Here is a 113,667-nt window from a genome sequence, read left to right as displayed (position 1 = left end):
TTCCAAGCCCCCCCTGATCGGCTGGGTGATCCGCGCCTTCACCGAACTGGGCGGCAGCGACAGCGCCTTCTGGATCCGCCTGCCCGGGCCGTTGCTGCATTGCGCGACCGGTCTTCTGCTGTGGCGCGCGGCGCGCGAGATCGTGTCGCCCGGCGTGGCGGGCCTGGTCGGGCTGGCCTATGTCACGATGCCGATCATCGCCATCGGCACGCTGCTGATGTCGACCGACACGGTGCTGCTGCCATTCCTGGCCGCGGCGCTCTGGTGCTGGCTGCGGCTGGTGCGGGCCCCGTCGCTTGGCGTCGCGGCCCTGATGGGGTTGTGCCTGGGCCTGGGCATGATGGGCAAGTACGCGGCGATGTATTTCTGGATCTGCGCCGCCATCGGCGTGGTCCTGATCCCGGGCGCCCGGATCCGCTGGCAGGATGCCGCGCTGGCCTTTACCGTCTACCTGCTGGTCTTCGCACCCAACGTGCTGTGGAACCTGCAGAACGGCATGACCACGGTCAGCCATACCGGCGACAATATCGGCTGGATCAAGGAAAAGAGCGGGATCACCCTGCATTTCGACGAACTGGGCGATTTCATCGGTGCGCAGTTCCTGTCGATGGGGCCGGTGCTGTTCGGCGCCTGGATCTGGGCGCTGTTCCGCAAGGACAAGGGCTGGAGCGGATGGTGGATGGTGGCCCTGTCGCTGCCGATCTTCCTGCTGGTGTCCACGCAGGCGATCCTGTCCAAGGCCTATGGCAACTGGGCGCTGGCGGCCTATCCGGCGGCGCTGATGCTGGCGGTGCCGGCGCTCCGGGCCGCGGCGCCGCGGCTTCTGTGGATCGGGCTTGCGATCAACGCGGCGCTGGTGGTGGCCCTGCCGGTGGTCGCGACCCAGGCCACGACCTGGCACATGGGCGACAATCCGCAACCGGTGCTGCGCCGCTTCACGGGGCGCGCGAACCTGTCGATGCAGATCCTGGACCGAGCGAAGGCGGCCGGGGTTGGCGCCGTCATGGTCAACGAACGCGACCTGCTGGCCGATCTTTTCCACACCGGCCGCGATGCGGGGATCGAGATCTATGCTGTCCCCCCCAATGGCCATGCGCCGCACTACTATGCGCAGCATTATCCCTATCCGAAGGACCGCGCGGGGCCGTTCCTATATGTCACGATGAGCGGCGGAAACCCGTGCACAGGGGCGCTGCCGGAACCGGCGGCCGAATGGTCTTCGGGGCCCGGGGCCTATCGCAGTGCAACCGTCACCGCCTACCGGCTGGACGAAAGGTGTTGGCGACCCTAGCGCTGCGCGGGGACCACGTACCCTGCCCGGCCTTGGGGTGGCGATTGGCGGTGCCGGAACGTTGGCGGTGCGGCGGTGCGGTCAGGAAATGACGGGCGTCCGGGAACGGTTCGACCCCGCCCGGGGGCTCTGCCCCCGTCCGCCCTTTGGGCGGACTCCCCCGAGGGTATTTGAAGACCGAAGAAGTGAGGGGCCGAAACCCCGGGTTCCCGTGACCGCGTCCAATACCTTGACGCCTGGCAGGGTGCGTGGTGTCCGCGCACCGTTTCGCCACAGGTTCCCGGGACGGTGATCAACGTATCGTGCCGGTCGGTATGGTGCGTGGCGGCGCCACTCAGCTTCGCCATCGCTTCCCATGACGGCGATCGACGCATTGCCGCCAGGCACGGTGCATGGTGCCGACCCGCGACTGCGTCACAGGGTCCCGTGACGGAGATCGGTGCGCCTGCAGTCGGCAGGGTGCGTGGTTTCCACGCACCATCAACGCGCAGGGAGCCGAACCCACCATCGGGTCAGAGCACCGCCGGCAGGGCCTTGTAGCCGCGGAAGCGCATCCGACCGCCCTGCTGACGGCCTTCGGCGATGCGGTACCCGGGGAAGCGGTTCAGGAAGCGCGAGACGGCGATCCGGCCTTCCAGCCGCGCCAGCGTCAGGCCTACGCAGACATGGGGGCCGCCGGCAAAGGCCAGGTGCCGGTTGGGAACGCGGGCGATGTCGAATTTCTGTGGCTCGTCGAAGACGGCCGGATCCCGGTTGGCGGCGCCGATGATCAGGTGGAGGTTCGTGCCTTTCGGGATCGTGCGGCCGGCGATCCCGACCTCGGCCGTCGTCTCACGGTTGCCCAGCTGATTGGGAGAGCGGAAGCGGAGGACCTCTTCGATGGCGGGCTTGATCAGGTCGGGGGCCTCCATCAGGCGTGCCTTCTGGCCCGGGTAGTCGTTCAGGAGCGCGAGCGCATTGCCGATCAGGTTGGTGGTCGTCTCGTGGCCCGCGTTCAGAATGAAGATGCAGTTCTGAATCAGCTCGATCTCCGACAGTTGCGCGTCGGCCCCTTCGCCGCGGATCAGGCGGGTCAGGACATCGGTTTCCGGGTCGCCCGGTTTCGCCTTCCGCCGGGAGATCAGGTCCCGAAGGTAGGCGCGGAAGTCTTCGACCGCGGCGTGGCCAAGAGCCAGCTGGTCCGGCGTCAGCGAGGGTTCCAGCGCCCCCAGGATGGCCAGCGACCAGTCGCGCAAGGGACCGCGTTCGGCCACTGGCACGTCCAGCAGGTTGCCGATGATCTGGATCGGGATGGAGGAGGCGAAGTCCTCGATCAGGTCGACCCGGCCCTTTTGGGCCATGGTGTCCAGCAGGTGGTCCACCGTCTCGATCAGCCCGGGTTCCATCTTCTGGATCGCACGGGGGGTCAGAGCCGAGGTCATGATCCTGCGGACCCGGGTATGGAGCGGCGGATCGGAGAAGACGAGCGAGGTGGTGTGATGTTCGTAAAGCGGCGTGCCTGTCCCGAACTTGGGCACGAAGGCCACCTTCTTGTCGGAGGAATAGAGCGTCGTGTCACGGTAGATCCGGTCCAGATCGGCATGGCGGCTGATCAGGATCGACCCGTCAGGCTGGTCCAGCACCGGGGCCACGGCAAGAAGGCGGTCGTAGAAGGGGAACGGATCCTCGACGAAACCCGGCGGCGGGGCGGCCAGGTCGAAGGCCCGGATCGTATCTGTTTCGGTGGTCATCAGCCGCCCTCCGCCCCGCGTCCTGCGCGAAGGGTGATCATTCGGGCGGGGGAAGTCAATTCCGCGGCGCTTTCCCGGTGACAGGGCCCGGGCGCGGACCTAATCTGGGGCCATGTCGCAGCCTGTCTCCTCCATAAAGAACCTGGGTCCCGCCTTCGAGAAGGCCTGCGGGCGCGCGGGCATCCATTCCGCCGAGGAGCTGCATGCGCTGGGGCCGGACGAGGCCTATCGGAAATTGCTGGCCTCGGGCTACAAGCCCAATTTCGTATGGTATTTCGTGCTGGTGATGGCGCTGGCGGGTCGCCCCTGGAACGATGCCAAGGGGGCCGAGAAGGAGGCCCTGCGCGCGCGGTTCGACGCACTGAAGGCCGAACGCCACGATCCGGCGCATTCGGCTTTCGAGGCGATGCTGGACACGATCGGTGTGATCGAGAAGCGGCGGGCGTAGGGAAAGCGGTTTCGTTTGCGGCCGGGTGCGTCGCGGTGCGTCGGGACCACGCACCCTACCCCGCGTCAAGGCGTTGATCCGCGTCTGCGGAACCTTGGTGTGGCAGGGTATGTCCGGGGGATGTTCGGGCGTTTCGAGACCATTCTGGATGTGTTGGGGGCTCTGCCCCCGCCCGCCCGTTGGGCGGACTCCCCCGAGGATATTTTGAGATCGAAGAAGCGGGGACCGATGTCCAAGGTTCCCGGGACGGTGATCGGGGCGCATGCCGTTGGTAGGGTGCGTGGTTCCCCACGCAGCGTTTCGCCCAATGCCCCGGCGACGGTCACACTTGCCTGTCGAGTGCCTGTCGAGCGGCATGTCGCGTGGCTTCCACGCACCATGGGCCGCCGTCGTCGCGATGCCCGTCCCCAAACGCAAAACGCCCGGGCACCGGGGCCCGGGCGTTTGCCGACGGCTCCGAATTGGATCAGCCGACGATTTCCATGCCAGCGAAGAAATACGCGATTTCTTCCGCCGCGGTTTCCGGCGCGTCCGAGCCGTGGACCGAATTTTCACCGACGCTTTCCGCGAATTCGGCGCGGATGGTGCCGGGGGCTGCATCGGCCGGGTTGGTCGCGCCCATGATCTCGCGGTTCTTGGCAATGGCGTTTTCGCCTTCCAGGACCTGCACGACGACCGGTTCCGAGCACATGAACTCGCACAGTTCGCCGTAGAACGGGCGGTCCTTGTGGACGGCGTAGAAGTGGCCGGCCTGTTCCATGGTCATCCGGATCCGCTTTTGCGCGACGATGCGCAGGCCGGCTTCCTCGAACTTGGCATTGATCTTGCCGGTCAGGTTGCGACGGGTGGCATCGGGCTTGATGATCGAAAAGGTCCGCTCGAGGGCCATGGGGGTGCTCCTTCAAAAATGGCGGCCCGCGGCGCCCCTTGCGCCCGGACCGGAAACATGGCGCGCCCGTAGCACGCGCCCCGGCTTTTGAAAACCCTTGCCGCGCGCGTCCGGACGCGCCTGTCCCGGCAGGTCGGAGGACGCGACGGTGGCCGGGCCGGAACCCGGCCCCGCGCTTCGGATCAGGACCGCGCCGGCCTCTTCCGTCCGAACATCCGTTTCAGCCGGCGAACCCCCAGCGCCAGGCCCGTATAGACCAGGACCAGCGCCGCCAGCGAGGTCAGGCCCGCCACCGTCTGGCCCAAGATACCGTAAACCTGGCCCGTATGGACGAAGCGGAACCAGCGCCGGAGCGTCATCCCACGCGAGGTGGCCGAGCCCGATGCCTCGGCCGCGATCCCGCCTGTCGCGCGGTCCATGATCAGCTTGTGCTGAAGCCCCGCCTGCACGCCATTGCCGCTGTCCATGACCAGCGAAACATAGCGGTCGCCGTCCGCGGGCAGCACCAGAGCGGCCCGGCGCCAGTCCGGGGCCCCTGCCGCTCCTGCCGCCAGAAGCGCGGACCAGTCGACGGCGGCACCGTCCAGCGTCGCACCGGCCAGACCTTTCGGCAGCCCGCCGTCCGACGACGGGCGCGGCCGGCCGACGGGCGCCTGCTCGCCCACCAGTGCAAAGCTGAGCGCACTGGCCCAGGGGTAGGATATGACCACGCCCGACAGGACGATGAGGAAGAGCGGGACCAGCGCCCAGATGCCGAACACATGGTGCCAGTTGTAGTCCCGTGCCTGCGCCGAGGGCAGGCCGCGGCGGAAGAACAGCTGCATCCTGATCCGGGTCCAGCGAAAGACCGGCGGCAACCACAGGTAGAGACCCGACAGCACGATGAAGAGGAAAATCAGGTTCGACGCGTCGACCAGCGCGCTGCCGATTTTGGTCGAGCCGGTCGTCGACAGGTAGCGGTGCAGATGTTCGACCCCGACGAAGAAGGCGCGTGCCGCTGCCCCGGCTTCGGGCGCCAGAGCGCCGGTCGCCGGATCGACGGCCGTGCTGCCGCGCCCGGCGGACAGATAGGCCGGATCGCCCGGATCCCGCGGCAGGGTCAGGGTCTGGCCCGGCGCGGCCCCGCCGTCTATGACGGCCGCCACCAGCGCATCCGTCGTCAAGGGCCGGTCCGACGCCAGCGCACGCGTCACGACGCCGTCCACGATCTGCGATTCATAGGTCAGCAGGACCCCGGTCGCCGACAGGATCAGGATGAAGATCCCCGCGGTGAACCCTGCCACGAGGTGGGACCAGAAGAGAAGTTTTCGAAACATTTGGCCGATCTCCGTGCGCCGCGATCCTCCCTCGCTCGTCTGGTACGTGACAGATCGGGTGTTCCGTCGCAATCGGACGCGCTCTGATTGCGGCGCGCAGCTTTGCCGCACGTATCGCTGGTGCGCGACGGCCGTTGCCGCGGCCATTCCGCCGGGGTCGCGAATGGGTGATGCGCGGTGCTCTCGTTCCTCTGGTCCCTGTCCGCGGCCTCTGCTAGGGCGATCTTATCATGCTCAGGATCCAGGATATCTCCTTCGCCATCGCCGGCCGGCCGCTGCTGGAAGCTGCGTCCGCCACGATTCCCACCGGCCACAAGGTCGGTCTTGTCGGCCGGAACGGCACCGGCAAGACGACACTGTTCCATCTGATCCGGGGCGATCTGCCCTTGGACGGGGGCTCCATCTCGCTGCCGTCCAGGGCCCGGATCGGCGGTGTCGCTCAGGAGGTGCCGTCGTCGGACGTGTCGCTTCTGGACACGGTCCTGGCCGCCGATACCGAACGCGCAAGCCTGATGGCCGAGGCGGAGACGGCAACGGACGCCCATCGCATCGCCGAGATCCAGACGCGGCTGGCGGATATCGACGCCTGGTCGGCCGAGGCACGCGCGGCCACGATCCTGCGCGGCCTGGGTTTCGACGAAGTGGCACAGGCGCAGCCCTGTTCGGCCTTTTCCGGCGGCTGGCGGATGCGGGTGGCGCTGGCGGCGGTGCTGTTTTCGGCCCCCGACCTGCTACTTCTGGACGAACCGACCAACTATCTCGACCTCGAAGGCGCGCTGTGGCTGGAAAGCTATCTGGCGAAATATCCGCACACGGTGCTGGTGATCAGCCACGACCGCGGCCTGCTGAACCGGGCTGTGGGCGCGATCCTGCATCTGGAAGACCGCAAGCTGACGCTCTATCAGGGGCCCTATGACCAGTTCGCGCGACAAAGGGCGGAAAACCTGGCGCAGGCCGCGGCCATGGCCAAGAAGCAGGAGGCGCGGCGCGCCCACCTGCAGTCTTATGTCGACCGCTTCCGCTACAAGGCCGACAAGGCTCGGCAGGCGCAGTCGCGCCTGAAGGCGCTGGCCCGGATGCAACCGATTTCCTCGCCGCAGGAGGCGGCGCTTCGCGCGTTCTCGTTCCCGGAACCCGAGGAACTGTCGCCCCCGATCCTGCGCCTGGACGGTGCGGCGACGGGCTATGGCGACCGGACGGTGCTGAAGCGGCTGGACCTCAGGATCGACCAGGACGACCGGATTGCGCTTCTGGGGCGGAACGGCCAGGGCAAGTCGACCCTGTCGAAGCTTCTGTCGGACCGGCTGGCGCTGATGGACGGCAAGATGGTCAAGTCGCCCAAGCTCAGGATCGGCTATTTCGCCCAGCACCAGGTGGACGAGCTGGACGTCGACGAAACCCCGCTGGAGCACCTGCGGCGGCTGCGCCCGGACGAGGCGCCGGCCAAGCTGCGCGCGCGGCTGGGCGGTTTCGGGCTGATGGCGGCGCAGGCGGATACCAAGGTCAGCGACCTGTCGGGCGGCCAGAAGGCGCGGCTGTCGCTTCTGCTGGCGACGATCGACGCGCCGCACATGCTGATCCTGGACGAACCGACCAACCACCTCGACATCGAAAGCCGCGAGGCGCTGGTCGAGGCGCTGACCGACTATACCGGTGCCGTGATCCTGGTCAGCCACGACATGCACCTCCTGACGCTGGTGGCCGACCGGCTGTGGCTGGTTGCGGACGGCACGGTCAAACCGTGGGACGGCGACCTTGAATCCTATCGCGACACGCTGCTGTCCGGGTCCGGGTCGGGTTCTGGCTCGAAACCGGCCAATGGCGCCAAGGGAGCAACCCCGGCGCCGCAGCGCCGCCCCACCCGCGACATGATCCTGGCGTTGCGGTCGGAAGTCCGGAAAAGCGAATCCCGGCTGGAAAAGCTGACCGAGATGCACAAGAAGGTCTCGGAAAAGCTGGCCGACCCGGATCTCTATGACCACGACCGGGCGGGCGAACGCGAGCTTTGGCAGCGCAAGTTCGCCGAGGTCGAGGACGGGATGATCCGGGCCGAGGAACTCTGGCTCGACGCGCAGGAAAAGCTCGACGCGGCCGAGGCGGCGCAGAACGCATGAGCGGCGACGACTATGCAAGGCTGGCCTGGGCCGCCCTTCTGGGGGCGGTCCTGGTCGGCTGGCTGGTCACACAAAGCCGCGGGTCGCGGGGCAAGCTGGCCCAGATGGCCGTGGGCTGGGTCCTGATCTTCGCCGGCGTCATCGCTGTCTATGCGCTGTGGGACGACATCGGCAACGAGCTGTTCCTGAAGCAGGACGCGATATCGGCCCCCCAGCGGATCGAAATCCCCCGCAGCCGCGACGGCCACTATTATGTCACCGCCATGGTGAACGGCGCGCCCGTCGATTTCGTCGTCGACACCGGCGCGACACAGGTGGTGCTGACCGACGACGATGCCCGCCGCGCGGGCATCGACCCGGACCAGCTGGTCTATTCCGGCTGGGCCACTACCGCCAACGGCCGCGTGCGCACGGCGCCGATCCAGCTGGATCAGGTCACGATCGGCCCCAACATCGACCGCCGCGTGCCGGCGGTGATCAACGATGGCGACCTGGCGGGCTCCCTCCTCGGCATGTCCTACCTGGACCGCTGGTCGAAGATCGAGATCGCGGACGGCGCCATGGTGCTGTCCCGCTGACATCCCGTCCCGGGCCGGCGCACGTCGTCAGATCCACCAGTCAAAGCGCCCTGCCCGGCCGACCTGGCAGCGTCAGTTGTGCTTCGGGCGCGCCGTGGAGCGTCGGGGCGCCGTGCCGGTCCGGCGTTCCGGCGCGCCTGTTCCTGACCATCGCAGGACGCTCTTCAGCGTTCGGCTTTCTTTTCCCAGCGGCCCGATTCCTCGGACCAGTACTGGGCGCTGCATCCGGCCCCTGTAAGGACCTTCCACTGGCCGCGGGCCTGGATCAGTGCCATCTCGTCATTGCCGTCGAACAGGATGCAGACCCGGTCCAGCGCCGCAACCTCTTCCGGGTCTACCTCGGCGCCGTCGATACTCATGACGCAGGCCGCGCCATTGGGCGCGGTCTCCTCGGTCGTCAGCAGGATCGGCTGGTCGGCGTCATGGTCCCCGCCGGCCAGACCATGGGCCGGGAACCCTTCCTCGGGCCCCAGCCACAGCTTTTCATCCAGCCATTCCAGCCGCTTGCGATCCCGTCCGCGGACCGCAACGCGCCAGCCCGCCCCCCGCGCGCGTTCCAGAAGCTGCGGCAGCGCCGCCTCCAGCGGCCGATGCGTCAGGTGATAGAAGTAGACAGCCCCCATCGGCGGCGCCCCCTTGCCTGCCTTACTCGGCCTCGAACTTCTCGGCCACCAGGCGGTTCAGCGCCATGACACCCCAGCCCGTCGCACCCTTGGGCGCAAACGCGGTTTCCGACGTGACGGATGCCACACCGGCGATGTCCAGGTGAATCCAGGGCGTGTCGTCCTTGACGAAACGCTGCAGGAACTCGGCCGCAGTGATCGACCCGGCGGCGCGTGGGCCGGTGTTCTTGACGTCCGCGATCCGCGATTTCAGACCGTCGCGATAGGCCTCGGCCAAAGGCAGGCGCCAGGCGCCCTCGCCTTCCTTCTCGGCCGCCTTCAGGAAGGCATTGCACAGCGGATCGTCGTTGGAAAAGGCGCCCGCATTTTCATGCCCCAGGGCCACGATCATCGCGCCGGTCAGGGTCGCCAGATCGACCATGCCACAGGGATTGAACCGGTCCTGCGCGTACCAGAGCACGTCGCCCAGAACCAGGCGACCTTCGGCGTCGGTATTCACGATCTCGACCGTGTCGCCCTTCATCGAGGTGACGACATCGCCCGGCCGCGTGGCATTGCCGGACGGCATGTTTTCCACCAGCCCCACCAGACCCACGACATTGGCCTTGGCCTTGCGCAGCGCCAGCGTGCGCATGGTGCCGGCAACGACGCCCGCGCCGCCCATATCCATGGTCATGTCTTCCATGCCCGCGGCCGGCTTCAGCGAGATGCCGCCCGTGTCGAAGACGACGCCCTTGCCGATCAGCGCAAAGGGCGCGGCACCGGCTTCGCCCCCGTTCCATTCCATCACCACGACCTTGGACGGGCTGACGGACCCCTGCCCGACCGACAGCAGCATCTTCATGCCCAGTTCGGCCAGCCTGTCCTCGTCCAGCACCTCGACCTTCAGGCCGATGCTCTCCATCTCCACCAGGCGGTCGGCGAATTCGGTGGTGGTCAGCACGTTGGCCGGTTCGTTCACAAGGTCGCGGGTCATGTGCACGCCCGAGGCCAGCGCCAGGGCGGCAGCCGCCAGACCGTCTGCCTCTTCCGGGACCTTGTGTGCGATCTCGACCGCGCCGCCAGCGGCCGGGGCATCGCCGCTCTTGTGCGCGGTGAAGTCATAGTCGCGGAGCGCAATCCCCAAGGCCAGTTCGCCCGGGTGCTTGGCCGATCCCGCCATCACCGTCAGCGCGGCCTTGCCCTTCAGCGCCGCCAGCTTCGACCCGGCCTTGCGGGTGTCGAGCGCCGAGGCATTGCGCGGCAGGATCACGACATCGACTGCTTCGACCTCCATCCCGGAGGGCCAGGCCAGGGTGAAGACCTGGCCGACCTTGGCCGAGGTGAAGCGTTCGCTTTCCACCAGGCGCTGCACCGCGCCGCGGGTCAGCCGGTTCACGCGGCGGCCGGCCTGGTCCATCCGGCCTTCGGGCGTCACCAGGATCGCCAGACGGCCTACCGCCGTCGCCAGGGCCGGCAGGTCAACGGGGATGAAACGGATCGGGGACGGTTCGGTCATGTCAGTCTCCTGTCAGGCGCGGCACAGGGTCCCTGCGTCGCAAGTCTTGGTGCCGGTCTTGGCATCGTCTTTGCATCGTCTTGGCATCGGACCGCGGCCGGCAGGCCCCGGGCCGAATGCCGTCCAACGGTATCTCGACGCGGACAATTGCCCAGTCGCGCGCCGAATTGAACCGCTTTCGCAGCGGAACACCGCAAAAAAGAGAATCCCGCCCCCCTCGATGGGCGCCCGGGCGCCACAGAATGCAGCCGTTGGACGCACGCCCCTTCCGGCCGCGCGAGACCAAGGCTATAGCTGCGGCCGGGGCTTGACCACATGGCCGTTTTCCTTGGCTGCCACGTCGGTTATGCTAACTCGCTCAACCACGCTCGTTCCGGGGGGATCGCAGTGCATCGATACGACAGATATGTCCTGTCGCAATATCTGCTGTTCTTCGGATTCTTTGCGCTGATCCTGGTGACAGTGTTCTGGATCAATCGGGCCGTCGGCCTGTTCGACCAGCTGATCGGCGATGGCCAGTCGGCGATGGTTTTCCTTGAATTCACGGCGCTCATCCTGCCCACGCTGATCCGCACGGTCATGCCGATTTCCGTCTTTGGCGCCGTGGCCTATGTCACCAACCGCCTGTCGCGGGAAAGCGAGATGACGGTGATGCAGGCCGTGGGCTCCAGTTCCTGGCGACTGGCGCGGCCGGCCTTCGCGCTGGGACTGGTGGCGGCGCTGATGATGGCGATTCTGACCAATGTGCTGCGCCCCGCGTCGCTGGCGCAGCTCGACCTGCGCGAGGCGGAGGTGGCACAGAACGTCACCGCCCGGCTGCTGAAGGAAGGCAGCTTCATGCACCCGGACGAAAACGTGACCTTCTACATCCGCCAGATCGACCCCGACGGCACGCTGCGCGACCTTTACCTGTCCGACCGCCGCGACCCCGCCCGCGAAGTGATCTATAATTCGGCCGAGGCCTATCTGGTGCGCAGCGGCGATCGGGCCAGTCTGGTCATGGTCGATGGCATCGCCCAGCAACTGAACCGCAACACGCGGACGATGTCGGTCACGCAGTTCGCCGATTTCTCCTATGATATCAGTTCGATGATGTCCGGCTCGGACGGTAGCGGGACCAACCTGCGCGCCCTGCCCACGCTGGACCTGATCTTCCGCGCCGACGATTACATCGGAACGGACGGCATCACCGAAGGCCGCCTGGTCGAGGAACTGCACCAGCGCTTCGCCTGGGCCACGATCTGCCTGGCGGTGGCGATGGTCGCCTATTCGACGCTGACACTGGGCAGCTATTCGCGTTTCGGCCTTTGGCCGCAAGCGCTTGGCGGCTTCGTCTTCCTGATCATGCTGGAGGTACTGCGCGGCGCCGTCTCGTCGCCCGTGCTGAAGAACGCGGACCTCTGGCCTCTGCTCTACGTGCCGACGCTGATCGGACTGGCCCTGTCGGGGGTCTTCATGACCCTGGCCGGGCGGCCGGTGCGGATCCTGCTGGCCGGCATCGGACTGGCCCGCCTGCCCGAGGAAGCAGCGGACGCGGGGGCGACATGACGCTGGATTTCTATTTCGCACGCCGCTTCGTGCAAAGCTTCCTGATGGTCGGCGTGATCTTCCTTGTGCTGATCGTGCTGGTGGAACTGTTCGAACAGATCCGCAAGTTCCAGGACGCAGATCTGGGCATCGTCCGCTTGCTAAGCCTGTCGCTGCTGAACGCCCCCCAGTCGATGAGCGACGTCCTGCCTCTGCTGGTCATCCTGTCGGCGATCCTTCTGTTCGTGGGCCTGGCCCGGACCAGCGAACTGGTGGTCACCCGGGCCATCGGCAGGTCGGGCCTGCGCGCGCTGCTGGCACCCGTTTCGGTGACCGCGGTGATCGGCCTGCTGGCGGTGACGACGCTGAACCCGATCACCGCGGCGACCAGCGAACGCTACGACGAACTGGTGGCCCGCTGGCGGAACGACGAATCCGCCGCGCTGTCGCTGTCCAGCGAGGGCCTTTGGCTGCGGCAAAGCGGGCCCGACACCCAGTCCGTCGTCCATGCGCTGAAGATCGACCAGGACGCAGATACGCTGAGCCAGATCAGCATCCTGACCTACCAGCGCGGCGGCGGCCCGATCCGCCGGATCGAGGCCGACACGGCCGAGCTTGAAGACGGCAAGTGGATCCTGCAGAACGGCAAGGTCTGGCCTCTGGGCCCCGGCACCAGCCCCGAACACCAGAGCGAGACCTTCGCCGAAATGACGATTCCCACATCGCTGACCCCGGACCAGATCCTGGACAGCGTCGGCCGGACGGACGGCACATCGATCTACAAGATGCCTGCCAAGATCCGGCAGATGAAGGCCGCAGGCTTTTCCACCACGAGATTCGAGATCTGGTATCAGTCGGAACTGGCCCGGCCCCTGTTCCTGGTGGCCATGGTGCTGGTGGGCGCCGCCTTCACCATGCGCCATGTCCGTTTCGGCGGGACCGGCGTGGCGGTGCTGGCCTCGGTCCTTTTGGGCTTTACGCTCTACTTCATCCGCAACTTCGCCGAGGTTCTTGGCGAAAACGGCCAGCTGCCCGTGGCGCTGGCCGCCTGGGCGCCGCCGGTGGCCGCCGTCATGCTGACGGCGGGCCTGCTTCTTTACGCCGAAGACGGATGACGACCGGACGCCTCCTTTCCGGCGGCCTTTCGCGGCTGCGCGCGGTCCTGGCGGTGCTGGGCTGGCTGGTGGTGCTGATGCTTCTGCCGGACGGCCCTGCCCGTGCGCAGACGGCCCTGGACACGGGCGGGCCGGCGCCGGCAATCCTTGTGGCCGACCGCATCTATGTCGCCAATTCCGACACGCTGGTCGCCGAAGGCAATGTCGAAGCCTTCCAGGGCGATGTCCGACTGCGGGCGCGCAAGGTCACCTATGACCGGACAACCGGCAAGCTGTCGATCGACGGGCCGATCCGCATCGACCGGGGATCCGGCACGCTGGTTCTGGCAGACATGGCAGAGCTGGACAGCGACCTGCAGACCGGCCTTCTGACCGGCGCGCGGCTGGTGCTGGATCAGCAGCTCCAGCTCGCCGCCGTGCAGATGAACCGCGTCGGCGGGCGCTATACCCAGCTTTACAAGACCGCCGTCACCTCGTGCCGGGTATGCGAGGAAGGCCGCGCGCCGCTGTGGCAGATCCGCGCCCGCAAGGTGATCCACGACCAGGTCGAACGGCAGCTCTATTTCGAAAACGCGACCTTCCGCGTGCTGAACGTGCCGGTGTTCTACCTGCCGCGGATGCGCCTGCCCGATCCCACGGTCGAACGCGCCCGCGGCTTCCTGATCCCCGGTGTCGTGAATTCCACCGACCTGGGCTTCGGCATCAAGCTGCCCTATTTCATCCCGCTGGGGCCGTCCGCCGACATTACGCTGACCCCCTTCCTGTCGACCCGGACCCGGACGCTGAACTTCCGTTATCGCCAGGCGCTGCGGCGGGGGGACCTGTTCTTCGAAGGGGCCCTGTCCAGCGACGATCTGATCCCGGGCAAGCTGCGCGGCTACCTGTTCGGCAACGGCATCTTCTACCTCGACCGTGACTGGTCGGTGGATTTCGACCTCCAGACCGTCACCGACGACAGTTATCTGGTGAATTACAACCTGCCGAACCTGGACCGGCTGCGCAGCGAGGTCGGCCTGCAGCGGATCCTGGACACCAGCATGTTCCGGACTGAGGTCAACTATTTCAAGTCGCTGCGCGACGACGACACGGAATCGACGCAGCCCACCGTCATCACAGACGCGCTGTATTCGCACCGCTTCTATCCGGGCGGGCCGCTGGGCGGGCAGTTCCGCTTCGGCGTGGACCTGCACAGCCATTCGCGGTCCTCGGACCTGGACGTGCTGGGCCGCGACATCGCCCGGTCGACGGTGGATGTGGCCTGGCTGAAGGACTGGATCCTGAAGGGCGGCGTCCGCAGCGAGGTGCGGGTGGGCTTTGCCGCCGACAATTTCGGCATCAAGGACGATCCCAACTATCCCCAGCACGTGAACCACACGACGCCCCGCGCCGCGGTCAGCTTTACCCGGCCGATGACGAAGACGACCCGGAACGGCACCATCCACTTTCTGGAACCGGTGCTGCAACTGGGCTGGGCCGACATGTCCGGCAGCCCCGTCCCGAACGAAGAAAGCCGTTTCGTCGAATTCGACCGCGGCGACCTGCTGTCGCTCAGCCGATTCCCGGCCCCAGACGTGCGCGAAAGCGCGCCGACCGTCGTCTACGGCGGGACCTGGGCGCGCTATGCCCGGTCCGGCTGGGAAAGCTGGGCCGCCTTCGGCCAGGTCCTGCGACAGCCGGCGGATCCGAATTTCTCGCCCTCGTCTGGGCTGGCCGGCACCGTGTCGGACCTGCTTCTGGCGGGCGAGATATCGCTGACCGACAAGCTGTGGCTCAACGGGCGCACGCTTCTGAACTCGGACTTCTCGGTTTCCAAGGCGGAAATGCGCGGCCGCTGGACCGGCGGGCGTTTCGATCTGGTGGGAACCTACCTGTGGCTGGACACCGATCCGGTCGAGGACCGGACCGATCCCCTGTCCGAGATCTGGTTCGATACGCGCTACGACCTGGTGCCGGGCTGGACCGCCAGCGCGAACTTGCGCTATGACGTGACCGAGGATGATCCCACGATCGTAGGCGTGGGCCTTCTCTACAGAAACGAATGCGTGGAGATCGATCTCTCGCTCAGCCGGCGCAACACGTCCACCGCGAATGTCGATCCGTCGACGACCTTCGGGATAAATGTCCGGCTAGGCGGCTTCGCGGTCCAGAACAGCAGCAACTACAGGCGCACATGTACAAGTTCCTGACCTTCTCCCGCTTCCGTCGCGGACCCCTGCGCGCCCTTGCTACGGCGCTTGGCCTGGCTCTTGCCGGGCCCCTGGCCGCCAACGGACTGTTTTCGCCCGCCGTGATCGTGAACGATGACGTCATCACGAATTACGAGGTGCAGCAGCGCGCCCGGCTGATGCAGGTCATGAACGCCCCCGGCAGCACGGAAAGTAGCGCCCGCGACGCCCTGATCGACGACCGCCTGCGGATGCAGGCGATGAAGCAGGCCGGGGTCGTGGTCCCCGACAGCGATGTCGACGATGCCATCCAGACGCTGGCCGAACGCAACAATATCGACCGCGAACAGTTCCTGAACGTGCTGTCCGAATCCGGCGTGGCGCCGGAAACGATGCGCGACTTCATGCGCGTGACGGTCGGCTGGCGCGAACTGGCCCGCGGCATGTTCCTGCAGCAATCCCGCCCGACGGACGCGGAAATCGACCGCGCCTTGGGCCTGGCCGGCACCACCGGCGGTGTGCGCGTCCTGCTGTCGGAAATCATCATCCCGATCACCCCCCAGACCGCCGACGAAGTCAGCCAGCTGGTCGAAGAACTCTCTGCCATCGACTCGGTCCCCGCCTTCGCGGCCGCGGCGCGGCAGTATTCGGCGGCCCAGACCGCGGCCGACGGCGGCGCGATGCCCTGGCTGGACCTGAACCGGCTGCCGCCGGCCCTGGGCCCGGTGATCCTGGGCCTTTCGCCCGGTCAGGTGACCCAGCCCATCGGGCTGGAAGGCGCCGTGGCCCTGTTCCAGATGCGAGACATCGCGGAAATCGCAGGTGGCACACCGCAATACGCGGCCATCGAATACGCCACCTACGCGATCCCCGGCGGCCGCACGCCCGATGCGTTGGCGCGCGCCAAGGCGATCCAGGACCGCGTGGTCGAATGCAACGATCTTTACGGCGTGGCCCTGGGCCAGCCCGAAAGCGTGCTGCAGCGCGAAACGCTGCCTCCGTCGCAGATCCCGCAGGACATTGCACTGGAACTGTCCAAGCTGGACGATGGCGAAAGCTCTTACCAGCTGACGCGCAACAACGGGCAGGTGCTGCTCTTCCTTATGCTCTGCGGCCGGACCGCCAAGGCCAACGAAGGCGCCACCCGTGACCAGGTCGCCCAGGCTCTGGCCGGCCAGCGGGTCGAGGCGGCGGCAAACGGCCTTCTGGATCAGCTGAAGGCCGACGCCATCATCGTCGAGAAATGACCGCCCCTGCCATGGCACCGATTGCGCTGACCTGCGGCGAACCCGCGGGCATCGGCCCGGAAGTCGCGGTCGCCGCCTGGCGGGCGCTGGGGGCCGACTGTCCCTTCGTCTGGATCGGTGATCCCCGGCATCTGCCGACCGGAACTCCGGTCGCCGAGATCGCCCGTCCCGACGAGCTGACCGCCCTGCCGGCCGACCGCTTCCCGGTGCTCCGCCACGACTTCGCGGGACAGGCCACGCCCGGCCAGCCCGACCCTGCCAATGCCGCTGGCGTGATCCAGGCCATCGAACGGGCCGTGGCGCTGACACGGTCCGGCGCGGCATCCGCGGTCTGCACTGCGCCGATCCACAAGAAGGCGCTGATCGACGGGGCGAACTTTGCCTATCCAGGTCATACCGAATTCCTGGCGGCGCTGGGGAACGCCCCCCGCGCGGTGATGATGCTGGCCAGCGACCAGCTGCGCGTGGTGCCCGCCACGATCCACATCGCCCTTCAGGACGTGCCCGGCGCGCTGACGCCCGCCCTGCTGCGCGAAACCATCGAGATCACAGCCGACGGCCTGACCCGCCAGTTCGGTATCGCGCGGCCCCGGATCGCCGTGGCGGGTCTGAACCCCCATGCCGGCGAAGGCGGCGCCATGGGCCGGCAGGAACTGGACTGGATCAACGATCTGGTCGCCACGATGCGCTCCGAAGGCCACGACCTGCTGGGCCCGCTGCCCGCCGACACGATGTTCCACGCCGCGGCCCGCGCAAGGTACGATGCGGCGGTGGCGATGTATCACGACCAAGCGCTGATCCCGATCAAGACGCTGGATTTCGACCGCGGCGTAAACGTGACGCTGGGCCTGCCCTTCATCCGCACCTCGCCCGACCACGGCACCGCCTTCGACATCGCAGGACAAGGCATCGCCAACCCGTCCAGCCTGATCGAGGCGCTGAAGCTGGCGCAATCCATGGCACGGAGTACGGCCGCATGACCGCCATCGACGGCCTGCCCCCCCTGCGCGCGGTGATCGCCGCCCACGGCCTGTCGGCGCGCAAGTCGCTGGGTCAGAACTTCCTTCTGGACCTGAACCTGACCGCCAAGATCGCGCGGCAGGCGGGCGACCTGACGGGCTGCGACGTGCTGGAAATCGGCCCGGGCCCCGGCGGGCTGACCCGCGGGCTCTTGTCCGAAGGCGCGCGGCGCGTAGTGGCGGTGGAAAAGGACAGCCGCTGCATTCCCGCCCTGCAGGAGATCGCCGCAGCCTATCCCGACCGGCTGGAGATCGTCGAAGGCGATGCGCTGGCGGTCGACACGGCCGCGCTGCTGACGCAGCCGGTGCGAATCGCGGCGAACCTGCCCTACAACGTCGGCACCGAACTTCTGGTGCGCTGGCTGACGCCGCCGGAATGGCCGCCCTTCTGGCAAAGCCTGACGCTGATGTTCCAGCGCGAGGTGGCCGAACGCATCGTGGCGCAGCCCGGGTCCAAGGCCTATGGCCGGCTGGCGGTGCTGTCGCAATGGCGCACCACAGCGCGGATCGCCATGGCCCTTCCGGCCGAGGCCTTCACGCCCCCGCCCAAGGTCACCAGCGCCGTCGTCCACCTGGAGGCGCTGCCCGAACCCCGATACCCGGCCGATCCTGCGACCCTGTCGCGCGTCGTGGCCGCCGCCTTCAACCAGCGGCGCAAGATGCTGCGCGCCGCGCTGAAGGGTCTGGCCCCGGATATCGAGGATCACCTGAACGCCGCCGGTATCAAGCCGACGGAACGGGCCGAACAGGTCTCGCTGGAGGCGTTCTGCGCGCTGGCCCGGACCTTCACGGACTGACCGTCCGGGGCCCAGCCTGACACGATCATAATGACCCGGCCCTGTCCGTGCGCATCAGCGCTGCGGGCGGTCGTCATGCACGACAAATCCCCGGACCAAAGGTCCCGGCACGGTCATTCCACGGGCATTCATGTCTGAAGGGGATGGGCCGACTTCCGGCCCGATGCGCTTCACCTCGGTCTGAATGCCACGTGAAGCGCCGGATGCCGGGCCCTGGGGCCCGGACCGACTGCATGTCCGGAGAAAAGGATTACTCGGCCGCGTCGGGCGACGAGTTGCTGTCCACGTCGGCGGCAGGTTTCCGGGGCGCGCGCGTGCGGGCCGGCTTTTCCTTGGCCGGCATCGGAACCACGTCGGCCGAGGCTTCGGCGCCTTCGGCCTTCGGCTTCGGCGCGGGCTTCTTGCGCGGCTTCCGGGCCGGTTTCGGCGCGGTTTCCGGGGTCTCGACCAGGTTGCTGTCGCTGTCGGAGGCATCACCGGCATCCACCACGTCCAGCGCAAAGGATCCCTGCTGCACCGGGTCTTCGCGGACGGGTGCGGGTGCTGCGTCGGTCACGGCATCGGCTTCCGGTGCAGGTTGCTCCTGCGGGCCGGATTGCGGCTGCTGTCCGCCTTGCGGCTGGTGCTGCTGCGGCTGGTTCTGTTGCGACGGGTCGCGGTCCTGCCGGTTGTTGTTGGAACGGTCGCGATCACGATCGCGGTCGCGTTCGGCCTGGCGGTCGCGGTTCTGCCGCTCCTGCTCTTCCCGGCGCTGGTCCTGCTCGCGCTGGGCCTCGCTCAGCATGCGCAGGTAATGTTCGGCGTGCTGCTGGAAGTTTTCCGTGGCAACCCGGTCATTGGCCAGCTGGGCGTCACGGGCCAGCTGGTTGTACTTGTCTATGATCTGCTGCGGCGTGCCGCGCACCTTGCCTTCCGGACCCGAGCTGTCGAAAACGCGGTTAACGACGTTGCCGCCGGAGGGACGGTTGCGGTTCGACTTCGACCGCGTACGTGATTTGGACGATCTCATATCGCTAAAGAGAGCCTTGTCTTCGCTGCCGTTCGGACCGGATGCGCCTCATCCGTGCGATTCTGTCGGTCCGTCGACTTTTTCTGGCTTGGCGTCGCCCGGTGCGCAGGATGGTCGTCGACCGTTCCCCGGCATCCAGTTGCTGGCGACACCAATGGAATAAACACGACTTGCGCCCCCATACAAGGGGCAGATTGGGCCGCTATTGCGTTTTTTCGCTCTAATTGAGGTGATCACGCCGAGTTTATGCAGGGTTGTGCCGTCCGAGCACCACCCGGTCGCGGCCGTCCAGATCGGCGATCACCTGTATCCCCGTCAGCCCCGCCGCCTCCATCAGCGCGGACACCGCCGCCCCTTGCGTCGGCCCGATCTCGACGATCAGCCGCCCGCCGGGTTCCAGGTGCGCGGATGCCCCGGCCGCGATGGCGCGATACGCCCCCAGCCCGTCGCCGAAATCGGTCAGGGCCATGGCCGGCTCGAACAGGCGCACCTCGGGGTCCAGCCCCGCCATCTCGTTCTCGGCGATATAGGGCGGGTTCGACACGATCAGGTCATAGGTCTGGCCTTGGCCGCCGTACCAGTCCATTTGCCGGATCTGCGCGCGCCATGTCAGTTCGTGCCGGACGACATTGGCCGAGGCCTGGAAACACGCGGCTTCCGACAGATCGACGCCCAGGCCCACCGCGTCGGGCCTTTCGGCCAGAAGCGTCACAAGGATGCAGCCCGACCCCGTGCCCAAATCCAGCACCCGGGCAAAGGGTTCTGCCAGGGCGCATTCGATCAGGGTCTCCGTTTCCGGCCTTGGATCCAGCACGTCGCCGCTGATGGCGAAGGTGCGGCCATAGAACTGGCGTTCGCCCACGATCTGCGACACCGGCACGCGGGTTTCGCGCAAGCCGACCAGATGGCCGAACCGTTCGGCGATGGCGGGGTCCAGCGGATCCGGGGCGATCAGGGTGATCCGCGCCGCGTCGATCCGGGCGGCATGGGCCAGAAGCCTGCGCGCATCGCGGACCGGATCGGGCACGCCCGCCGCGCGCAGCCTTGCGGCGGCCGCGGCCAGCGCTTCTGCCGCGGTCACGCGCCCTGCCCCATCTCCGCCAGCATGCGCGACTGGTCGTCGGCGGTCAGCGCGTCGATCACCTCGTCCAGGTCGCCCTGCATCACCTGGTCCAGCTTGTAGAGCGTCAGGTTGATCCGGTGATCGGTCATCCGGCCCTGGGGGAAGTTGTAGGTCCGGATGCGTTCCGAGCGGTCGCCCGAACCGACCTGCGAAGCGCGGTCGGCAGATCGCGCGCTGTCGACCTTCTGGCGTTCCATGTCGTAAAGTCGGGTCCGCAGGACCTGCATCGCGATCTCGCGGTTGCGGTGCTGGGACTTTTCCGAACTGGTCACGACGATGCCCGACGGAATGTGCGTTATACGCACAGCGGAGTCGGTCGTGTTCACGTGCTGCCCGCCGGCACCAGACGAACGCATCGTGTCGATCCGGATGTCGTTCGCATTGATCTGGATGTCGACCTCCTGCGCCTCCGGCAGGACCGCCACGGTGGCGGCCGAGGTATGGATCCGCCCGCCGCTTTCGGTGGCCGGCACCCGCTGGACGCGATGGACACCGCTTTCGTATTTCAGCCGGGCAAAGACGTTTTCGCCGGTCACGTGAACCACGACATCCTTGATGCCGCCCAGTTCGGTCGCCTGTTCCTCGATCACTTCGAACCGCCAGCCGTGGTCTTCGGCATAGCGCTGGTACATGCGCAGAAGGTCGGACGCGAAAAGCGCCGCCTCCTCGCCCCCGGTGCCGGGCCGGATCTCCAGCATGGCGGGGCGTGCATCGGCCTCGTCCTTGGGCAGAAGCGCCAGTTGCAGGGCGTGTTCCGCCTCGGGCAGGCGGGCGCGCAACTGGGGCAGTTCTTCCTCGGCCAGTTCCTTCATGTCGGGATCGGCCAGCATCGCCTGCGCTTCGGCCAGGTCGGATTGCAGACGGCGCCACAGCGCGATCTGTTCGACCACGGGCTTCAGGTCGGAATATTCGCGCGCCAGGGCCGCGATTTCGCTGCCGCTGGCCGCAGCCATCGCCGCTTCGAGATATTCGAAGCGCTGGGTGATCTGATCGAGTCGGTCCGTAGGGATCATTGGCGGTGCTTCCCCCATCAAAACGCTTTGGTCAAGCGCCCGACCGTGCTAACCTGCAATCATGAGGATAACAGCCCTGCCCCTTCTTCTTGTTCTGGCAACGCCCGCCCTGTCCGACGTGGTCGGCCCCGGGGGCAAGGTTCAGGACTGCTATTGCACCGACCGTCAGGGCGCGCGGGTCGAACTGGGCGAATATTCCTGCCTGCGGGTCGACGGGCGCGCCTTCATCGCACAGTGCCAGATGTCGCTGAACGTCCCGATGTGGCGCGAGATCCAGGATGGCTGTGTCTCGTCAGAACTCGATCCGGTCGATCCACCCGTCGACGCGGGCGCGGTTCACGCCAAGGTCTGACTTGCCGAAACGCAGCCGGCCGTAGATCATCAGCTTGTCCCCGTCCTGCTGGGCCGTGGTGTAATCGGGAAAACCAATCACTTTCGTGCGGGTGATCCAGGTGATCCGCCCCGCCGCCACCGATCCGGCCAGCCGCGTCGTGCGCGCCGTGGCCATCGCGACGGCATCCAGCTTCGCCAGTCCGTCCGGCCCGGTTTCGACCACACGCTTCACCCCGCCCGGCAGATCCTCGTCCTGCGAGATATCCAGCGGTTCGTCCCAAAGCGACACGTCACTGGGCGCCAGGCGGATATAGCCCAACGCCACGACAACCAGCACAATCACTACGAACAGGATCATCAAGACCGTTCTCATCCCACGCGTTTCCCCTGCGGCCCTGTACAGACCGTCCTTCCCCGACACGACATGCGCCAGGGTCAGCATGCCCCGGGAGGGCCGTGGAAACCGCTGCGTCCGGTCGTCGCTGCGCCTATTTGGTTTCGCCCTTGGGCGCGGCAGGGAAGTGGTGGATTTCCACGTGCTGCAGGATGCACAGCATTTCGAACAGCAGGTTCGCCCCGGTCAGCGCCGTCGTGCCCATGGAATCGTAGGGCGGCGACACCTCGACCAGATCGCAGCCTTTCACGTAAATGCCGCGCAGCGCCTGTATCAGCGACAGCGCCTGCCCCGTGGTCAGCCCGCCGATTTCCGGCGTGCCGGTGCCGGGCGCATAGGCCGGGTCCAGACTGTCGATGTCATAGCTGATATAGACCGGCCGGCGGCCGATATCGCGCCGGATTTCGGACCCCAGCGGCCCAAGGTCGCGATTCCACAGCGCATTGGCCTGGAACTGCTGGAACCCCCAGGACCGTGCTTCGGCAAAGTCTTCGGGGCCGTAACCCGAGCCGCGGATCCCGATCTGGTAGACCTTGTCGGGGATCAGCAACCCTTCCTCGTACGCGCGTCGGAAGACGGTGCCGTGGGTCTCGCGCTCGCCGAACATCTCGTCGTTGACGTCGGCATGGGCGTCGATGTGGATCACTGCCATGGGCCCGTGCTTTTTCGCCATCGCCCGCAGGATCGGCAGGGTGATCGAATGATCGCCCCCCATCGCCATCGGGATCACATCATGGGCCAGGATCGCATCATAGCTTTCTTCGATGATCTGCAGCGTCTGCGGCAGGGAAAACGTGTTGATCGCCAGATCGCCGATATCGGCGATGTTCAGGCTGTCGAAGGGCGCGGCGCCGGTGAACATGTTGTAGGGCCGGATCATCGCGCTTTCGGCGCGGATCTGCTTGGGCCCGAAGCGCGTGCCCGACCGCCACGAGGTCCCGATATCCGACGGGATCCCAAGGAACGCCACGTCCAGCCCGTCGAGCGTGTTGGCCTGCGGCAGCCGCATGAAGGTGTTGGGCCCGGAAAACCTGGCCAGGTCGTTGCCGCTGATCGGCTGGTTTCTTGCCGTCATCCGCGCATCCTCGCCCCGATCAGCTGGACGAGTTCCGTGGCGACATGGGCACCGGCAATGGCGGTGGCGCCGGTCGTGTCGAAGGGGGGCGAGACCTCGACGATATCGCCGCCGCGGATGTTGATGCCCGCCAGGCCCCGCAGCATCGCCGCCGCCTGCCAGGATGTCAGGCCGCCCCAGACCGGCGTGCCGGTGCCGGGCGCGAAGGCCGGGTCCAGCGCATCGATGTCGAAGGTGACATAGACGGGATGATCGCCGACGATCTCCTTTGCCTTGGCCACGACGGCCGCCGGCCCCATCTCGTGCACGGACCGCGCGTCGATGGTATGAACGCCCAAGGGATCCGGATTGTGCGTGCGGATCCCGATCTGGATCGACTTCGCCGGGTCCACGATGCCAGTCTTCACCGCCTTGTAGAACATGGTGCCGTGGTCGATCCGGGTCATGTCGTCATCGGCCCAGGTGTCGGAATGGGCGTCGAAATGGATCAGCGCCATCGGCCCGAACCTTTCGGCATAGGCCTTAAGGATCGGGAAGCTGATGTAATGATCGCCCCCCAGCACCACGCTGGCCGCGCCGGCGCTCAGGATCCCGCCGATATGGGACGTCAGCGTATCCGGAAAGGCCGGGACATTGGCATAGTCGAAGGCCAGGTCGCCGTAATCGACGACCGTGAATTCCTCCAGCGCGTCGAAATCCCAGCCATAGGGCTGGTCGGGCGATTGCAGGGCCGATGCCTCGCGGATCGCGCGCGGGCCCAGCCGCGTGCCGGGCCGGTTCGTCACCGCCTGGTCGAAAGGCACGCCCGTGACGGCGATGTCGACCCCGGTCAGATCCTTCGTGTAGCGGCAACGCAGGAACGACGTGGCGCCCCCGAAGGTGTTTTCGAAACTGCGGCCCTTGGGGTCGCGGCGCATGAAGGCCTGATCGACCTGGTTCTTAGCATCTTCCAGTCCCATCCGGGCAGACGTCCTTTCGAGCGTCGGGGCGGGCGGGTGGGAGACGGTCGAAAGGACGTCTGCCCAGCCCCCGCGGCTTTGCACAACGACGGGCCACCTGCCCCCGCAGGACGACCCTTCCCCTCTCGGCCGGTGCCGTCCTGGCCGGGCTGGACTCTGCCTGCCGGTTGCGGTCAGGTCGGCACCGTTCGCCCCCCACTCTGACACCGACCGAGAGGCCGCCGCAATGCCTGATCGCGACCCGATCCACGATATGGAGGACGGAATCGACCGCCTTCTGGAAATCATGCGCAGGTTGCGCGACCCGCAGACCGGTTGCCCCTGGGACATCGAACAGACCTACGCCACCATCGCCCCCTACACGATCGAGGAAGCCTATGAAGTGGCCGACGCGATCGAACGGCAGGACTGGGCCGACCTGGAGGGCGAGCTGGGCGATCTGCTGCTGCAGACAGTCTATTTCACCCAGATGGGAACCGAAGACGGCCGCTTTACCTTCAATTCGGTTGTCAAGGCCGTGTCCGACAAGATGGTCGCGCGCCATCCCCATATCTTCGGCGACGAATCGCGGGACAAGTCGGCCGACCAGCAGACGGCCGACTGGGAACAGATCAAGGCTGCCGAACGCGCCGGCAAGGCGCAGCAGGGCGCGCTGGACGGCGTGGCCGGCAACCTTCCCGCGCTCCTGCGCGCCTACAAGCTGCAACGCCGCGCCGCGCGGGTGGGCTTCGACTGGCCGTCGGCCGGCAATGTGCTGGCCAAGGTCGCCGAGGAAGCGCAGGAACTGGTCGAGGCCCGTGACACCCTGGGCCCGGACGAGATCGAGGAGGAATTCGGAGACCTCCTCTTCGTCATGGTGAACCTGGGCCGTCACCTGGGGGTGGAACCCGAACAGGCGCTGCGCCGCACCAATGCCAAGTTCACCCGCCGCTTCGCCGGGGTCGAGGCGCGCCTGGCCGCCGAGGGTCGTACTCCGGACGAGAGTACGCTGGAGGAGATGGACGCGCTCTGGGATGCCGTGAAGGCCCAGGAGAAGGCGGCGAAAGGCTAGGCAGGTGCGGACGGGTTACGGTGCGTGCAGAGCACGCACCCTACGCGTTGGTTCAGGCGGTCGGTCCGATCTGTTGCACCTGATCGCGTCCGGGCGGGCTCGACGGGAAGACGATACGTGCCAGGCACGCACCCGACGGGCTGGTCCATCTGGCCGGCCCCTTGACCCGTTTCCCCCGCGCCGGCAAAGCCACCCGCAGGGTGCGTGCCTGGCACGCACCGTCTCCGGCCCCCGTCCAGTCCCCGCCCGACCGCCACATCCGCAACCGCGACCTGCCACCTCTGGACAGCCCCCGGTCGCCGATCCACTCTGCCGCCAAAATCACGGAGTCCCCATGTCCCCCCAGAAGATCATCATCGACACCGATCCCGGCCAGGACGACGCCGTGGCCATCCTGCTGGCCCTGGCGAGCCCCGAGGAGCTGGAGGTGCTGGCCATCACCACGGTCGCGGGCAACGTGCCGCTGGATCTGACGTCCAAGAACGCGCGCATCATCTGCGAACTGGCGGGCCGGACCGACATTCCCGTCCACGCCGGCTGTGACGCCCCCATCGCACGCAAGCTGATCACCGCGGAACATGTCCACGGCAAGACCGGACTGGACGGGCCCACCCTGCCCGACCCGGTCATGCCGCTGTCGGACGGACATTCGGTCGACGTCCTGATCGACACGCTGCGCGCCCACGATGCGGGCACCGTCACGCTCTGCACCCTTGGCCCCCTGACCAATGTCGCCGTGGCGCTGGACCGCGCGCCCGACATCGCCGGCCGGATCAAGCAGATCGTCATGATGGGCGGCGCCTATTTCGAGGTCGGAAACATCACCCCAACGGCCGAGTTCAACATCTATGTGGATCCCGAGGCCGCGAAGATCGTCTTCGCGTCCGGCGTGCCCATCGTGGTCCTGCCGCTGGACGTGACCCACAAGGCGCTGGTCACCGCCGAACGGAACGATGCCTTCCGCGCACTGGGCACCCCCGCCGGCATCGCCGTGGCCGAGATGACCGATTTCTTCGAACGTTTCGACAAGGAGAAATACGGATCGAACGGCGCGCCCCTGCACGACCCCTGCGTCATCGCCTGGCTTCTGGAGCCCGACCTTTTCTCGGGGCGCGAAATCAATGTCGAGATCGAGACCGGGTCCGAACTGACGCTGGGCATGACGGTCGCGGACTGGTGGCGCGTGACCGACCGCAAGGCCAATGCGCTTTTCATCAAGGACGTGGATGCCGACGGGTTCTTCACGCTTCTGACCGAACGCCTGTCGCGGTACTGACCGGCGCTGCGGTGCGTGCGTCCAAAGCGCAAAGCAAGGGGATCATCCGCGGCCGTCGCGGGTGACCGGCGCCTTGCCGGATCCATCCGTTCGCGGCGCAGATACAGTCGGGCACCGGAGCCAATGCTTGTCGTGACACGAAACGTGCGGTGGCCCCGGCGCAAACAAAGCGCAACGGATACGGGTGACCCGCGGCACAGGCGGGTTTCTTGCCCTGCGCCATCGCTTTCGAACACAGCCTGTGATAGATCTATGGAATGATGACAAAGCCTCTGATTGCCGGCGCCTTCGCACTTTTTGCCACCGTCGCCCTGGCCGATGACGGGGCGGACATCGCGTCCCACAAGGACAGCGTCGCCGCGGCCCTGTCGGATCTCGGCGTCGGCCGACTGGTCGCGATGGAGTGCATGGGCGACATGCCCGACCACGTGTGGCTTGGCACCAAGCTGACCAAGGCCCAGGGCGATGCCGACAGCGCCGCGATGTACGCCTGTCTTCGCAAGCACAATCCCGACCTGACCGAGGCGCAGTTCGAACAGGCCGTCAACGTCTTCCGCTGAACGGGTTGGTACTGGCCTGGCGGCTCCCAACAATCCTGCTGCGACACACGGAATTCGCGCTAAAGTGGCGTCAATTTTCGTCAGATCATTGGACACCACCGACATGACCATACTCGCCTTCATTCCCGTCATTCTTTACCTGCTGGCCATCGTGCTGGGCCTGCTGGGCGTGCCCATGCCCCTTGCCGCCGACACCCTGTCGCCCCTGACCGCATGGATGCTGGCCGTATCGCTGGGGCTCAGCAGCCTCTGGTCCGCCTTCGGCCATCTGACCGCGTCCGAGATGGTGGCGAAATCCATCGGCTGGGCCACCAGCCCCTTCCAGCTGGAAATCGGCTGGGCGAACCTTGGCATCGGCCTGGGCGCCATTGCCGCCGCCGTCCTGGGCCGCGATGCCGCCATCGCCATCACGATCATGGCCTGCTGCTTCCTGTGGGGCGCCGCCAAGGTCCACACTGACGAGATGATCCGCGAGAAGAATTTCTCGATCAACAATGCCGGGCCGATCTATTTCTGGGACATCCTGACCCCGCTGACCCTGATCGTGTCGCTGCTTTTGGGGTGAACCACCCAAAGGAAATCATATATTTTACAAATACTTGAAAGACGCCCCCGCGACTTTCCCCAGCGCCGCGGCGCAGAATGTAAAAAACTTTCACATCAACCCTTGCAACAGCCCCGGACGATACCGATCTCATGTGATGTGAAAGGCATTTACATACCCAGACAGGGAGGCCGATCACACCCGAGCCACCCGTTCCGGAGATCACAGTCAATGACCACGACGACAACCGATGTCACAAACCAGGCCTATGGCTGGCTCAGCCGGTCCGAAGCCTGGCTCGACAGCAAGGGCAAGGGCGCATGGATCGCGCTCATGGTCCTGGGCTTCATCTTCTTCTGGCCCGCGGGCCTCGCCCTTCTCGCCTACATGATCTGGAGCAAGCGCATGTTCAGCAGCCACAAGCACCACCGCAACCATGGCGCCGCCTGGGGCGGCTGCGGCCGCGGCCAGGGGCGTCACTTCCGCTCCAGCGGGAACACCGCCTTCGACAGCTACAAGGAAGAAACGCTGCGCCGCCTGGAACAGGAACAGCAGGACTTCGAATCCTTCCTGGGCCGCCTGCGCGACGCCAAGGACAAGGCGGAGTTCGACCAGTTCATGGACGAACGGTCCCGCGAAGCCCGCGCCCCCAAGGCCGAACAGGGCAACCCCGAAGACGGCAGCAGCCCCTTCGCCTGACCGGGCCGTACGGCGCCGAACGGCCCCCACACGACCCCGAAGGGCGCGCCTTGCGCCCGACGGCCCCTGCCCCGGCATCCCACGGCGGCAGGGGTTTTTCGTTCCCGAAAGGGAACAGATCTTCATCTTTCCCTCCGATCCCCTATCTTTGTGCCTTCGCGCTGCGATGCATGGCACCCGGCCGCCCGACGCGGCGCAACCGACAGGACCGTACGATGACCCATCTTCCCGACCCCGACTTCTCGCCCGAGTTCTACCAGGGCACCACGTCCAAGCGCTTTCTGGCCTGGATCATCGACGTCGTGCTGATCTTCCTGGTCAGCGGTATCCTGGTCGTGTTCACAGCCTTCCTGGGCGCCCTGGTCTGGCCGATCCTGTACCTGACCGTGTCCTTCTTTTACCGCACGCTGACGCTGGCCTCGGGTTCGGCCACGTGGGGCATGCAGTTCGCGGGGGTGGAACTGCGTGACCGCTTCGGCCATCGCTTCGATTTCGGCACCGCGATCCTGCACACGCTGGGCTATCTGGTCAGCGTCTCGTTCCCGATCCTTCAGGTGGTCTCGGTCGTCGTCATGCTGACCTCCAGCCGCGGCCAGGGCCTGACCGACATGATCCTTGGCACCGCCGCGGTGAACCGCCGGATGGCCTGAAATTGCCCCTGCAGGCGGCCTTTTCGCCGCTTGCAGATCCCTACTTGGCAGCCGCAGGGACCAGCGCTAGCATCGGTCCAGCTTTTTACGGATCGCCCATGCGCCATACCTTGCCCATCGCGCCGCAGTTTTATGTCACGGCCCCGCAGCCCTGCCCCTATATCGAGGGCCGGATGGAACGAAAGCTGTTTACCGCGCTACAGGGCGAAAACGCCGACCGTCTGAACAACGCCCTGTCCCAGCAGGGCTTTCGCCGGTCGCAGAACGTGCTTTACCGTCCGTCCTGCGCCGAATGCTCGGCTTGCCTGTCGGCCCGCATAGACGTGTCCCGGTTCAAGCCGTCCAAAAGCCAGAAGCGCGCGATCCGGCGCAATGGCCATCTTGGCCGCCGGGCGACCTCGCCCTGGGCCACGGATGCACAATACCAGCTGTTCCGCCGCTACCTGGACGAACGCCACGCCGATGGCGGCATGGCCGACATGGACGTCTACGAATTCGCCGCGATGATCGAGGAGACCCCGATCCGCAGCCGCGTGGTGGAATATGCCGAGGACGGCGAACTGGTCGGCGTCAGCCTGACCGACGTGCTGGAGGACGGGGTCAGCATGGTCTACTCGTTCTACGAACCAGACCTGCAGCCCCGCAGCCTGGGCACCTACATGATCCTGGACCACGTCCAGATCGCCCGGGAAAGCGGCCTGCCATACGTCTACCTGGGCTACTGGGTGCCGGGCAGCCAGAAGATGGGCTACAAGTCCAATTTTTCGGCCCTGGAGGTCTATTCCGGCGGCCGCTGGCAGCCGGTCGAACGGCCCGAGGAATACAAGGCCGAACTGCATCCGCTGTCGACCGATCCGATCGCCGAGCAGGTGGCCAATATCCACCTTCCGGATCGCCGCCCCACCCGGCGCTGAACCGCAACCCGGCACCGCCTGACGGGTTTTTTCCGGCGATTTTCGTAAATTTCGATGAAGATGTCCGGGCCGGCACCGGGCCTTTTGCCGTGCTGCGCCGGGGGCAGCGGCCCCCTAGTATGCCGTCTCGCCGGATCAACGCCAGGGGGATTTCGGTCGAATTAGCATCCTGGAAAGGTATCTGTGGCATTCCGGGGCCGAAGCAGGCATCTGCCCCTGCCTCCCAGCACCAAGCGGCGGAAAAGACGAGGCCCCGAACCGATGCCATCACTGACCATTTCCCGCAAACTTCTTCTGCTGAACCTGCTCGCCGGGCTCTTCATGATCGCCGTGGTCGCGCTCGAGACCTTGGAAATCCGCAACACCATTTCCGAGAACCGCGAAGATCTTGTCCGTTCGCAGACGGAAAGCGCCATCTCCATCGCGCTCGGCTTTGCCGCGCGTGCCGAAGCCGGTGAAATGACGCTGGCAGAGGCGCAGGAACGGGCGATCCACGCCATCGGGGCCATCCGGTACAACAGCAACGATTACATCTTTCTCTACACGCTGGACGGAACCGCCCTGGCGCACCCCAATCCCGACATGGTCGGTGCATCCCTGTGGGAACTGGAGGACCCGAACGGCAAGATGGTCATTCAGGAACTGATCGCCGCGGGCCAGGCCGGCGGCGGCTTCGTCGACTATATGTGGCCGCGCGCAGGTGAAGACGTGCCGATGGCCAAGGTCAGCTATTCCTCGATCGTTCCGGGCTGGAACTGGATGGTCGGCACCGGGGTCTATGTCGACGACCTGAACGCCCTTATCCGGAAAGAGGTGATCAAGTCCGTGATCCTGCTGGTCGTTGTCCTGCTGCTGCTGGTCGGGGCCGGCCACCTGATCGCGCGCACCATCACCGTGCCGCTGAACGCGCTTGCCGCCTCGATCAAGCGGATCCGCGAGGGCGCGGTCGACGAGGACATATCGACCCTGGGCCGCAGGGACGAGATCGGAACTATTGCCGAGCAGACGGACGCGCTGCGCCTGGGCCTGATGGAAAAGCGGGCGCTGGAAGCCCAGAACGCCGCGCGCGAAACAGAACAGGCCAATGTCGTGGCCCGTCTGGCCAGCGGCCTGAAAAGCCTGGCCGCCGGAGACCTGGATTCGGAAATCCGGGAAAGCTTCTCTGGCGGCTATGACCAGTTGCGCCAGGACTTCAACGAAACCGTGGGCATCCTGGCGACCCTGATCCGCGCGATCAGCCTGTCGGCCAAGGATATCCGCACCGCCGTGGGCGAAATCGCCAGCGCGTCAAACGACCTGTCGCGCCGGACGGAAAACGCCGCCGCCACGCTGGAGGAAACCGCCGCCGCACTCAGCGAGCTGACGCAGTCGGTCGCGGTCTCGGCGCAGGGCGCCTCGCAAGCCAACACGCTGGCCAAGACCGCAAGGGAAAAGGCGGAACGAACGGAGACCATTGTCGAGGAAACCGTCGAAGCCATGGGCCAGATCGAACAATCGTCGCTGGAAATCGCCCGCATCATCGACGAGATCGAGGACATCGCCTTCCAGACCAACCTGCTGGCCCTGAATGCCGGGGTCGAAGCCGCCCGCGCGGGCGAGGCCGGGTCCGGTTTCGCAGTCGTGGCCTCGGAGGTGCGGGCCCTGGCACAGCGGGCCTCCGGTTCGGCGCGAGAGATCAACAAGCTGATCTCGGCCTCGGGCCAGCACGTCAACCGCGGCGCAGATCTCGTCCGGACGGCCGGCGACGCGCTTCACGAAATCGTCCAGGCCGTGGCCAACATGACCGACCACGTCGACGGCATCGCCCGATCCGCAGAAGAACAGTCCATTGGCCTGCGAGAGATCGACACATCGATTTCCCAGCTGGACCAGGCGACGCAGGAAAACGCCGCCATGTTCGAGGAAACCAGCGCCGCCAACTCTGCCCTCGACGCCGAAGCCGGACGCCTGGTCCAACAGGTCGCGCGCTTCACCGTCGCCGACGATCCGGACGGTGTGGAAACCCGCTCTGCCGCCTGACGGTTCCGGTCCGGGGCCGAAATCGGACCCGGGCCAATGATCGGCAGGTCCGTCCGGCATTCCGGGCCGGGACCAGCGGGCTGTGGACACTGCGCCGCAGCGGCCCGCCCCCGTACCGGCCGACACATGCCAAAGGTCGGTATCCGGGTGCAGGGCAAAGCCGTTCGAAAGGTCTTCCCCCTGTTCCCGGGCGCGGGCCGGATTGCCGGCCCGCCCGTCGGGTCAGTGCGGGATCAGGTCCGGCACGATGGTCACGATCCCCGGGAACAGCCACAGGATCGACAGCCCGATGACCTGGATCAGAACGAAGGGGATGATCCCGCGGTAGATATGGCTGGTCGTGACTTCCTTTGGCGCCACGCCTCGCAGGTAGAACAGCGCGAAACCGAAGGGCGGTGTCAGGAACGAGGTCTGCAGGTTCACCGCCACCATGATCGTCACCCATTTCGGGTCGAAGCTGCCACCATAGATCACCGGCCCCACGATCGGGATCACGATGTAGATGATCTCGAGGAAGTCAAGAACGAAGCCCAGCACGAAGAGCACAAGCATCACGATCAGGAAGACCGTGAATTCGTTGTCATAGCTCTTCAGGAAGTCCTGGATGTAATCTTCACCGCCGAAGGAGATGACCACCAGGTTCAGAAGCTGCGAGCCGATCAGGATCGTGAAGACCATCGACGTGACCTTCGCCGTCTCGCGCACCACCGGGCCCAGCACATGGGACCGCAGCAGCGTCCAGAGCGCGAAGAGTAGGCCGAAAAAGGCGTACATGTAGGCCGCGATCCCGACCAGATAGGCCACCCAGGTCTCGAACGTGACGACCTCCTGCGTGATCCGCAGGTCGAAATTCGCGCCCAGCAGGACCATCACACCGATCGCGAAGGTCGAGTTGATGATGATCTTGCCCGACTTGTCCTCGTCCTTCAGCTTGCGATAGGCCGCCAGCATCACGGCGCCCGCCGCCCCCAGCGCCGCCGCCGGCGTCGGGTTGGTGATGCCGCCCAGGATCGACCCCAGAACGGCCACGATCAGCACGAGCGGCGGAAAGACCACGCGCAGAAGATCGTTTTGCGCCATGCGCTTGCCGGCTTCGATCAGGCCCACCAGCGCGATGGCCACGGGGATCGCCATGATCAGCACCGTCGCCCCGGCCGAGGTCGTGGGCGCGATGAACAGGATGTCGACCGCCAGAAGCAGCACCAGCCCCACGGCCCCGACCAGCAGCGGACGCGGATCGGCCAGCGCCATCACGCCCCGCGCCGTGGTCAGGACCAGCGCCCCGATCAGGAACAGAAGCGCAATGCCCGACCCGATCACGGGCGCCGAAACAACGGCCGCCTGCGTCGCGGTCTGGTCACCCGAGGCCGCCGCCGCAGACGCGGCACTGTCGGACGACGTGATCGCGGCCTGTTCGGCCACGGCATTGTCCCACGCCTTCTGGCCGTGAAGCTCGATCATCGCGGCCTTGCATTCCGGCCCGACATTGGTGCGCAGGCTTGCCATGCGTACCGTCTGGCTCTGGGAATCCGTCACGATCGTCTGGCTGCCGACCATTCCGAACTGCCCCGCGATCACCAGCGCCCCGATCAGCAGAATCGGCGCCCCCACGAACCAGGCCAGCGCGTCCGACCGCACGATCACCGGGCCGGAGCCCGGCTCGACCGCGACGGGCGGGGCTTTGGACGGGTTCAGGAAGGCAAAACCCAGGGCATAAAGCGCATAGAGCATCGCCAGCAGGATCCCCGGCAGCATCGCCGCCTGGAAGAGCGTGCCGACCGACACCACCGCGGGCTTGCCCAGATAGGTCAGCGCATCGGAACAGCCCGCCGCCGTTGCCCGCGCCTCTTGCGCGGTCGCATAAAGGTCACCGGCCAGCGTGCCCAGAAGGACGATCACGATGGACGGTGGAATGATCTGGCCCAATGTGCCGGAGGCCGCGATGACCCCCGTCGCCAGTTCGGGCGAGTAATTGTTGCGCAACATCGTGGGCAGCGACAAGAGGCCCATGGTCACCACGGTAGCGCCTACGATCCCGGTCGAGGCCGCCAGAAACGCGCCCACCACGACCACCGAAACGGCCAGACCGCCCGGCATGGGCCCGAAGACGCGGGCCATGGTGGTCAAGAGATCCTCGGCGATCTTGGACCGTTCCAGCGTGATGCCCATCATCACGAACATCAGCACCGCCAGCAGCGTCTCGATCGACTGGCCGGCCAGCACGCGTTCGTTCATCCGGTTCACGATGAAGGACACGTTGCGGTCCAGCGCCGTTTCCCACCCCTGCGGGAAGACGGCATGCGCCACCCTTGGCAGGTCTGGGTTTCGGAATATCGATATCGTCTCGGCATTCACGCCCGAGGCGACGAGGTCGCGATAGGCCTGCGACGAGGTGTCGATGGCCTGGTGCACCAGCAAACCCGAGGCATCGAGCCCCGCGATGATGGCGAAGGAGATGACACCGGCGCCGCCGATGGCGAAGGCCACCGGAAAGCCCGACAGGATCCCACCGAAGAGGCAGAGAAAGACGATGATCAGGCCGATCTCGATGCCGTCCAAACCGAATATCATGTGCCCGTCCCCTTAGAATTCGGCGTGGTCGAAGGCTTCCTCGCCGGGTTCCACAATGTCCCGGTCGAGGTAGCGGCCTTCGCTTTCAGGGCCTTCCTTCCACTCCATGTACGAGCGGTAGAAGAAGGCGATCCCGTGCAGGAAAATCATCGCGGCGAAGATCAGAAGCAGGATCTTGAACAGGAAGTACCCGTTGAAGCCATTGGGCGAGAACGCGATCGTCTCGACGTTCCAGCGCAGCGCGCGGGACTTCATCAAAAGCCGGTCCAGCGCGTCCGAGGCCGACGGCTTCGGCACCACAAGGTGACGCCACAGGAAGTACCAGCCGTACATCCAGATCACGACGGCCAGCGGCATCATGAACAGCAGCGAGCCCAACATGTCGATCACGCGCTTGGTGTGATAGCTGACGCCGGCATAGACCAGGTCGACCCGGACATGTCCGCCCTGCACGAAGGTGTAGGAGGCACACATCGCCACGACCATGGCGTTGTAAAGTTTCAGTTCTTCGGAAAACCAGCCCACCGATTGGGTGAAGCCCACACCGAAGGGCGCGATGGTGATGTCGCCCATGCGGAAGATCGACTGCAGGAAGACCACCATCACCTGCTGCAGCACCATCAGAAGGCCAGCCCAGGCGGCGATCCGCCCGACCGTGTTGGCAAAGCCTTCCAGGCCGCGCACGCATCCCCACATGAAGGCGGGGAAGATGAAGCCGGCAATCGTCACCACAAGGAAGATGTCGAAGACGACAAAGAAGAACTCTGTCGACCCGCCATAGTAGATGAAGCGCATGATCGCTTCTTTGTTGGCCCAGTCCAGCCACAGTCCGGGATGGGAGATCGCCTGGAACAGGTTGACGAAGCCCATGCCCAACTGGGTGAAGAACCAGAGAATTGCGGTTGCCATGCGCCCCGTCCCCGATAAGCGAAGGCGCCGTGCGCGATGATACGCGCACGGCCTCCTTCTTTTATTGATAGAATCTTAGTTGACGCCCAGCACCCGGTTGCGCTCGGACGTGTAGGCGCTTTCCGCCCGCGACAGCCAGCCCGAGGATTCACGCATCGACTTCTGGGCCGAGTCGTGGATCTTCTTGAAGATGTCGTCGTTGGTATAGCCTTCCAGCACCTCGATCGACGCGGCGCCGAAGGCGTCCCAGATGTCGGGCGTGAACTGTTCGACCTTGGTGCCGCCCGCGACCAGACGCTGCAGCGCCGGGCCGTTGTTGGCGGTGAACTGGGCATAGTTGGCCTGGTGCGCATCGCCTGCCGCGATCTCGACCGCCTTCTGCTGCGACGGGGTCAGGCTTTCAAAGACTTCGAGGTTGGTTGCGATGGACAGCGCCGCGCCGGGCTCGTGGAAACCGGCCGGATAGTAGTAGGGGCAGACTTCCTGCAGGCCCAGCTTTTCATCAGACCACGGGCCGATCCATTCGGTCGCGTCCAGCGCGCCGGTGGACAGCGCCTGATAGATTTCGCCGCCCGGAACGTTCTGCACCGATGCGCCCAGTTTCGACAGCGCCTGGCCGCCCAGGCCCGGCATGCGGAACTTCAGGCCCTTGAAATCGTCGGCCGACATCACCGGCTTGCGGAACCAGCCGCCGCCCTGTGCACCGGTCTGGCCGGCCAGGTACGACTTCAGGCCGAAGATTTCGCCCAGTTCGTGGTGCAGCGCCATGCCGTCCTGGCCATAGTACCAGGTCATCATCTCGGGCGCGGTCATGCCGAAGGGAACGGCGGTGAAATAGGCGAAGGCCGGGTTCTGGCCAACGAAATAGTAGTCGGCGCCGTGGTACATGTCGGCCTGACCGGCGGTCACGGCGTCAAAGACTTCGAACGCGCCGACCAGTTCGCCTGCCGCCTTCGGCACCACGGTGATCTGGCCATCGGTGGCGGCGCTGATGTTGTTCGCGACGCGTTCGACCGAATCCCACACGCCCGCCAGCCCGCGGGGCCAGGTGGTGACCATGGTCAGGGTCCGTTTGCCTTGCGCATAGGCCGGGGCCGCCAGAGCGGTGGCCGCAGCAGCCGATCCACCCATGGCAGACGTCTTCAGAAAGGAACGACGGTCCATACTTCTCTCCTCCGCATGTTGCACATCTTGATTGGGGTCCGCGATTTGAGCGACCCGTGTGCGAGTGACGCGGAGACTACCGGGTGAGATATCCGGTTGAACACCCCAGAACGCGCAGGCCGGCGGCTTTCAAGGCGGGCAAACGTTAATTTGAAGGAACTGACAAATGGCAGGTAGTAATTCTACGTATGCGGGCCACCAATTTCTAACCGTTTTGCAGCAGCTTGGCTGCTACCCGGGCACGCTGCGGCGCAGCAAATCCGCCGTTCGATTCGAACTGTTTCAAGAATCTAACAAGGTTATTGCAACGTAAGTTGCAGGGGTCGGCCATTAAAGAACAACAGTAAACTTGGTATGTACAGGCTTAAAGAAATTGGAAAACGATACGGGCTTTCCAATAGCAGAAGTCTTTGATCCCGACGTCGATTTCGAAATCAAAGTCATGCTTTTGGCAGCCACCCTTCCCGTCCCCGCACATCCGTAAATCGATGCGGCAGTAACACCACCCGGCGTGTTGGCGTATCGGGTTCGCTCATGGCGCCGGTTCCCATCTGACGGAACCGTCCTGGCAAACGGAACAGTCCTGGCAAAAGGTCATTCCCGGCATGTCGCCTGACAGGTCCGTTCGCGCCCGGTGATCCTGCCGACGTCGATCCCCATCGCCTTCCCGCCGTGGCAGAACGCCCTTCCGTCCTAGTGAACAAGGACGCCATCGGCGCCGCCCCGATAGCTGCGCCCGGGCCGATACCGTCGTCGCGCGATCCACCGCGACTGCGGTCCCTGGACCCGTTCATGCGATCGACGCGGGTGTCTTCGCCCCGCCAAAGATCGGGTCAGCGCGACCGGTTCCGCGCGCCTTTCCCCTATTCGGCGCCCCGTGGCCCGACCCAAAAAGTCATCAATGCTGTCCTTGTTACCCTCGCGGCCCCAGGCAGCGACAAAAAGTTGCCGGAACACGCCGTTTGACGCAATGCATGTGCCCTGACGCACTTTTTCCGTGTTGACGCCATCGGCCGAGACTCATAACGTCCGCGCCACGCACGAAGGAGCTGGCAGTGTCCGCACTAGTAATTATCGTAGGACGAACGCGCATGGGCCGGTAACGGTTAACCATAATCGAACCCATGCGCCCCCGACACTCTCGGGGGTTTTTTTGTGCCTAAAACAGATGTGTCGCAGATGGAGTAACGCCGATGACACGTGAGATGACCGGAGCGAGAATGGTGATCCAGGCCCTGAAGGACCAGGGCGTAGACACCGTATTCGGCTATCCCGGCGGCGCGGTGCTACCGATTTACGACGAGCTGTTCCAGCAGAACGAGATCCGGCACATCCTGGTCCGCCATGAACAGGGCGCGGTTCACGCCGCCGAAGGCTATGCAAGGTCCACCGGCAAGCCCGGCGTCGTCATCGTGACGTCCGGCCCGGGCGCCACCAATGCGGTCACCGGCCTGACGGACGCACTGCTCGACTCGATCCCGATCGTCGTCTTCACGGGCCAGGTGCCCACCTTCCTGATCGGGTCGGACGCCTTCCAGGAGGCCGACACGGTCGGCATCACCCGCCCCTGCACCAAGCACAACTGGCTGGTGAAGGATCCCGACCGGCTGTCCGGCACGATCCACGAGGCATTCCACGTCGCCACCACCGGCCGTCCCGGCCCGGTGCTGGTCGACATCCCGAAGGACGTCCAGTTCGCATCGGGCGCCTATCAGAAGCCGGCGCCGGAGAAGTCCTATTACAAGCCGCAGGTCAAGGGCGACCGCGAGGCGATCACCGAACTGGTCGCGGCAATGGAAACCGCCAAGAAGCCCGTCTTCTATACCGGCGGTGGCGTGATCAACTCCGGCCCTGCCGCGTCGATGCTGCTGCGCGAGCTGGTCGATGCGACCGGCTTCCCGATCACATCGACGCTGATGGGCCTCGGCGCCTATCCGGCGTCGGGCAAGAACTGGCTGGGAATGCTTGGGATGCACGGTCTCTACGAGGCCAACATGGCGATGCATGACTGCGACCTGATGATCAATATCGGCGCCCGTTTCGACGACCGGATCACCGGCCGCGTCGATGCGTTCTCGCCCCGGTCGCTGAAGGCCCATATCGACATCGACCCGTCGTCCATCAACAAGGTCATCCATGTCGACATCCCGATCGTCGGCGACGTGGCCCATGTGCTGGAAGATATCCTGACGATCTGGAAAAGCCGCGGCCGCAAGACCAATGCCGAAGGCGTCGCCCGCTGGCAGGCCAAGATCGCGGAATGGCGCAAGGTCGACTGCCTGCGCTACAAGCCGTCGACCGGCACGATCAAGCCGCAATACGCACTGGAACGGCTGGAGGCCCTGACCCGGGACCGTGATCGTTACATCACGACCGAGGTCGGCCAGCACCAGATGTGGGCCGCGCAGTTCCTGAACTTCGAGGATCCGAACCGCTGGATGACCTCCGGCGGACTTGGCACCATGGGCTATGGCTTCCCCGCCTCCATCGGCGTCCAGATCGCCCACCCCGAGGCGCTGGTCATCAACGTCGCGGGCGAGGCGTCGTGGCTGATGAACATGCAGGAGCTGGGAACGGCGGCGCAGTTCCGCCTGCCGGTGAAGCAGTTCATCCTGAACAACGAACGGCTGGGCATGGTCCGCCAGTGGCAGGAGCTGCTGCATGGCGAGCGCTATTCCCATTCCTGGTCGGAAAGCCTGCCCGACTTCGTGAAACTGGCCGATGCCTTCGGGGCCAAGGGCATCCTGTGCTCGGACCCCAAGGATCTCGACGACGCGATCATGGAAATGCTGAACCACGACGGTCCGGTGGTCTTCGACTGCCTGGTCGAGAAGCATGAAAACTGCTTCCCGATGATCCCGTCGGGCAAGGCCCATAACGAAATGCTGCTGGGCGAAGCCGACACCCAGGGCGTGATCGACAGCACGGGCGCGGCGCTGGTCTGACGACCGGCCGCTTCCCCCTTCAGGACCAGAGGTACCGCCCCATGTCCCCGCTACACATCAAGAAAGGCGCGACCAGCCACAGCGCCTACAACCTACGCTCCACCTTCTCCGACGTGGAAGAGCGTCATACGCTGGCCGTGCTGGTGGAAAACGAACCCGGCGTTCTGGCTCGCGTGATCGGCCTGTTCTCGGGCCGCGGCTACAACATCGAAAGCCTGACGGTGGCCGAGGTGGACCATACCGGCCACCGCAGCCGCATCACCATCGTCACCACGGGCACGCCCCAGGTGATCGAACAGATCAAGGCGCAGCTGGGCCGCATCGTGACGGTGCACGAGGTCCACGACCTGACGGTCGAAGGCCGCACCGTCGAACGCGAACTGGCGATGATGAAGGTCAACGGCCAGGGCGACAAGCGGGTCGAGGCGCTGCGCATCGCGGAAATCTTCCGCGCCAACGTGGTCGACAGCACGCTGTCCAGCTTCGTGTTCGAAATCACCGGCGCGCCCGACAAGATCGACGCTTTCGCCGACCTGATGCGCCCGCTGGGCCTGGCCGAAATGGCCCGCACCGGCGTCGCTGCCCTTCTGCGCGGCGACTGACGCCATAAACGAAAAGCCGGGCCCACAGCGTCCCGGCTTCCATGACCTGCGATCCACCCGGTCGCTTGGCGCCGTGCGAAAACCAGCCGCGCCCGCCGTCTTCGGCTGACCTCGTGCGCCGCGCCCGCCGCGTCCGTGGCCGCGCGAAGGGAAATCCGAAGGCCCCGCATCCGGATACTTGTACGGAAGCCTTCGACGTCCCCGGTCTTCAGATGTTATCGGGGTGTGTCTATCCTGGAGTGATAGGCGGGGACTGTGCCCCCAGCGCGCCCAGCCGCGCAGACCGTGTTCAGCCAGGTCATCCACCGTTTTCCCGACGACGACCTGCCAAAAATCTACAAAGCCCGGCCATCGCGCTTCGGGCGTCCGTGGGCCTCGGATATCCTTGGGGCCGTCTTGCCCGTGCAAAGGGCGGCAGCGCCCCGGTTGCGCCGATCAGTTGCGTCAGGCCATCTGCCAGACAGATTCCTGCTGCGTCTTCTGTGCCCGGGCCGCCGCGAACGAGATCACGTTGCCCTTGCGCGCCTTCGGTGCCGCCGGTGCATCGCCCCGCGCCATCGCTTTCAGACGGTCCGCAATGTCCGGGTACATCTGCGGCTGGACAACCCTGGGGTTCTGCGCGAGCCGCACATTGCAATCAAGCGCGAGATCGAACTGGACACAATCTCCCACGTGAAGAGAAAGCTCCGTGGCCTCGCCCTTGCGGGAACAGACGGCCAGATCGCCGTGATCCTCGCACCAGATCAGGGCCTTCTCGTCGGATGTGTCACGCCACAGTACAACGCCAAGCATCGCAAAGCCTTCCCTCTAAATCCCGTAAATTATGGGATAAATCGGATCGCTCAGACGAGTGGTTTATTCGCGTCGGCCACTTGCAATTTGTGTCAGCGCCTGTAGGTTCCGAAGCCAAGTAGCGTCAGATGTGACGTGAACCCGCGTCACCCACCCCTCTCTCACCCCTGGTCCTGGACGGTCCTGATCGGATGAGAGACAACTTTTCTACTGCGAGGGGCGTATTTTCGCTTACATCAACCATGGCGGGAACTAAAAATCAAGTCCGCTCTCCGCAAGAGCTTCGCAGCATGCTGGGCGACAACCTGCGCCTGCTGACCCGGTCGCGCGGATCGGTGTCACAACTTTCGCGCGAACTTGGCATCAACCGGACGCAGTTCAACCGGTATCTGTCCGGGGAAAGCTTCCCCCGTCCGGACGTGCTGCAGCGGATCTGCAGCTATTTCGATGTCGACGCCCGCGTCATCCTGGAACCGGTGGACGGTCTGGCCGCCCGCGACGACCTGCTGGGCGGTCCCTTCCTGGGCGACTATGTCGGTGCCGGCGTGGCGAACGTGCCCGAAACGCTGTTTCCCAGCGGCTTCTACCGCTTCACCCGACGCAGCTTTGCCAACCAGTCGCTGTTCCTGGTGGGACTGCTGCACGTCACCCGCAACGGCGGTTATACCTTCGTGCGCGGCTATGAATCGCGCGATGCGATGCGGCGTCAGAACCTGCCGACCGACCCGCCGACGCGGGAATATCGCGGCTATGCCTCGCGGCACGAGGACGGGATCGTGCTGATCACCTCGCGCAAGAACGCGATGACCAGCTCGTTCAACTACCTGTCCCGGGCCGCGTCGTTCAACAACAACTTCTGGGTCGGCTACACCACCCGGACTGTGCCGGAAACGGCGGATTCCCCGCGCGCGACGCGGCTGGTCTACGAACTTCTCGACAAGAGCTGGCCGAAAATCATGGAGGCCGGCCGCTTGATGGGCTTCGTGACCGAGGACTATCTGGCCGAACACATGCCGCTGCACCGCCGCCACCTGCAGCCCAACACGCCGTTCTGGTAGGGGTCGCGGCACGCGGGCGCGACCGGCTGGTGCATTGACGCGGCCACGAAGCTGGTGGACTAGTCCATCTTGACTCTTTTGGATTGAAACGGGATCGGGGACACAGAATGGCAGTCAATGACTGGATGCGGTCCCGGGGCCATTCAGAGCAGCATCCCTCTGCCGCCGAACAATTGCTGGGTCACATCCAGGTCGACAGCTGGCTGTCCAAGGAACGGGCCCAGTTCGACCTGCTGGCGCGCCTGACCGAAAACCGCCCCGCGCGGTCGCTGGCCCCCTATTTCGCGCAGGTCTACAGCCAGAACGGCGAGGACGGCCACATCGCCGAGATCTTCGACCGGATCGGCGCAGGCCAGCGCACCTTCCTGGAAATCGGGATCGAGGACGGCACGCAGAACACCAGCCGCTTTCTTCTGGAACAGGGCTGGCACGGCACATGGGTCGAAGGCAGCCCCGAAATGGCCGACCGCGCGGCCGAGATCTTTGCCGACCATGTCCGCAGCGGCGCCCTGACCGTGGTCCAGGGCTTCGTCACGGCCGAGAACGTCAACGACCTATTGGACGCGAACGGGGTTCCTGCCACGCTCGATTACCTGTCGCTGGATGTCGACCAGAACACCAGCCATGTCTGGCGGACGCTGAACCGCCGCGCCCGGGCGATGTGCATCGAATACAATGCCAATATTCCGCCGTCCCTGGCGCTGGAGGTGCCCTATGACCCGAATGCGGCCTGGGACGGATCCAGCAATTATGGCGCCAGCCTGAAGACGCTGGAACTGATCGGCCGGCAGAAGGGCGCGCAGCTTGTCGGTTGCGACCTGTCGGGGGTGAACGCCTTCTTCGTCGATGCGGCCGAGACCGCCGACCGGTTCCTGGAGCCCTTCGACGCGCGCACCCATTACGAACCGCCCCGCTATGCCCTGATGGACCAACTGGGCCATCCGCCAAGCCCCACGGCCCGCACCTGGGTCACCCCGCCCGAAGGCGACAGCTGATCAGACCGGGGCCGCCGCGCTGGCGGGACGGCCGATGGTGGCTTTCGCGTGTCCGGCCAGGATCGCGTAAAGCCACCAGCTGGCATGGGCCCAAAGCGGCAGCACGATGAAGAGGCCCAGGAAACCCGGCAGCATCGCGACAAAGGTGGTGACGGCGATCAGCCCGGCCCAGACCAGCATCGGCACCGGGTGGTCGCGGACATAGGCGAAGCTGGTGATCATCGCGGTGACGAAGTCGACCTCGCGGTCCAATAGGATCGGGATCGCCAGGACCGAGATCATGTAGAGCACCAGCGCGAAGCCCGCCCCCACCAGCGTACCGAAGCCCAGCATCTTCATGCCGTTGAAGGTCAGGAAGACCTCGGCCGAGCTGGAAATGTTGGTCATCGTCGACAGCCCCAGGAACAGGGCAAAGATCATGTGGCCCAGGAAGAACCAGAACAGGAATACCACGACGATCACGGCGCACAGCGACGGCAGCTGCCGCGCACCCTGACGGACGACGACGCCCATGATCGCGGCGGGCTTCAGCTTCAGCCCCATCTCGCGCCGGCGCGAGACCTCGTAAAGTCCCACGGCCGCGAAAGGGCCGATCAGCGGAAAGCCGATGGCGGCCAGGATCATCCAGAACGAGGTGCCGGTGGCCAGCGTGACCCAGGTCATCGCCCAGCCGGCCAGCACATAGACCGCGGCAAAGGCCAGGCCGAATCCGGGTGCGGCGCGAAAGTCGCGCCAGCCCAGGCGGATCGCCCGCCTCAGATCGTCCGCCGTGACGGCGCGCAACTCTGGCGCGCCGAAGGCCGGTTCCGGCAGGGTCGCGTCCTGCATCTTGTCTTTCTCCTCCCTTCGGTTCCTTGGTCCCTTGGCCCCGTGTCCAGGCGTGTCCGGCGCTCCCCTCCGGACGACGCCCCGGAGGCGTTCTCAGATCGCGGGCGGGCGCATCTGCGGCCATTCAGTCGCTTCGTGATAGGCCTGGCCCACGGACAGGATACGGCCATCGTTTCCGTGTCGTCCGATCAGCTGCATGCCCATCGGCAGACCCTCCGGTCCGAAGCCCGCAGGCACCGACAGGGCCGGCAGGCCGATCAGGCTGGCCGGGATCGTGACCTGCATCCAGCGGTGATAGGTGTCCATCTTGCGGCCGGCGATTTCCGTGGGCCACGGCAGGTCGATGTCGAAGGGCCAGGCCTGCGCCGTGGGCAGGACCAGAACGTCATAGGTATCGAAAAGCCTTGCCGCGCATTCGAACCAGGCCGAGCGCGTGACGCTGGCGGCATAGACCTGTTCCGCGGTCATCGATTGATAGCGCCCGATTTCCCACATGGCGCTGTCCTTCATCTCTATCCCCCGCTCCAGCAGCGGGGCAAGGCCGCCCCCTGTCAGGAAGGACCTGAGCGTGATCCAGCTGTCCCACATCGCATCGGCCGAAAACGGCGGCGCCACCGGTTCCACCGTGGCGCCGTTTTCCGCAAGGACCCCCAGCGCGTTCTGGCACAGCTCCAGGATCCCGGGCTCGCACGGGAAGGCACCGCCCCAGTCGCCCAGCCAGCCAACACGCAGCCCGTCCAGCGCCGCGGCCTTGACGGGATGGGCCGGCTCGAACGGCATGCCATGGGGCTGACGCGGATCGGGGCCGGAAATGACGTCCAGCAACAGGCCGATATCGGCGGGGCTGCGCCCCATCGGGCCCAAAGTCGACATCATCTTAAGGAAGGTATCGCCCAGGGGTTCGCTGGGCACCTTCCCGAAGGACGGACGGAAGCCGTAGACATTGTTCCATGCGGCCGGGTTCCGCAGGGACCCCATCATGTCCGACCCATCCGCCAGCGCCAGCATGCCGGTGGCCAGGGCCACCGCCGCCCCGCCCGACGATCCGCCACAGGTGCGCGACAGATCGTACGGATTCCGCGTGGCGCCGTAGACCGGGTTGAAAGTGTGCGACCCAAGGCCGAATTCCGGCACGTTGGTCTTGCCGATCAGGATGGCCCCGGCAGCCCGCAGTCGCGCGGCCAGGATATCGTCCTTTGCCGGCACATGATTGGCAAAGATGGGCGACCCGTTCGTCGACAGGATCCCCGCCACCTGAACCAGATCCTTGACCGCGATTGGAAGGCCGTGAAGAGGCCCGCGATCCTCGACCGACACGGTGTCGGCTTCCGAGGCTTCGGCCAGCAGCGCGTCGCGATCCCTGAGACCCACGATCGCATTGGTGGCCGGATTGACGGCATCGATCCGGGCCAGCGTGGCACGCATCAACTCGACTGCGGAAAGCGAGCCGGAATGGAGCGAGCCAAGAAGATCTGCCGCCGAAGAACTGGTGAGGGACATGGAAGAGCCTTTCGAATTCCGTCACATGTGAAGCCGCGTGCAGCCTAGCCGAACCGGCGGGCGGCGCCAGCACGGAATGCAGTGACCCGGCGGACGACGACGCGTTCCGGTGCGGCGCCGGGCTCCGGCGCACGACGAAGAGGCACGCCGTCCTCTTCTCGCACCCGCCATCGCTTCTGCTGCCTGAGCCGTCCCACCTGCCGCATCAAGGGCAAGCCGCGCGGGGCTGCGCCCCCTTGACACGTCAGCAGCGACGGTCCTTTTCGGCAGCGCGACGGCGGCTCCGCGAAGAGGACTTCGGGGACCCGGTCGGTGGGACGGCTAAACGGTTCGGGAGGACGAGATGAACGGCAGGCGCAGGGAAGACTATACGGCCGCCAATCGCGAGGCATGGGACGCATCGGCGCCGCTTCACGGCCAGGGGGCCGCGTGGGAGGCGCTTCTGGCGGCCGCGGCGCAGCCGGGGTTTTCGGTGCTGGACGAGCATCTGACAGGGATCGTCGGCGGGTTGGGCCTGGACGGCGGCAGTGCCGTTCAGATCTGCTGCAACAACGCGCGGGAGCTTCTTTCGCTGGCATCGCTGGGGTTGCGCCCGGCGCTTGGCATCGACATCTCGGCCGGTTTCCTGGACCAGGGCCGGAAGCTGGCCGAAGCTGCGGGGCTTTCGCCGCGTCTGGTCGCCTCGGATGTCTACTCCCTGCCGCAGGACCTGGGCCGGCACGACCTGGCCCTGATCACCATCGGGGCGCTGGGATGGATGCCGGAGCTTGCGGCCTTCTTCCGGGTCGTGGCCGGGCTGATCGCGCCCGGCGGCGCACTGGTCGTCTACGAGACCCATCCGGTTCTTGAGATGTTCGATCCCGCAGGCGTCGATCCCCACGCGCCGGCGACCAGCTATTTCGAACGTCGTCCCTTCGAGGTGCCGGAGCTGATCACCTATGACGGCACGGATCACGGGCCGGGAAAGACCGGGTACTGGTTCGTTCACACACTGGGCGACGTGGTCACAGCATGCGCCGCGACCGGTCTGCGGGTGGAACGGCTGACCGAATATCCGCACACGATCCGCGAGCCGGAATACGACATCTATGCAGGACGCGAGGCCCAGGTGCCGATGAGCTTCAGCCTTGTAGCGAGGATGCCCGAAGGGGTGGATTGAAAGGCGCCGCGCCTGGCCCTTGCGGGCCGGGCATGCGGCGGCGCGGAACAGGCGCGGCCAGCGCCCTTGCCCACCTGGCCTGTGCGTTTGATCCCATTCATCCAGCACCCTGGGTTTGAAAGATCTCCCCTCTGGACACGAACAAGTGCCCAGGAATAGCTGCGCCATTTCAAGATCTTGCGATGCCCCCAGAGGGGCGGCCCGTCACACCCCCTTCATGTCGGGGGCTCGGGCCGCCTGGAAACAGAACCACTATTCCCGGCGCGCCCGACCCCCTGATCTTTCGCGGATTTGGCACCGACAGCCCAGGATGAATGGGGCCTGACCCTAGTCGCCCGCGCGGGCATCGGCGCGGCTTTTGCCCGCGACGTCCATGGCCAGCGTCGCCGCCATGAAGGCATCCAGGTCCCCGTCCAGAACGCCCTTGGTGTCGGAGGTTTCGTGCTCGGTCCGCAGATCCTTCACCATCTGATAGGGCTGCAGGACGTAAGAACGGATCTGGTTGCCCCAGCCGGCCGACCCCTTGCTTTCATGCGCTTCGTTGATGGCAGCGTTCCGCTTGTCCAGTTCCAGCTGGTACAGGCGCGATTTCAGGGCCTTCATGGCGATATCGCGGTTCTGGTGCTGCGACTTCTCGGAACTGGTCACAACGATGCCGGTCGGATGGTGCGTAATACGCACAGCCGAGTCGGTCGTGTTCACGTGCTGCCCGCCCGCACCCGACGACCGGAACGTGTCGATGCGGATGTCGGCCGGGTTCACCTCGATCTCGATATTGTCGTCGACCACCGGATAGACCCAGACCGACGCGAACGAGGTCTCGCGCGTGCCCTTGCCGAAGGGCGAAATCCGGACCAGCCGGTGCACGCCCGATTCCGACTTCAGCCAGCCATAGGCGTTGTGGCCGGAAATCTTGTAGGCGCAGGACTTGATCCCGGCTTCGGCGCCCGCTTCTTCCGATTGCAGTTCCACCTTGTAGCCGCGCTTTTCCGCCCAGCGCACATACATCCGCTGCAGCATCGCGGCCCAGTCGCAGGCTTCGGTCCCGCCGGCGCCGGCATTGATTTCCAGGAAAGTGTCGTTTGCATCGGCCTCGCCGTCCAGAAGCGCCTCAAGCTCCTTCTGGGCCGCGGTTTCGGCCAGCGCCTTCAGCGCGGCTTCGGCATCGGCCACGACCTCGGCGTCGTCTTCCATCTCGCCCAGTTCGATCAGCTCGACATTGTCGGTCAGGTCCTGCTTCAGCGAGGTATAGGTGCCCATGGCATCGACCAGCATCTGGCGTTCGCGCATCAGCTTCTGCGCGCCTTCGGGGTCGTTCCACAGGTCCGGATCCTCGACCCGCGCGTTGAACTCCTCCAGGCGGTGCGGCGCGGTCTCGTAATCCATCCGCTGTGCCAGCAGAGCCAGGCTCTTCTCGATTTCGGCCACCGTGTTCTGGATTTCGGCGCGCATGGGTCCTGCCTTTCGGGTCCTAGTTCAGGTGGGCTGAATACAAGGGAACCCCGCCAGCGGCAAGCGGAGCGACGGCCTGAACGCGGGACGCCCCCGAGCCGGCGCGAAGCGGGGCGCTGCCCCCGCCCGCCCCTCCGGGACGGACTCCCCCGAGGTATTTGTGGATCGAAGAAGATGAAGGACCCTCCCCGGCTTCTTCGGTCCTGAAATACCTCCGCCGGAGGCACCCGCCGTCCCCGGCGCCAGCCCGGCCCGGTTCCCGGGCGCATGTGCCGGGCATCCGTAGGGTGCGTGGTTCCCACGCACCGCTCCTTCACCCAGCCTTGGCCGCCTTCTCCTTTGCCACGACCTTTTCAGCCAGGTCCTTGGCAATGGCAAAGGCGCCCTTGATCTTGTCGGAATCCCTCGACCAGTCCCGCCGGACGATGATCTTGTTGTCCTTGACCTTCGCCAGCCCGCGCTGGTCCTGGATGAAGGACACCAGCCCCTCGGGCGAGGCGAATTTGTCGTTGTGGAACTGGATCGTCGCCCCCTTGGGTCCACCGTCCAGTTTCGCGATCCCCGCCCGCTTGCACATCGCCTTGATCCTCACGATCAGCATCAGCGAGTTCACTTCCTTGGGCAGCTTCCCGAACCGGTCGATCAGTTCCGCGGCAAAGCCTTCCAGCTCTACCTTCGTCGTCAGTTCCGACAGACGCCGGTAGAGCCCCAGCCGCACGTCCAGATCCGGTACGTAGTCCTCGGGGATGAGGACCGGAACGCCCAGATTGATCTGCGGCGCCCACTGGCCATCGTCGTCGGCCAACCCCTCCATCTCGCCCGACCGGATCTTGGCAATCGCGTCCTCCAGCATCTGCTGATAAAGCTCGTAGCCCACATCGCGCATCTGACCCGACTGTTCCTCGCCCAGAAGGTTGCCGGCGCCCCGGATGTCCAGGTCCTGACTGGCCAGCGTGAACCCCGCCCCCAGCGTGTCGAGCGAGCCCAGAACCCGCAGGCGCTTTTCCGCGGCCGCCGTCAGCTTGGCCCGGGGCTTCGTCGTCAGGTAGGCATAGGCCCGGGTCTTCGACCGCCCGACGCGTCCGCGGATCTGGTAAAGCTGTGCCAGACCGAACATGTCGGCCCGGTGCACGATCATCGTGTTGGCCGTGGGAATATCCAGCCCCGATTCAACGATGGTCGTGGCCAGAAGCACGTCGTACTTGCCGTCGTAGAAGGCGTTCATCTTGTCGTCCAGCTCGCCTGCCGCCATCTGGCCGTGGGCAACGACATAGCTGCATTCGGGGACCTGTTCCTTCAGGAAGCTCTCGATCTCCGGCAGGTCGGTGATCCGCGGCACGACATAGAAGCTTTGCCCGCCGCGATAGCGTTCGCGCAACAGCGCCTCGCGCACCGTCACCGCGTCGAATTCGCTGACATAGGTCCGGATCGCCAGGCGGTCGACCGGGGGCGTGCCGATAATCGACAGGTCCCGCACGCCCGACAGCGACAGTTGCAGCGTCCGCGGGATCGGCGTGGCGGTCAGTGTCAGGACGTGGATGTCCGTCCGCATCTGCTTCAGCCGTTCCTTGTGCGCCACGCCGAAATGCTGTTCCTCGTCGATGATCAGAAGGCCCAGATTGTTGAACCGCACCCCCTTGGCCAGTACCGCATGGGTGCCGACGACGATATCCACGGTCCCCCGGCTCATCCCGTCGCGGGTCGCTTGCGCGTCCTTTGCCGACACGAACCGCGACAGCTGCCGTACCTCGACCGGGAAGCCGCGGAACCGCTCGCTGAAACTGGCCGCGTGCTGGCGCGCCAGCAGCGTCGTCGGTGCCACCACGGCCACCTGCACACCCGACATGGCGGCGACAAAGGCCGCGCGCATCGCGACCTCGGTCTTGCCGAAGCCCACATCGCCGCAGATCAGCCGGTCCATCGGGTGGCCCGATGTCATGTCGGCCACCACGTCCTCGATGGCGCGCAGCTGGTCGTCGGTCTCCTGATAGGGGAACCGGGCGGAAAAGGCGTCCCAACTGCCCATCGGCGGATCCAGCACCGGTGCGCGGCGCAGGGCGCGTTCGGCGGCCACGCGGATCAGCCGGTCCGCCATCTCGCGGATGCGTTCCTTCAGACGCGCCTTCTTGGCCTGCCAGGCGCCGCCGCCCAGCTTGTCCAGCAGCCCTTCGTCATGGCCGTACTTGGACAGAAGTTCGATATTCTCGACCGGCAGGTAGAGCCGCGCGCCTTCGGCATATTCCAGCAACAGGCATTCATGCGCGGCACCCGCGGCGGTGATCACCTCCAACCCCTGGTAGCGGCCGATGCCGTGGTCGACATGGACCACCAGATCCCCGGGCGACAGCGACTGGGTCTCGGTCAGGAAATTCTCGGCCTTCCTGCGCTTCTTGGGCGACCGGATCAGTCGGTCGCCCAGCACGTCCTGTTCCGATACCACCGTCATCGTCGGCGTTTCGAACCCGTGTTCCAGCGCCCAGACGGCAAGGTACAATCCACGCTTGCCGATGCGGCTGGCATCCGGGATCAGGATCGTCTCGGCCAAGCCCTCGTCCTCGATCAGGCCGGCCAGACGTTCCCGCGCGCCTTCGGAATAGGACGCGATGACCACCGGCCCCTTGTCCATCCGTGCCTTGACGTGATCGGCCAGCGCACCGAAGAGCGACAGGTTCTCCTGCTGGCGTTCGGGGGCGAAGTTCCGCCCGATCCGCCCGCCCGCGTCGATGACCCCGGGACCGGACGCACGCTGCAGGGGCGTGAAGGCCATCACCCTACGCGCGCCCACCGCCGCTTCCCACGCCGCGTCGTCCAAGTAGAGAAGCCCGGGCGGACAGGGCTTGTAGACCGTGTCGATGCGCGACTTCTGCTCCATCGCATGGCGGCGGGTTTCGTACTGGTCGGCAATCGTGTCCCAGCGTGCCACCCGCATCGCGTCGGACTGGTCGTCCTGCGTGATCGTGGCGTCCGGCAGGTAGTCGAACAGCGTTTCCAGCTTCTCGTGGAAGAAGGGCAGCCAGTGTTCGATCCCCTGGTGCTTGCGCCCGGCGCTGACGGCCTCGTACAGCGGATCGTCGGTCCGCGCGGCGCCGAATTCCAGGCGATAGTTCTGGCGGAAGCGCATGATTGCGGCTTCGTCCAGGATCACCTCGGACACCGGCGCCAGTTCCACGCGCTCCAGCTTCTCGGTCGTGCGTTGCGTCACCGGATCGAAGCCGCGCGCGCCGTCCAGCACATCGCCGAAGAAATCGAGCCGGACCGGACCGCCGTCTCCCGGCGGGAAGATGTCGATGATCCCGCCACGGATGGCATAGTCGCCCGGTTCCATCACCGTGGGGCTTTGGGAAAAGCCCATGCGCACCAGAAACTGGCGCAGGGCTTCCTCGTCCACGCGCTGGCCGACCCGGGCCACGAAGGCCGCATCGCGCAGCAGGTCGCGGGCCGGCACCCGCTGGGTGGCCGCGTTCAGCGTGGTCAGAAGAACGAACTTTTCCGGCAGCCGGTGGACCAGAGCGGCCAGCGTCGCCATCCGCGCGGCCGAGATATCGGCATTGGGCGACACCCGGTCGTAAGGCAGGCAGTCCCAGCCCGGGAAGACCAGCACCGGCATGTCGGGCGCCAGGAAGGACAGGCCGGCCTGCATCGCCGCCAGCCGCTTGTCGTCGCGCGCGATATGCAGGACGGGACCGCCGGATTTTGCGATCTCGTTCAGGATCAGCTGCGCGTCGAAACCTTCGGGCGCGCCGCCCACCGTGATGTGCCGGGGTGCTTTCATCGTGTCGGATCCTGTCAGTCGTCGAATCGCCGGACGCGGCACGCCCTGTTCGGGGCGTTCCGGTCCGTTCCGCGTTCTAGTGGCCCAGGACCCCGATGGAAAGGTTCTGATACATGCCCCAGACCGCCGTCACGACGATTGCGACCAGCCCGATGCCCTGGATTTCCATCCTCAGCCAGGCCAGTTGCCGGCACAGATCCAGGCCCGACAGGCCCAGATTTTCGATCTTGCGCGCGGTGCGAAGCGTCAGCAGACCCACGATGGACAGGGGCAAGGCCAGCAGGGCCACCGCCTGTGCCAGTTCCACGCCATAGAAGAAGCCCAACGTCACCAGCCCGGACATGACGAAGCACCAGAGCGCCAGAAGCCACGGGGCCGAGGTGAAGGACACCGCCTGAACCCGCGCCGCGTTGATCCGTGCCAGATGATGCAGGTCGTCCATCGCCTGTGTGTCGCCCATCCGGGCGCGGACCAGCATGTCATAGGGGATGCCCATCACCCAGTGGCTGGCCAGCGCCCAGGTGACGGCCAGCGCGATCCAGAACCATAGGTTGGAAAACGACCGCAGGTCGATCAGTTCGTTCAGCGACATGTACACATCCGGTCGCCCTGCCTCTGCCTCTGGTTCACGGCCTGCCTGCCGGGGCGCGGTTCGGCCGCCCTACGCAAGCTTCGCCCCGTTGGATCTTGTGGGTTGACGCAATCCATGCCACCCAGTCCCGCGATGCGCAAGGCAGGCCGCACCCGATGCCCCTTGCGCCCGCCGGGCCCCACATGCCCGGCCCGGCCAGAGGAGATGACCCATGGACCCGCGTCTTGCCCCCTTCCCCGCGTCCCGCCCCCGCCGCCTGCGTCAGTCGCCCGCGATCCGCGCGCTGGTCCAGGAAAACACGCTGAGCGTCGACGACCTGATCTGGCCCGTCTTCGTCCGCGATGGCGTGAACGAGGAGGAGGCGGTCGTCTCCATGCCCGGCGTCACGCGCAAGAGCGTCGACCTGATCGTCAAGGCCGCCAAGGAAGCGTGGAGCCTGGGCATCCCCGCGATCTGTCTCTTTCCCTACATCGACCCGGCCCTGAAGACCGAGGACTGCGCCGGCGCATGGGATCCCGACAACCTGTCGAACACCGCCATCCGGGCGATCAAGGACGCGGTGCCCGACATGGCGGTGATGACCGACGTCGCGCTGGATCCCTACAACATCAACGGCCATGACGGGTACGTGGTCGATGGCGAGATCGTGAACGACCGGACAGTCGAGGCGCTGGTGAAGATGACCCTGGCCCAGGCCGATGCTGGCGCCGACATCATCGGGCCGTCCGACATGATGGATGGCCGCATCGGCGCCATGAGGAAGGCGCTGGAAGATGCCGGCCACAGCCGCGTCACGATCATGAGCTATGCGGCGAAATATGCCTCGGCCTTCTATGGGCCGTTCCGGGATGCGGTGGGCGCGTCCGGCGCGCTGAAGGGCGACAAGAAGACCTATCAGATGAACCCCGGCAATTCGGACGAGGCGCTGCGCCTGGTGGCGCGCGACCTGGAGGAAGGCGCCGACATGGTGATGATCAAGCCGGGGATGCCCTATCTGGACATCATCCGGCGGGTAAAGGACAGCTTCGGCGCGCCGACCTTCGCCTATCAGGTGTCGGGCGAATACGCGATGATCCGGGCGGCCGCCCTGAACGGCTGGGTCGATGGCGAGAAGATCATGATGGAAAGCCTGCTGGGTTTCAAACGCGCGGGCTGTGACGGGGTTCTGACCTATTTCGCGCCCGAGGCCGCGAAGATCCTGAACGGCTGATGCCCCGCCGCGCCGACATCCTCGCGCATTTAAGACCATCTTAAACAAGAAACGGCATCACCCCGTCGTCGCCGGTTGCAACCGGCGGCCTCGGGCACGGGGTCCTGCAGTCCGCTGACCAGACTGATGCGACCGGCGGACGGGGGTGCCCGGCGCCGAAGCAGGATCTGTCGCGTCCCGCAATACTCCCTGGCCCGGGCAACCGCCCCGCAACGGTCGGAGGGATGCCATGTCGGGCCTGGGTCATCTGACACGCTGGATCGGTGCATCGGGCGACAGCCGGATCGACGGTATCCTGGGCGAAGACGGTTGGGACACGGACCTGATCCTTTACGCCACGCCCGAGGCCGCACTGATGGAGGACCTGTGCGGCTATGGCAGTCGCGAAAACCTGAAGGCGATAACCGCCAGCGCCGATCTGCGTGCGGCGGCGCACGCCGTCCTGGACCGGGACGACGGCAACGCTGCCAATGACGGCTTCTCGGTCGAGGGCGTGACCGCCGCCGCGGTTGAACAGGCTGGCGCACCGATCGCACATCTGCGGGTCTTCCAGACCCGCGACCATGGTGACAGCGGCACCGCCTGGGCCTATCTGCCCGCCCCCGTGACCGAAGGCGGCGACATCTGGTTCAGCACTGCGCGCTTCGACTATGGCGAACCCCGGCCTGGCAATTATGCCTGGCTGACCTTGCTGCACGAAACCGGCCACGCGCTGGGGCTGGAACACGGACATGCCGACACCGACTATGGCAAGCTGCCCAAGGCGACGGATTTCATGGAATATTCCGTGATGACCTACCGGTCCTTCGTCGATGCCGACACGGGAAGCCTGAAGAACGGCGATTGGAGCTTTGCGCAAAGCTTCATGATGTACGACATCGCCGCGCTTCAATACGTCTACGGCGCCGACTTTGCGACCAATGCCGGGCGCACCGTCTATCGCTGGGAACCGGATCGCGGGCACACGCTGGTCGATGGCGCCACCGCCATCGATCCGGGCGTCAATCGGATCTTCGCCACGATCTGGGATGGCGGCGGACGCGACCGCTATGACCTGTCGGCCTATGATACCGACCTCTCGATCGATCTCAGGCCGGGCGGGCATTCGGTCTTTTCCGACCGGCATCTGGCCGACCTGGGACACAACACCGACGCATCGGGCAGTATCTAAAACACGCTGCTTTACCGGGGCGATCCCCGCTCGCTGATCGAGGAGGCGATGGGCGGCCGCGGCGATGACACGATCCGCGGCACCGCCGCCGACAACCTGCTGGTCGGCGGCCGCGGCGACGACAGGCTGCTGGGCGGCCCGGGCGACGATATTCTGGTCGGCGGGCCGGGCCGCGATGTGCTGGCCGGCGGCAAAGGGCGCGACCTATTCGTCTTTGCCACGCCCCGCGACAGTGCCGTCGCCACCGGAACCGACAGCATCCGGGACTTCACCCCGGGCATCGACCTGCTGGACCTGACGGCCCTGACCGGCGGCACCGCACATTTTCTGGGCAGCGCCGCCTACACCGGCGCGGAGCGGGAGCTGCGGATCGCCACAACCGAGGATCGGACGCAGATCTTCTATGACGCCGACAGCGACCGGCTGACCGATTTCCGGCTGGAGCTTTCGGGCACACCGCAGATCGACCCGGACGACATCCTGGTCTGACTGGCTGGTCTGAACGCGGGCCCCGGCGCTGCGGGCCGGAACGGGATCGGGGCGCGCGTCCGGGCCGGCCCCCCGGGTTGAGCGCGGCCCCGCCACTGCCACACTCCGGATCTGACCAGCCACGAACCCGCCGGATTGCCTGCGCGTTCCCGCCTTCCGCCTCGGGCGAAAACCGGGCGATGCGTTTATGGCCTGTGCCCGGCCCATCGTCACCGGGCGTTAAAAAAATGGAAATTCAATTTATATCAGCGTATTACAGGCAGAATCTCAGGCACTTAGGCCCGGGCCTTCGAACGTCACAGCGGCCGGGCCACCGTTCCGGGCGCCCGGCCGCGATTTTACCTGCGGCAGGTATTGATCCCCAGGATCGCATAGGGCGGGCAATAGCCCAGGGCCGAGGTGCCAAGCAGCACCAGTCCGACCACAAGGGCGACCCAATGAAGCCAGCCGGTGGCGGTGAAGAACACGACCAGCAGTGCGGCCCCAAGGATCGCCCGGATGATGCGGTCGACGTTTCCAAGGTTCTTTCTGAACACGAGAGGATCTCCTGAAGATTGATCTGCGGATCACCTTCAGGACACTTCTTGATTCGTGAATATGATCTGGATCATGTTCTGCACCCTGGACACGTCTTCGTGCATCAGTTCAGAAGCGTAGACAGCGCGCCGATCACCGCCAGGATCTGGTTGGTCTGGTTGTCGACCCGGTAGACCGTGCCGTTCTGGGTGTAATAGACATAGCCCGGGTCCAGACCATAGCGGTCGGGATTGTAGAGACGCTCGTACCGGCTGTCGATGTGCCCGCGATCGTATGTCCGGTCGTCATAGCGCGGGTGGGACTTCTTGGCGTGGCCGGGGGGCGTGCAGGAAGCGCTTTTCTTTGCGAGCCCCGGGGGGCATCCCTGCGGTCCGGCCACGGCGGACAGCGGCATGGCGATGGTGGCAAGGCCAAGGGCAGCGGCGCCGAGAATGCGGAACATGGGTCTTCTCCTGTTATTCGCGTTATCCCGAATATAACGCGGCAGGCCGGACTTCCGTTCCCACACCGATGCGTGCAGGCGGTTCCTTGCGACCGCGGCGGCCGGGATCGGCGGGTTCCCGCGGGGCGCCGGCCCCACGGGTTGGGAGTGCCACGCCGGGCCGGTGATTTTGGGATCAGGGAAGCCGGGCGCGCGCCTTCGCGCAGGACCCTTCTATTCTTTCCAGATACACCCGAGGCCCCCGGCAGTGCGGCATCAGGACCCGCCGCGACGCCGCTTCATTCCTCGGGCTTCAGCACCGTGATGCCGACGGCACCGGCGCGGGCCAGGTCCTCGTCCAGGGACATCGGGATGTATTCTCCCCGACGCCACAACTGGCCCAGGTCGTCATAATGTCGCGACAGGAAATGGCCGGACTGGCCGGTAGCGGTGATGAAGACGGAACTGTCGGGATCGGCGAAGTCGTAGACGCCCCTGTATCCCGCGCCATGCACGTTCAGGAACGGGTTCCGGCCTTCGCCCGAGGTGCGGCCCCGCATCAGCGTGTTGTCCCCGCCCGAGGTCGACTGGCGAATGTTCACGAAGTTGCGCAGGATCGGGACATTGCCCAGCACCTCGTGGTCGTGCGTGGCCTGGTGGGCATCGCCCCAGCGCAGGGATTCCAGCGCCGTGCCGTAGTTCTCGCCGATCCACAGCAGCGCGTCGTCCAGCGCCATGCGGGCCATGTCTGCACAGGTCTCCTCGATCGTCGACTGGCGCACGTCGCACCAGGCCGATGCGCCGTCGATATCGCGAAAGACGCGTTCGATGAAGATCGGGTCCAGGTGCTTGAACTCGTCTGCCAGGGGCCCGAGGTCGTCGCGGATCAGGCGTTCCTGCAGGGCGCGCATCCAGGCGGCATAAATCAGCGGTTCCGGCAGGTGTTCGTTCATCTCGCCGTTCCAGTTGGCCAGAAGTTCCAGCGCGATCTGCCGCTGGCGTTCCGGCGTGCCCGGGGGCGCGGCCTCCTGCGTGTACCACAGGTCGCTGCCCACCAGTCGCAACAGCGACCGGGCCGTAAAACTGACCGTGTCCAGCTGCGCCTCGATGAAGCTTTCGCGGGTATGGACCTCGCGCGCCTGCATCAGGCGGCGCCAGCGGTTGATCCGCTGCGTGTCGCCATAGACGAAGGAGATGTGGTTGGGGAACGGTCGTTCGACCATCTTGTTGTTGGTATGGCCCAGGATACCGCCCACCGGATCGACGAATTCCGGGTTGGACGCATAGGGCATTGTTCCCTGCCAGCGGTTTTCCATGCGCCAGCCGGGTGTGGGCAAGCGGCCCTCGCTCTGGTGGCGGGGATCGCGGCGGGGTACGGCACCGATCAGCTTCATCGCGTTGTGGTCATGATCGACCAGCGACAGGACCTGGGACGGCGCGACAAAGCGGTCGGCCTCTTCCAATGCCTGGGACACGTTCTGTGACGTCATGATGCCGATGGCTGCCGACATCGTCGTGTCATCGGGGCTAAGCGCGGTCCACGCGACCGAGGCGACGTGGCCGGGCGGCGTGATGGTGCCCAGATTGTAATGTGTGCCAGGCAGGACGGGGCCGTTTTCGGTCCAGCGCAGGGTCAGGGTGATCGGGGCCTCGCCCTTGATCTCGACGATCGACGGGCGCGTTTCGAACGGCTTGTAGCCGTCGGGCGTCAGGTATTCGTCCCGATTGTCGGGATTCAGCTTCTCGATATAGACGTCCTGGTCGTCGAGATAGGAGGACGTGATCGCCCAGCCCAGCCGCGAGGAGCGTCCAACCATCACCGTGGGTACGCCCGGGATCGTGCCGCCAATGACGCCGCCGGTCCTCAGTTCCAGACGTGCCAGATACCAGATCGTGGGGGCAGAAAAGCCCAGATGCGGGTCGTTGGCCAGAAGCGTGGACCCCGTGGCCGACCGCGAGGGGCCGGCGGACCAGGCATTGGACGCCCCCGCCAGCCCGCGGCGCGGAAAGGGAGAAAGCATGCCCTTGGACAGGTCGGTGCCTTCGGCATAGCGGGGAAGACCGGGGAAGTTCTGCCGGAACAGTTCGGTATATTCGGGAAGGGCCGCGATCCCTGCCCCTGGCGCGTCGGGCAGGATGTCCATCAGCCGGGCCGGGTCTTCGAGCATCAGGGCGGTGCGGGCGCGCAGCACCTCGTCCTCTAGGTGGCTCGACAATTGCAGGGCCATGACCTTGATGATGGCCAGCGAATCCGCCGGGCGCCAGGGGGCGACGGGGGTGTTGAACAGGAACATTTCCGGCGCCCCGCGGCCCAGGGCGCGGTCGTTGATTTCCTTCAGGCGGGCATTCACCCCCGCGGAATAGGCGGTCAGCGCAGCTTTGGTGTAATCGTCCTGCGCCGCAACGGACTCTTGCGCCAGGCGATAAAGATCCAGCCGGCGCAGCAGCTTGTCCAGATCGACCGTGGCGGTGCCGAAGACCTCGGACATGCGGCCCTGGGCCACCCGACGCAGGGTCGTCATCTGCCACAGCCGGTCCTGCGCATGGGCATAGCCCAGGCCGAAGAACACGTCCGGATCGTCCTGGCCGAAGATATGCGGCACGTCGGCATTGTCGCGCACGATCTCGACCGGGGCGGTCAGGCCCGCGACCTCCAGCGTCTTGTCGTAATCCGGCAGGGACCGGGATGCGAAATAGTAGACCAGAAAGACAGACAACAGCGCCAGCACGATCAGCCCCGTGGCGATGCGAAGCAGCCATCTGAAGATCACGGGCATGAAAGTCCCCCTGTCGTCCATACGCCCGGTCCGGCCGTGTCGGACATGGACGGCCCGCACTTGGAGAGGACCGGTCCGTGGGCTAGAAGTGGCGGTACTGATAAACCGGATCCTGGAGAATGACGATGGCGAAACTGGCGTTTCTGGGCCTTGGCGTGATGGGCTTCCCGATGTCCGGCCATCTGGCGAAGGCCGGACACGAGGTCACGGTCTACAACCGAACCACGGCAAAGGCGGAAGCCTGGGCGGCCGAGCATGGCGGCGCCTGGGCCGCGACCCCGGCCGAAGCCGCGAAGGGGGCCGAATTCGTGATGGCCTGCGTCGGCAACGACGACGACCTGCGGGACGTCTGCACCGGCGGCGGCGGTGCCTTTTCCGGGATGGACAAGGGCAGCGTCTTCGTCGACCACACCACCGTATCGGCCAAGGTCACGCGCGAGCTGCACGAAGTGGCGGCGGCAGCCGGCATCGGCTTCGTCGACGCCCCGATCTCTGGCGGGCAGGCCGGGGCCGAGAACGGCGTCCTGTCGATCATGTGCGGCGGCGAGGAAGCACAGTACGACCGGGCCGAACCGGTGATGGCCGCCTATGCCCGGATCTGCCGCCGGATCGGTGGCCCGGGCGCCGGCCAGATGACCAAGATGTGCAACCAGATCGCGATCGCGGGCCTGGTCCAGGGCCTGTCCGAAGCGCTGCATTTCGCCGAGAAGGCGGGCCTGGACGGTCGCGCGGTGGTCGAGGTGATCAGCCAGGGTGCCGCAGGCAGCTGGCAGATGGCGAACCGCTATGAAACGATGCTGGATGACCATTTCGACCATGGCTTCGCCGTCGACTGGATGCGCAAGGACCTGGGGATCTGCCTGGCCACGGGGAACGAGACGGGCGCCAGCCTGCCGGTGACGGCGCTGGTCGACCAGTTCTACAAGGATGTCCAGAACATGGGCGGAGGGCGCTGGGACACGTCCAGCCTGATCAAGCGGCTCCGCGCCCTGGGCTGACCTGACCGTCTTGGCGGGGCCGGACAGGCCCCGCCGGATGCGGGTCAGGGAATGATCCGTGTGTACTTGGTGCCTTCCAGCGTCGCGCCGACCAGCAGGCCCGCGCGGCCGAAGATCGCCACCAGCACCGGTGTGTTCAGCGTGGCGGAATCCGCCTTCACGCCATCGCCCTTGTCGGCCAGGACGTATTCAGCGTCGGCGCCCACGGTCCAGCCGGAGGAGCGGCGGAAGTTGGACAGAGCGGCCGGGGTCATGAAGAACAGCACGTGGGCATATTGCTGGGCGCCGATCTGGAAGCCGGCGCTGCCCTTGATGGCCGAGTAGTAGTCGACCGTCACGCCGTCGACCCGCAGTACGCCGCGGCCATAGCCGCCACCCAGGCCGAACCCGGCCTCGGTCACCAGCGGCATGACCAGCATGCCGGACGACTTCTGGGCCAGGATCCTGGTATTGGGGTACTTGCTGTACATCTCCGCCAGCGTCGCGTCGGCGCGGGCGTCGATGGTGGCGGCAGCAGAGTTGCCGACGCCGTTCCCGCAGGCCGAAACCAGGGACAGTCCCGCCAGCGCGGCGGGTGCAAAAAGGGCAAAGCGGCGCGACATCTGCGCGCGAGACGGGGGGGCGGCCGCGGGCCGGGAAAGGTCGGTCATGGGATCAGCCTGTATTACCTGATGTGATCTACTGCTCTGGCCGTTTTCGGCCTTGGCGCAGACCATACAGGCAGAGGTGGACCAAGTCACGCCCGACAGTGCACGAAACGCGAACAACGGCCCGGATGGCAGGTCGCCGGCCGGGACCGGGCGGCGTGATCCCCCGCTGAGGTGGCGGTGCGTGCAGAGCACGCACCCTACGGACCCCGCCGCCACTCGGGCTTGGGGTCCGTCCTCTGCGCGCAGCGATACCGGCCTATTCGGCCGCCACGCGCTTTTTCTTGGGGTCCAGCAACGGCCCAAGATAGTGCCCGGTGTGGGACGCTGTCACCTTGGCCACCTCCTCCGGCGTGCCGGTCGCCACGACGGTCCCGCCGCCATCGCCGCCTTCGGGGCCGATGTCGATCAGGTGGTCGGCGGTCTTGATAACATCCAGATTGTGCTCGATCACCACGACCGTATTCCCCTGCTCCACCAGTTCGTGCAGCACCTCCAGAAGCTTGCGCACATCCTCGAAATGCAGACCCGTCGTCGGTTCGTCGAGGATATAGAGCGTCTTGCCCGTCGACCGCCGCGCCAGTTCCTTGGACAGCTTCACGCGCTGCGCCTCGCCGCCCGACAGGGTCGTCGCCTGCTGGCCCACCTTGATATAGCCAAGGCCAACCTGCATCAGCGCGTCCATCTTTTCCCGGATGGACGGCACGGCGGCAAAGAAGCCTTGTGCATCCTCGACCGTCATGTCGAGGACGTCGGCAATCGACTTGCCCTTGAACTTGATCTCCAGGGTCTCGCGGTTATAGCGCGCGCCCTTGCAGGTCTCGCACGTGACGTAGACGTCGGGCAGGAAGTGCATCTCGATCTTGATGACGCCATCGCCCTGACAGGCCTCGCAGCGGCCGCCCTTGACGTTGAAGCTGAAGCGCCCGGGCTTGTAGCCGCGCGCCTTGGCCTCGGGCAGGCCCGCGAACCAGTCGCGGATCGGCGTGAAGGCGCCGGTATAGGTGGCAGGGTTGCTGCGCGGCGTCCGCCCGATGGGGCGCTGGTCGATGTCGATCACCTTGTCGAGGTGCTGCAGGCCCTTGATCGTCTCGCAGGGCGCCGGCGTCTGCCGTGCCCCGTTCAGCCGCATGGAGGCCGTCTTGAACAGCGTCTCGATCGTCAGGGTCGACTTGCCGCCGCCCGACACGCCGGTCACGCAGACGAACTTGCCCAGCGGGAAATCGACCGTCACGTCCTTCAGGTTGTTCCCCGTGGCCTTCACCACGGTGATGGCCTTGCCGTTCCCCGGCCGCCGTTCCGCGGGCACCGCAATCTCGCGCGCGCCCGACAGGTACTGCCCGGTCATCGAGGCAGGGTCGGCCGCGATTTCCTGCGGGGTGCCCTGGCTGACAATCTGGCCGCCATGGACCCCGGCACCGGGGCCGATATCCAGCACGTAATCGGCCTCGCGGATCGCTTCCTCGTCATGTTCGACGACAATCACCGTATTGCCCTGGTCACGTAGCGATTTCAGCGTGCCCAGCAGGCGGTCGTTGTCGCGCTGGTGCAGGCCGATGGAGGGTTCGTCCAGCACGTACAGGACGCCGGTCAGCCCCGACCCGATCTGGCTGGCCAGCCGGATCCGCTGGCTTTCGCCCCCAGACAGCGTGCCCGACGACCGCGACATGGTCAGGTAATCCAGACCCACATTGTTCAGAAAGCCCAGACGCTCGCGGATTTCCTTCAGGATGGCGCGAGCGATCTCGTTCTTCTGGGCGGACAGGTGTTGCGGCGCCTCCTCGACCCAGGCCAGCGCTTCCTTGATCGACAGCTGGACCACCTGGCCCACATGCAGGCCGCCGATCTTCACAGCCAGCGCCTCGGGCTTCAGACGGTATCCGTTGCAGGCGCCGCAGGGACGGTTGTTCTGGTAGCGTTCGAATTCCTCGCGCACCCAGTTCGAATCCGTCTCGCGATAGCGGCGTTCCATGTTCGGGATCACGCCTTCGAAGACGCGCGTCACTTCGTAGACCCGGCCGCCGTCGTCGTACCGGAACTTGATCTCTTCCTCGCCCGATCCGTACAGGAACATGTCCTGCACCTTCTTAGGCAGGTCCTTCCACTTGGTCTGCTTGTCGAAATCGAAATGCTTGGCCAGCGAATCGATGGTCTGCAGGAAATAGGGCGATTTGCCCTTGCGCCAGGGCGCCAGCGCGCCGTCGGCAACCTTCAGCGCCGCATCCGGCACCACCAGCCGTTCGTCGAAGAACAGCTCCACCCCCAGACCGTCGCAGACCGGGCAGGCCCCGAAGGGCGCGTTGAAGCTGAAGAGCCGCGGTTCGATTTCCGGAATCGTGAAGCCGGACACCGGGCAGGCGAATTTTTCGCTGAAGGTGATCCGTTCCGGGTCCCCTTCCGACGGCGCGGTTTCCAGCACGGCGATGCCGTCGGCCAGGTCCAGCGCGGTGCGCAGGCTGTCCGCCAGCCGTGTTTCCATGCCCTCGCGCACGACGATCCGGTCGACGACCACGTCGATGTCGTGGCGGAACTTCTTGTCCAGCGTCGGCGGCGTGTCGAGCTCGTGGAACTCGCCGTTCACCTTCACGCGCTGGAAGCCCTGCTTGCGCAGTTCCAGGAACTCCTTGCGGTACTCGCCCTTCCGGTCCCGGACGATGGGGGCCAGAAGATAGGCGCGCGTCCCCTCTTCCATGCCCATGATCCGATCGACCATGTCCTGGACCTGCTGCGCCTCGATCGGCAGGCCCGTGGCGGGGCTGAAGGGCGTGCCGGCGCGGGCGAACAACAGGCGCATGTAGTCGTAGATCTCGGTCACCGTGCCGACGGTGGACCGCGGGTTCTTCGACGTCGTCTTCTGTTCGATGGAAATCGCCGGCGACAGGCCGCTGATATGGTCAACGTCGGGCTTTTCCATCATGTCGAGGAACTGCCGCGCATAGGCCGACAGGCTTTCGACGTAACGACGCTGCCCTTCGGCATAGATCGTGTCGAAGGCCAGGCTGGACTTGCCAGACCCGGACAGGCCCGTGATCACCACCAGCTGATCGCGGGGGATGTCGACGTCGACGCCTTTCAGGTTGTGTTCCCGCGCGCCGCGGACCGAGATGTGCTTCTGTTCGCTCATGAGACCCTCGTCGAATGGTTCAGACATAGGTCAGCGCCGGTGAGTCTCCAACCGAAAAGTGCGAACATATCATGAACGGCGCGGCGACTCGGGGGATGCGCATAGGAAAGGCGAGCCGCAGGCGAAAGGCGCACGAAAAGCGTGCATCGCCTGCGGTCACGGCCGCCCCCATCGGCAGAAGCCCGCAAACCGGGCCGCGATCACGCGTCCATGATGTGACCGTGTGCGTTGTCTTTGCGATGCTCGACAGCGGAATCGGAAAAGGAGATCGACATGCAACTCAGCAGACGTGGCCTCCTCGCCCTGCTGCCTGCCTTGACCGGCGCACCGGCCTTTGCCCATCACGGATGGCGCTGGACGGACGAGAACGAATTCGAACTGATCGGGGTGATCACGAAGGCGGAACAGGGCGCGCTGACGCTCGACGCCGACGGCCAAAGCTGGCGGGCCGGGATTGGGCGGGCCGGGATCGGGCGGGACTGGCCCGAGGGCCTGACGGCCGAGATGCTGGAGCCCGGAACCGAGGTGACGCTGATCGGCCGCCGGGACGTGGACCAGAAGGCGCTGCGGATGACCGCGGACCGGATGGTGCTGGACGGCACCGTCCACGACCTGGACGCGCGAACGGTGACCGCCTGATCCGCCCGGGTCAGGCCAGCGCCTGACGCGCGCGCCGGCGCGCCATCGCGGCGTGGACGGCAGCGCCCCCGGCAAAAAGCGTGACGGCAAAGGCCAGGAACCCCATAAGACCCGCACCGGCCACCAGCGCGGCCAGGATCGGTGTGCCGAAGGTGGTGCCGATGTTGCCCATCTGCGCCAGCGCGCCATTGGCCTGTGCCTGCCCGCGTGCATCCGGATTGATCTGCGGGATCGCGGTGAAGGACCCGCCCTGCACAAGCCCCAGCGCTGCCGACAGCAACAGGTAGGCCCAGCCCTGCCCCGGCAGCGCGGCGATCAGGCCCGCGGCGCAAAGACTGGCCAGGAAGCCAGCCTGCACCACCCGAACGGCCGGGAACCGGCGCAGCAGGAAGACTCCCAGCGTCATCGAACTGGTGATGCCGACCAGTGGCAGGGCCGCGAAGGTGGCGGCGCGGATCTCTTCCGGGACGAAGGGGGGCATGATGGTCATGATCGCCAGGTACGACCCGGCATAGAACACCCATCCCAGTGCCGCGGCATTCCGGAAGGGCGAACGATAGATCTCCACATGTTCGGCCAGGATCCGGCGGATCGACAGCGGCTCGGCCCCCGGTCCGATGATGTCCTTGGGCAGAAGGATGAAGATCAGGACCGCCATCGCCGCCATGTAGATGGCGTGGGCGGCATAGAGTGCCGCGACCCCACCCACGGCGACCAGCGGCAGGCCCAGCCAGACCAGCAACGCAAAAGCCACGCCGAAGAAGGTGGACCAGAGCGACAGGGTCAGGCCGCGGTGCCGCGGGGCGGAAAGCTGCGCGATCAGCGTCGGCGCGGCCACGACGATGGCCAGATGCGAGGCCCCTTCCACCGCACGCGAAACCAGGAACAGCCACAGAGGCGGCAGCAGGGACTGGAACGCCGAAAGCAGTGCGCCCAGCAGCAGGGCCCACAGAAGCGCCCGCCGCGAGCCCGTGCGCGCGACAACCAGCCCCGCGACCACGCCCAGCACGATCCCCGCGGATCCCACCAGCGAAACGGCGAAACTCAGCGCCGCGCCGGTGCCGCCATAGATCACTGCAAGATCGGGATAGGTGACGGACACCTTGCCGAATTGCGCAGCCGCCCCCAGCCCCGCGGCCCATAGGCCGATCACCGTGCCGAAGGCTGTGCCTGTCCTGTCCATGCGGCCCGTCCTGCCCTTCGAAACCCGGCTCTACGTCCGGGACCGGTGCCAAGCCGGTTACGAACCGGCTTGAAAGCGCATTTCAATGCGCTTCCCAAGGCCCTTGCAAGGGCCCCAGGCTTGGCGTCAGAGCCGGGCCAGAAGTTCCGTCTTCTTCGCCGTGAATTCCTCGTCCGTCAGGATGCCCCGTTCCCGCAGACTGCCCAGACGCTCGATCTTTTCCAGAATGTCGTCCTCGGACTGCACCGCCGGGGCGGCTGGGGTGGCCGGGGCCGGCGCGGGCTCTGGCTGATACGAAGGCTGAGGCGCGGATTCTGCAGGCTGCACGGGCTCCGGCTGCTGCACGGGGTCCGGCTGCTGATAGGTCGGCTGCGGCGCATGGGGCTGCGGGGCGGCCTGCGGGGCCGGCGCCACGCCATCGACAGAGATCACCGGCAGGTCCGACGGCCGGTATGTCCCGAACTGGCTGGAAAAGGTCAGCCCGTCCGTCGCCAGCCCGCTTTGCTGCTGGCCGAAGCCGCCGATCTGGTGATCGCCCGCGTCATAGACGGTGGTCCGACCGCCGATGGACACTGCCAGCCGGCGGGTCGACGGAAAGAACGCATAACGCATGTCGTTCTGCGCGCCCTGGCTGGAAGGCTGGCCCAGATCCGCCGGCCAGCTTTGCTTCGGATCCTGCACGAAGAAACTTGAATTGCCATAGGCCTGGTTCTGGAACCCGCCCTGGTTCTGGCTTTGAAAGCTGCCGACCGGCTGGAAGACGCTGTCGCTCCGCAGCGCGTTCGACAGGTCGTTGCACAGCGCGTCGACCCGGCCCTTCAGGAAGTTGTTGAACATGTCGCCAATCATGATCATCCCGCCCATGGACCATTGCCCCATGCCGCCGAATTCCCAGTGATCGAACTGTGCCTGCGTGCCGCCGCCATTGTTCACGGCAATCAGCATGTGCGTCACAGCATCTTCGCTGAACCCGTGCCGCGCCGCCAGATCGCGAACGATCGCCTGACCTGCATTACTCAACTGTGCCATGTCGTTCCCCCGGTACGGGACCCGTTCCCCGAGTCCCCCAATCGATTCGCCGGGGACCTAACATGGATGGCCCTGCGGCAACACCGGCAGGGCCCGACCGGTCACGGAACTGAAATGTAGACACCCCCCTCCCGGGCCGTCAGCCCCATTCTCCCTTGGCCCACAGGACGGCATCGTCCAGCCGGTCGTCGCCCCAGAACAGCTCTTCGCCGAAGGCGAAGGTCGGCGCGCCGAAGACACCCAGCGCCATCGCCTCTTCGGTCTGGTCCCGAAGGGCCTTCTCGAACCGTGCCGACTGCGCCTTCTGCAGCACCGCCTCGGGATCTTTACCGATTTCCTCCAGGCTGTCGGACAGGTTCGGCTCTTCCCCGGCCGCCTGCCCCTCGTCGAACCAGCGGCGGAATGTAACGCGCGTATACTCCTCGACCCAACCTTCCTCGACCCCGACCATCGCCACCTGATTGGCCAGGACCAGCCCCCCCAGCGGATAGGGTGCCGGCAGCACGGGAGTCAGCCCGTAACGCTGCGACCGCCGCTCGATATCCCGCCACATGTAGCTGGTCTTCTCGGGTGAACGCTGCGCCACCCCCGCGGCGAGTACGACATGGCGCACGTTGAACGGCCGCCAGGTGAACGACACACCAGAGGCATCGGCGACATCCGCCAGCCGCATCACGCTGAGATAGCTGTAGGGACTGCCGATGGAGTACCAGAAGTCGAGATTGGGCATGGGGTCATCCGCGCAACAGGGTCAGTTGTCGCCGACGTTAACGACCCGCCCCGCCGCGGGCCAGCCGTCAGGCAACCGTTTAACCCGACGGCGTCACCGCCTTGCGCATGGTGATCGAGGTCGGCCGGTCATAGCCTTCATGCGCCGTCTCGCCGACCTTGACGAAACCCATCTTGCCGAAGGCCGCGTGGTTTTCGATCAGTTCCACCCGGACCTGCAGCTCCACCTCCGGCAGGCCAAGATCCCGCGCGCGCTCCTCTGCCAGATCGACCAGCACCCGCGCCAGCCCCTGCCCCCGCGCCGAGGCATCCACCGCCAGCTTGCCCAGATAAAGGCAATCCGGCTTCAGGGTCAGGAAGACGCAGGCCACGGGCGGTGTGCCCATGATCCAGACCTCGCCGGTTTCGCATTGCCGGGCCACATCGGCGGCCGTCAGACGCACCATCGAGGACGGCGGATTGATGCGGGCATCCATGAAGGCGAAGGAGCGTTGGATCAGGGACAGGACGTCGGGAACACGGGGGTCGTCGGGCAGACAGCGTTCTGGGCAGAGGTCAGACATGGAGGCACCGGTTTGAAGTGACGGCTTTCCTTGCCACGGCGGGACGGCGGCGGACAAGAGATGCTGTCGTTCGAAACGCTGCCGCAACGAAAGGTGCGCGGGGACCACGGACCCGACCGACAACCATGACCGAGGAGGCCGTAGGGTGCATGCTCTGCACGCACCATCCCGGCGTCATCAAAAGGTGCGCGGGGCCACGCAACCTACCGGCAACCACCACCGCAGGGACCGTAGGGTGCGTGCTCTGCACGCACCATCCAGACGTCATCAAAGGGTGCGTGGGGGCCACGCAACCTGCGCATGGGTCAGAAGTGGATCGCCCTTCCATAGGCGTCCAGAACGCTTTCGTGCATCATCTCCGACAGCGTCGGATGCGGGAAGACGGTGGCCATCAGGTCCTCTTCCGTCGTTTCCAGTTGCCGGCCGACGACATAGCCCTGGATCAGCTCTGTCACTTCGGCGCCGACCATGTGCGCACCCAAAAGCTCGCCCGTCTTGGCGTCGAAGACGGTCTTGATCATGCCCTCGGGCTCGCCCAGGGCGATGGCCTTGCCGTTGCCGATATAGGGGAAACGGCCGACCTTGATGTCATAGCCCGCTTCCTTTGCCCTGGCCTCGGTCATCCCGACCGAGGCGACCTGCGGATGGCAATAGGTGCAGCCCGCGATGCTGCCCGGCTTGATCGGATGGGCATGCTGGCCCGCGATCAGTTCGGCCACCATCACGCCCTCGTGGCTGGCCTTGTGCGCCAGCCACGGCGCGCCGGCGATATCGCCGATGGCATAAAGGCCGTCGACACCCGTCCGGCAGTATTCGTCGACCACGACATGGGTCCGGTCGACCTTCACGCCCGCCTCTTCCAGGCCCAGGTCCTCGACATTGCCGACGATGCCCACGGCGCTGATCACGGTGTCGAACTCGTGCTTCTCGACCTTTCCCCCGGTCTCGATATGGGCGACCACCTTGTCGGCCCCGCGGTCCAGCTTCTTGACGCCGGATTTCTCCAAGATCGTCATACCCTGCTTCTGGAACTGCTTCTTGGCAAAGGCCGAAATCTCGGCGTCTTCCACCGGCAGGATGCGGTCCATGACCTCGACCACCGTCGTCTCGGCCCCCAGCGTGTGATAGAAGCTGGCAAATTCGATACCGATGGCGCCGGACCCGATGACCAGCAGTTTCTTGGGCATATGCGGCGGTTGCAGCGCGTGCTTGTACATCCAGACCCGCTTGCCGTCCGCCTCAAGCCCCGGCAGATCGCGGGCACGGGCACCGGTGGCCAGGATGATGTTCTTGGCGGTCAGCTCTTCGGTCCCCTTGTCGGTCGCGACCGAAACCTTGCCCTTCCCGGCCAGTTTCGCCGTCCCCATGATCGTGGTGACCTTGTTCTTCTTCAGAAGGTGGCTGACGCCGCCCGACAGTTGCTTGGCCACCCCGCGCGAACGCTTGATGACCGCGCCTATGTCATAGCCGATCTTTTCCGCCGACAGCCCGAATTCCTTGGCCCGCTCCATCAGGTGGAACACTTCGGCCGAACGCAGCAGTGCCTTCGTCGGAATGCAGCCCCAGTTCAGGCAGATGCCACCGACATGTTCCCGCTCGATAACGGCGGTCGACAGGCCCAGCTGCGCGGCACGAATGGCGGCGACATAGCCACCCGGGCCGGCACCGATCACGATCACGTCGAAGGATTTCCCGGCCATTGCGCCCTCACTTCCGATCTGGGGTCAAAAAGTGGTTTAATGGTAAACTATCTGGGCGCGCAGGACAATGGAGCAATGACGCCGACAACGCGACATATCGCTCGGGCCCGGGCCGGGCGGCGATCCGGCGTCGCGCGCAACCTCGCCGAAGGCCCGCCCGCCGGGGGCCGGGCCCTGACCGCCACGATGCCTGCGGCCCCGTCGGGGATCCGCACGGGCCAGGATCAGGCGGCGGACTGCAGCGCCCGGACGGTGGCGCCATAGCCGCCGTCGGCCACATAGGCCAGTTCCTGCGGGGTCGACGGCCGACGCAGCGCGGCATTGCGATGGGGGAAGCGGCCGAACTGGCGGATCACCTGCCGGTGCGCCTTGGCGTGCAGCAGGTTGTCCGCGCCGGTCTCGGGCATGCGTTCCTTCATCATCCGGATGCACCTCTCCTGGTCGGTCAGGCATTCAGCATGCATCAATGGCAGGTAGAAGAACTGGCGTTCCGGCTCCGGCACCGTCAGGTCCCAGTCGTGGTCGATCGCCCACTTGGCGTATTTCCGCGCCAGCCCATCGGTGGCGAAGGACCGCCCGTCGCCACGGAACATGTTCCGCGGGAACTGGTCCGTCAGCACGATCAGGGCCAGCATGTCACGCGGGGTCTGTTTCCAGGCGCACAGCGCCTCGCGGCCTGCAGCCTCCCACGTTTCCTGGAACCGTTCGCGGATCGTCGCGTCCAGCGTCTCGTCCGCCTTGTACCAGCCCTCTCGCCCGACTTCGTCCAGCCAGAATTCCAGCACCTCTTGAGGGCCCACCATGGTTCACTCTCCTCGCTTCACGGACCCTCGATATTGTTCACAAATCGCCCGTTGAACAGGCACTTGTGATCAAAAATTGCGACAGGCCGTCACATATCACGAAGAGCCGGCCGCCGACTGTTCCTCCTGCGCGGCCTCTTCGGCGGCTTCCAGCTCGGCCTCGATCACCACTTCCTGCGCGACCTCGACCGCGATGGGCGAGGTGATGGCCGTCACCGCCATCATCGCGCCGGTCTCCTCGACCGGGACAGCGGCGCGCTGCGTCGCGCGATAGGCGGCATAGACCGCCAGTGCCACCATCAGCACGGCCATGTAGACGAAATAGCCCGCAGGCCCCAGCACGGCGGGCCCCATCAGCCAGCCGACCAGCAGCGGACCGACACTGGCCCCCAGCCCGTTCAGGAACAGCAAGCCGCCCGAGGCCGCGGCCATATCCTCGTGCCCCAGATAGTCGTTGGTATAGGCAATCAGCAGCGAATAGAGCGGGTTGGCCGTGCCACCCGACAGGAAGGCCACAACCAGCAGCACGGCAAAGCTGTCGCCCAGGGCGTAGCCCGCAATGGCCGCACCGCCGCCCAGAAGCGACAGCGCCAGGATCAGCATCCGCCGGTCGACCCGGTCCGACATCCAGCCCAGCGGGAACTGCATCAGCAACGCGCCGACATAGAACATGGCGATGAAGATCGAAATTTCGGCCACCGTCAGCTGTGCCACCGCCCCGAAGACCGCCGCCATGCCGTACTGGGCCGAGATCACGCCGCCGACCATGAAGGTTCCGACACAGCCCAGGGGCGACACCTTGAAGAGCGTCTTCAGGGGCATCGGTTTCGTGGTGTCGAAGGGCGGTGTCGGGCTGATCGACAAGAGGATCGGCGTGAACGAGATCGAGACGAGCACCGAGGCGATCACGAAACCGACATAACCGCCCGGATCCGAAACCAGCACCAGCCCCTGACTGGAGATCATGCCGATCATCATGACCGCCATGTAAAGCGACAGCGCCTTGCCCCGGTTCGCGTTGTCGGCAGCATTGTTCAGCCAGCTTTCGGCCACGACATACACGCCGCTGAAACAGAAGCCGACCAGCGCCCGGCCTAGGATCCAGACGACGGGCTCCGGCAGCACCGGATAGACGATCATCACGGCCGAAATGCCCGAGGCGAGCGCCGCGAACACCCGCACATGACCCACGCGGCGGATCAGCTCGGGCGCGGCCCGCGACCCGCCCAGGAAGCCCGCGTAATAGGCCAGGATGATGAACGACATGTCGAGGGTCGAAAATCCCTCCATCTCGCCCCTCAGACCCAGCACCGTGGTCTGCAGGCCATTGCCCACGGTCAGAAGCCCAAGACCCAGCAGCAGGGCCCATGCGCTCGACAAAACCTGTATCATTCGCGCCTCCGGTCGTGCCCCACGCCCGCAACAAGATCCTAGCCTTCGCCCGGGCGGGCAAAGCGCTCGCCCCGTTCTGCGACAGACAGCGTCGTATTTGAACCCCCGGCCGCATCGGGCCCGGCGTCCCATGGTCGCGGCGCCTGACCCGGCCAGGCGCGCGCGCTTTTCTTCTTCTTTTCAGAAATACTCCGGGGGAGTCCGCCCCGAACGGGCGGGCGGGGGCAGCGCCCCCTAGTCCCCGGGGATCAGAAGCGATGCATCGCCATAGGAAAAGAACCGGTACTTCTCCCGCACGGCGTGATCATAGATCGCCCGCACCCGGTCCTGCCCCATCAGGGCCGACACCAGCATCATCAGCGTCGATTTCGGCAGGTGGAAATTGGTCATCAGCGCATCCGTCGCCCGGAACCGGAAGCCGGGATAGATGAAGATGTCTGTCTCCCCCTCCCATGGCGCAATCTCTCCGCCCCGCGCCGCCGTCTCGATCAGGCGCAGGGCTGTGGTTCCCACCGGGATCACCCGCCCGCCCGCGGCCTTCGTCTCCCGGATCTCGTTCGCCGCCGTCTCGCCGACCCGGCCCCATTCGGCATGCATCCGGTGCGTGGTCACGTCCTCGACCTTCACCGGCAGGAAGGTTCCCGCGCCCACGTGCAGCGTCACATGGGAGAAGCCCACGCCCATCGCCGCCAGCCGCGCCAGCAGGTCGGCATCGAAGTGCAGCGAGGCCGTCGGCGCCGCCACCGCCCCGTCATGGCGGGCAAAAACGCTCTGGTAGTCGTCACGGTCCTGCGCGTCCGCCGCCCGGCGCGCGGCGATATAGGGCGGCAGCGGCATCGCACCCACACGTTCCAGCGCCGCGGCAAAGGCTTCTCCCCCGGTCGAAAAGCGCAGTACCGCCTGCCCCTCCTCCACCGCCGTCAGTTCGGCCGCGAAATCCTCGGCGAAACGGATCACCTCGCCCGGCTTCACCTTGCGCAGGGGCTTCAGCAGCGCCGTCCACTGCCCGTCCGCCCGGGGTGCCAGCAAGGTCGCCTCGATCTTCGCGCTGACCGGCCCCTGGCCGCTGTCGCGGGCCCGCATCCCGGACAGGCGCGCCGGGATCACCTTGGTGTCGTTCAGAACCAGCCGGTCGCCCGGCCGCAGCCAGGACGGCAGGTCGGACACCCGCGCATCGGTGATCGCGGCGCCGTCGGCCACCAGCAACCGGGCCGATGTGCGCGGCACCGCAGGGCGGGTCGCGATCAGGTCTTCGGGCAGGTCGAAATCGAAATCGGAGAGTTTCATGGACCGCGCCTATAACGAAGCCGTGCGGGAAGGGAAACGGCCAAGCGCACCCGGTGCAGACGTCCCCGGCCCGCCGGCGGGACCGCCCGGTCCCACCAGGCCGGTCGGGCAGTCGGTGTGGGCTTACGAAAGGCGACGGACGGGCGCGAACGGCGGCGACGGAACACATGTTTCGCAGGTTCAGCGGTCGCCGCCCTGGAACAGTTCCTGCGGCGGGGACACGGTCTCGATCCGGTTTTCTTCGCCTTCGCTGGCCGGCGGCTGGGGCCGCGGCGCGTCGCGAAAGACGTTGCGCAGCACGGACGGCGTCAGCGCCGACAGCAGGTTCACCGTCACCCGCGGATCCTCGGCCTTGCCCTTCATGGTATAGTTGAACCCGATCAGCCCCTCGCCCTTGCGGGAAAAGACCGACCCGATGGCATTCAGGAAATAGATCGGGGAAATCACGCCCCGGGCGTCCAGCCGGTCCGCCGCGATATCATAGCTTCCGTCCATCGACACGCCGATGGACGCCCCCACCGCGCTCGACTTGTAGATCGTCAGCATATCGGGTGTCAGGCGGAAGCTTGCCTCGACCTCGGAAAACTGGATCCCCTGGCCTGCCAGCTCGCTGAACAGACCCACCACGCTGATCGCGTTCAGAAGGGCCGCGATCGCCGGAGCGCCGGAAATCCGCGTCTTGGTGATTTTCAGCGCCCCGGTATAGGCCGACGGCGTTTCGGTCGGGGAAAGGGTCAGGATCATGTCGCCGCCCCGCCCATAGGTCAGCATGCCCGCCGACCGCACCACGCCACCCGCATCGCTGGACGTGATGCGGAAAGCACTCTTGGCGCCCTGGGGCGTGATCGTGCCATCGATCCGCGACCCGCCGTTCACCAGGCCGCTGAAACTGCCCTGAAACCCGCCCGCCATGTCGAAATCGCCGGTGAATCCGGTCAGAGAGACACTGTCCGTGATCTTCACCCGGTCCAGCACCGCCGTCATCTTGCCGGCCGACCCGCCGCCTGCACCGCCCGTGTCGCCTGTGTCGCCTTCTTCGGGAATCGTCGATTCCAGCGGGGCAAAGCGGCCGCCCAGCACGTGGATGTCCGGGTCGGCACTGCCGCGGCCGACCAGTTCGGCCTCGACATCCAGCCAGTTGCCGATCTTGACGGAACTGAACCGCGCGGCGTCCAGGTTGCCGTCCGGGCGCACCGTGACCGCGCCCTGGGCCGTCAGCCCCGCCGCCGCGACCGAGACGCTGTCGACCCGCGGCACCGCGTTGAAGGTCACCTGCGCCTCCAGCCTGCCCGTGCCGGCGGTGGGCTTGCGCCAGCCCAGCGACGGGATCGCCAGGCCCACGCCCGCAAGGTCCGACCGCGCCTTCAGAACGGGCGGCCCTTCATGCGGCAGGGACAGGGTGAAATCCGCCGTGCCGGTGCCGAAGACACTGCCGTCCGGCAGGCCGATGCCGAACGTATCGACCAGCCGCTGCGACAACTCGCCCGAACCGGTCACCATGCCGCCGCCCGCCCCCGGGCCCAGCGGCTGGCGCCAGGTCACCTTTGCCGGCAGATCGCCCACCTTCGCATCGCCTGCGACCGACACGAAGGTCGGGTCCCCGACCAGCAGCATGCTGTCCGCCGTCAGCATCTGGCCGGGCACCAGTTGTCCGCTCCGCAAATCCGTCAGCCGGGCCGAGACATCGTATCCGATCTCGTCGAACCGGATCACGTCCTTCAGCGGCAGGCGCAGCGATCCTTCGGCAACCGCGTGACCTTCGGCGAAATCCACCGGCAGGCCGGATGTCTTCAGCACCTCCAGCGGCGGCTGGTTCAGGACCGACAGGAAAGCGGTGACCGTCCCATCGGCCCGCAGCCGTGTCAGGCTGGGCGCATCGGGCTGATCGACATTGGGGATCTCGAAGGAACTGCCGGCCACATCGATGGCCCCTCCCTGCTCCGGCTCGACCCGTCCGGCCGTCAACGTGCCGGCCAGCCGCATCACGCGCTCGCCATCCGCGCCCTGTGCCCCCGGCCCGACCGGATAGAAGTCCGACAGGCCCGGCGTCGCGTCGTCGACGATCTGCCGCGCCTTGATATCGTCGACCACCATCGACATCGTCCGGTCGTCGTTCACGGCCACCTGCACCTCTGCAGGCCGGGCCGACGCATCCTGCACCGGGCCCAGCTTCAGATTGTTCAGCCAGCCTTCGATCGATCCGTGACCTTCACCGTCCAGAATCCGCGGCAGCGTCGGGTGATAGCGGATGGTCGCGCCCTCGAAGTCGAAATCGACATGCAGCGCCGGCGGACGGCCCGGATCCGCGCGCAGGGCGGCGTCGACCTCGACGATGCGGCCGGCTTCCAGATTGACCGCGGCCCAGTCCCGCGCCTTGGCAGCCAGGGGCGGCGGCCACAGCTCGATCAGCCGGTCGGTCGTGATCGTGTCCAGCCGCCCGTCCAGAGCGATCTTCCAGCCTGCAGGATCCGCCCGCGCCTCGCCCGACAGAAGCAGCGCGCTGTCGCGGTCCGCCAGCGTCAGTTGGCCCAACGTCAGGCGGTACGGGTCCAGCTGCAGCCGGAAGTCCGCCGCCGCCCCGTCGAGGTCCAGGGGTTCGGGGTAGATGCCGTTCGGGTTCAGCGACAGTTCGGACATCGTGATCTGACCGATGAGCGACGAGAACCACCCCGTCTCGGTCGTGTCCAGATAGGCCTCGCCCGTCGCCTCGGCCCTGCCCCAGGCGGTATCGGCCCACAGTTCGTCGAAGCGCAGCGTGCCTTCGGCGGGATCGTAGGTGAAATAGCTGCGCGCGCCCCGAAACGGGATCGGCCGCGTCGCATCGGTCGGCTGCAGGACGCCGCGTCCGATATGCAGCGTCGCATTCAGCGGCCCCAGCGCGCCGCTTTCGGTCATCTCTCCCCGGACGGCGCCCGAGATCGGCGCCCGCAGCGACGCCAGCCAGGCCAGCGCGGCATTCTGCCCGGCCACGTCGCGGGCATCGAAATCCTGCACCTTGAAGCCAAAGCTCGCACGCTCCTGCCCGATCGGGCTTTCGAAGCTGAATTCCATGGTCGAGGTGCCGGAGTGCCCGCCCGCAACGGAAAAACCGCCGTTGATCGACAGGTTGGTCTGGCTTCGCACCGCGCTGACCCGGCCGCCTTCCAGCAGGTAGTTCTGCCGCGCGCGCCGGTCGATATAGCGCAGGGACAGGTCGTCGACATCCGCCCGGCGCAGGCCCTTCAGCAGCGGCGCCTGAAGCACGTCGTCCACGGTCGCGATCAGCTCCGGCAGGTTCGGCGCCTGTCTCAGCGGGTCGGAACCGATCATGAAGGACAGCGACAACTGTCCCGCGGTCGAACGTTCCAGGAACCCGGTGACCCCGTGCAGCGCGACCGACCGCGGCAGCAACTGGCGCTGCAGCAGGGCGCGCATCGACAGCGGGATGTCGGCGCGGTCTATCTTGACCAGGTCCTGGCCCGCGGGGTCGGTGATGACGACATCGCCGAAGGTCACGTTGGGCCGACCGCCCTTGGCCAGGATGAAACCGATCTCGCCGAAGGACAGACCCATGCCGCCCATCTGTTCCTCCAGCTTTTCGGCGATCTTGTTGCGCACGAAACCCGGCGCCAGCAGGGTCTGGCCCACGAACAGCACGCCAAGAAGCCCCACGATCAGGGACAGGGTCGTCAGCCCGTGCAGCGTTCCGCGGCTGACGCGCCAGATGCGGTGACGGCGGCGCTTGCCCTTCGGCATGGCGCGGATCTCGGCCCTTGTATGGCCGCGGCGGCGCGGACGCTGAACCGGCGCCGTCTTGCCTTCTGTCCCTGCGTCATCGTCCTTCGACGCCATGCCAAGCCTATCGCCGCCTTTTCAGTTGCCGTCGGCAACCTATTATGAAACCCGTGCCATGGCGACGCCGCAGCCCGTTGTCACACGGAATTGAAACCGCCTGTTACCATCGGCACGCCGGGCTGCCGGCGATCCTGCCGCCCGCAGCACGGACCGAATTCACCGCGATGGAGACCCCGATGCCCCAGATTTCAGATACCGCCCCGGACTTCACCCTGCCCCGCGATGGCGGCGGCGATGTGACCCTGTCCGCCCTGCGAGGCGCACCTGTTGTTCTGTTCTTTTATCCCAAGGATAATACCCCCGGATGCACCAAGGAATCCATCGGATTTTCCGAAAGCGCGCAGGCCTTTGCCGAGGCCGGGGCACAGGTTTTCGGTATCTCGAAGGACAGCGTCGCCAGCCACGACAAGTTCGTCGCCAAGCAGTCCCTGACCGTTCCTCTCCTCTCCGACGAACACGGCACGGTGTGCGAGGATTACGGCGTCTGGGGTGAAAAGAAGATGTACGGCAAGACCTTCATGGGCATCACGCGGTCGACCTTCCTGATCGATGCCGACGGCAAGATCGCGCAGGTCTGGCCCAAGGTGAAGGTCGACGGCCACGTGGCCGAGGTGCTGGAGGCCGTGAAAGCCCTTTGACCCCCGTGACAAAGACCCTGACACAAATGGCGGTGGAGGTCCTGTCCACCGCCGACGGCCGCGCCAAGGCGGCGCTGTCGCGGGCCAATGCCGCGGCCTGGTTTGCCGCGCGCCGGGGCGAGGCGCCGGAAATCCCGGTCGGCACTGCCAGCCCGCCCGACTTTCCCGCGCGCCCCGAACGGCCGGACCTGCTGAACCCGCGCGACGTACCGCGGCGCCGTCCCGGCAGCCCTGCGGGCCGGATCGCGCTGCTTCATGCCGTGGCGCATATCGAACTGAACGCCGTCGATCTGCACTGGGACATCGTTGCCCGTTTCGGCCATGTGCCGATGCCCATGGGCTTCTACGACGACTGGGTGAAGGCCGCGGACGAGGAATCCAAGCATTTCGGCCTGGTCAGCGACTGCCTGGAGGCGATGGGATCCCATTACGGCGCCCTGCCCGCCCATGCCGGCATGTGGCGCGCGGCGGCCGACACGGCAGACGACCTGCCCGGCCGGCTGGCCGTGGTGCCGATGGTACTGGAAGCCCGCGGGCTGGACGTGACGCCCGGCATGATCGCGATCTTCGAAAAGGCCGGCGCCGAACAGGCTGTTGCCGCGCTGAAGGTGATCTATGCCGAAGAGGTCGCCCATGTCGCCTATGGGTCGAAATGGTTCAACTTCCTCTGCGGGCGCACCGACACCGATCCGAAGGACGCGTTCCACAGCCTGGTCCGCCGCTATTTCCACGGCGTGCTGAAGCCCCCCTTCAACGAGGAAAAGCGTGCCGATGCCGGGCTTCCGCCGGACTTCTACTGGCCGCTGACCTAAAGCGGCCCAGTGGGCGCGCTGGATGATCGGGCAAAAGATGTCGTGAATTCGACGTCAGCGCCCGATTCCGACGTCGGCTGAACCGCCACATGCTGTAGAGCAAGAGCGGATTTCCACCATTGGTTGAATTTGATTTTCCCAAATCAGCATTTCGTGGTAGGTAAGTGGGAAAAGCGCAAAAGAGCAGGCACCCTTGGTTGCGACAACTTGGCAGGGTTCGAAGGGTTTCAGGCCCCTTCCGGCCATATCCTGCGGCTGAATAGGCGAAGACTCGCCTATCTATTGTAGCTGACGGGCAGATTACCTCTACCCATGGCCACAAGGCTTGCTCAATTGCGAACACGTGGACTACGAAGTTGCGCAAGGCGCCGGGAGCCCTGAACTGCGCGCCTTAAGGGGATGGGATAGGGGAATAAAAGTGCGAACGAAGCTCGCTATCAGGCTAAACAGAGTTCTGGAGAAAAGGTTCCCGGAGAGACGCGTATTTCTGAAGTCTGATACGGATACCCGGTTCATCCGGCTTCGTCCTGCGACCCAGCTTATTGCCGTTTCCGCCGCGATCCTTCTGACCTCCTGGGCCATCATGGCATCTGCAATCGTGTTGATGGACAGTATCGGTTCGGGCAATTTCCGCGATCAGGCAAAACGCGACAAGGCCGTCTATCAGGAACGCCTGAAGATCCTGTCCACCGAACGGGACAGCCGCGCGGAAGAGGCGCTGGCCGCCCAGAACCGCTTCAACGCCGCACTGGAACAGATCTCGGTCATGCAGTCCGACCTTCTGGAATCCGAAACTCTGCGGCATGAACTGGAAACCGGGATCGAGGTCATCCAGACGACGCTGCGGACGGTCATGAAGGAACGGGACGGCGCCCGCGAAGCGCTGGCCGCGCTGAGGGCCGAGACCGACGGTGAAAGCCAGATGCTTCTGGCCGCCGAAGCCGCCCCCCGCCAGATCGAATTCATGTCCCGGGCACTGGGACGCACCGCGGCCCAGCGGGACCAGATCCAGGCCGATGCCCAGGTGGCGCTGGACGAACGCGACCGCCTGCAAGACGAACTGATCGCCATGCGGGACCGCAACGACCAGATCTTCCGCCAGCTGGAAGAGGCCGTCGCCATTTCGGTCGAACCGCTGAACAAGATGTTCAAGTCCGCGGGCCTGCCGCCCGAGAAGATCATCGAACAGGTCCGTCGCGGCTATAACGGCCAGGGTGGCCCGCTGACCCCGATCTCGTTCTCGACCCGGGGCGAGGAGCCTTCGGGCGACGAAATCCGCGCCAACCGCATCCTGGACCAGATGGATCGGCTGAACCTTTACCGTATCGCGGCCCAGCAGGCGCCCTTTGCCAAACCGGTGCACAGCGCGGTTAGGATGACATCGAATTACGGCTATCGCCGCGACCCGATCACCGGCGGCAGCAGGCTGCACGCGGGCATGGATTTCGCCGGCCCCTACGGCACCGACATCTTCGCCACCGCCGACGGCGTCGTGACCCATGCAGGCTGGCAATCGGGCTATGGCAAGCTGGTCGTGATCAAACATGCCTTCGGGCTCGAAACCCGCTATGCCCATACCTCGCGCATTCACGTCAAGAAGGGCCAAAGGGTCTCGCGCGGGCAGCACATAGCTGATATGGGTAGCACCGGCCGCTCAACGGGGACGCACCTCCACTACGAAGTGCGCGTGAACGGTCAGCCAAAGAATCCTCTGACTTATCTCAAGGCTGCGAACAATGTTTTCTAAGAGCAAGATCAACGAACCTGGCCCTCGCGCCTCGGAAGCAGCTCCCGCAGCCCCGGCCGCCGCACGGCCGGCGCCGCCGAAGCCTGAGCAGCAGATTCCGACCCCCACGCCCAAGCCCAAGCCGGCCGCGTCCATCCTGTCCTCGGACCTGCACATCACCGGCAACCTGAAGACGACCGGCGACATCCAGGTGGAAGGCACCGTCGAAGGCGACATCCGCGCCCACCTGCTGACCATCGGCGAGACTGCAACGATCCGAGGCGAAGTGACCGCCGACGACGTCGTGATCAACGGCCGTATCGTCGGTCGGGTGCGTGGCCTGAAGGTCCGCCTGACCGCCACCGCACGTGTCGAAGGCGACATCATCCACAAGACCATCGCCATCGAAAGCGGTGCGCATTTCGAAGGCTCGGTCCAGCGTCAGGACGACCCGCTGCAGCCGAAATCGGCCCAGCCGAAGCCGGCCGGCGACGCAGCCGAGTCGAAGAGCGTCGCAGCCGAGAACCGCGCCGCATCGGCCCGCACCTCGAAGGCTGCAACGGCCGCTGCCGCGGCCCGCAAGCAGGCCGACGACGCCTCGAACGGCTAAAAGACCTTCGCAAAGACCAATCAGACGGCCCTGCAGTTCCGCTGCGGGGCCGTTCTCGTTTGGCGACTCACCTTTCGCGCCTCGCCGACCGGCCCGCTCTCGCATCGCCCAACCGGCGGGCAAGCGGTTGATCTATCGGCAAGGTCCCGCCCATGTCCGCGGTATGAAAAACGGCCCCGCAGCAGCGCTGCGGGGCCGTGTTGCGATCTCGCCTGCGATCCGGCGTTCAGTCGGTGACGGTGACCGATTTCATCATGTCCGGCTTGCCGATCACGGCGCCGTTCTGGCCTGTACCGCGCTTGATCTGATCGACCACGTCCATGCCAGAGGTCACCTTGCCGACGACCGTGTACTGGCCGTTCAGGAACGGACCGTCGTCGAACATGATGAAGAACTGCGAATTTGCGCTGTCGGGATCCTGCGCGCGGGCCATGCCGACCACGCCGCGTTCGAACGGGATGTCCGAAAATTCGGCCTTCAGGTCCGGTTGGTCGGACCCGCCACGGCCGGCCATGCGCATGTCGCCGCCCATCTTGCCGTATTGCACGTCGCCGGTCTGGGCCATGAAGCCATCGATGACGCGGTGAAAGACCACCCCGTCATAGGCGCCGTCATCCGCCAGTTCAGCGATCCGCGCGGCATGTCCCGGCGCCACGTCTTCCAGAAGGTCGACATGCACGGTGCCGTTGGCGCCCTCTCCCTCGATCACGATATCAAGGCCGGTGGCCGCGGCAGGCCCCGCCAGCGCCACGACGGCGGCGGTCAGAAGCAGCCTACGCATCCGATGCGACCTTGACACTGATCATCCGGTCGGGGGCCGCGGGCGGCTCGCCCCGGACGATGGCGTCGACATGTTCCATGCCGGAAATCACGCGGCCATAGACCGTGTACTGCCCGTTCAGGAAATGGTTGTCCTGGAAGTTGATGAAGAACTGCGAATTGGCGCTGTCCGGGTTGGCCGACCGCGCGGCGCCCAGGGTGCCCCGGTCATGCGGCAGACGCGAGAATTCGGCCGGCAGGTTCGGCAGGTCGGACCCGCCGGTCCCGGCCATGCGCAGGTTGAACCCGTCTTCCATGTTGCCGTTCTTCACGTCGCCGGTCTGGGCCATGAACCCGTCGATCACGCGGTGAAAGCAGACATTGTCATAGGCTCCGGCGCGGGCCAGTTCCTTCATCCGCTCGGCATGCTTGGGGGCAACGTCCGGCAGCAGCTGGATCGCGACCGTGCCGTCTTTCAGCTCCATCAGGATCGTGTTTTCGGGATCTTCGTACTCGGCCATCTGGCTCTCCGTCCTTGTCAGGGTCTGCGAATTGTCCAGACATCTATTCCCAGTGCGCCGAATTGCCAAGGGAGCGCTCGAAACTGCCGCATTGACGGCCGGTCCGGGAACGGGAAAACACCCCGTCAACAGGGATAGTGACGAAGGAACTGACGATGGCGTGGAATTCGCTCGACGACATGGATCTCGGCGGGAAGCGGGTCCTGGTGCGTGTGGACATCAATGTACCGCTGACGGACGGCAAGGTCACGGACGACACGCGAATCCGCCGCCTGTCGCCGACGCTGGAAACGATCTTCGAGGCCGGCGGCACGCCGATCCTGCTTGCGCATTTCGGCCGGCCCAAGGGCAAGGTCGTGCCCGACATGTCGCTGCAGAAGCTGGTGCCGGTGCTGGAAAAGGCCTTTGACCGCCCGATCCTGTTCTGCGCCGACTGCCGCGGCCCCGCGGCCGAAGCCGCCCTGGCCGCCCTGCCCGAAGGCACGCTGCTGCTTCTGGAAAACACCCGGTTCCACCCGGGCGAAGAACAGAACGACGAGGCCTTCGCCGCCGAACTGGCAGCCCTCGGCGACATCTACTGCAACGACGCCTTCTCCAGCTCGCACCGGGCCCATGCCTCGACCGAGGCGCTGGCCCGCGCCCTGCCCGCCTGCGCCGGCCGCCTGATGGAGGCGGAACTCAAGGCGCTGGACGCGGCCCTGGGCCACCCGGCCCGGCCCGTGGTGGCCGTGGTCGGCGGTGCCAAGGTCTCGACCAAGCTCGAACTCCTGGGCAACCTCGTGTCGAAGGTCGACCACCTGGTGATCGGCGGCGGCATGGCGAACACGTTCCTCGCAGCCCAGGGCCTTGCCGTGGGCAAGTCGCTCTGCGAGCACGAGATGACGGACACCGCACAGGACATCATGGCCACGGCCGAAAAGGTCGGCTGCGAGATCGTTCTCCCGCTGGATGCCGTCATCGCCCGCGAGTTCAAGGAAGGGGCCGCGAACGAGGTCGTCCCGATCGACGCCGTCCCCGCCGACGCGATGATCCTGGATGCCGGCCCGGAAACCGTGAAACATTTCGCGGAGGTCCTGGAAAAGGCCCGCACGCTGGTCTGGAACGGCCCGCTGGGCGCGTTCGAGATCGCCCCCTTCGACACCGCCACCAACGCGGCCGCGGCCATCGCGGCCACCCGCACGGCCGACGGTCAGCTGACCTCCGTCGCCGGCGGCGGCGACACTGTGGCGGCCCTGAACAAGTCCGGCGCAGCCGACAGCTTCACCTACATCTCCACCGCAGGCGGCGCCTTCCTGGAATGGATGGAAGGCAAGGTCCTTCCGGGGGTCAAGGCGCTCGGCGCCTGATCCCGAAGGCCTGCGACCGCTTCGGCGGCGTGCCGCCTCCGGCGGGAGTATTTTGGAAGAGAAGAAGCCAGGGGCGCGCGCCCCTCCTTCTTCGGTCTTCAAATACCTCGGGGGGAGGCCGCGCAGCGGCCGGGGGGGCAGCGCCCCCACCTGCCCCCGATTGCCGCATCGCAGAACCGTTCGCGCTAACGACATTGCGCGGTGCTCCCCTGGTGCCGTATTCAGCCAGAAGGCCGCGCGCCACGACATCCCATACCGACCCCATGCTATTGGAAGGACGACCCATGCCCAACCAGACCCAGGCTGAACAGATGCGCGCAGGCGGCGGCTTCATCGCCGCCCTGGACCAGAGCGGCGGGTCGACGCCGAAGGCGCTGAAGCTCTACGGGATCGAGGAAGACGCCTATTCCTCCGAGGCCGAGATGTTCGACCTGATCCACCAGATGCGCGCCCGGATCATCAAGTCGCCCGCCTTTACCGGCGACAAGGTCATCGGCGCGATCCTGTTCGAGATGACGATGGACCGCGACATCGACGGGACGCCCACCGCCACCTATCTGTGGGAAAACCGCAAGGTCGTGCCGTTCCTGAAGGTCGACAAGGGCCTGGCCGACACCACCGACGGCGTGAAACTGATGAAACCCATGCCGGACCTGGACGCACTGCTGGAAAAGGCCGTGTCCAAGGGCATCTTCGGCACCAAGATGCGTTCGGTGGTCGACGCGGCCAACCCGACCGGCATCGCCGCCAACATCGCCCAGCAATTCGAAATCGGCCACCAGATCCTGGGTCACGGCCTGGTCCCGATCATCGAGCCCGAAGTCACCATCTCGATCCCCGACAAGGCCGAGGCGGAAGAGATCGTCCTGGCCGAGATCCTGAAGGGCCTCGACACTGTGGCGGACGACCGGCAGGTGATGCTGAAGCTGTCGCTGCCCACCGTCGCCAATCACTATGCGCCGCTGGTCGACCACCCCCGCGTGATGCGCGTGGTGGCCCTGTCGGGCGGCTATGCCCGGGACGAGGCCAACGCGATGCTGGCCCGGAACCGCGGCATCATCGCCTCGTTCAGCCGCGCGCTGACCGAAGGCCTCTCGGCCCAGCAGTCGGATACGGATTTCGACAAGGTGCTGGCCGAAACCATCGCCGCGACCCACGCCGCCTCTGTCGCCGGCTGACAGACCCGGGCGGCCCGCCAAAGGCCGCCCCCACCCACCCAGCTTCTGCTTCGGAGGTGCGGTCATCGTGGGATTTGCGCCCTGATCGAAGGTTGGCGCAGGCTGACCTGGTTTCTGACCAGGGGGAATGGCCGAGGAAGTCCCCTGCAGGACTGGATGTCTCGTTGTCGGCGACGGCAGTCGTGCATTGTCGATCCGGACGGGCAGATCGTGTCCGAAGCGACGGTGGAGAACCATTCGGGCATGATCGCCGATGCTCTGGTGCCCTTTCGGGATGGCCTGGAGATCCTGGGCCTGGAAGCAGGCCGATGTCGGAACGGCTGGCCCGCGGCCTGCTGGACGCAGGGTTTTCCGTGACACGGACGGAGACGCGCCGGGTCGCCCCCGCCCGTGCGGCCCAGATCGAGAAGACCCGCCGCAACGATGCGCGCGCGATCGTCAGGCTCCTGCGGCTGTGCCGGTTCCGTCCGGTCCACCTCGAGAGCCATGAAGCGCGCCAGAGGCGCCTGCCGCTGTCGGCTCGCAAGTCCCAGCAGGGGCACCTGGTCGATGTCGGGAACAGCGTGCGCGGCCCGGTTCGCGCGGCTTTGGTCTGCGGCCCGGGCGGGTCCTGCGCAGGCGGTGGGACGCAGAGATCCGGGACCTGATCTAGGGGCATCATCTCCGGGCATCATCTCCGGGCATCCTGGCCTTGAGATTGCCCTGTCCCCGCGGATCGCAGGGCGCGAGAGCCTGCGCCCCGCCGTCGAGGACCTGACCGCCCGGGTTCGGGAAGAAGTGTCGAACGATCCGGTGTGCCAAAGGCCATGGACGGCGCCGGGGGCCATTCCTGCTTGGCCCCGTCGTGGCGCCGACCTCTGTGGCAACGATCGACGATCCGGCGCGGTTCCGGTCCCCGAAGCAGGTGGGCGCCTGCGCAGGCCTCACGCCGCGCCGCTGCCGGTCCGGCGAAAGGGACCGGGCGGGGACGCTCACCAGATGCGGCGCCCCTGCCCTGCGGGTGGCACTGTTCAAGGCGGCGAATGCGATGCGGGTCCAGGTCGAGACGCCGGTTCCCGCCGCGGTCCCGGGCTGTGCGCCTGGCCGCGCGGCGCGATGCCAAACAGGCCAACGCGGCCCTTGCGCGCAAACGAGCATTCCGGGCGCCTTCGCGGCCCCGCCGGGGCCACGGTCGCCCTCCATTCCTGCACCGGACGTGGATCGACGAGACCGGTTTCCGGGAGGCCTGATCGGCCCCCCGGACCACCGAGTTCCTGTGACCGGGCCCTGGAGCGTCTGCGGAGGCCGCAACATGCAGCCTGGTGCTTTCCGGTTGCCCGAAGAAGCCCGCTTCGAAGACAGGCCCCGCCCGCCCCGATCATACCGCAATGCATCCCGGGCCGGCGACGCGCTGTCCCGAACGGAAGCGGGCCCCGGTCCGGACGTCGGGCGCTTCGGAGACGGGCTTCGAGCCATCTCTGCGGAGCCACCGTCGCGATACCACCTCGGAGGCATCCGGGGTTCTGTGTCAAGGATTTACCGCCCCGGCGGCGCCGCAGGCGTCCTTGATACAGGTTCCCGGATGTCTCAGGTATCGATAGCGACGGGGGACGGAGAATGGCGTGCCTATCTCTGTGGTGAACCAGAGCAGGCCCACGGGCATCGGGAATACCCTTCTGAAAAACAACGCTTCCGCATCCTTCGCGGGCTTAAGCGGCCCCACTGGGACCACGTTCCGGCTCCCCTTCCGACTTGTCCCGCTTCACGTAGGGTTTGACGTGGATCCGCGGGATCAGCCGCACCTCGTGACCGAACTTGGACAGCGCCCGCACCCGGTGGTGACGCGCCAAACAGGCTTCCATGCCGATCAGGCAGGGGGCGAGGTCCCCGAAGAACGCAAGCAGCTGAGCCCGGCCCAGCAGCTTGTTGAAGACGACATCGCCTTCATCGGTGATCCCGTAGACCCTGAACGACGGTCTTGGCCAGATCCAGGCCGACCGTTGCAACCTTCATCGGGATGGCTCCTGTCCGCAGCAGACAATGACATCTGCACTATGGCGCATGCGACCCCGTTGGAGCAGGAGCCATCCACCCCATCAGCTGTGGCGAGATCCGAAGCGCCGCAACGCCGATGCCCTTAACCCCGTCATGCAAGCCGGGACAGGATCGCCCCGGTATCGAGCCCCGCGACCGCACCCGGCAGGGACCCGCGTTCGCCCCTCAGCCGTGACCGGGCATAGCCGGCCGCAATCGCCTCTGGCGCCGTGTCGATCAGCGCCATGCAGGTCAGAAGCCCCGCCAGGCTTTCCGCGAACCACCGGGCTTGGGCCTCTTCCGGCAGACCGGGCCAGCGGGCAAGGTGGGCGTCCAGGGCCGCGTCATAGTCTGCCAGATGACCGCGCGCGGCCAGAAGCCGGGTCTGCAGTACCTCTGCCGCCAGCTTGTCCCGTGCCAGCGTGCGCAGGATGTCCAGGCAGATCACGTTGCCCGAACCTTCCCAGATCCCGTTCAGCGGCGCTTCACGGTAGAGCATCGGCATCGGCGTCTCTTCGACATAGCCCATGCCCCCCAGCACCTCCATCGCCTCGGCCGTGACCGCGATGCAGCGCTTGTTCGACAGGTACTTGGCCAGCGCCACACCGATCCGGGCAAAGGCGCGGGCCTTCTCGGACTGGTCATCGAAAGACCGCGCGACATAGATCCCGGCGGCCAGCGCGCCTTCGGCATCCAGCGCCAGGTCCGCCAGCACCGCCCGCATCAGCGGCTGGTCGATCAGCTTCTTCTGAAAAGCCGTGCGGCCGGAAACCCAGGCATGCGCCTCGGCCACCGCGGCGCGCATCAGGCCGGCGGGGGCCATCGCGGTATCCAGACGGGTGTGGTGAACCATCTCGATGATCGTGCGCACACCCGCGCCCTCGTCCCCCAGCCTGTAGGCCAGCGCCCGGTCGTATTCGATTTCAGAACTCGCGTTCGCCACGTTGCCCAGCTTGTCCTTCAGTCGCTGCAGACGGATCGCGTTGCGCTCACCTTCCAGCCAGCGGGGGACCAGGAAACAGGTCAGCCCTTCGGGCGCCTGCGCCAGCGTCAGGAAACCGTCGGACATGGGCGCCGAACAGAACCACTTGTGCCCGGTCAGGCGGTAATGGGCGCCCTCCCGTTCGGCCACGGTCGTGTTGGCCCGGACGTCTGATCCGCCCTGTTTTTCCGTCATCGCCATGCCCATGGTCAGGCCCGCCTTGCGGGCCGCAGGCCGGATCGACGGGTCATAGACGCGCGCCGTCAGGCCCGGGCGCCAGGCGCCCTGAACCTCGGGCGAGGCGGCCAGTGCGGGCACCGCGGCATAGGTCATCGTCAGCGGGCAGGCGATCCCGGGTTCGACCTGGCTTTGCATGTAGACCAGCGCCGCATGGGCGACATGGCCGCCCTTCTTGCCGTCCCAGGGCTTGGCGGCATAGCCCAGCCGCACGCCCAGTTCCATCAGCCGGTGATAGGACGGCGAAAACGCCACCTCGTCCAGGCGACGGCCGGACCGGTCGAACAGCTTCAGCCGCGGGCGATCGCGGCGGGCATCTTCGGCCGCGACATGGGTTTCTTCGGAGCCGTAAAGCGCACCGGCCGCCGCCAGAGCCGCCAGCCGCTGCCCCGGATCGCGATCCGCGTCGTCGGATCCGGCCGCCAACGCCGCCGTGACCGCGTCGCGAAGCGCGCGGTCCGAGGCCCAGAGGTCGCGTCCCGCCGGCATCGGCGGCTGGTTGGCGACTTCGTGCGTTCCCAGCGTGCCTTGCGGGGGAAGCCCCCCTTCGGCACACCCCGTCCTGGCCCAATCCTCCGCCCTGTTGTCGCGGGTCATCGCAATCGCCTCCTGCGTCACTCGCACCTCATCCTGTCCGCATCATACAGGAAAGATCCGCAAGGCGTATCCCGCCGACGATGGCGGATCGCCGCTTTTCCGGTTTTTTGGGGGATTCCCTATTGTTCCGGTTTCTGCGATAGTATCCGAGGACGCCCCGTTTCGAAGGGCGCCATGAGGCAAAAAGCGCAGATCCGATCCATGTCCCGCACCGCCCGGCGTGCTGCCGGCCCGAGCTTTGGCGTTCTCGTATACCTCGCCCTGGCCTTCGCCCTGGGCGTCTACTTCACCTTTGCTGCCGTACAGGGGGATTTTGGGCTGTTTCGCCGGGTCGAAGTCTCGGCCAAGGCCCAGGCGTTGAAGGTAGACCTGGCACGGCTGGAAGGCCAGATCGCGGCTATGGAAAACCTGACCCGCCGGATGTCGGACGATTTCCTGGACCTGGACCTGCTGGACCAGCAGGCGCGGTCGATCCTGGGCCTGCTGCGCTCGGACGAGATCGTGCTGCGCTGAAGCGCACCGTCAGCAATAGGTACACCGGGTCAGATGATCCGCCGGCCGCTGATCTTCCTGCTTTTGCGTGATCCGCCTAGCCCGCCGGCGCCACGGTCAGGGCCAGCATGACCAGCGCGATGGCACCCAGCCAGGCCGCGATCACCCGCAGGCCCATGGCAACCCAGGGGGCCGCGAACCTCGCGGTGATCGCATCGGCCACGGCAGCAATACAGACCAGCCCCAGCCCGGCACCTAAGACGGATCCGGCGATCGTCACCGCCTTCCCGACCAGTGTGCCGCTGTCGGGAAGGGCCGAAATGCCCAAAAGGAAGCCCCCGGCCGCAAGGAGCCCCATAGCGACAGACGGGAGCCGCCCCGGCAGAAGCGCCGCGAGGGCCGCCGCAAGGAATGCCGCGGCAAAGAGCGGCGCGTCCACCGGCAACCCCGCGTGTCCGGCCGCCAGCCCGGCCAGAAATGCGGCGGCGGAGGCACCGCCCAGCCAGGGAAACCAGCCGCTCCGGACCAGTCCCCCGGCCAGCAGACCCAGCGCCAGAAGGCACAGGACCTGTGACGGGGTCGAAAAGGAATGCCCCACCCCCGCGAACAGGCCCCTTAGGCCTGACGACGCATCATGCGCCACCGCGGGCGTGCCCGGCACCGCCAGCAGCAGCCAGATCCAGCGGTGCCAGCGGTCCGTCACGCCACGCCGGTCAGGAACGCCAGCCCGGCCAAAGAGATGATGGCGCCCGCGCCGCGCACGGCGACGCGCCCGGCGGGCCATTTGATGCTGAGCCCCAGGGCGATACCGCAGAGATGCAGCAGGCCCGTCGCCAGCACGAAGCCCACCGCGAAGGCGAAGGCATTGGCGGTCGATGGCAGTTCGGCGCCATGGGCATAGCCGTGGAAGATGGCGAAGACACCCACCAGCGTTGCCGCGACCCAAAGCGGCGCGCGCACGGCAAAGAGAATCATCAGCCCCAGCACGACGGCGGACATGGCGATACCGGGTTCGACCGCCGGCAACGGAATGCCGGCGATGCCCATGGCGGCCCCCACGGCCATCACCAGCGGGAAGACCACCGGCAGGATCCAGATCGCGGGCTTGCCCAGGAAGGCGCCCCACAAGCCCACCGCCACCATCGCCGCGACATGGTCCCAGCCCAGGACCGGATGAGTGAAGCCCGCACCGAAACCGCCTCCAAAGCCCGCCCCGCCATGGGCCAGCGCCGGACCGGCAAGCAACAGGGTCGATACGGCAAGACCCGCGGTACGGGAAAATCTGGAAAGCTGGGACATGGGAACTCCGGACAGGATGAAGGTCGGTCGCGCTGCCATCTGGGTGCACGTCCACCCCCGATTAAGACATCCCCCAAACCGCCCCGTCAATTCCCGGACGGCGTGCGCGATTGCCGCTGTGTTCGTCTTCTGCGGACCGCGGCAGATTGGACCTCGTCATGCGGCTACAAATCCGCTATGAGGTAGTTTAACGCTAAACTATTTCCAGCCAGGGGGAGTCTGCGGCCATGACCACCCGAAAGAACACCAAGAAACCGGAAGTTTCGGGGGACGAACTCAAGGAGTTCTACCGCGAGATGCTCCTGATCCGTCGATTCGAGGAAAAGGCGGGCCAACTTTACGGCATGGGCCTGATCGGCGGGTTCTGCCACCTCTACATCGGGCAGGAGGCCGTCGTCGTCGGCCTGGAAGCCGCGATGGAAGACGGCGACCGGCGGATCACCTCCTATCGCGACCACGGTCACATGATCGCCTGCGGGATGGACCCCAAGGGCGTCATGGCGGAACTGACCGGGCGCGAGGGCGGCTATTCCAAGGGCAAGGGCGGCTCCATGCACATGTTCTCCAAGGAAAAGGAGTTCTATGGCGGCCATGGCATCGTCGGCGCGCAGGTGCCGCTGGGCGCCGGTCTGGCCTTTGCCCAGAAATACACCGGTGGCGACCGGGTCACGATGACCTATTTCGGCGAAGGCGCGGCCAACCAGGGCCAGGTCTACGAGACCTTCAACATGGCGGCCCTGTGGAAACTGCCGGTGATCTTCGTGATCGAGAACAACCGCTACGCCATGGGCACCTCGCAAGCGCGGGCGACGTCCTCCAAGGACATCCACACCCGCGGCGAGGCCTTCGGCATCCCCGGCGAGATGGTCGACGGCATGGACGTCCTGGCCGTGAAAGAGGCCGGGTTGCGCGCCGTGGCCCACTGCCGGTCGGGCGAAGGCCCCTATATCCTGGAAGTCATGACCTATCGCTATCGCGGGCATTCGATGTCCGATCCGGCCAAGTACCGGACCCGCGACGAGGTCCAGAAGATGCGCGAAGAGCACGACGCCATCGACCATGTCCGCAAGCTTCTGATCGACGGCGGCTTCGCGTCCGAGGACGACCTGAAATCGGTCGACAAGGACGTAAAGGACATCATCAACGAGGCGGCCGATTTCGCCAAGGAGAGCCCCGAGCCCGCGCTCGAGGAACTCTGGACCGACATCTACGCGTAAGGGAGGCTTGAGCCATGGCAACCGAAATCCTGATGCCCGCCCTGTCCCCCACGATGGAGGAAGGCACGCTGGCCAAATGGCTGGTGAAGGAAGGCGACACCGTGTCGTCCGGCGACGTGATCGCCGAGATCGAAACCGACAAAGCCACGATGGAATTCGAGGCGGTCGATGAAGGGATCATGGGCAAGATCGTCGTGCCCGAAGGGACCGAGGGCGTGAAGGTGAATGCCCTGATCGCGATCCTGGTCGAGGAAGGCGAAGACGTGCCCGAAGCGGGCGCCGCCGCCCCTGCCCCGGCCCCGGCTGCGTCCGAGGAAAAGACGGCCGAAGCCGCGCCCGCCAAGGCCGCGTCCGCCCCGGCGGCGCCCAAGGTGGACCTGTCGCCCGACTGGCCCGACGGCACCGCGATGAAGAAGATGACCGTCCGCGAGGCGCTGCGCTCTGCCATGCAGGAAGAGATGAAGGCGGATGAAAACGTCTATCTGATGGGCGAGGAAGTTGCCGAATACCAAGGCGCCTACAAGATCAGCCAGGGTCTTCTGGACGAATTCGGGCCCAAGCGGGTGATCGACACGCCGATCACCGAACACGGCTTCACCGGCATCGCGGTCGGCGCAGCCTTCGGCGGCCTGAAACCCATCGTCGAGTTCATGACCTTCAACTTCGCGATGCAGGCGATCGACCAGATCATCAACTCTGCCGCCAAGACGCATTACATGTCCGGTGGCCAGATGAACTCGCCCATCGTGTTCCGCGGCGCTTCGGGCGCGGCTGCCCGCGTCGGCGCACAGCACAGCCAGGACTATGCCGCCTGGTACATGCAGATCCCCGGCCTGAAGGTTGCGATGCCCTATTCCGCGGCCGACGCGAAGGGCCTGCTGAAGACCGCGATCCGGGATCCGAACCCGGTGGTCTTCCTGGAAAACGAGATCATGTACGGCCATTCCTTCGATGTGCCGGACCTGGACGATTTCACCATTCCCTTCGGCAAGGCCCGGGTCTGGCGCGAAGGCACGGACGTGACGATCGTCAGCTTCGGCATCTCGATGCAGTTCGCGCTGGAAGCGGCGGAAAAGCTGGCGGAAGAGGGCATCTCGGCCGAGGTCATCGACCTGCGGACCCTGCGCCCCATGGATACCGCCACGATCATCAATTCGGTGATGAAGACCAACCGCTGCGTCACGGTCGAGGAAGGCTGGCCCCAGGGGTCGGTCGGGTCCTACATCTCGTCCGTCCTGATGCAGGAAGCCTTCGACTGGCTCGACGCGCCCGTGATCAACGTCACGGGCAAGGACGTGCCGATGCCCTATGCCGCCAACCTCGAAAAGCTGGCGCTGACCAGCGCGGAAGAGGTGATCGAGGCGGTGAAGAAAGTAACGTATCGCTGAGATCTGACATGTTCCGCCTGCCGCTTGCCACTTCACTCGTTCTTTGCAGTCCTGCCTTTGCAGAGATTGTCCGGTTCGATGTCGAGGCGCACTGCAATGAGATTGCGGGTGCAGGCGGAACCTACAGCAGCGAAATGTACAACTTCTGCGTTCGGCAAGAACAGACTGCCTATAACAGCCTGAAAGCTCGCTGGGATGCCATTTCTTCTAACGTTCGGGCTCATTGCACGCAGGTGGCCAGCTTCGGGGGACCGGGCAGCTACGAAATGTTGAGTTTCTGCGTCGAGCAGGAAGAGCAAGCCGCTGCTTCCAAACCGACATTCAAATATTGAGGGACGAACGATGACAATCGAGATCCTGATGCCCGCCCTCTCGCCCACGATGGAAGAGGGCACACTGGCCAAATGGCTGGTGAAGGAAGGCGATAAAGTCTCGTCCGGCGACCTGATCGCCGAGATCGAGACCGACAAGGCCACGATGGAATTCGAAGCCGTTGACGAAGGCGTCATCGGCAAGATCCTGGTGGCCGAAGGGACCGAGGGCGTGAAGGTGAACGCGCCCATCGCGGTCCTGCTGGAGGAAGGCGAGTCCGCCTCCGATATCGGATCGGCGTCCGCAGGTGCGCCGGCAGCGGCCAAGGCCGATGCACCGGCCGAGAAGGCGGCCCCTGCAGGGGGCTCCGCCGAGGCCGGCAGTGCTTCGGCACCTGCCAAACCCGCACCCGCCGCGCCTGCGTCGGCATCGGGGGAACGCATCTTCGCCTCTCCCCTCGCCCGCCGCATCGCGGCCGACAAGGGGCTGGACCTGGCCGCGATCAAGGGCACGGGCCCGCACGGCCGGATCGTGAAGGCGGATGTCGAGGCGGCACAGGCCGCACCGAAACCTGCCGCTGCATCCGCGCCGGCTGCCTCTGCGGCCCCGGCCGCAGCCGCGGCGCCGAAGGGTCCGTCGACCGAACAGATCCTGAAGCTCTACGAGGGTCGGGATTACGAGGAGGTCAAGCTGGACGGAATGCGCCGCACCATCGCGACCCGTCTGGGCGAAGCCTGGTCGACCATTCCGCATTTCTACCTGCGGCGCGACATCATGCTGGACCCGCTCTTGAAGTTCCGGGGCGACCTGAACAAGCAGCTGGACGGGCGCGGCGTGAAGCTGTCGGTCAACGACTTCGTCATCAAGGCCTGCGCGCTGGCGCTGCAGCAGGTGGAAGATGCCAATGCCGTCTGGGCCGGCGACCGGATCCTGAAGATGGGCCCGTCCGACGTCGCGGTGGCCGTGGCCATCGACGGCGGCCTGATCACGCCCGTGCTGAAGGATGCCGACACCAAGTCGCTGTCGGCGCTGTCGTCCGAAATGAAGGACCTGGCCGCCCGTGCGCGCGACCGCAAGCTGGCGCCGCATGAATACCAGGGCGGCAGCTTCGCGATTTCCAACCTCGGCATGTTCGGAATCGACAATTTCGACGCAGTCATCAACCCGCCCCATGGGGCCATCCTGGCGGTCGGTGCGGGCGTGAAGAAACCCGTCGTGGGCAAGGACGGCGAACTGACGGTGGCCACGGTCATGTCCGTGACCCTGTCGGTCGATCACCGGGTCATCGACGGCGCGCTGGGGGCCCAGCTTCTGGCGGCAATCAAGGACAACCTGGAAAGCCCGATGGTCATGCTGGCCTGACGGTCAAGGTTCCGTCCCAGGGCGCGGGCCGACCGGCCCGCGCGAAAGCCGCTTTCAAAGCGGCTTTTTTCTTGTCCGACGGGGCGCACATGAAAAAGCCGGCCTTGCAGCCGGCATGTTGCGCGGATCTCAGGCCCGCACAATCTGCTTTGAAACGCGCATGATCGGCGCGCGAATGCGCGCCGGGGAAAGCGTTTCGAAACGCCGTCCGGACTAGCGTTCGCCGAAGAGCTGATCCATCGAGACAGAGGGGTTGTCGCACCCCGCTTCGCCCACGATCTTGGCCGGCACGCCCGCCACGGTCTTGCAGGGCGGCACCTCTTTCAGCACCACGGACCCGGCCGCGATCCGGCTGCAATGGCCGATGCGGATATTGCCCAGCACCTTCGCCCCGGCCCCGATCAAAACGCCGTCCTCGACCTTTGGATGACGGTCCTCGTCTTCCTTGCCGGTCCCGCCCAGTGTCACCGAATGCAGCATCGAGACATTGTTGCCCACGACCGCCGTTTCACCGATGACGATGGAATGGGCGTGGTCGATCATGATCCCCTTGCCGATCTTCGCATTGGGGTGGATGTCCACGCCGAAGATCTCGGAAATCCGCATTTGCAGGAAATAGGCCAGGTCGTAACGGCCCTTCTTCCACAGCCAGTGCGCCACGCGATAGGCCTGCACCGCCTGGTAGCCCTTGAAGTACAAAAGCGGCTGCAGCAGCCGGTGGCAGGCCGGGTCGCGTTCGTAGATCGCCATCAGGTCGGCCCGGGCCGCCTCGACGATCGACGGATCGTTCTCGTAGGCTTCCTCCGCGATCTCGCGCAGGATCACCATCGACATCTCGTTCGAGCTCAGCTTGGCTGCGATGCGATAGCTCAGCGCCTTTTCGATCTTGTGGTGGTGGAGGATGCAGGCGTGGATCAGCCCGCCCATCAGCGGCTCGCGCCGAACCGCCTCTTCCGCTTCGCGCGTCACGCGGTCCCAGACCGGGTCGACGGGCGCGATACTGGTCTTTCTCTCGGGCATGGCAGCCTCCCTTTCTTGCGGGCAGGATAGGCATGTAGTCGGTTTCCTGCCAAACGCAAATCCGTGATGCGGTGAATCGCGGTTCGGAATGCCCCCGAGAACACCCGCGACACCGCGCGCCTGTCTCTCTCTCTCTGTTTGCTCTTCAAGAAGGAGGGGCGATACTCTCCCTAGAAGTGTTTTTTCCGCGGTAAATCCGCCTTTAGCCTTGCGGAGAGGCCTGGGTTCAGAGGCAATGGCGGTATCAGGGCACGAAAAAGAGCCACGGATGACGGGCGGCCATCTGGCGGAATGCCATCGGCCCGGCCGTCTTCGGCGCGACCTTCGCGGCAGTATTGGGTGCGGGCATGATCTACGACGATGTGCGCGACGACACGAAATTCACCGAAACGCTTGAAAAATCTCTTGAAATCAGCAGCACGACACACGCCATCAAGAGCGTGGACCTGAAGATGGACGAGAATGCGGCAACGGTCTATTTCGCCATGCCGGCCCCGCCCCCTTCGGGCGCTCAGGACGACCCCGGCGACTGCAGCTTCTTCATCGGCGACGCCGATTTCCAGGAAAGCCAGGTGCGCCACTAAATCTCAAGCCAAAGCAAGGAAGCAGAGGCCGTGGCGCAGTTGTACGAGAACGCCGGGGCACCTCGTGACGGCGCGGCAGTCTGGATGGAGTCGTTTCAAAACAACGGAAACGACAGCATCCGGATCGAATACACCTATGACCTCGTCGAATTCATCGCCGAAGAGTTCTTCTCTTCCAGCGATGCGAGATACGAGATGGCAAGACAAGCGTTCGAGTTGCTGTGCCTTGGATAGGCGCGATCCCAGCGCTCCCCGCCCGCGCCGCAAGGCCACCCTTCGTGCCCCAAGTCACAGACGTTGCGGGGCGCCGCTGCAGGATTATCGGCCCAGGTGGTCGGCCAGGACCTGCAGCACCAGTTCGAAACAGGCGCAGTAATCCAGATCGTCGAAACCGGGTTCGTCCGCCAGCACATGCGCCCGGGCCGCCGACATCAGCGAGCCGTTGCCCCAGAACGGGTGCAGCGCATTGTTGCGCTGGACGAAACGGTCGGCGGCCTCGGCCTCGCGGATCAGGCGCACCCCCAGGGGAACGCGGAACACTTCGGGAACTGCATAGAGGGCACGAGCAGCGCAGCTGACATCGCCGTGAAGGACGGGACGCATGCGGAACCTCCTTTTTAGTGGCAGGACCAGTATGCGCCCGGTCCCCTTAGACATCGTTAAAAGCGAACGAAACAGGCGCGACACACGTCACTTATCCACAGGCTATGGCAGAGCCGCCACAGCCGCCGGCCCCGGACCGAACCGGGCCGAGATCTGCGCCACCGCGATCGCTGCACCCGGTCCGGCCGCATCCGCCGCGCGGTCGGCGGCGGTATAGGTCCAGGTCGGATCCGTCACCTCGACCTCGCGCAGCACCGTGGTGCCGTCGAGGACCTGCACCAGATAGGCCTCGCGCTCCTCTCCAAGGGGGACGTCGCCCTTGCCCCAGGCGTCGCCATCGATGCGGGTGCGGCGGATCCAGCCGGCCACCACATCGCCACCCGCCTGCGTCAGCCGCAGGTGGCAGGGGCTTAGGGGGCGCAGGCCAATACCGTCGAAGGCCTGTTCGACATGGACATAGGACGGGTCCGACAGGGGTTTTGCCGCCGGGCCGACGCGATAGTGGCGGTCCAGCCCGCGGTCGGCCGCCGTCAGCGGCAGCTGCACCGGGCCCAGGTCCAGCGCAACGACCCAGGACCCTTCGGGCCATTCGTGCGGCATCACCGCATCCGTCCCCGCCTGCCCCCGCAGAAGGCCGGTCAGGCGCCAGGTGTCCGCAGCGATCAGTTCGGCCTCGCGGAACTGCATTAGCTCCCACCCGCCGGGCGTGCCGTCGCCGATGGCGACCAGGTTCGCGCCGCCCAGCACCTTCCTTTCGGACGCGGACGACAAGGTGCCCGCGATCATCCGAACCTCGACCCCCGCTCCGCGATCCCACAGCCCATGCACACCCTTCGGCAGCGCTGTCCGAGTCAGGCCGGCGGTCGAGGCCGTCTCCACCAATGCATCCACCACGTAACCAGAATCGTCGTCGCTGGACTGCACCACCACCGTCCCGGGCCAGAAGCGGCCGGTGACCGCGATGTGGGGCGCATGAGGCACCTCGTCCCCCGTCATCAGCGGCAGATCCAGGAACAGCGGCACCGCCGGCGCCGGCGCCTGATAGGCCGGGCGCAGAGGCGCATCGTCGGGATAGTCGGCAGGGCGATAGATATCGGGTTCGACGCGCACTGCCTCGATCTGCTGATGGGTGCCCTGTTCCACGCGGTCGATGCGAAAGAGCCCCTCGCCCGCCACGTCCACCACGTCGCCCGCGCCCAGCGCCAGCCGCGAGAGCGGCAACGAGAACCGGGCCGTGTCGCGGGACACACGCGCCTCGGCCAGCCAGCGCTCGGCGAGTTGTCGGCCTTCGGCACGGGACATGGACAGGGGCAGATCGGTCGACGTGACGGACAGCGTGGCATCGTCTGCCAGCGCCGCTTCCTCGGCGATGACGGAATGGTCGCTTCCGGCCTCGGGGAACCGGACGCGGACGCGGCCTGCCATTTCGGCCCCGGCACCGCGGATCCGTTCCAGAACGCCCTTGTCGTCGTCCTCGCGTACCATGTCGGCGGGTGTCAGGCTGGCCCCCGCGACGCCGGTCCGATGGCGGAAGGACAGGACGCCGCCCCGTTCGACCGCGTCGAAGGCATAGCGCGTCATCAGGGGCTGCAGCGCCGCGCGCGCATCGCTGACATTATCCAGGACGAAGCCGTGGACCACGCCGTAAAGTCTGGACACATCGGCATCCATCACCCCCGACCGGCGGCAGAGCTCGTCCACGACAGAGGCCAGCGACCGCGCCCCGGCCCGCCCGTTCAGCCAGTGGCCGCGGGCATGGTTGGCTCCGTCGCTCCACAAGCCGCGCTTGTTCGGGAAATCGGGCCAGGGCCGCAGGTCCCACGACCAGACATAGGCGTTCGACAGGTCGATCATCGGCGCGCCGTAGACGGGCGAGACCGGGTTGTTCGCGGCCTTGCCCCAGTACCCAAGCATCGCCTTCAGGTACTGCATCTGGATCGTGTCGTCGCGCTGGCCGGTCGACCCGCGCGGCAGGGAGCTTTCGGACGATTTCGGATCGACGAACTTGTTGGGCTGGTTCGTGCCCTTGTCCACCGCCGCGCAACCCAGTTCGGTGAACCAGACCGGCTTCGACTGCGGGACCCACGCGGTGGCGGTGGCGGATCTCACGCCGGCCACGCGGTCGTGGTGGGCGTTTTCCCACCAGTTGCGGATGTCCTTGTAGCGCCAGATCCACGGCTCGCCATAAGCCCCGTCGCTGATCGGCGTACGCGTCTGCGCCGCCCAGTCGGCGTCAGTGGCATAGAACCAGTCGTACCCTTCGCCGCCCTCGATATTGGCCTCCAGATAGGCGGTGTCGTAGATCCAGTCCCATCCGGCATCCGCGTGGTCCTGCCCGTCCCGCCAGTCGGACAGGGGCATGTAGTTGTCGATGCCGATGAAGTCGATCTGCGGATCGGCCCAGAGCGGATCGAGGTGGAACAGCCGGTCCCCCGTCCCTGGCGGCTGATAGCCGAAATATTCCGACCAGTCGGCGGCATAGCCGATCTTGGTCCCCGCTCCCAGCAGCGCACGGACTTCGCCCGCCAACGCGCGGAACGCCTGAACCGCCGGGAACCCGGCGGCGCCGCGGATCTGGGTCAGGGATCGGAATTCGGACCCGATGCAGAACGCCTCGACCCCGCCGGCGGCGGCGCACAGGGCCGCGTAGTGCAGGATGAAGCGGCTCAGGCTCCATTCGCCGGGGCCCGTATAGGTGACGGTGCCATCGCCGATGGAGAAGTCGGAGGCGACAGCCGTGCCGAAGAAGGCTTCGACCTGCGCGTCCGCCGCCGACGTGCCATCGGGGGACCCGGCTTCGCCCGGGGCGATGGACAGCGTGATCCGCCCGCGCCATGGCAGGGGCGGCTGGCCGGTGGCGCCGGTCCAGGGGTCGGGCAAGGTGTTGCCCGCCAGTTGTTCCATCAGCACGAAAGGATAGAACATCACCCGCTTGCCCTGCCCCTGCAGGTGGCGGATGGCCTCGACCACGCTGGCATCCGCGGGCGTGCCGCCATAGACGGGGCGGCCGTCGATGGTCGCGATTTCGTCGGCGTTGGGACGATCCAGCCCGGACACGGTCCAGGGCATGTTCGCCCCTTCATAGGTGCGCTTTTCGACCTTGGGCTTCACCGTGCACGACCCGCAGCGCAGGTCGTTGCCGAACCACGACACGACCAGCGACGCCGTCTCCACCCCCGGCAATTCGGCGGCCAGCGTGTCCGACGACGCGACAAGGTCGGTCTTGCCGAGGATCGAGTTGATGTTCGCCGGCCACTGGCTGCCCGGCCCGTCGGAATAGTAGACGGTGGAACTGGCCAGCGCAAATTCCCCGGTGCCGGGGATCAACGCCACGCCCTTCACGATCTGCGTCAGGTCATTCGCAAAGCCCGGGGCATTGGCCTGTTCGGCGCGCACCACCTCGAACGACAGCTGCGGGACCCGGTTTCCGAACCGGCCCAGGTCCATCTCCTCGATCACCACGTATGCCGTGCCGCGATAGGCGGGGACGTTGCCCGCGCCTTCGACCGCCTCCATCAGCGGATCGGGGGCCTGGTCCTGGGTCCCGGGATAGACAGTCATGTTGAGGTCGGTCGGCGTGATTTCCGTCCCGTCGGCCCAGATACGGGCGACGCCCGCGATCTCGCCCTCGCAAAGCGCCACGGCCATGGACACGGAATAGGAATAGCGCGTGGTCCGGGGCTGGGCGGGCCGGCCCTTGCCGCCGCCCGAGGTCGTGGCAGTTTCCAGAAAACGGCTGGCCCAGATCACCTGCCCGCCGATCCGGGTGCGCCCGAAGGTCAGCGGCACGGCGCCGCCTTCGGCCGACCGGGTGAAACGGAAGTTGTCAACGCGACCGACCTCCACCGCCTCGGCGCCGGCGCCCAGGATGCGCTGGTCGATGGACTGGCCGACCATCGCACCCACGGCCTGGCCAAGGGCCGCGGTCGAGATCCCGGCGATGGTGCCGCCAAGCGATCCGCCAAGGGCGGCACCGGCGGCGGACAGGACGATCGTGGTCATGGGCGGGCCTCCTGCGGGAATTCGAAACGGGCGGCGATACGGCGGCGCCACGGCTGGGACAGCGCACTTTCGACGACGCCCCGGCGGTTGTAGGCATGGATGAAGGAAGGATCTGGTTCGGGGGCGGACAGGATGCCCAGATGCTTGGCCACCGCATCCTCGCGCATCCGGAACAGGATCACTTGCCCGGGTCTCAGCGGCCCTTCGGCGGGCTTCAGGTGACGCAGGGCGGCGGCCCACAGGCGTTCTTCGCCCTGGGGTTCGGACCAGTCCATGGAATAGGCCGGGATCGCTTCGGGTTCGTCGCCGTGAAGCGTGCGCCAGACGCCACGGATCAGGCCCAGGCAATCGGCGCCCGCGCCCAGAGTCGCCGCCTGGTGGCGATAGGGCGTGCCCAGCCAGGCGCGCGCCGCCGCCACGACGCGGGCGCGATGCACCAGCTCGGACGCCGGACCGCCGATACAGACCGTGCTGCCGTCCACGGGCTCGTGCTGGCTCATCCCCGGCGGCTCCCACCCGTGTTGCCGGGGCCGGAACGCGGGACGGCCGCCACCCAGTCCTCGCCCGGCAGATCCGGGAAGCCGCGGAAGTTGGCGAGGTTGGCGAACTTGGTCCGGCAGGTCTCCATCCGCTTGTCGCAGCCGGTATCCAGCCGGATCGTGTCCCCCGGTGACACCGCCGCGCGGAGCGGTTCCCACAGGGTGACCGTACGCGACGCACCGTTGATCTTGTCTTCCTTGATCAGCCCCGACAGGCCCGTGGCCGGGCCGGAAGTGACCGACAGTTTGCCGCGGGAAAACCAGCCCTGTTCGGGCGCCGGAAAGGTGGTCCAGCGGAAGACCCGGCCGTCTTCGACCACCTCGGCCGGGCGGATGTCCGACAGGCCCGGCAGGTCCAGGTCGACGCCACAGGCAGCATCGCCCAACACGGCGGTGCAGGGCTTCTGGAAGACACGCCCCAGCTTGCGGTTCAGGGCCTGAGTCAGGCCCCGCAACTCGGCCTCGAAGGCGGTGTCGGTGCGGCGGATCTCTCCGATCGTGCCGCGGAACTGCAGCCAGCGGACCGACGGGTCCTGCCAGTTCACCAGCCAGGCCTTCACCTCGGCCCCGTCGAACCGCCCGGCCTCGATATCCTCGGCCCGGAACGCGTCGTCGGACAGGGCGCCGATGGCATCGGTATTGTCGACCGACAGGCCCGTCGACTGCTGCAGCGCCATCGCCGTCAGGCCGGTATCTGCCTTGAAGGCGATGCCGTCGAAATCCAGGGTGCAGTCGTGATCTGTGAAGCCCAGCACCGTGCCATCCACCCGGAAGATCGCCCAGGCGCGGCAGATCGTGGTGGCGCCGGTGGCGACATGGGCGGCAAAGGTGGGCGGCAGCGCGGACATCACAGGCGCACCTCGACCACCGGGACGTTCGGCACCTCGCCCGCCTGGAAGCTGGCGACCGACGCCTGGATCCAGTCGGTGTCGAAGCGCACCGGCACATCGAATTCATAGCCCGCCGTCACCGCCTGCCCCACGCCCGGCGCGGAGGCCAGCAGGATCTCTCCCGTCAGGGCATCCACGGTGAAATCGGTGCCGTCCGTCAGCTCCACCCCGTCCACGCCCACGCGGACGGATCCGGCGACGGGTTTCGTGACGGGCCGGGTATAGGAATAGACGCCCGATACATAAGTCTTGGCCAGTTGGAAGGTCACCGTCGCACCGTCGCCGGTGGCGATGGGCTGGTCGGTACAGGCAACCGTGGCGGTGGCCCCGCAGGACCGGAAGTCCGACCAGTCCTTCCAGCGGAAAGCATGCATCCGGCCCTGCCGCGCCTCGAAAAAGGCAATCAGGGTGGCGATGTCGTCCAGCGCCCGAAGGCCGGTGCCCGCGTCATAGCGGCGGCGGGAATGGGACCAGGGGGAATTCCGCTCCTCGAACCCGTTGGCCAGCGTGACCACCTCGGTCCGCCGTTCCGGTCCGCCGGCCGAACCGAAGGACAGCTTGGCCGGGAAACGCACGTCGTGAAAGCTCATCTGATGTCCCTTCCGTCAGCGACTGGTCATGCCGGGGATCCGGCCCCCGGCATGGGGTGGCGGCGACCGGGATGCGCCGTGGCATCGCCGGTCCGCCGCCCTAGCGATTGCGGTGTCCGCGGCCCAGCATGCGGCCCATCTGCGCCGCGATCTGGCCCTGGCTGCGGCGGAAACTGCCGGCATCGGGGGTGGAGATGTTCATCGTCACGTTGACACCACCCCCACCGCTGCCGCCGGAGGCACGCACCCCAAGCTTGCCGTCGGGTCCGCGGGTCAGGGGCATGATCGCTTCCGGCCCCGCCTCGCCCATCAGGCCCGTGGCCCCCCGCATCGGAAAGGTCGTCGGGCCCGAGAAGATGCCACCTTCGGCGAAGGGCACGACACGGCCCTGGCTGAAGGGGGCGCCATCGGCAAAGGGCAGAACCCGGCCCTGCGCGAAGGCCGCGCCGTCGGCAAAGGGCAAGACGCCCCCCACCAGCTTGCCGATGCCCTTGGCCAGAAAGCCGCTCAACCCTTCGGTCGCGGGTTTCATGGCCGCGTTGTAGGTCGACCGGATCATCGATTCCGCCACCGTCTTCAGCGCGTCCGACAGCTTCATCCCGTCGGTCAGCAGCCCGTCGAAAGCCCGGCGCAGCCCGTTCGACATGCCCCGTTCGACACCGCCGATTTCCTTGCCGGTCTGCTCGAAGCTGCCGCGGATCCGCTTCAGCTCGCCATCGAAGCCCGCCGCCATCTGCGACGTGCCGCCCAGGCTGGTGCCCAGGGCATCGATGCGTTCTTCCAGCTCGTCAAACTTCTCCCACATCGGGATCTCCTTCCTGAAGGTCCGGATAGGCCGCCATCAGCGCGTCCAGCCCGGCCCGCCCCATGGGCGAGGCCTGCGCCCCGTGCCCCAGCATCAGCCGCAGTTCCGCCGGGGTCAGCCGCCAGAAGGCGGCCGGGTCCAGCCGCAGCCCGAGCATCCCCGCCCGCATCATCGCCGGCCAGTCCAGCCGCCGGGCCGTCATGTCGTCTGCGGCAGCGTGAAGGCGCGGGCCAGAAGCTCGGCCGCGGCACGGGCCGCTTCCATCGGCCCGCCTTCGATCTCGGCCGACTCCAGGTGGGCCGCGTCGATCTGCTGTCCGCCACCCTTCAGCCCGGCCAGCACCAGCGCCAGCACGTCCCGGGCGGAAAAGCGGCCCTGCTCGAACCGTTCCACCAGGTCGACCAGCGACTGTTCGCCCAGGCTCGCCTCAAGCTCGGCCAACGCACCCAGCGTCAGCTTCATCACCCGCGGTGTCCCGTCGATCACCAGGGCCACCTCCCCCGTCCAAGGATTGGCCATCGGATCAGATCGCCGAAAAGGTCAGCGCACCGGCCGACGCCAGCGAGATTTCATAGGTCGCCTCGCCGTTATGGGTGCCGGCATAGTCGATCGAGGTGATCTGGAACGCGCCTTCGACCGTACCGAAATCCGGAATGATCACCTGGTAATCGGGGGTTTCGGCGTCGAAGAAGATCACCCGGGCCCGCGCATCGGTCGTGGAATCCCGGAAGACGCCCGACCCGGACAGCGAGGCCGACTTGACGCCCGCGCCCGCCAGCAGTTCACGCCAGCCGCCCTGGCTTTCCAGGCTGGTGACATCGACGCTTTCCGCGTTGAAGCTGATCCGCGTCGCGCGCAGACCCGCCAGGGTTTCGAACACGCCGCCACCGGTCATGTCCACTTTGATCAACAGATCCTTGCCGTTCTGGGCTGCCATGTCAGGTCTCCAGCACTATTCGGGTTGGTCGTCTTCGACGCGGGCGCGGAACCGCAGGTCCACGCGCCGGCGATTGGCATTGGAGCCGTCGCGGCTGGCCGCCGCGCGCTCGAACCAGAGGCCGACAAGCCGGCCGCGGGTCAGGGTCAGGCTTGCATCCGTCAGCGCATCGCAGATTGCGGCGGCGACGGTCTTGGCCGCCTCGAACCCGGCCTCGGTCGTGACGACCGAAACGGTGAAGCGATGGGCGGCGCCGGCCCCGGTCGCATCGGACCGGTCCTCGACCTCTTCCGGGCCAAGGCTGACGAAGGTTGTGGGCACCCCGCCCGAAGGCACGGCGTCATAGATGGCAGTGCCGACCAGCGCCGTCAGGGCGGCATCGGCGCTTAGCGCCTGGAACACGGCGCGCTGCAGCGCGGGCGAGATCGCATAGGTCATTTCGCCAGCTCCTCCTGCGCGAAGCAGGTCAGGTAATGGCCGTTGGCATCGCGTTCGGCCACCGCCAGGATCCTGTAGATGCGCGTCCCTTCGCGGAACCGCCGGCCCGGTTCGGGCCGATCGGGGCTGCCCCAGGGCGCGCCGCGCACGACGATCTGGTAGTGGACCACCGACAGGGGATCGCTGGCCACGCCCCGTGCCTCGCGGCCCGATCCCGGCCGCACCTCGGCCCAGAGCTGGCCCAGGGCGACCCATTCGTCGATGAACCCCCCGGAATTGTCCGGCGTCTGCAGCGGCCCATCCAGGGTCAAAAGCCGGTTCAGATGCGGTGCGGGCGCGCTCATCTTCCGGTCCCTACCGAGATCCGCAGCGGCCGGTAGCGTTGCAGCAGACTGGTCACGCCGAAGGGCATGCAGCCCTGGTCCAGCCGCGTATCGGACCGGTTTTCATAGTAATGTGCGGCCAGCATCATCACCGCCTGCGCCAGGTCGGCGGGCATGCCGTCCCAGTCGGCCGCCAGCCCCGCCCGAAAGGCGATGCGGGCCAGGCCCCCGGTCGGGATCCGCGGTAGGTCATAGCCCGTGGCCCGCAGGCAGGGGCTGTGGAAGTCGGGTTCGAACCTGTAGAGACTGGCCGCCGCCGTCTCGGCCGTGCCGGACGCGTCCTCCAGGTCGACCGAATAGATCTGCATCACCGGGGCGACCGGCAGAACCTGCCCGTCGGGATGGCGCCAGGCAGTCACCACCAGTTCGAAATCCCGACGGATCAGCGCCTTCGCGGTGCGCGCCTCGACCGCCGCAATCGCCGCCAGCAGAAAGCCGTGCAACACCTCGTTCTGCAGGCTTTCGGTGCCAAAGCCGGTGCCCAGGCGAAGATGCGCCCGGAATTTGTCGACCGGCAGGGCGGTGTCCGGGATCGGTTCGATTTCGTTCAGTATCATCGCTTCACTCCGAAAGGTCGGACCCCGTCCAGTCGCTTGGCGCCGTCCTCCGCCGACGGCAATCAGGGGGACGGACGCACACCGCACCACGTTGCTCGGACGGAGGGGAGCAGCTAGACAACATGGAGGGTCTGTCGGCGCGCGCCCGCCGTCAGGACGGCGCGCGCATGACGCCGTCCCCTTGTGCGGAACCTCTTACGAGGTGCCGAACTTCAGAAGCTTGATTGCGGCAAAGTCGGTCACGTCGCCGCCCACGCGCTTGGTCGCGTAGAACAGGACATGCGGCTTGGCCGAGAACGGATCGCGCAGGATGCGCAGGTCCGGGCGTTCGGCGATGGTATAGCCCGCGCGGAAGTCGCCGAAGGCAATCGGGAACGTGTCGGTGCCGGCATCGGGCATGTCCTCGGCGATCAGCACCGGATAGCCCAGCAGGCGTGCCGGCTCCGCCGCGGCCAGGCCGTCGGACCACAGGAAGCGGCCGTCGCCGTCCTTCAGCTTGCGGATCAGGCCCGCGGTCTTCGAATTCATCACGAAGGTGCCGTTGGCGCGATAGACGGCCCCCAGCGCATAGACCACGTCGGCAATCGCGTCGCCGTCGCCGATGCCCCCGGCGGTGCCGGTCGCGATATAGCCGATCTTGTCCCAGGCCCAGGCCGCATCCGCCACGATGGTATGGTCCAGGAAGCCGCGCGGCTGGTCGGTGCCGTTGCCCGCGACGAATGCCGCGGCCTCGGCCCGGGCGAACTTGTCGGCGATGCGACCGGCCAGCCAGGTTTCGACATCGAAGGCGCTGTCGTCCAGCAGCCGCTGCGACGCCTTCGGCAGGGCCGACAGTTCGTGCAGCGGGATCGAGATCCGGTCCAGCTGCGGCGTGCCGCTTTCCGCGACGCTGCCTGCCTCCGTCTGCCAGCCGGAACTGACGTCGGACAGGTCGATCAGCACGTCGTAGGACGTGCTTTCCACGTTCACCACCGACGCGATGGACCGCAGCGAGGCCGAGGATTCCAGCATCGACGTGATCGTGGTCGAGGTCTGCGGATCGACAAGATAGCCGCCATCCGAATTCACGGCCGTAGTCATGCCCTTGGTGTCCAGCTCCAGCCCGCGCAGCCCGTCATCGTCGCCGGTGCGGACATAGGCGTCGAAGGCCGCCTGGTGCGGGGCCGCCGGGTCAGTGGGGCCGGCAAGCTGCGGCCGCGCCGCGAAGTGGGATTTGCGATCCAGCATAGTCAGTCGCTCTTCTGTCTGTTGGAATTTGGATTCGATGTCGTCCTGGAAGGCGCGCATGCCCTGCACGAAACCGGCCATGGCCTCTTTCACTTCGCGCAGCAGCGGTGCCCCCTGACCGGCAGCGGCCGGGGTTTCGGTCTTCGTCATCGGCGTATCCTGTACTCGGGTCCTCGATCGGTCCCGCCTCAGCGGCGGGACAGTTCCAGCCGCGCGCCCGTCAGGGCCGCCGCCAATTCGCGCAAGGTGTCCTCGGCCTCGGAGGTCGTCTCCCCCTTGGCCGCCACCCGCGCGCTGGGCAGCATCGGGAAGGTGACAAGCGACACTTCCCAAAGCTCCAGCTCGGTCAGAAGCCGCTGGCCCCTGTCGTTCTTCGTGGCCCGCCGGGTGCGATAACCGATCGACAGCCCGTCGATGGCGCCGGCGGCGACCAGCGCCGCGGCCTCGCGCCCCCGCTGGGTGCCGTCCAGCAGCCGCCCCCTGACCCAGAGGCCCCGCGCATCCTCGCGCACCGTGTCCCAGACCCCGATGGGCTGGGCCGGGTCGTGCTGCCACAGCATCTTCACCCGCCGCCCCTCGGCCTCCAGCCGCGCCAGCGACGCGGCATAGGCGCCCTTCTGGACCACGTCGCCGCCCTGGTCGGTCTCGCCGAACAAGCTGGCATAGCCCTCGATCTCGGCCTCGGCGGTCATGGTGATGCCGTCGCCGAAGCGGGCGAACTTGTGCTCAAGCCCGTATTCGGCCCCGGTCTCTGTCTGGAAAAGCATTTGCCTGTCCTTCTTGTTGGCTTTTCAGGGGTGCGGCACGGCCGCCAGGATCGACTGGAAGGCCTGCGCCAGGATCACGGCCACGACGCCATAGACCGTCAGCCAGATCCGCTTCTCCAGCCGCTCCAGCACCGCTTCCAGCTGGTCCAGCCGGCGCGACAGGTTCTCGTGATGGACCGCGGCCAGCTTCTCGTGCGCACTCAGCCGCAGGCCCGGCGCACATTCGAAACTCTCCAGCACCTGTGTCGGGATCCGTTCACCCATCGACCCCGCCCTCCGGCACGGCCGGCAGGCCCAGCAGCGCCCGCTTCTCGCCCGCTGTCAGGAAATCCGCCGCCGCCACGCGCGCCCACTGGGCATCGCGTTCGGCCGCCAGCGCGGGCACCTGGTCCAGGTCCGGCTTCAGCTCCAGCCCGACCCCGGCAAAGGCCGACAGCCAGTCCGCAAGCGCCGCCGTCACCCGGCTGACCAGCGGCAGAACCGTCAGGCGGTAAAACGCGCGATTGGCCTCCTGGTAATTGGCGTAAGTCGTGTCGCCCTGGATCCCCAAGAGCATCGGCGGCACCCCGAAGGCCAGCGCGATCTCGCGCGCCGCCGCCTCCTTGGTCTTCTGGAACTCCATGTCCGACGGACTGAACCCCATCGGCTTCCAGTCCAGGCCGCCTTCCAGCACCATCGGCCGCCCGGCATTCCGGGCCCCCTGATAGTGCATCTCGATCTCCTCGCTCAGGCGCCGGAACTGGTCGTCGGCCATGGAGCCCTGCCCGTCGCCGCCCTTCCAGACCAGCGCACCCGACGGCCGCGCCGCATTGTCCAGCAGCGCCTTCGACCAGCGAGAGGCTGAATTGTGCACGTCCACCGCCATCGCCGCCGCCTGCAGCGGCGCAAAGCCGTAATGGTCATCCTGCGGATGAAAGCTGCGGATATGGCATATGGGCAACGGCTGACCGCTGGCATCGAACCGATGCTTCCGCCCGCCGACAGCGTAATCATAGGCCATCGGCCAGCCATCGGGCCCCGGCACCACGCTCATCCGGTCGGACCGCAGCACATGAAGCTCCTCCGGCACACCGTCGGCACCGCCCACCGCCTCGATATAGGCATTCCCCGACAAGAGCAGCTGCGCATAAAGCGCCTCCAGCAGGTCGGCCCGCCCCTGGGCCGGGTTCGGCCGCTGGACCAGCGCCAGAACGGGATGCACGTCGAAACGCTGCATCCGGTCCTGCAGCACCAGCGGCAGGGCAGCGGCCGCCTCGGCGATCAGCTTCACCGACCGGAACCCCACCGGGTTTCCGGAAAAGCCCTGCTTGGTCAGGGAAACCGTATCCCGCGGGCTCCACGCCACGCGGCCGGCGCCGCCCCAGGCGATCATCGGCCCGGCCGCACTGGCCTTGAACTCGGGCGCCCCGGCCCCGGCAGCCTTCCCTGCGGGCTCGCCGCCCGCCTGCCCCGACTTGCGCCGCAGGAAATCCAGTGCCATCGCTCCACGCTCCTCGCCGTTTCCGGATCCGCGACGGTCCCGAACCGGTTCCATCGCGCTTGAGGAGGTTTTGAACCAAATTCACCAACAATCCCTGAGAGCACCGTACGGTCCTCCCCCGACCCCACCGTCCCCAAAACGAAAAGGGGCGGCCCCGCAGGCCCGCCCCCATCTTCTTCTCTTCCAAAATACCTCCGGGGGGCCGCGCACCGCGCGGCGGGGGCAGCGCCCCCAGGACCACGCCGACAAGAGCGCCGGTCCGGCTTCACCGCACCGCCCGCCACACGATCCGCAGGGTGCGTACTCGCCACGCACGGCTCACCGTCACGCCATCCGGATCCGCGGCCGCCGCCAGTCCGCTGCGGGGGCCACGATCAGCTCGTGCAGCGCCCAGACCAGCGCATCCACCCGGTCCGGGCTGCCTTGCCCCGCATATCCGCGGCTGGTCATCCGGCACATCTGGTCTTCCAGCTTCTCCAGACCCGGCGCATGGAACACCCGCCCCTGCTCGTAAAGCGCGGCCACCGGTTCCGCCCGTGCCGCCTTGCCTCGCATTGCATGGACCGATTTCATCGGCACCAGCGGATCGACCTGGCGGACGACCTCCTCGACGAGCTTGCCGCCCTGGTTGACCTCGGCCACCAGCCGGTCCGCGCCGTATATCTCCATCGCCCGGATCGCGGCCCGCGCCCAGCCCGCCGGGCTTTGGCCCTGCACCGTGCAATCCGCCAGCACCCAGGCTTGCCAGTCCTGCGGCGGCCCGTCGGTCACGGCGCCCGCCACCACGATCCCGCATTCGTCGGCCCCGGCCCCGCCGCTGACCGACGGGTCCAGTGCCACGACGATCCGGCTCAGCTTCGGTATGTCCCGCCCGTGGGTCGCCTCGATCATCGCCCCGGTCCAGAGCGCGCCCTCGACATCGCCCAGGAACAGCCCGTCCAGCTCCTGCCGCGCCAGGCGGGAGCCCGCATAGCGCGCGCGCACCTCCTCAAGGAAGCTTTGGGCCAGGTTCGCCCGGTTGGCTTCGGTCCGGGCATGGGTGACGACGGTTGACGGCGCTTCCAGCAGCTTTCGCAGGATCTCGGCGTTCCGGGGCGTGGTCGTCACGCAGACCCGCGGCCGGTCGCCCAGGCGCAGCGCGAATTGCAGCTGGTCCCAGGCCTCCTGCGCCTTCTTCCACTTGCCCAGCTCGTCCGCCCAGGCCGCGTCGAATTGCGGGCCCCGCATCGCCTCGGGGTCGGTGGCCGAAAACGCCTGCGCCTCGGCCCCATTGGGCCATACAAGGCGCCGCTCGCTGGCCCGCCATTCCGGCATCCGGTCCGGAGGGGAACAGGCCAGGATCCCGCTGTCGCCCCGGATCATCACGTCGCGCACCTGGTCGTATGTCTCGCCCACCAGGGCCACGCGCCGCGCCCGGCCGGGATCGAGGGGGCGTGCCCCCTCGACCATCGACCGGACCCATTCGGCACCGGCCCGGGTCTTGCCCGCGCCGCGCCCGCCCAGGATCACCCAGGATCGCCAGTCCTCGCGCCCCATATCCGACACAGGCGGCAACTGGTGCGGCATCGCCCAGAACTCGAACAGATAGGGCAAGGCCAAGACCTGCGGATCCGACAGCGACGACAGGAACTCATCCCTGACCGCAGCACTGGCGGAGGCGATCAAGGCGGCACCCGATCTCAAATCGTACGGTATCGAGGTCGATGGGGGCGTGCCCGCGGACAAGCCCGCGCTCGCGGTTCTGTCGTTCGACAAGGCAGATCTCCACTTTCTGGCAGGCGCGGATCAGCCCTTCGGCCGACGCCACCTGGCGGATTGACGATGTCTGGTCCCAGTCTTCCCCTGTCTCGAGCCTGATCCGCAGGTCTTCCGCCTGCTGACGGAGCCGGATGATCGACTCCTCCAGTGAACGCAGCAACTCCTCCGTCTGCTGCGTCCGGTCGTTCTCGGTGCTCAAGATCTTCTGCATGGTGGCCTCATCGCATTGGATTGGGCCTCCGCACGAGCGAGGTGAAAAACCACCCCGGGAGACCATCCCGAGGTCGTCTGACCCTTCGTCCAGCGTGCTTAAACTTCTACAAGAAACCGCACGATTTGTCAAGAATTCGGAGACGAAGTACCGCCCGCAACATTAGGAAAACATTAACTTTTCCACAAATCGAGCCTGAGATCGACGAGGCCTGCGCTGCCTTGAGCACGGACAGGCCAGGCTTGCAACGAACCACCGAAGCAACAGAAACAATTGGAAAAGTGGCGGTTCGTCGCCAGCCGCGCGGGGGCCCGGATAGGCAGCCGTACCTGGCCTTCATAAGCGCACGTTTGCTTTGGCTCACCACGAAGAGGCACGCCGTCCCCTTCACGAACCCGCCATCGCTTCTGCTGCCTGAGCCATCGGCTCCCCCGCATCAAGGGCAAGCCGCGCGTGCCGCGCGGTGCTGCGCACCCCTGACACGCGGCATCCGACGGCTCGAACCGGCAGCGCGACGGCGGCTCCGCGAAGAGGACTTCGGGGCGGGCTTCCGTTGTGGAGGCTTTTGGCGAATGTCGCGCAGCCCTTCCCCTGTCCCGTCCACACGGGGTGGGCAAGCATGGACAAGGGACAGGGCGGCGGGGCCGGGCCCACCAGACCGCGCCCCGCCGGCCCGTGTCAGTTGTTGGAGTTCTGCTGTTGCCGCTCGATCTCGCGCCAGCGGGCGACGTTGCGGTTGTGGTCTTCCAGCGTTTCCGCGAAGGCGTGACCGCCGCTGCCATCGGCCACGAAGAAGACGTACTCCGTTTCAGCCGGCTGGGCGGCGGCCAGCAGGCTGTCCAGACCCGGATTGCAGATCGGCGTGATCGGCAGGCCTTCGATCACATAGGTGTTCCACGGTGTCGGCCGCGCCAGTTCGCTTTGCCGCAGGCCGCGGCCCAGGACGCCCACGCCTTCCGTCACACCATAGATCACAGTCGGGTCCGTCTGCAGCCGCATCCCGCGGTTCAGGCGGTTCTCGAACACGCTGGCCACCTGGCCCCGCTCTTCTGGGACACCCGTTTCCTTTTCCACGATGGAGGCCAGGATCAGCAGCTCCTCGGGGTTTTGCAGGGGGATGTTCGGATTGCGGGACAGCCAGGCCTCGGTGATGCGTTCGGCCTGAAGCGATTCCATCGCCTCGATCATGACCGACCGTTCGGTGCCCGGCGTGAACTCATAGGAATCCGGCGCCAGAAGCCCTTCGGCCGGGCGTTCCGCGATCTCGCCCGTCAGGGCATCGACAGCCTTCAGCCCTTCGACCACCTGCCAGCTGGTCACGCCTTCGGCGACGGCCACGCGGAACCGCGTGTCGGACGCATTGCGCACCTGGGTATAGGCCGCCGGCACATCCTCCGCGCCCGGCTCGAACACCGTGCGTTCGATATAGCGCTGGGTCTGCGGGTCCAGTTCCCGGACCAGAACCGTCGTGCGCACCACGCCGATCCGGTAGACGATTTCCGTCCCGCAGGTATTGGCCCCGCCACGGGTGATCTGGTCGACCAGCGCCGCCATCGAGGTGCCCGGTTCCACCAGGTAGCTGCCGGCCTTCAGGTCGTCCGACTTGCCCTGGTAATCCGCCCCGACCCGGAACAGCGACCCGCTGGAAATCGCGCCCTGCTCGGCCAGCCTTTCGCTCACGCTTGAAAAGCTGGCCCCGCTGGGCACGCGGAAACAGATCGCCTGGTTCAGCGGCCCTTCGGCCACATACTGACGCTGTCCCCAGATGATCGTGCCCGCCAGAAGGAACAGGCCCACGATCAGGAAGCTGATCATGTTCGAGGCGAGGCTGCGCCACATCAGGCGGTTTTCCCGAAGATCACCGATGCGTTGGTGCCGCCAAACCCGAACGAATTCGACAGCGCATAGTTGATTTCACGCTCGCGCTTGGCGTTCGGCGCAAGGTCGATGGGAGTTTCGACTGCGGGGTTGTCCAGGTTGATCGTCGGCGGCGCCACCTGATCGCGGATCGCGAGGATCGAGAAGATCGCCTCGATCGCACCGGCCGCGCCCAGAAGGTGCCCGGTGGACGACTTGGTCGAGCTCATGGTCACCTTGTCCGCCGCATTGCCCAGCAGCCGCTCCACCGCGCCCAGCTCGATCGTGTCGGCCATTGTCGAGGTGCCATGCGCGTTGATGTAGTCCAGATCGCCCGGCGTCAGGCCCGCCCGCGCCAGCGCGGCGCGCATAGACCGTTCGCCGCCATTGCCGTCCTCGGACGGGGCGGTGATGTGATAGGCGTCGCCCGACAGGCCATAGCCCAGCACCTCGGCATAGATCTTGGCGCCGCGGGCCTTGGCATGTTCGTAATCTTCCAGCACCACGATGCCCGACCCTTCGCCCATGACGAAACCGTCGCGGTCGACGTCATAGGGGCGGCTGGCGGCCTGGGGGTTGTCGGCGAACTTGGTCGACAGCGCCTTGCAGGCGTTGAAGCCCGCGATGCCGATGCCGCAAATCGCGGCCTCGGCCCCGCCGGCGACCATCACGTCGGCATCGC

The 113,667-nt window shown here is 66.3% G+C and carries 103 protein-coding genes and 1 pseudogene (2 of these 104 only partly in view); 43 read left to right on the top strand and 61 right to left on the bottom strand.

The genetic code is table 11. The features are described 5' to 3' along the window. Positions 1-1,291, top strand: the 3' portion of a protein-coding gene (locus FQK05_RS14590; protein ID WP_158968082.1) for an ArnT family glycosyltransferase. Its footprint begins 176 nt before the window's first position; the window shows 1,291 of its 1,467 coding nt (coding positions 177-1,467); its start codon lies beyond the left edge, outside the window; the stop codon is at positions 1,289-1,291. A 512-nt stretch (positions 1,292-1,803) separates the two neighbouring features. Here the strand turns inward: FQK05_RS14590 and FQK05_RS14585 are convergent. Next, positions 1,804-3,021 carry a cytochrome P450 gene (locus FQK05_RS14585; protein ID WP_158968080.1) on the bottom strand — a complete coding sequence of 406 codons (1,218 nt, stop codon included), beginning with the start codon at positions 3,019-3,021 and terminating at the stop codon, positions 1,804-1,806. 112 nt (positions 3,022-3,133) lie between these two features. Between FQK05_RS14585 and FQK05_RS14580 the strand changes: the two genes are divergently transcribed. Continuing rightward, positions 3,134-3,469, top strand: a complete 336-nt coding sequence (locus tag FQK05_RS14580; RefSeq protein WP_158968078.1) for a TfoX/Sxy family DNA transformation protein — start codon at positions 3,134-3,136, stop codon at positions 3,467-3,469. 466 nt (positions 3,470-3,935) lie between these two features. On the opposite strand, the gene ndk is transcribed toward FQK05_RS14580, so the two are convergent. After that, a complete protein-coding gene (gene ndk, locus FQK05_RS14575; RefSeq protein ID WP_158968076.1) occupies positions 3,936-4,358 on the bottom strand; it encodes a nucleoside-diphosphate kinase in 423 nt (140 codons plus the stop codon). A 182-nt stretch (positions 4,359-4,540) separates the two neighbouring features. Next, positions 4,541-5,674 carry a PepSY-associated TM helix domain-containing protein gene (locus FQK05_RS14570; protein WP_158968074.1) on the bottom strand — a complete coding sequence of 378 codons (1,134 nt, stop codon included), beginning with the start codon at positions 5,672-5,674 and terminating at the stop codon, positions 4,541-4,543. A gap of 230 nt (positions 5,675-5,904) precedes the next feature. On the opposite strand from FQK05_RS14570, the gene FQK05_RS14565 reads away from it, so the two are divergent. Both FQK05_RS14565 and FQK05_RS14560 read left to right on the top strand, forming a co-directional pair. Further along, the gene (locus FQK05_RS14565) at positions 5,905-7,788 is read left to right on the top strand and encodes an ABC-F family ATP-binding cassette domain-containing protein (RefSeq protein ID WP_158968072.1); all 1,884 of its coding nucleotides are present in this window, start codon (positions 5,905-5,907) and stop codon (positions 7,786-7,788) included. Then, positions 7,785-8,366: a retropepsin-like aspartic protease family protein gene (locus tag FQK05_RS14560; protein WP_158968070.1), complete on the top strand. Its 582-nt coding sequence runs from the start codon at positions 7,785-7,787 to the stop codon at positions 8,364-8,366. The genes FQK05_RS14565 and FQK05_RS14560 overlap by 4 nt, the downstream gene beginning before the upstream one ends. Before the next feature lie 164 nt (positions 8,367-8,530). Here the strand turns inward: FQK05_RS14560 and FQK05_RS14555 are convergent, their stop codons facing one another. Then, positions 8,531-8,989 (bottom strand): DNA polymerase III subunit chi, encoded by a 459-nt coding sequence (locus FQK05_RS14555; RefSeq protein WP_158968068.1) that lies wholly within the window; start codon positions 8,987-8,989, stop codon positions 8,531-8,533. Between the two features lie 22 nt (positions 8,990-9,011). Beyond that, positions 9,012-10,487: a leucyl aminopeptidase gene (locus FQK05_RS14550; RefSeq protein ID WP_158968066.1), complete on the bottom strand. Its 1,476-nt coding sequence runs from the start codon at positions 10,485-10,487 to the stop codon at positions 9,012-9,014. A gap of 387 nt (positions 10,488-10,874) precedes the next feature. Here FQK05_RS14550 and lptF point away from each other — a divergent pair, with 387 nt between their 5' ends. Genes lptF through rsmA form a run of 6 tightly spaced genes read left to right on the top strand, consistent with a single transcriptional unit; the run spans position 10,875 to position 18,357 of the window. Continuing rightward, entirely contained in the window at positions 10,875-12,035 is a 1,161-nt protein-coding gene (gene lptF, locus FQK05_RS14545) for an LPS export ABC transporter permease LptF (protein WP_158968064.1), read from the top strand. Then, positions 12,032-13,129: an LPS export ABC transporter permease LptG gene (gene lptG / locus FQK05_RS14540; RefSeq protein WP_158968062.1), complete on the top strand. Its 1,098-nt coding sequence runs from the start codon at positions 12,032-12,034 to the stop codon at positions 13,127-13,129. Before lptF ends, lptG begins: the two co-directional genes overlap by 4 nt. Continuing rightward, positions 13,126-15,315, top strand: coding sequence for an LPS-assembly protein LptD (locus FQK05_RS14535; RefSeq protein WP_158968060.1), 2,190 nt, complete (start codon positions 13,126-13,128; stop codon positions 15,313-15,315). The genes lptG and FQK05_RS14535 overlap by 4 nt, the downstream gene beginning before the upstream one ends. Next, positions 15,300-16,541, top strand: coding sequence for a peptidylprolyl isomerase (locus FQK05_RS14530; protein ID WP_158968058.1), 1,242 nt, complete (start codon positions 15,300-15,302; stop codon positions 16,539-16,541). The genes FQK05_RS14535 and FQK05_RS14530 overlap by 16 nt, the downstream gene beginning before the upstream one ends. Further along, positions 16,538-17,521: a 4-hydroxythreonine-4-phosphate dehydrogenase PdxA gene (pdxA, locus tag FQK05_RS14525; protein ID WP_158968056.1), complete on the top strand. Its 984-nt coding sequence runs from the start codon at positions 16,538-16,540 to the stop codon at positions 17,519-17,521. Before FQK05_RS14530 ends, pdxA begins: the two co-directional genes overlap by 4 nt. Next, on the top strand, positions 17,518-18,357 hold the full coding sequence (gene rsmA, locus FQK05_RS14520; protein ID WP_158968054.1) for a 16S rRNA (adenine(1518)-N(6)/adenine(1519)-N(6))-dimethyltransferase RsmA: 840 nt from the start codon (positions 17,518-17,520) through the stop codon (positions 18,355-18,357). The genes pdxA and rsmA overlap by 4 nt, the downstream gene beginning before the upstream one ends. Positions 18,358-18,607: 250 nt before the next feature. On the opposite strand, the gene FQK05_RS14515 is transcribed toward rsmA, so the two are convergent. The 3 genes from FQK05_RS14515 to prfA all read right to left on the bottom strand — a co-directional run bounded on the left by FQK05_RS14515 (position 18,608) and on the right by prfA (position 21,502). Next, positions 18,608-19,366 carry a DUF4167 domain-containing protein gene (locus FQK05_RS14515; protein ID WP_158968052.1) on the bottom strand — a complete coding sequence of 253 codons (759 nt, stop codon included), beginning with the start codon at positions 19,364-19,366 and terminating at the stop codon, positions 18,608-18,610. 244 nt (positions 19,367-19,610) lie between these two features. Further along, positions 19,611-20,447, bottom strand: a complete 837-nt coding sequence (gene prmC / locus FQK05_RS14510; protein ID WP_233270513.1) for a peptide chain release factor N(5)-glutamine methyltransferase — start codon at positions 20,445-20,447, stop codon at positions 19,611-19,613. Further along, positions 20,444-21,502, bottom strand: a complete 1,059-nt coding sequence (gene prfA / locus FQK05_RS14505) for a peptide chain release factor 1 (protein ID WP_158968049.1) — start codon at positions 21,500-21,502, stop codon at positions 20,444-20,446. Before prfA ends, prmC begins: the two co-directional genes overlap by 4 nt. Before the next feature lie 61 nt (positions 21,503-21,563). Here prfA and FQK05_RS14500 point away from each other — a divergent pair, with 61 nt between their 5' ends. Continuing rightward, positions 21,564-21,854, top strand: coding sequence for a hypothetical protein (locus FQK05_RS14500; RefSeq protein WP_158968047.1), 291 nt, complete (start codon positions 21,564-21,566; stop codon positions 21,852-21,854). Here the strand turns inward: FQK05_RS14500 and FQK05_RS14495 are convergent. From FQK05_RS14495 to speB (FQK05_RS14485), 3 genes are all read right to left on the bottom strand, one after another. Further along, the gene (locus FQK05_RS14495; RefSeq protein WP_158968045.1) at positions 21,795-22,208 is read right to left on the bottom strand and encodes a DUF1499 domain-containing protein; all 414 of its coding nucleotides are present in this window, start codon (positions 22,206-22,208) and stop codon (positions 21,795-21,797) included. The genes FQK05_RS14500 and FQK05_RS14495 overlap by 60 nt on opposite strands. Positions 22,209-22,323: 115 nt before the next feature. Next, the gene (speB, locus tag FQK05_RS14490) at positions 22,324-23,304 is read right to left on the bottom strand and encodes an agmatinase (RefSeq protein ID WP_158968043.1); all 981 of its coding nucleotides are present in this window, start codon (positions 23,302-23,304) and stop codon (positions 22,324-22,326) included. Beyond that, positions 23,301-24,263, bottom strand: a complete 963-nt coding sequence (gene speB, locus FQK05_RS14485; RefSeq protein WP_158968041.1) for an agmatinase — start codon at positions 24,261-24,263, stop codon at positions 23,301-23,303. The genes speB (FQK05_RS14490) and speB (FQK05_RS14485) overlap by 4 nt, the downstream gene beginning before the upstream one ends. 226 nt (positions 24,264-24,489) lie before the next feature. Between speB (FQK05_RS14485) and mazG the strand changes: the two genes are divergently transcribed. The 8 genes from mazG to FQK05_RS14445 all read left to right on the top strand — a co-directional run bounded on the left by mazG (position 24,490) and on the right by FQK05_RS14445 (position 31,976). After that, entirely contained in the window at positions 24,490-25,314 is an 825-nt protein-coding gene (gene mazG, locus FQK05_RS14480) for a nucleoside triphosphate pyrophosphohydrolase (protein ID WP_158968039.1), read from the top strand. A gap of 334 nt (positions 25,315-25,648) precedes the next feature. Continuing rightward, positions 25,649-26,590 carry a nucleoside hydrolase gene (locus FQK05_RS14475; RefSeq protein WP_158968037.1) on the top strand — a complete coding sequence of 314 codons (942 nt, stop codon included), beginning with the start codon at positions 25,649-25,651 and terminating at the stop codon, positions 26,588-26,590. Between the two features lie 257 nt (positions 26,591-26,847). Continuing rightward, complete coding sequence (locus tag FQK05_RS14470) at positions 26,848-27,150, top strand: hypothetical protein (RefSeq protein WP_158968035.1); 303 nt, start codon at positions 26,848-26,850, stop codon at positions 27,148-27,150. A gap of 103 nt (positions 27,151-27,253) precedes the next feature. Beyond that, positions 27,254-27,715, top strand: coding sequence for a DUF6790 family protein (locus FQK05_RS14465; protein ID WP_158968033.1), 462 nt, complete (start codon positions 27,254-27,256; stop codon positions 27,713-27,715). 210 nt (positions 27,716-27,925) lie between these two features. Beyond that, the gene (locus tag FQK05_RS14460; protein ID WP_158968031.1) at positions 27,926-28,393 is read left to right on the top strand and encodes a DUF2852 domain-containing protein; all 468 of its coding nucleotides are present in this window, start codon (positions 27,926-27,928) and stop codon (positions 28,391-28,393) included. A 215-nt stretch (positions 28,394-28,608) separates the two neighbouring features. Then, entirely contained in the window at positions 28,609-29,043 is a 435-nt protein-coding gene (locus tag FQK05_RS14455; RefSeq protein WP_158968029.1) for an RDD family protein, read from the top strand. A 98-nt stretch (positions 29,044-29,141) separates the two neighbouring features. Continuing rightward, a complete protein-coding gene (locus FQK05_RS14450; protein WP_158968027.1) occupies positions 29,142-29,957 on the top strand; it encodes an arginyltransferase in 816 nt (271 codons plus the stop codon). Between the two features lie 261 nt (positions 29,958-30,218). Continuing rightward, complete coding sequence (locus FQK05_RS14445; RefSeq protein WP_158968025.1) at positions 30,219-31,976, top strand: methyl-accepting chemotaxis protein; 1,758 nt, start codon at positions 30,219-30,221, stop codon at positions 31,974-31,976. A gap of 222 nt (positions 31,977-32,198) precedes the next feature. Here the strand turns inward: FQK05_RS14445 and FQK05_RS14440 are convergent, their stop codons facing one another. From FQK05_RS14440 to FQK05_RS14430, 3 genes are all read right to left on the bottom strand, one after another. Further along, entirely contained in the window at positions 32,199-34,547 is a 2,349-nt protein-coding gene (locus FQK05_RS14440; protein ID WP_158968023.1) for a TRAP transporter large permease, read from the bottom strand. 12 nt (positions 34,548-34,559) lie between these two features. Further along, a complete protein-coding gene (locus FQK05_RS14435) occupies positions 34,560-35,456 on the bottom strand; it encodes a TRAP transporter small permease subunit (RefSeq protein WP_158968021.1) in 897 nt (298 codons plus the stop codon). 75 nt (positions 35,457-35,531) lie between these two features. Further along, positions 35,532-36,620, bottom strand: coding sequence for a TRAP transporter substrate-binding protein (locus FQK05_RS14430; RefSeq protein WP_158968019.1), 1,089 nt, complete (start codon positions 36,618-36,620; stop codon positions 35,532-35,534). A gap of 1,193 nt (positions 36,621-37,813) precedes the next feature. Here FQK05_RS14430 and FQK05_RS14425 point away from each other — a divergent pair. Together FQK05_RS14425 and ilvN are read left to right on the top strand one after the other, a co-directional pair. Further along, positions 37,814-39,565: an acetolactate synthase 3 large subunit gene (locus FQK05_RS14425; protein ID WP_158968017.1), complete on the top strand. Its 1,752-nt coding sequence runs from the start codon at positions 37,814-37,816 to the stop codon at positions 39,563-39,565. 41 nt (positions 39,566-39,606) lie between these two features. Continuing rightward, positions 39,607-40,167, top strand: coding sequence for an acetolactate synthase small subunit (ilvN, locus tag FQK05_RS14420; RefSeq protein ID WP_158968015.1), 561 nt, complete (start codon positions 39,607-39,609; stop codon positions 40,165-40,167). Between the two features lie 444 nt (positions 40,168-40,611). Here the strand turns inward: ilvN and FQK05_RS14415 are convergent, their stop codons facing one another. Beyond that, on the bottom strand, positions 40,612-40,959 hold the full coding sequence (locus tag FQK05_RS14415; protein ID WP_158968013.1) for a hypothetical protein: 348 nt from the start codon (positions 40,957-40,959) through the stop codon (positions 40,612-40,614). Between the two features lie 290 nt (positions 40,960-41,249). On the opposite strand from FQK05_RS14415, the gene FQK05_RS14410 reads away from it, so the two are divergent. Together FQK05_RS14410 and FQK05_RS14405 are read left to right on the top strand one after the other, a co-directional pair. Beyond that, positions 41,250-42,017, top strand: coding sequence for a helix-turn-helix domain-containing protein (locus tag FQK05_RS14410; RefSeq protein WP_233270512.1), 768 nt, complete (start codon positions 41,250-41,252; stop codon positions 42,015-42,017). A gap of 107 nt (positions 42,018-42,124) precedes the next feature. Then, positions 42,125-43,012 (top strand): hypothetical protein, encoded by an 888-nt coding sequence (locus tag FQK05_RS14405; RefSeq protein WP_158968009.1) that lies wholly within the window; start codon positions 42,125-42,127, stop codon positions 43,010-43,012. Here the strand turns inward: FQK05_RS14405 and FQK05_RS14400 are convergent, their stop codons facing one another. Further along, complete coding sequence (locus tag FQK05_RS14400) at positions 43,013-43,840, bottom strand: DUF2189 domain-containing protein (protein ID WP_199252672.1); 828 nt, start codon at positions 43,838-43,840, stop codon at positions 43,013-43,015. Between the two features lie 93 nt (positions 43,841-43,933). Next, the gene (locus FQK05_RS14395) at positions 43,934-45,340 is read right to left on the bottom strand and encodes an amidase (RefSeq protein WP_158968007.1); all 1,407 of its coding nucleotides are present in this window, start codon (positions 45,338-45,340) and stop codon (positions 43,934-43,936) included. Positions 45,341-45,683: 343 nt separating this feature from the next. Between FQK05_RS14395 and FQK05_RS14390 the strand changes: the two genes are divergently transcribed. Beyond that, a complete protein-coding gene (locus tag FQK05_RS14390) occupies positions 45,684-46,499 on the top strand; it encodes a class I SAM-dependent methyltransferase (protein ID WP_158968005.1) in 816 nt (271 codons plus the stop codon). 327 nt (positions 46,500-46,826) lie between these two features. On the opposite strand, the gene prfB is transcribed toward FQK05_RS14390, so the two are convergent. The 3 genes from prfB to FQK05_RS14375 all read right to left on the bottom strand — a co-directional run bounded on the left by prfB (position 46,827) and on the right by FQK05_RS14375 (position 52,315). Next, positions 46,827-47,951, bottom strand: coding sequence for a peptide chain release factor 2 (prfB, locus tag FQK05_RS14385; protein ID WP_158968003.1), 1,125 nt, complete (start codon positions 47,949-47,951; stop codon positions 46,827-46,829). 313 nt (positions 47,952-48,264) lie between these two features. Then, positions 48,265-51,723: a transcription-repair coupling factor gene (gene mfd, locus FQK05_RS14380; protein ID WP_158968001.1), complete on the bottom strand. Its 3,459-nt coding sequence runs from the start codon at positions 51,721-51,723 to the stop codon at positions 48,265-48,267. A 76-nt stretch (positions 51,724-51,799) separates the two neighbouring features. Further along, positions 51,800-52,315, bottom strand: coding sequence for a component of SufBCD complex (locus tag FQK05_RS14375; RefSeq protein ID WP_158967999.1), 516 nt, complete (start codon positions 52,313-52,315; stop codon positions 51,800-51,802). 211 nt (positions 52,316-52,526) lie between these two features. Here FQK05_RS14375 and hemB point away from each other — a divergent pair, with 211 nt between their 5' ends. Continuing rightward, positions 52,527-53,525, top strand: coding sequence for a porphobilinogen synthase (gene hemB / locus FQK05_RS14370; protein WP_158967997.1), 999 nt, complete (start codon positions 52,527-52,529; stop codon positions 53,523-53,525). Positions 53,526-53,754: 229 nt separating this feature from the next. Next, positions 53,755-55,185 (top strand): annotated as a pseudogene (locus tag FQK05_RS26415) (M10 family metallopeptidase). A gap of 338 nt (positions 55,186-55,523) precedes the next feature. On the opposite strand, the gene FQK05_RS14360 reads toward FQK05_RS26415, so the two are convergent. The 3 genes from FQK05_RS14360 to FQK05_RS14350 form a co-directional block, all read right to left on the bottom strand. Further along, entirely contained in the window at positions 55,524-55,721 is a 198-nt protein-coding gene (locus FQK05_RS14360) for a YgaP family membrane protein (protein WP_158967995.1), read from the bottom strand. Positions 55,722-55,825: 104 nt separating this feature from the next. After that, positions 55,826-56,164, bottom strand: coding sequence for an excinuclease ABC subunit A (locus FQK05_RS14355; protein WP_158967993.1), 339 nt, complete (start codon positions 56,162-56,164; stop codon positions 55,826-55,828). A gap of 278 nt (positions 56,165-56,442) precedes the next feature. Further along, positions 56,443-58,920: a penicillin acylase family protein gene (locus FQK05_RS14350; protein WP_158967991.1), complete on the bottom strand. Its 2,478-nt coding sequence runs from the start codon at positions 58,918-58,920 to the stop codon at positions 56,443-56,445. 125 nt (positions 58,921-59,045) lie between these two features. Between FQK05_RS14350 and FQK05_RS14345 the strand changes: the two genes are divergently transcribed. Then, positions 59,046-59,918, top strand: coding sequence for an NAD(P)-dependent oxidoreductase (locus FQK05_RS14345; protein ID WP_158968487.1), 873 nt, complete (start codon positions 59,046-59,048; stop codon positions 59,916-59,918). A gap of 44 nt (positions 59,919-59,962) precedes the next feature. On the opposite strand, the gene FQK05_RS14340 is transcribed toward FQK05_RS14345, so the two are convergent. Together FQK05_RS14340 and uvrA are read right to left on the bottom strand one after the other, a co-directional pair. Then, a complete protein-coding gene (locus FQK05_RS14340) occupies positions 59,963-60,520 on the bottom strand; it encodes a lipid-binding SYLF domain-containing protein (RefSeq protein ID WP_158968485.1) in 558 nt (185 codons plus the stop codon). Positions 60,521-60,824: 304 nt separating this feature from the next. Then, positions 60,825-63,689, bottom strand: a complete 2,865-nt coding sequence (uvrA, locus tag FQK05_RS14335; protein ID WP_158967989.1) for an excinuclease ABC subunit UvrA — start codon at positions 63,687-63,689, stop codon at positions 60,825-60,827. A 273-nt stretch (positions 63,690-63,962) separates the two neighbouring features. Between uvrA and FQK05_RS14330 the strand changes: the two genes are divergently transcribed. Further along, on the top strand, positions 63,963-64,328 hold the full coding sequence (locus tag FQK05_RS14330; protein ID WP_158967987.1) for a hypothetical protein: 366 nt from the start codon (positions 63,963-63,965) through the stop codon (positions 64,326-64,328). Positions 64,329-64,338: 10 nt separating this feature from the next. Here FQK05_RS14330 and FQK05_RS14325 read toward each other — a convergent pair whose 3' ends face one another. The 9 genes from FQK05_RS14325 to FQK05_RS14285 form a co-directional block, all read right to left on the bottom strand. Beyond that, positions 64,339-65,511, bottom strand: coding sequence for an MFS transporter (locus FQK05_RS14325; protein ID WP_158967985.1), 1,173 nt, complete (start codon positions 65,509-65,511; stop codon positions 64,339-64,341). A 126-nt stretch (positions 65,512-65,637) separates the two neighbouring features. Beyond that, positions 65,638-66,540 (bottom strand): SHOCT domain-containing protein, encoded by a 903-nt coding sequence (locus FQK05_RS26380; protein ID WP_158967983.1) that lies wholly within the window; start codon positions 66,538-66,540, stop codon positions 65,638-65,640. A 139-nt stretch (positions 66,541-66,679) separates the two neighbouring features. After that, positions 66,680-67,270, bottom strand: a complete 591-nt coding sequence (locus tag FQK05_RS14315) for a 2-hydroxychromene-2-carboxylate isomerase (protein ID WP_158967981.1) — start codon at positions 67,268-67,270, stop codon at positions 66,680-66,682. 79 nt (positions 67,271-67,349) lie between these two features. Then, positions 67,350-67,832, bottom strand: coding sequence for a GNAT family N-acetyltransferase (locus FQK05_RS14310; protein WP_158967979.1), 483 nt, complete (start codon positions 67,830-67,832; stop codon positions 67,350-67,352). Between the two features lie 305 nt (positions 67,833-68,137). Next, positions 68,138-69,532: a dihydrolipoyl dehydrogenase gene (gene lpdA, locus FQK05_RS14305; protein ID WP_158967977.1), complete on the bottom strand. Its 1,395-nt coding sequence runs from the start codon at positions 69,530-69,532 to the stop codon at positions 68,138-68,140. 224 nt (positions 69,533-69,756) lie between these two features. Beyond that, positions 69,757-70,335, bottom strand: a complete 579-nt coding sequence (locus FQK05_RS14300; RefSeq protein WP_158967975.1) for a DUF924 family protein — start codon at positions 70,333-70,335, stop codon at positions 69,757-69,759. 96 nt (positions 70,336-70,431) lie between these two features. Next, positions 70,432-71,727: an MFS transporter gene (locus tag FQK05_RS14295; protein WP_158967973.1), complete on the bottom strand. Its 1,296-nt coding sequence runs from the start codon at positions 71,725-71,727 to the stop codon at positions 70,432-70,434. Between the two features lie 234 nt (positions 71,728-71,961). Further along, positions 71,962-73,014, bottom strand: coding sequence for a tRNA preQ1(34) S-adenosylmethionine ribosyltransferase-isomerase QueA (gene queA, locus FQK05_RS14290; protein ID WP_158967971.1), 1,053 nt, complete (start codon positions 73,012-73,014; stop codon positions 71,962-71,964). A 180-nt stretch (positions 73,015-73,194) separates the two neighbouring features. After that, positions 73,195-76,845: an AsmA-like C-terminal region-containing protein gene (locus FQK05_RS14285; RefSeq protein ID WP_158967969.1), complete on the bottom strand. Its 3,651-nt coding sequence runs from the start codon at positions 76,843-76,845 to the stop codon at positions 73,195-73,197. Between the two features lie 179 nt (positions 76,846-77,024). On the opposite strand from FQK05_RS14285, the gene bcp reads away from it, so the two are divergent. The 4 genes from bcp (at position 77,025) to FQK05_RS14265 (ending at position 80,634) form a co-directional block, all read left to right on the top strand. Then, positions 77,025-77,486: a thioredoxin-dependent thiol peroxidase gene (gene bcp, locus FQK05_RS14280; RefSeq protein WP_158967967.1), complete on the top strand. Its 462-nt coding sequence runs from the start codon at positions 77,025-77,027 to the stop codon at positions 77,484-77,486. 26 nt (positions 77,487-77,512) lie between these two features. Next, positions 77,513-78,298, top strand: coding sequence for a ferritin-like domain-containing protein (locus FQK05_RS14275; protein WP_158967965.1), 786 nt, complete (start codon positions 77,513-77,515; stop codon positions 78,296-78,298). Between the two features lie 418 nt (positions 78,299-78,716). Further along, entirely contained in the window at positions 78,717-80,045 is a 1,329-nt protein-coding gene (locus FQK05_RS14270) for a M23 family metallopeptidase (protein ID WP_158967963.1), read from the top strand. Further along, positions 80,035-80,634 (top strand): bactofilin family protein, encoded by a 600-nt coding sequence (locus tag FQK05_RS14265; protein WP_158967961.1) that lies wholly within the window; start codon positions 80,035-80,037, stop codon positions 80,632-80,634. The genes FQK05_RS14270 and FQK05_RS14265 overlap by 11 nt, the downstream gene beginning before the upstream one ends. A gap of 226 nt (positions 80,635-80,860) precedes the next feature. Here the strand turns inward: FQK05_RS14265 and FQK05_RS14260 are convergent, their stop codons facing one another. After that, the gene (locus FQK05_RS14260; RefSeq protein ID WP_158967959.1) at positions 80,861-81,415 is read right to left on the bottom strand and encodes a peptidylprolyl isomerase; all 555 of its coding nucleotides are present in this window, start codon (positions 81,413-81,415) and stop codon (positions 80,861-80,863) included. Then, on the bottom strand, positions 81,408-81,914 hold the full coding sequence (locus FQK05_RS14255; protein ID WP_158967958.1) for a peptidylprolyl isomerase: 507 nt from the start codon (positions 81,912-81,914) through the stop codon (positions 81,408-81,410). The genes FQK05_RS14260 and FQK05_RS14255 overlap by 8 nt, the downstream gene beginning before the upstream one ends. A gap of 155 nt (positions 81,915-82,069) precedes the next feature. Here FQK05_RS14255 and FQK05_RS14250 point away from each other — a divergent pair, with 155 nt between their 5' ends. From FQK05_RS14250 to FQK05_RS26550, 4 genes are all read left to right on the top strand, one after another. Then, positions 82,070-83,260 (top strand): phosphoglycerate kinase, encoded by a 1,191-nt coding sequence (locus tag FQK05_RS14250; RefSeq protein WP_158967956.1) that lies wholly within the window; start codon positions 82,070-82,072, stop codon positions 83,258-83,260. A 284-nt stretch (positions 83,261-83,544) separates the two neighbouring features. Further along, the gene (locus FQK05_RS14245; protein ID WP_158967954.1) at positions 83,545-84,438 is read left to right on the top strand and encodes a fructose bisphosphate aldolase; all 894 of its coding nucleotides are present in this window, start codon (positions 83,545-83,547) and stop codon (positions 84,436-84,438) included. Between the two features lie 308 nt (positions 84,439-84,746). Continuing rightward, positions 84,747-85,085 (top strand): hypothetical protein, encoded by a 339-nt coding sequence (locus tag FQK05_RS14240; RefSeq protein WP_158967952.1) that lies wholly within the window; start codon positions 84,747-84,749, stop codon positions 85,083-85,085. Between the two features lie 197 nt (positions 85,086-85,282). Further along, positions 85,283-86,194, top strand: coding sequence for a transposase (locus tag FQK05_RS26550; RefSeq protein ID WP_407644509.1), 912 nt, complete (start codon positions 85,283-85,285; stop codon positions 86,192-86,194). On the opposite strand, the gene FQK05_RS25875 is transcribed toward FQK05_RS26550, so the two are convergent. Both FQK05_RS25875 and FQK05_RS14230 read right to left on the bottom strand, forming a co-directional pair. After that, on the bottom strand, positions 86,127-86,423 hold the full coding sequence (locus FQK05_RS25875; RefSeq protein ID WP_199252687.1) for a transposase: 297 nt from the start codon (positions 86,421-86,423) through the stop codon (positions 86,127-86,129). The genes FQK05_RS26550 and FQK05_RS25875 overlap by 68 nt on opposite strands. 140 nt (positions 86,424-86,563) lie before the next feature. Further along, positions 86,564-88,267 (bottom strand): acyl-CoA dehydrogenase family protein, encoded by a 1,704-nt coding sequence (locus FQK05_RS14230; protein WP_158967948.1) that lies wholly within the window; start codon positions 88,265-88,267, stop codon positions 86,564-86,566. Positions 88,268-88,468: 201 nt separating this feature from the next. On the opposite strand from FQK05_RS14230, the gene FQK05_RS14225 reads away from it, so the two are divergent. Beyond that, positions 88,469-88,780: an FtsB family cell division protein gene (locus FQK05_RS14225; RefSeq protein WP_158967946.1), complete on the top strand. Its 312-nt coding sequence runs from the start codon at positions 88,469-88,471 to the stop codon at positions 88,778-88,780. 76 nt (positions 88,781-88,856) lie between these two features. On the opposite strand, the gene FQK05_RS14220 is transcribed toward FQK05_RS14225, so the two are convergent. Continuing rightward, positions 88,857-89,462 carry a hypothetical protein gene (locus FQK05_RS14220; protein ID WP_158967944.1) on the bottom strand — a complete coding sequence of 202 codons (606 nt, stop codon included), beginning with the start codon at positions 89,460-89,462 and terminating at the stop codon, positions 88,857-88,859. Next, positions 89,459-90,058, bottom strand: a complete 600-nt coding sequence (locus tag FQK05_RS14215) for a HupE/UreJ family protein (protein ID WP_158967942.1) — start codon at positions 90,056-90,058, stop codon at positions 89,459-89,461. Before FQK05_RS14215 ends, FQK05_RS14220 begins: the two co-directional genes overlap by 4 nt. 227 nt (positions 90,059-90,285) lie before the next feature. Between FQK05_RS14215 and pdhA the strand changes: the two genes are divergently transcribed. From pdhA to FQK05_RS14195, 4 genes are read left to right on the top strand one after another with little or no spacing between them, the layout of a single operon-like run. Further along, entirely contained in the window at positions 90,286-91,275 is a 990-nt protein-coding gene (gene pdhA, locus FQK05_RS14210; protein WP_158967940.1) for a pyruvate dehydrogenase (acetyl-transferring) E1 component subunit alpha, read from the top strand. Between the two features lie 14 nt (positions 91,276-91,289). Beyond that, positions 91,290-92,663 (top strand): pyruvate dehydrogenase complex E1 component subunit beta, encoded by a 1,374-nt coding sequence (locus tag FQK05_RS14205; RefSeq protein ID WP_158967938.1) that lies wholly within the window; start codon positions 91,290-91,292, stop codon positions 92,661-92,663. 8 nt (positions 92,664-92,671) lie between these two features. Beyond that, positions 92,672-92,995, top strand: a complete 324-nt coding sequence (locus FQK05_RS14200) for a hypothetical protein (RefSeq protein WP_158967936.1) — start codon at positions 92,672-92,674, stop codon at positions 92,993-92,995. A gap of 10 nt (positions 92,996-93,005) precedes the next feature. Further along, on the top strand, positions 93,006-94,337 hold the full coding sequence (locus FQK05_RS14195; protein WP_158967934.1) for a pyruvate dehydrogenase complex dihydrolipoamide acetyltransferase: 1,332 nt from the start codon (positions 93,006-93,008) through the stop codon (positions 94,335-94,337). A 213-nt stretch (positions 94,338-94,550) separates the two neighbouring features. Here the strand turns inward: FQK05_RS14195 and cysE are convergent, their stop codons facing one another. Further along, entirely contained in the window at positions 94,551-95,357 is an 807-nt protein-coding gene (cysE, locus tag FQK05_RS14190) for a serine O-acetyltransferase (RefSeq protein WP_158967932.1), read from the bottom strand. Positions 95,358-95,704: 347 nt separating this feature from the next. Here cysE and FQK05_RS14185 point away from each other — a divergent pair, with 347 nt between their 5' ends. Both FQK05_RS14185 and FQK05_RS14180 read left to right on the top strand, forming a co-directional pair. Beyond that, entirely contained in the window at positions 95,705-95,941 is a 237-nt protein-coding gene (locus tag FQK05_RS14185) for a hypothetical protein (protein ID WP_158967930.1), read from the top strand. A gap of 30 nt (positions 95,942-95,971) precedes the next feature. Next, positions 95,972-96,175 carry a hypothetical protein gene (locus FQK05_RS14180; protein ID WP_158967928.1) on the top strand — a complete coding sequence of 68 codons (204 nt, stop codon included), beginning with the start codon at positions 95,972-95,974 and terminating at the stop codon, positions 96,173-96,175. Positions 96,176-96,259: 84 nt separating this feature from the next. On the opposite strand, the gene FQK05_RS14175 is transcribed toward FQK05_RS14180, so the two are convergent. The 20 genes from FQK05_RS14175 to fabF form a co-directional block, all read right to left on the bottom strand. Further along, positions 96,260-96,544, bottom strand: a complete 285-nt coding sequence (locus tag FQK05_RS14175) for a DUF7742 family protein (protein WP_158967926.1) — start codon at positions 96,542-96,544, stop codon at positions 96,260-96,262. Between the two features lie 102 nt (positions 96,545-96,646). After that, entirely contained in the window at positions 96,647-100,546 is a 3,900-nt protein-coding gene (locus FQK05_RS14170; RefSeq protein ID WP_158967924.1) for a baseplate multidomain protein megatron, read from the bottom strand. Next, a complete protein-coding gene (locus tag FQK05_RS14165) occupies positions 100,543-101,046 on the bottom strand; it encodes a C40 family peptidase (protein ID WP_158967922.1) in 504 nt (167 codons plus the stop codon). The genes FQK05_RS14170 and FQK05_RS14165 overlap by 4 nt, the downstream gene beginning before the upstream one ends. Continuing rightward, positions 101,043-101,933, bottom strand: coding sequence for a DUF2163 domain-containing protein (locus FQK05_RS14160; protein WP_158967920.1), 891 nt, complete (start codon positions 101,931-101,933; stop codon positions 101,043-101,045). The genes FQK05_RS14165 and FQK05_RS14160 overlap by 4 nt, the downstream gene beginning before the upstream one ends. Beyond that, the gene (locus FQK05_RS14155) at positions 101,933-102,565 is read right to left on the bottom strand and encodes a DUF2460 domain-containing protein (RefSeq protein ID WP_158967918.1); all 633 of its coding nucleotides are present in this window, start codon (positions 102,563-102,565) and stop codon (positions 101,933-101,935) included. Before FQK05_RS14155 ends, FQK05_RS14160 begins: the two co-directional genes overlap by 1 nt. Before the next feature lie 100 nt (positions 102,566-102,665). Continuing rightward, positions 102,666-103,370, bottom strand: a complete 705-nt coding sequence (locus FQK05_RS14150; protein WP_158967916.1) for a phage tail tape measure protein — start codon at positions 103,368-103,370, stop codon at positions 102,666-102,668. After that, positions 103,354-103,572: a rcc01693 family protein gene (locus FQK05_RS14145; protein ID WP_158967914.1), complete on the bottom strand. Its 219-nt coding sequence runs from the start codon at positions 103,570-103,572 to the stop codon at positions 103,354-103,356. The genes FQK05_RS14150 and FQK05_RS14145 overlap by 17 nt, the downstream gene beginning before the upstream one ends. Then, positions 103,569-103,889, bottom strand: coding sequence for a gene transfer agent family protein (locus FQK05_RS14140; protein WP_158967912.1), 321 nt, complete (start codon positions 103,887-103,889; stop codon positions 103,569-103,571). The genes FQK05_RS14145 and FQK05_RS14140 overlap by 4 nt, the downstream gene beginning before the upstream one ends. A gap of 4 nt (positions 103,890-103,893) precedes the next feature. Next, positions 103,894-104,307, bottom strand: a complete 414-nt coding sequence (locus tag FQK05_RS14135) for a phage major tail protein, TP901-1 family (protein WP_158967910.1) — start codon at positions 104,305-104,307, stop codon at positions 103,894-103,896. 15 nt (positions 104,308-104,322) lie between these two features. Further along, entirely contained in the window at positions 104,323-104,745 is a 423-nt protein-coding gene (locus FQK05_RS14130) for a DUF3168 domain-containing protein (protein WP_158967908.1), read from the bottom strand. Further along, positions 104,742-105,089 (bottom strand): head-tail adaptor protein, encoded by a 348-nt coding sequence (locus FQK05_RS14125; RefSeq protein ID WP_158967906.1) that lies wholly within the window; start codon positions 105,087-105,089, stop codon positions 104,742-104,744. Before FQK05_RS14125 ends, FQK05_RS14130 begins: the two co-directional genes overlap by 4 nt. Further along, on the bottom strand, positions 105,086-105,685 hold the full coding sequence (locus FQK05_RS14120) for a head-tail connector protein (RefSeq protein ID WP_158967904.1): 600 nt from the start codon (positions 105,683-105,685) through the stop codon (positions 105,086-105,088). Before FQK05_RS14120 ends, FQK05_RS14125 begins: the two co-directional genes overlap by 4 nt. Positions 105,686-105,880: 195 nt before the next feature. Beyond that, positions 105,881-107,062 (bottom strand): phage major capsid protein, encoded by a 1,182-nt coding sequence (locus FQK05_RS14115; RefSeq protein ID WP_158967902.1) that lies wholly within the window; start codon positions 107,060-107,062, stop codon positions 105,881-105,883. Between the two features lie 38 nt (positions 107,063-107,100). Beyond that, positions 107,101-107,679 carry an HK97 family phage prohead protease gene (locus tag FQK05_RS14110; RefSeq protein WP_158967900.1) on the bottom strand — a complete coding sequence of 193 codons (579 nt, stop codon included), beginning with the start codon at positions 107,677-107,679 and terminating at the stop codon, positions 107,101-107,103. A 24-nt stretch (positions 107,680-107,703) separates the two neighbouring features. Further along, complete coding sequence (locus FQK05_RS14105) at positions 107,704-107,943, bottom strand: GTA head formation protein, RCAP_rcc01685 family (RefSeq protein ID WP_158967899.1); 240 nt, start codon at positions 107,941-107,943, stop codon at positions 107,704-107,706. After that, the gene (locus FQK05_RS14100) at positions 107,936-109,159 is read right to left on the bottom strand and encodes a phage portal protein (protein ID WP_158967897.1); all 1,224 of its coding nucleotides are present in this window, start codon (positions 109,157-109,159) and stop codon (positions 107,936-107,938) included. The genes FQK05_RS14105 and FQK05_RS14100 overlap by 8 nt, the downstream gene beginning before the upstream one ends. A 324-nt stretch (positions 109,160-109,483) precedes the next feature. Continuing rightward, positions 109,484-110,824, bottom strand: coding sequence for a DNA-packaging protein (locus FQK05_RS14095; RefSeq protein WP_456064405.1), 1,341 nt, complete (start codon positions 110,822-110,824; stop codon positions 109,484-109,486). After that, complete coding sequence (locus tag FQK05_RS14090) at positions 110,790-111,128, bottom strand: hypothetical protein (protein ID WP_158967895.1); 339 nt, start codon at positions 111,126-111,128, stop codon at positions 110,790-110,792. Before FQK05_RS14090 ends, FQK05_RS14095 begins: the two co-directional genes overlap by 35 nt. A 678-nt stretch (positions 111,129-111,806) precedes the next feature. Next, a complete protein-coding gene (gene mltG, locus FQK05_RS14085) occupies positions 111,807-112,967 on the bottom strand; it encodes an endolytic transglycosylase MltG (protein ID WP_158967892.1) in 1,161 nt (386 codons plus the stop codon). Then, on the bottom strand, positions 112,967-113,667 hold the 3' portion of the coding sequence (fabF, locus tag FQK05_RS14080; RefSeq protein ID WP_158967890.1) for a beta-ketoacyl-ACP synthase II. 559 nt of this gene lie beyond the right edge of the window; only the last 701 of its 1,260 coding nucleotides appear in the window; its start codon lies beyond the right edge, outside the window; its stop codon occupies positions 112,967-112,969. The genes mltG and fabF overlap by 1 nt, the downstream gene beginning before the upstream one ends.

This window comes from Chachezhania sediminis (genome assembly GCF_009765275.1).
GTDB lineage: Bacteria > Pseudomonadota > Alphaproteobacteria > Rhodobacterales > Rhodobacteraceae > Chachezhania > Chachezhania sediminis.
This window is presented reverse-complemented; position numbering and strand designations above follow the sequence as displayed.

What these genes read in the sequence shown, in the direction of transcription:
- FQK05_RS14570 (WP_158968074.1), bottom strand. Translation starts at nt 5,674, where the DNA reads ATGTTTCGAAAACTTCTCTTCTGGTCCCACCTCGTGGCAGGGTTCACC.
- ilvN (WP_158968015.1), top strand. Translation starts at nt 39,607, where the DNA reads ATGTCCCCGCTACACATCAAGAAAGGCGCGACCAGCCACAGCGCCTAC.
- FQK05_RS14500 (WP_158968047.1), top strand. Translation starts at nt 21,564, where the DNA reads ATGAGGATAACAGCCCTGCCCCTTCTTCTTGTTCTGGCAACGCCCGCC.
- pdhA (WP_158967940.1), top strand. Translation starts at nt 90,286, where the DNA reads ATGACCACCCGAAAGAACACCAAGAAACCGGAAGTTTCGGGGGACGAA.
- speB (WP_158968041.1), bottom strand. Translation starts at nt 24,263, where the DNA reads ATGGGACTGGAAGATGCTAAGAACCAGGTCGATCAGGCCTTCATGCGC.
- FQK05_RS14310 (WP_158967979.1), bottom strand. Translation starts at nt 67,832, where the DNA reads ATGTCTGACCTCTGCCCAGAACGCTGTCTGCCCGACGACCCCCGTGTT.
- FQK05_RS14585 (WP_158968080.1), bottom strand. Translation starts at nt 3,021, where the DNA reads ATGACCACCGAAACAGATACGATCCGGGCCTTCGACCTGGCCGCCCCG.
- FQK05_RS14295 (WP_158967973.1), bottom strand. Translation starts at nt 71,727, where the DNA reads ATGATACAGGTTTTGTCGAGCGCATGGGCCCTGCTGCTGGGTCTTGGG.
- bcp (WP_158967967.1), top strand. Translation starts at nt 77,025, where the DNA reads ATGCCCCAGATTTCAGATACCGCCCCGGACTTCACCCTGCCCCGCGAT.
- FQK05_RS14515 (WP_158968052.1), bottom strand. Translation starts at nt 19,366, where the DNA reads ATGAGATCGTCCAAATCACGTACGCGGTCGAAGTCGAACCGCAACCGT.
- FQK05_RS14260 (WP_158967959.1), bottom strand. Translation starts at nt 81,415, where the DNA reads ATGCGTAGGCTGCTTCTGACCGCCGCCGTCGTGGCGCTGGCGGGGCCT.
- FQK05_RS14445 (WP_158968025.1), top strand. Translation starts at nt 30,219, where the DNA reads ATGCCATCACTGACCATTTCCCGCAAACTTCTTCTGCTGAACCTGCTC.
- FQK05_RS14435 (WP_158968021.1), bottom strand. Translation starts at nt 35,456, where the DNA reads ATGGCAACCGCAATTCTCTGGTTCTTCACCCAGTTGGGCATGGGCTTC.
- prfA (WP_158968049.1), bottom strand. Translation starts at nt 21,502, where the DNA reads ATGATCCCTACGGACCGACTCGATCAGATCACCCAGCGCTTCGAATAT.
- FQK05_RS14090 (WP_158967895.1), bottom strand. Translation starts at nt 111,128, where the DNA reads ATGCAGAAGATCTTGAGCACCGAGAACGACCGGACGCAGCAGACGGAG.
- FQK05_RS14255 (WP_158967958.1), bottom strand. Translation starts at nt 81,914, where the DNA reads ATGGCCGAGTACGAAGATCCCGAAAACACGATCCTGATGGAGCTGAAA.
- FQK05_RS14340 (WP_158968485.1), bottom strand. Translation starts at nt 60,520, where the DNA reads ATGTCGCGCCGCTTTGCCCTTTTTGCACCCGCCGCGCTGGCGGGACTG.
- FQK05_RS14535 (WP_158968060.1), top strand. Translation starts at nt 13,126, where the DNA reads ATGACGACCGGACGCCTCCTTTCCGGCGGCCTTTCGCGGCTGCGCGCG.
- FQK05_RS14550 (WP_158968066.1), bottom strand. Translation starts at nt 10,487, where the DNA reads ATGACCGAACCGTCCCCGATCCGTTTCATCCCCGTTGACCTGCCGGCC.
- FQK05_RS14110 (WP_158967900.1), bottom strand. Translation starts at nt 107,679, where the DNA reads ATGCTTTTCCAGACAGAGACCGGGGCCGAATACGGGCTTGAGCACAAG.
- uvrA (WP_158967989.1), bottom strand. Translation starts at nt 63,689, where the DNA reads ATGAGCGAACAGAAGCACATCTCGGTCCGCGGCGCGCGGGAACACAAC.
- queA (WP_158967971.1), bottom strand. Translation starts at nt 73,014, where the DNA reads ATGAAACTCTCCGATTTCGATTTCGACCTGCCCGAAGACCTGATCGCG.
- FQK05_RS14475 (WP_158968037.1), top strand. Translation starts at nt 25,649, where the DNA reads ATGTCCCCCCAGAAGATCATCATCGACACCGATCCCGGCCAGGACGAC.
- FQK05_RS14230 (WP_158967948.1), bottom strand. Translation starts at nt 88,267, where the DNA reads ATGACCCGCGACAACAGGGCGGAGGATTGGGCCAGGACGGGGTGTGCC.
- FQK05_RS14200 (WP_158967936.1), top strand. Translation starts at nt 92,672, where the DNA reads ATGTTCCGCCTGCCGCTTGCCACTTCACTCGTTCTTTGCAGTCCTGCC.
- FQK05_RS14100 (WP_158967897.1), bottom strand. Translation starts at nt 109,159, where the DNA reads ATGGCACTGGATTTCCTGCGGCGCAAGTCGGGGCAGGCGGGCGGCGAG.
- FQK05_RS14250 (WP_158967956.1), top strand. Translation starts at nt 82,070, where the DNA reads ATGGCGTGGAATTCGCTCGACGACATGGATCTCGGCGGGAAGCGGGTC.
- FQK05_RS14440 (WP_158968023.1), bottom strand. Translation starts at nt 34,547, where the DNA reads ATGATATTCGGTTTGGACGGCATCGAGATCGGCCTGATCATCGTCTTT.
- FQK05_RS14390 (WP_158968005.1), top strand. Translation starts at nt 45,684, where the DNA reads ATGAACGGCAGGCGCAGGGAAGACTATACGGCCGCCAATCGCGAGGCA.
- FQK05_RS14300 (WP_158967975.1), bottom strand. Translation starts at nt 70,335, where the DNA reads ATGGTGGGCCCTCAAGAGGTGCTGGAATTCTGGCTGGACGAAGTCGGG.
- FQK05_RS14560 (WP_158968070.1), top strand. Translation starts at nt 7,785, where the DNA reads ATGAGCGGCGACGACTATGCAAGGCTGGCCTGGGCCGCCCTTCTGGGG.
- FQK05_RS14470 (WP_158968035.1), top strand. Translation starts at nt 26,848, where the DNA reads ATGATGACAAAGCCTCTGATTGCCGGCGCCTTCGCACTTTTTGCCACC.
- hemB (WP_158967997.1), top strand. Translation starts at nt 52,527, where the DNA reads ATGGACCCGCGTCTTGCCCCCTTCCCCGCGTCCCGCCCCCGCCGCCTG.
- FQK05_RS14410 (WP_233270512.1), top strand. Translation starts at nt 41,250, where the DNA reads ATGCTGGGCGACAACCTGCGCCTGCTGACCCGGTCGCGCGGATCGGTG.
- FQK05_RS14430 (WP_158968019.1), bottom strand. Translation starts at nt 36,620, where the DNA reads ATGGACCGTCGTTCCTTTCTGAAGACGTCTGCCATGGGTGGATCGGCT.
- FQK05_RS14350 (WP_158967991.1), bottom strand. Translation starts at nt 58,920, where the DNA reads ATGCCCGTGATCTTCAGATGGCTGCTTCGCATCGCCACGGGGCTGATC.
- FQK05_RS14240 (WP_158967952.1), top strand. Translation starts at nt 84,747, where the DNA reads ATGTCGGAACGGCTGGCCCGCGGCCTGCTGGACGCAGGGTTTTCCGTG.
- FQK05_RS14405 (WP_158968009.1), top strand. Translation starts at nt 42,125, where the DNA reads ATGGCAGTCAATGACTGGATGCGGTCCCGGGGCCATTCAGAGCAGCAT.
- FQK05_RS14245 (WP_158967954.1), top strand. Translation starts at nt 83,545, where the DNA reads ATGCCCAACCAGACCCAGGCTGAACAGATGCGCGCAGGCGGCGGCTTC.
- FQK05_RS14130 (WP_158967908.1), bottom strand. Translation starts at nt 104,745, where the DNA reads ATGACCTATGCGATCTCGCCCGCGCTGCAGCGCGCCGTGTTCCAGGCG.
- FQK05_RS14170 (WP_158967924.1), bottom strand. Translation starts at nt 100,546, where the DNA reads ATGACCACGATCGTCCTGTCCGCCGCCGGTGCCGCCCTTGGCGGATCG.
- FQK05_RS14175 (WP_158967926.1), bottom strand. Translation starts at nt 96,544, where the DNA reads ATGCGTCCCGTCCTTCACGGCGATGTCAGCTGCGCTGCTCGTGCCCTC.
- FQK05_RS14330 (WP_158967987.1), top strand. Translation starts at nt 63,963, where the DNA reads ATGCAACTCAGCAGACGTGGCCTCCTCGCCCTGCTGCCTGCCTTGACC.
- FQK05_RS14345 (WP_158968487.1), top strand. Translation starts at nt 59,046, where the DNA reads ATGGCGAAACTGGCGTTTCTGGGCCTTGGCGTGATGGGCTTCCCGATG.
- FQK05_RS14325 (WP_158967985.1), bottom strand. Translation starts at nt 65,511, where the DNA reads ATGGACAGGACAGGCACAGCCTTCGGCACGGTGATCGGCCTATGGGCC.
- FQK05_RS14135 (WP_158967910.1), bottom strand. Translation starts at nt 104,307, where the DNA reads ATGGCAGCCCAGAACGGCAAGGATCTGTTGATCAAAGTGGACATGACC.
- prfB (WP_158968003.1), bottom strand. Translation starts at nt 47,951, where the DNA reads ATGCGCGCCGAAATCCAGAACACGGTGGCCGAAATCGAGAAGAGCCTG.
- FQK05_RS14400 (WP_199252672.1), bottom strand. Translation starts at nt 43,840, where the DNA reads ATGCAGGACGCGACCCTGCCGGAACCGGCCTTCGGCGCGCCAGAGTTG.
- speB (WP_158968043.1), bottom strand. Translation starts at nt 23,304, where the DNA reads ATGACGGCAAGAAACCAGCCGATCAGCGGCAACGACCTGGCCAGGTTT.
- ndk (WP_158968076.1), bottom strand. Translation starts at nt 4,358, where the DNA reads ATGGCCCTCGAGCGGACCTTTTCGATCATCAAGCCCGATGCCACCCGT.
- FQK05_RS14155 (WP_158967918.1), bottom strand. Translation starts at nt 102,565, where the DNA reads ATGAGCTTTCACGACGTGCGTTTCCCGGCCAAGCTGTCCTTCGGTTCG.
- FQK05_RS14145 (WP_158967914.1), bottom strand. Translation starts at nt 103,572, where the DNA reads ATGACGGCCCGGCGGCTGGACTGGCCGGCGATGATGCGGGCGGGGATG.
- FQK05_RS14275 (WP_158967965.1), top strand. Translation starts at nt 77,513, where the DNA reads ATGGCGGTGGAGGTCCTGTCCACCGCCGACGGCCGCGCCAAGGCGGCG.
- cysE (WP_158967932.1), bottom strand. Translation starts at nt 95,357, where the DNA reads ATGCCCGAGAGAAAGACCAGTATCGCGCCCGTCGACCCGGTCTGGGAC.
- FQK05_RS14355 (WP_158967993.1), bottom strand. Translation starts at nt 56,164, where the DNA reads ATGTTCCGCATTCTCGGCGCCGCTGCCCTTGGCCTTGCCACCATCGCC.
- FQK05_RS14185 (WP_158967930.1), top strand. Translation starts at nt 95,705, where the DNA reads ATGATCTACGACGATGTGCGCGACGACACGAAATTCACCGAAACGCTT.
- FQK05_RS14460 (WP_158968031.1), top strand. Translation starts at nt 27,926, where the DNA reads ATGACCACGACGACAACCGATGTCACAAACCAGGCCTATGGCTGGCTC.
- FQK05_RS14140 (WP_158967912.1), bottom strand. Translation starts at nt 103,889, where the DNA reads ATGGCCAATCCTTGGACGGGGGAGGTGGCCCTGGTGATCGACGGGACA.
- mazG (WP_158968039.1), top strand. Translation starts at nt 24,490, where the DNA reads ATGCCTGATCGCGACCCGATCCACGATATGGAGGACGGAATCGACCGC.
- FQK05_RS14215 (WP_158967942.1), bottom strand. Translation starts at nt 90,058, where the DNA reads ATGTCCCAGCTTTCCAGATTTTCCCGTACCGCGGGTCTTGCCGTATCG.
- FQK05_RS14580 (WP_158968078.1), top strand. Translation starts at nt 3,134, where the DNA reads ATGTCGCAGCCTGTCTCCTCCATAAAGAACCTGGGTCCCGCCTTCGAG.
- mltG (WP_158967892.1), bottom strand. Translation starts at nt 112,967, where the DNA reads ATGTGGCGCAGCCTCGCCTCGAACATGATCAGCTTCCTGATCGTGGGC.
- FQK05_RS14565 (WP_158968072.1), top strand. Translation starts at nt 5,905, where the DNA reads ATGCTCAGGATCCAGGATATCTCCTTCGCCATCGCCGGCCGGCCGCTG.
- FQK05_RS14285 (WP_158967969.1), bottom strand. Translation starts at nt 76,845, where the DNA reads ATGGCGTCGAAGGACGATGACGCAGGGACAGAAGGCAAGACGGCGCCG.
- FQK05_RS14125 (WP_158967906.1), bottom strand. Translation starts at nt 105,089, where the DNA reads ATGAGCGCGCCCGCACCGCATCTGAACCGGCTTTTGACCCTGGATGGG.
- FQK05_RS14465 (WP_158968033.1), top strand. Translation starts at nt 27,254, where the DNA reads ATGACCATACTCGCCTTCATTCCCGTCATTCTTTACCTGCTGGCCATC.
- FQK05_RS14195 (WP_158967934.1), top strand. Translation starts at nt 93,006, where the DNA reads ATGACAATCGAGATCCTGATGCCCGCCCTCTCGCCCACGATGGAAGAG.
- pdxA (WP_158968056.1), top strand. Translation starts at nt 16,538, where the DNA reads ATGACCGCCCCTGCCATGGCACCGATTGCGCTGACCTGCGGCGAACCC.
- FQK05_RS14150 (WP_158967916.1), bottom strand. Translation starts at nt 103,370, where the DNA reads ATGTGGGAGAAGTTTGACGAGCTGGAAGAACGCATCGATGCCCTGGGC.
- FQK05_RS14315 (WP_158967981.1), bottom strand. Translation starts at nt 67,270, where the DNA reads ATGCCCAATCTCGACTTCTGGTACTCCATCGGCAGTCCCTACAGCTAT.
- rsmA (WP_158968054.1), top strand. Translation starts at nt 17,518, where the DNA reads ATGACCGCCATCGACGGCCTGCCCCCCCTGCGCGCGGTGATCGCCGCC.
- FQK05_RS14375 (WP_158967999.1), bottom strand. Translation starts at nt 52,315, where the DNA reads ATGTCGCTGAACGAACTGATCGACCTGCGGTCGTTTTCCAACCTATGG.
- FQK05_RS14160 (WP_158967920.1), bottom strand. Translation starts at nt 101,933, where the DNA reads ATGTCCGCGCTGCCGCCCACCTTTGCCGCCCATGTCGCCACCGGCGCC.
- FQK05_RS14120 (WP_158967904.1), bottom strand. Translation starts at nt 105,685, where the DNA reads ATGATACTGAACGAAATCGAACCGATCCCGGACACCGCCCTGCCGGTC.
- FQK05_RS14555 (WP_158968068.1), bottom strand. Translation starts at nt 8,989, where the DNA reads ATGGGGGCTGTCTACTTCTATCACCTGACGCATCGGCCGCTGGAGGCG.
- lptG (WP_158968062.1), top strand. Translation starts at nt 12,032, where the DNA reads ATGACGCTGGATTTCTATTTCGCACGCCGCTTCGTGCAAAGCTTCCTG.
- FQK05_RS14450 (WP_158968027.1), top strand. Translation starts at nt 29,142, where the DNA reads ATGCGCCATACCTTGCCCATCGCGCCGCAGTTTTATGTCACGGCCCCG.
- FQK05_RS14425 (WP_158968017.1), top strand. Translation starts at nt 37,814, where the DNA reads ATGACACGTGAGATGACCGGAGCGAGAATGGTGATCCAGGCCCTGAAG.
- FQK05_RS14415 (WP_158968013.1), bottom strand. Translation starts at nt 40,959, where the DNA reads ATGCTTGGCGTTGTACTGTGGCGTGACACATCCGACGAGAAGGCCCTG.
- FQK05_RS26380 (WP_158967983.1), bottom strand. Translation starts at nt 66,540, where the DNA reads ATGGCACAGTTGAGTAATGCAGGTCAGGCGATCGTTCGCGATCTGGCG.
- FQK05_RS14530 (WP_158968058.1), top strand. Translation starts at nt 15,300, where the DNA reads ATGTACAAGTTCCTGACCTTCTCCCGCTTCCGTCGCGGACCCCTGCGC.
- FQK05_RS14395 (WP_158968007.1), bottom strand. Translation starts at nt 45,340, where the DNA reads ATGTCCCTCACCAGTTCTTCGGCGGCAGATCTTCTTGGCTCGCTCCAT.
- FQK05_RS14225 (WP_158967946.1), top strand. Translation starts at nt 88,469, where the DNA reads ATGTCCCGCACCGCCCGGCGTGCTGCCGGCCCGAGCTTTGGCGTTCTC.
- FQK05_RS14205 (WP_158967938.1), top strand. Translation starts at nt 91,290, where the DNA reads ATGGCAACCGAAATCCTGATGCCCGCCCTGTCCCCCACGATGGAGGAA.
- mfd (WP_158968001.1), bottom strand. Translation starts at nt 51,723, where the DNA reads ATGAAAGCACCCCGGCACATCACGGTGGGCGGCGCGCCCGAAGGTTTC.
- FQK05_RS14455 (WP_158968029.1), top strand. Translation starts at nt 28,609, where the DNA reads ATGACCCATCTTCCCGACCCCGACTTCTCGCCCGAGTTCTACCAGGGC.
- FQK05_RS14265 (WP_158967961.1), top strand. Translation starts at nt 80,035, where the DNA reads ATGTTTTCTAAGAGCAAGATCAACGAACCTGGCCCTCGCGCCTCGGAA.
- FQK05_RS14105 (WP_158967899.1), bottom strand. Translation starts at nt 107,943, where the DNA reads ATGGGTGAACGGATCCCGACACAGGTGCTGGAGAGTTTCGAATGTGCG.
- lpdA (WP_158967977.1), bottom strand. Translation starts at nt 69,532, where the DNA reads ATGGCCGGGAAATCCTTCGACGTGATCGTGATCGGTGCCGGCCCGGGT.
- FQK05_RS14495 (WP_158968045.1), bottom strand. Translation starts at nt 22,208, where the DNA reads ATGAGAACGGTCTTGATGATCCTGTTCGTAGTGATTGTGCTGGTTGTC.
- FQK05_RS14115 (WP_158967902.1), bottom strand. Translation starts at nt 107,062, where the DNA reads ATGACGAAGACCGAAACCCCGGCCGCTGCCGGTCAGGGGGCACCGCTG.
- FQK05_RS14165 (WP_158967922.1), bottom strand. Translation starts at nt 101,046, where the DNA reads ATGAGCCAGCACGAGCCCGTGGACGGCAGCACGGTCTGTATCGGCGGT.